Annotated in this window: 105 protein-coding genes, 1 pseudogene and 1 riboswitch (1 of these 107 only partly in view); of the genes and pseudogenes, 57 read left to right on the top strand and 49 right to left on the bottom strand. The window is 45.9% G+C overall.

Annotated features, from left to right (window positions below; genetic code table 11):
• Positions 1-526 precede the first annotated feature (526 nt).
• Positions 527-1,051: a DUF3087 domain-containing protein gene (locus R8O11_RS04190; protein ID WP_033907183.1), complete on the bottom strand. Its 525-nt coding sequence runs from the start codon at positions 1,049-1,051 to the stop codon at positions 527-529.
• Between the two features lie 160 nt (positions 1,052-1,211).
• On the opposite strand from R8O11_RS04190, the gene trmY reads away from it, so the two are divergent.
• Positions 1,212-1,811: a tRNA (pseudouridine(54)-N(1))-methyltransferase TrmY gene (gene trmY, locus R8O11_RS04185; protein WP_017634347.1), complete on the top strand. Its 600-nt coding sequence runs from the start codon at positions 1,212-1,214 to the stop codon at positions 1,809-1,811.
• A 77-nt stretch (positions 1,812-1,888) separates the two neighbouring features.
• On the opposite strand, the gene R8O11_RS04180 is transcribed toward trmY, so the two are convergent.
• Both R8O11_RS04180 and R8O11_RS04175 read right to left on the bottom strand, forming a co-directional pair.
• Positions 1,889-3,232 (bottom strand): TldD/PmbA family protein, encoded by a 1,344-nt coding sequence (locus R8O11_RS04180; protein ID WP_064376367.1) that lies wholly within the window; start codon positions 3,230-3,232, stop codon positions 1,889-1,891.
• Positions 3,232-4,617 carry a TldD/PmbA family protein gene (locus R8O11_RS04175; protein ID WP_017820998.1) on the bottom strand — a complete coding sequence of 462 codons (1,386 nt, stop codon included), beginning with the start codon at positions 4,615-4,617 and terminating at the stop codon, positions 3,232-3,234. The genes R8O11_RS04180 and R8O11_RS04175 overlap by 1 nt, the downstream gene beginning before the upstream one ends.
• Positions 4,618-4,928: 311 nt before the next feature.
• A riboswitch (TPP riboswitch) is annotated at positions 4,929-5,036 on the top strand.
• 97 nt (positions 5,037-5,133) lie between these two features.
• Between R8O11_RS04175 and thiD the strand changes: the two genes are divergently transcribed.
• The 8 genes and pseudogenes from thiD to R8O11_RS04135 all read left to right on the top strand — a co-directional run bounded on the left by thiD (position 5,134) and on the right by R8O11_RS04135 (position 11,668).
• Positions 5,134-5,991 (top strand): bifunctional hydroxymethylpyrimidine kinase/phosphomethylpyrimidine kinase, encoded by an 858-nt coding sequence (thiD, locus tag R8O11_RS04170; protein WP_005383329.1) that lies wholly within the window; start codon positions 5,134-5,136, stop codon positions 5,989-5,991.
• Entirely contained in the window at positions 5,981-6,736 is a 756-nt protein-coding gene (locus R8O11_RS04165) for an ABC transporter ATP-binding protein (protein WP_033907185.1), read from the top strand. The genes thiD and R8O11_RS04165 overlap by 11 nt, the downstream gene beginning before the upstream one ends.
• Positions 6,729-7,529, top strand: a complete 801-nt coding sequence (locus R8O11_RS04160) for an ABC transporter permease (protein WP_009706843.1) — start codon at positions 6,729-6,731, stop codon at positions 7,527-7,529. Before R8O11_RS04165 ends, R8O11_RS04160 begins: the two co-directional genes overlap by 8 nt.
• Before the next feature lie 47 nt (positions 7,530-7,576).
• Positions 7,577-8,527, top strand: a complete 951-nt coding sequence (locus R8O11_RS04155; RefSeq protein ID WP_086027682.1) for an ABC transporter substrate-binding protein — start codon at positions 7,577-7,579, stop codon at positions 8,525-8,527.
• 54 nt (positions 8,528-8,581) lie between these two features.
• Entirely contained in the window at positions 8,582-9,250 is a 669-nt protein-coding gene (gene tenA, locus R8O11_RS04150) for a thiaminase II (RefSeq protein ID WP_033907186.1), read from the top strand.
• A 12-nt stretch (positions 9,251-9,262) separates the two neighbouring features.
• Positions 9,263-10,054: a hydroxyethylthiazole kinase gene (gene thiM / locus R8O11_RS04145; protein WP_033907187.1), complete on the top strand. Its 792-nt coding sequence runs from the start codon at positions 9,263-9,265 to the stop codon at positions 10,052-10,054.
• Between the two features lie 61 nt (positions 10,055-10,115).
• On the top strand, positions 10,116-10,730 hold the full coding sequence (thiE, locus tag R8O11_RS04140) for a thiamine phosphate synthase (protein WP_033907188.1): 615 nt from the start codon (positions 10,116-10,118) through the stop codon (positions 10,728-10,730).
• Between the two features lie 210 nt (positions 10,731-10,940).
• Positions 10,941-11,668, top strand: a pseudogene (locus R8O11_RS04135) (phosphatase PAP2 family protein).
• 69 nt (positions 11,669-11,737) lie between these two features.
• On the opposite strand, the gene R8O11_RS04130 reads toward R8O11_RS04135, so the two are convergent.
• Positions 11,738-14,185 carry a trimethylamine-N-oxide reductase 2 gene (locus tag R8O11_RS04130; RefSeq protein WP_318193940.1) on the bottom strand — a complete coding sequence of 816 codons (2,448 nt, stop codon included), beginning with the start codon at positions 14,183-14,185 and terminating at the stop codon, positions 11,738-11,740.
• Between the two features lie 22 nt (positions 14,186-14,207).
• Positions 14,208-15,302: a NapC/NirT family cytochrome c gene (locus R8O11_RS04125; RefSeq protein WP_005374302.1), complete on the bottom strand. Its 1,095-nt coding sequence runs from the start codon at positions 15,300-15,302 to the stop codon at positions 14,208-14,210.
• 270 nt (positions 15,303-15,572) lie between these two features.
• Here R8O11_RS04125 and R8O11_RS04120 point away from each other — a divergent pair, with 270 nt between their 5' ends.
• The 5 genes from R8O11_RS04120 to R8O11_RS04100 all read left to right on the top strand — a co-directional run bounded on the left by R8O11_RS04120 (position 15,573) and on the right by R8O11_RS04100 (position 18,449).
• Positions 15,573-16,088: a GNAT family N-acetyltransferase gene (locus tag R8O11_RS04120; RefSeq protein ID WP_318193939.1), complete on the top strand. Its 516-nt coding sequence runs from the start codon at positions 15,573-15,575 to the stop codon at positions 16,086-16,088.
• Between the two features lie 9 nt (positions 16,089-16,097).
• The gene (locus tag R8O11_RS04115) at positions 16,098-16,829 is read left to right on the top strand and encodes a glucose 1-dehydrogenase (RefSeq protein ID WP_318193938.1); all 732 of its coding nucleotides are present in this window, start codon (positions 16,098-16,100) and stop codon (positions 16,827-16,829) included.
• Position 16,830: 1 nt separating this feature from the next.
• Positions 16,831-17,301 (top strand): GNAT family N-acetyltransferase, encoded by a 471-nt coding sequence (locus R8O11_RS04110; RefSeq protein ID WP_062730850.1) that lies wholly within the window; start codon positions 16,831-16,833, stop codon positions 17,299-17,301.
• Between the two features lie 119 nt (positions 17,302-17,420).
• A complete protein-coding gene (locus tag R8O11_RS04105; RefSeq protein ID WP_064354463.1) occupies positions 17,421-17,888 on the top strand; it encodes an HAD family hydrolase in 468 nt (155 codons plus the stop codon).
• Between the two features lie 33 nt (positions 17,889-17,921).
• Positions 17,922-18,449, top strand: a complete 528-nt coding sequence (locus R8O11_RS04100; protein ID WP_318193937.1) for a GNAT family N-acetyltransferase — start codon at positions 17,922-17,924, stop codon at positions 18,447-18,449.
• A gap of 37 nt (positions 18,450-18,486) precedes the next feature.
• Here the strand turns inward: R8O11_RS04100 and R8O11_RS04095 are convergent, their stop codons facing one another.
• The 3 genes from R8O11_RS04095 to R8O11_RS04085 all read right to left on the bottom strand — a co-directional run bounded on the left by R8O11_RS04095 (position 18,487) and on the right by R8O11_RS04085 (position 20,484).
• Complete coding sequence (locus tag R8O11_RS04095) at positions 18,487-19,077, bottom strand: type II secretion system protein (protein WP_225455765.1); 591 nt, start codon at positions 19,075-19,077, stop codon at positions 18,487-18,489.
• A 153-nt stretch (positions 19,078-19,230) separates the two neighbouring features.
• Positions 19,231-19,518, bottom strand: coding sequence for a hypothetical protein (locus tag R8O11_RS04090; RefSeq protein ID WP_005374318.1), 288 nt, complete (start codon positions 19,516-19,518; stop codon positions 19,231-19,233).
• Positions 19,519-19,584: 66 nt separating this feature from the next.
• The gene (locus R8O11_RS04085) at positions 19,585-20,484 is read right to left on the bottom strand and encodes a DMT family transporter (protein ID WP_005374320.1); all 900 of its coding nucleotides are present in this window, start codon (positions 20,482-20,484) and stop codon (positions 19,585-19,587) included.
• A 92-nt stretch (positions 20,485-20,576) separates the two neighbouring features.
• Between R8O11_RS04085 and R8O11_RS04080 the strand changes: the two genes are divergently transcribed.
• Complete coding sequence (locus R8O11_RS04080) at positions 20,577-22,013, top strand: PLP-dependent aminotransferase family protein (RefSeq protein ID WP_182038601.1); 1,437 nt, start codon at positions 20,577-20,579, stop codon at positions 22,011-22,013.
• A 95-nt stretch (positions 22,014-22,108) separates the two neighbouring features.
• On the opposite strand, the gene R8O11_RS04075 is transcribed toward R8O11_RS04080, so the two are convergent.
• The 3 genes from R8O11_RS04075 to R8O11_RS04065 form a co-directional block, all read right to left on the bottom strand.
• Positions 22,109-23,245, bottom strand: a complete 1,137-nt coding sequence (locus tag R8O11_RS04075) for a glycerate kinase (RefSeq protein WP_053308051.1) — start codon at positions 23,243-23,245, stop codon at positions 22,109-22,111.
• A 16-nt stretch (positions 23,246-23,261) separates the two neighbouring features.
• The gene (locus R8O11_RS04070) at positions 23,262-24,614 is read right to left on the bottom strand and encodes a GntP family permease (RefSeq protein ID WP_021452774.1); all 1,353 of its coding nucleotides are present in this window, start codon (positions 24,612-24,614) and stop codon (positions 23,262-23,264) included.
• A 158-nt stretch (positions 24,615-24,772) separates the two neighbouring features.
• Positions 24,773-25,915 (bottom strand): sugar diacid recognition domain-containing protein, encoded by a 1,143-nt coding sequence (locus R8O11_RS04065; protein ID WP_182038599.1) that lies wholly within the window; start codon positions 25,913-25,915, stop codon positions 24,773-24,775.
• A gap of 234 nt (positions 25,916-26,149) precedes the next feature.
• On the opposite strand from R8O11_RS04065, the gene R8O11_RS04060 reads away from it, so the two are divergent.
• Positions 26,150-26,323 carry a hypothetical protein gene (locus R8O11_RS04060; protein ID WP_005374332.1) on the top strand — a complete coding sequence of 58 codons (174 nt, stop codon included), beginning with the start codon at positions 26,150-26,152 and terminating at the stop codon, positions 26,321-26,323.
• A 70-nt stretch (positions 26,324-26,393) separates the two neighbouring features.
• Here the strand turns inward: R8O11_RS04060 and R8O11_RS04055 are convergent, their stop codons facing one another.
• The gene (locus R8O11_RS04055; protein WP_025768763.1) at positions 26,394-26,756 is read right to left on the bottom strand and encodes a hypothetical protein; all 363 of its coding nucleotides are present in this window, start codon (positions 26,754-26,756) and stop codon (positions 26,394-26,396) included.
• A gap of 276 nt (positions 26,757-27,032) precedes the next feature.
• Between R8O11_RS04055 and R8O11_RS04050 the strand changes: the two genes are divergently transcribed.
• The 5 genes from R8O11_RS04050 to R8O11_RS04030 all read left to right on the top strand — a co-directional run bounded on the left by R8O11_RS04050 (position 27,033) and on the right by R8O11_RS04030 (position 31,065).
• Positions 27,033-28,880 carry a M3 family metallopeptidase gene (locus R8O11_RS04050; RefSeq protein ID WP_258494031.1) on the top strand — a complete coding sequence of 616 codons (1,848 nt, stop codon included), beginning with the start codon at positions 27,033-27,035 and terminating at the stop codon, positions 28,878-28,880.
• A 69-nt stretch (positions 28,881-28,949) separates the two neighbouring features.
• Positions 28,950-29,486, top strand: a complete 537-nt coding sequence (locus R8O11_RS04045; protein ID WP_064369523.1) for a DUF924 family protein — start codon at positions 28,950-28,952, stop codon at positions 29,484-29,486.
• 24 nt (positions 29,487-29,510) lie between these two features.
• The gene (locus R8O11_RS04040; RefSeq protein ID WP_053350102.1) at positions 29,511-29,840 is read left to right on the top strand and encodes a DUF4144 domain-containing protein; all 330 of its coding nucleotides are present in this window, start codon (positions 29,511-29,513) and stop codon (positions 29,838-29,840) included.
• Positions 29,841-29,979: 139 nt separating this feature from the next.
• Positions 29,980-30,465, top strand: coding sequence for a VOC family protein (locus tag R8O11_RS04035; protein WP_025768760.1), 486 nt, complete (start codon positions 29,980-29,982; stop codon positions 30,463-30,465).
• Positions 30,466-30,639: 174 nt separating this feature from the next.
• Complete coding sequence (locus tag R8O11_RS04030) at positions 30,640-31,065, top strand: VOC family protein (protein WP_017821017.1); 426 nt, start codon at positions 30,640-30,642, stop codon at positions 31,063-31,065.
• A gap of 77 nt (positions 31,066-31,142) precedes the next feature.
• On the opposite strand, the gene R8O11_RS04025 is transcribed toward R8O11_RS04030, so the two are convergent.
• A complete protein-coding gene (locus R8O11_RS04025) occupies positions 31,143-32,288 on the bottom strand; it encodes an MBL fold metallo-hydrolase (protein ID WP_318193943.1) in 1,146 nt (381 codons plus the stop codon).
• A 180-nt stretch (positions 32,289-32,468) separates the two neighbouring features.
• Between R8O11_RS04025 and R8O11_RS04020 the strand changes: the two genes are divergently transcribed.
• Positions 32,469-32,714: a Rho-binding antiterminator gene (locus R8O11_RS04020; protein ID WP_005460845.1), complete on the top strand. Its 246-nt coding sequence runs from the start codon at positions 32,469-32,471 to the stop codon at positions 32,712-32,714.
• Positions 32,715-32,810: 96 nt separating this feature from the next.
• Here the strand turns inward: R8O11_RS04020 and R8O11_RS04015 are convergent, their stop codons facing one another.
• The 3 genes from R8O11_RS04015 to ompW form a co-directional block, all read right to left on the bottom strand.
• Entirely contained in the window at positions 32,811-34,301 is a 1,491-nt protein-coding gene (locus R8O11_RS04015) for an MDR family MFS transporter (RefSeq protein ID WP_005383288.1), read from the bottom strand.
• Positions 34,298-35,323 carry an HlyD family secretion protein gene (locus R8O11_RS04010; RefSeq protein WP_318193936.1) on the bottom strand — a complete coding sequence of 342 codons (1,026 nt, stop codon included), beginning with the start codon at positions 35,321-35,323 and terminating at the stop codon, positions 34,298-34,300. The genes R8O11_RS04015 and R8O11_RS04010 overlap by 4 nt, the downstream gene beginning before the upstream one ends.
• 214 nt (positions 35,324-35,537) lie before the next feature.
• Entirely contained in the window at positions 35,538-36,182 is a 645-nt protein-coding gene (gene ompW / locus R8O11_RS04005) for an outer membrane protein OmpW (RefSeq protein ID WP_158155629.1), read from the bottom strand.
• Positions 36,183-36,677: 495 nt separating this feature from the next.
• Here ompW and R8O11_RS04000 point away from each other — a divergent pair, with 495 nt between their 5' ends.
• Genes R8O11_RS04000 through R8O11_RS03990 form a run of 3 tightly spaced genes read left to right on the top strand, consistent with a single transcriptional unit; the run spans position 36,678 to position 38,307 of the window.
• Entirely contained in the window at positions 36,678-37,328 is a 651-nt protein-coding gene (locus tag R8O11_RS04000) for a Qnr family pentapeptide repeat protein (RefSeq protein WP_005460782.1), read from the top strand.
• A gap of 9 nt (positions 37,329-37,337) precedes the next feature.
• Positions 37,338-37,649 (top strand): cupin domain-containing protein, encoded by a 312-nt coding sequence (locus R8O11_RS03995; protein ID WP_047725283.1) that lies wholly within the window; start codon positions 37,338-37,340, stop codon positions 37,647-37,649.
• 37 nt (positions 37,650-37,686) lie between these two features.
• A complete protein-coding gene (locus R8O11_RS03990) occupies positions 37,687-38,307 on the top strand; it encodes an HAD-IB family hydrolase (RefSeq protein ID WP_213867373.1) in 621 nt (206 codons plus the stop codon).
• A 117-nt stretch (positions 38,308-38,424) separates the two neighbouring features.
• Here R8O11_RS03990 and R8O11_RS03985 read toward each other — a convergent pair whose 3' ends face one another.
• On the bottom strand, positions 38,425-39,603 hold the full coding sequence (locus tag R8O11_RS03985; protein WP_318193935.1) for a lytic polysaccharide monooxygenase: 1,179 nt from the start codon (positions 39,601-39,603) through the stop codon (positions 38,425-38,427).
• A 214-nt stretch (positions 39,604-39,817) separates the two neighbouring features.
• The gene (locus R8O11_RS03980; protein ID WP_031780811.1) at positions 39,818-40,258 is read right to left on the bottom strand and encodes an Lrp/AsnC family transcriptional regulator; all 441 of its coding nucleotides are present in this window, start codon (positions 40,256-40,258) and stop codon (positions 39,818-39,820) included.
• A 114-nt stretch (positions 40,259-40,372) separates the two neighbouring features.
• Here R8O11_RS03980 and R8O11_RS03975 point away from each other — a divergent pair, with 114 nt between their 5' ends.
• Complete coding sequence (locus tag R8O11_RS03975) at positions 40,373-40,957, top strand: LysE family translocator (RefSeq protein ID WP_154204124.1); 585 nt, start codon at positions 40,373-40,375, stop codon at positions 40,955-40,957.
• A 179-nt stretch (positions 40,958-41,136) separates the two neighbouring features.
• Complete coding sequence (locus tag R8O11_RS03970; protein WP_318193934.1) at positions 41,137-41,910, top strand: siderophore-interacting protein; 774 nt, start codon at positions 41,137-41,139, stop codon at positions 41,908-41,910.
• A gap of 99 nt (positions 41,911-42,009) precedes the next feature.
• Here R8O11_RS03970 and R8O11_RS03965 read toward each other — a convergent pair whose 3' ends face one another.
• Positions 42,010-42,882 carry a LysR family transcriptional regulator gene (locus tag R8O11_RS03965; RefSeq protein WP_017633836.1) on the bottom strand — a complete coding sequence of 291 codons (873 nt, stop codon included), beginning with the start codon at positions 42,880-42,882 and terminating at the stop codon, positions 42,010-42,012.
• 80 nt (positions 42,883-42,962) lie between these two features.
• The gene (locus tag R8O11_RS03960) at positions 42,963-43,769 is read right to left on the bottom strand and encodes an arylamine N-acetyltransferase family protein (RefSeq protein WP_054576499.1); all 807 of its coding nucleotides are present in this window, start codon (positions 43,767-43,769) and stop codon (positions 42,963-42,965) included.
• A gap of 293 nt (positions 43,770-44,062) precedes the next feature.
• Between R8O11_RS03960 and R8O11_RS03955 the strand changes: the two genes are divergently transcribed.
• The 5 genes from R8O11_RS03955 (at position 44,063) to R8O11_RS03935 (ending at position 48,530) form a co-directional block, all read left to right on the top strand.
• On the top strand, positions 44,063-45,211 hold the full coding sequence (locus tag R8O11_RS03955; protein WP_017633834.1) for an S-(hydroxymethyl)glutathione dehydrogenase/class III alcohol dehydrogenase: 1,149 nt from the start codon (positions 44,063-44,065) through the stop codon (positions 45,209-45,211).
• 62 nt (positions 45,212-45,273) lie between these two features.
• Positions 45,274-46,113, top strand: a complete 840-nt coding sequence (gene fghA / locus R8O11_RS03950) for an S-formylglutathione hydrolase (protein ID WP_005374382.1) — start codon at positions 45,274-45,276, stop codon at positions 46,111-46,113.
• Between the two features lie 444 nt (positions 46,114-46,557).
• Positions 46,558-47,013, top strand: coding sequence for a hypothetical protein (locus R8O11_RS03945; RefSeq protein ID WP_005374384.1), 456 nt, complete (start codon positions 46,558-46,560; stop codon positions 47,011-47,013).
• Positions 47,014-47,018: 5 nt separating this feature from the next.
• Entirely contained in the window at positions 47,019-48,116 is a 1,098-nt protein-coding gene (locus R8O11_RS03940; RefSeq protein WP_005383270.1) for a GGDEF domain-containing protein, read from the top strand.
• A 24-nt stretch (positions 48,117-48,140) separates the two neighbouring features.
• On the top strand, positions 48,141-48,530 hold the full coding sequence (locus R8O11_RS03935) for a hypothetical protein (protein WP_005464976.1): 390 nt from the start codon (positions 48,141-48,143) through the stop codon (positions 48,528-48,530).
• 107 nt (positions 48,531-48,637) lie between these two features.
• Here the strand turns inward: R8O11_RS03935 and R8O11_RS03930 are convergent, their stop codons facing one another.
• Positions 48,638-49,441, bottom strand: a complete 804-nt coding sequence (locus R8O11_RS03930) for a Cof-type HAD-IIB family hydrolase (RefSeq protein ID WP_025516303.1) — start codon at positions 49,439-49,441, stop codon at positions 48,638-48,640.
• Between the two features lie 94 nt (positions 49,442-49,535).
• A complete protein-coding gene (locus R8O11_RS03925; RefSeq protein WP_020841638.1) occupies positions 49,536-50,423 on the bottom strand; it encodes a LysR family transcriptional regulator in 888 nt (295 codons plus the stop codon).
• A gap of 126 nt (positions 50,424-50,549) precedes the next feature.
• On the opposite strand from R8O11_RS03925, the gene R8O11_RS03920 reads away from it, so the two are divergent.
• The 3 genes from R8O11_RS03920 (at position 50,550) to R8O11_RS03910 (ending at position 53,827) form a co-directional block, all read left to right on the top strand.
• Positions 50,550-51,416 carry an MBL fold metallo-hydrolase gene (locus R8O11_RS03920; protein WP_318193933.1) on the top strand — a complete coding sequence of 289 codons (867 nt, stop codon included), beginning with the start codon at positions 50,550-50,552 and terminating at the stop codon, positions 51,414-51,416.
• Positions 51,410-52,030 (top strand): DsbA family protein, encoded by a 621-nt coding sequence (locus tag R8O11_RS03915; RefSeq protein WP_017633828.1) that lies wholly within the window; start codon positions 51,410-51,412, stop codon positions 52,028-52,030. Before R8O11_RS03920 ends, R8O11_RS03915 begins: the two co-directional genes overlap by 7 nt.
• A gap of 117 nt (positions 52,031-52,147) precedes the next feature.
• A complete protein-coding gene (locus R8O11_RS03910; RefSeq protein ID WP_064376357.1) occupies positions 52,148-53,827 on the top strand; it encodes an RluA family pseudouridine synthase in 1,680 nt (559 codons plus the stop codon).
• A 98-nt stretch (positions 53,828-53,925) separates the two neighbouring features.
• Here R8O11_RS03910 and R8O11_RS03905 read toward each other — a convergent pair whose 3' ends face one another.
• Entirely contained in the window at positions 53,926-55,266 is a 1,341-nt protein-coding gene (locus R8O11_RS03905) for an MATE family efflux transporter (protein ID WP_172563677.1), read from the bottom strand.
• 506 nt (positions 55,267-55,772) lie between these two features.
• On the opposite strand from R8O11_RS03905, the gene R8O11_RS03900 reads away from it, so the two are divergent.
• Positions 55,773-56,921, top strand: coding sequence for a GGDEF domain-containing protein (locus R8O11_RS03900; RefSeq protein ID WP_025768745.1), 1,149 nt, complete (start codon positions 55,773-55,775; stop codon positions 56,919-56,921).
• A gap of 3 nt (positions 56,922-56,924) precedes the next feature.
• Here the strand turns inward: R8O11_RS03900 and R8O11_RS03895 are convergent, their stop codons facing one another.
• Together R8O11_RS03895 and R8O11_RS03890 are read right to left on the bottom strand one after the other, a co-directional pair.
• Entirely contained in the window at positions 56,925-57,206 is a 282-nt protein-coding gene (locus R8O11_RS03895; RefSeq protein WP_005374405.1) for a hypothetical protein, read from the bottom strand.
• 132 nt (positions 57,207-57,338) lie between these two features.
• Complete coding sequence (locus tag R8O11_RS03890) at positions 57,339-57,623, bottom strand: pyrimidine/purine nucleoside phosphorylase (RefSeq protein WP_005383244.1); 285 nt, start codon at positions 57,621-57,623, stop codon at positions 57,339-57,341.
• Between the two features lie 328 nt (positions 57,624-57,951).
• On the opposite strand from R8O11_RS03890, the gene R8O11_RS03885 reads away from it, so the two are divergent.
• Together R8O11_RS03885 and R8O11_RS03880 are read left to right on the top strand one after the other, a co-directional pair.
• Positions 57,952-58,455 (top strand): DUF2850 domain-containing protein, encoded by a 504-nt coding sequence (locus tag R8O11_RS03885; RefSeq protein WP_318193932.1) that lies wholly within the window; start codon positions 57,952-57,954, stop codon positions 58,453-58,455.
• Between the two features lie 369 nt (positions 58,456-58,824).
• On the top strand, positions 58,825-61,371 hold the full coding sequence (locus R8O11_RS03880; RefSeq protein WP_318193931.1) for a glycosyl hydrolase family 18 protein: 2,547 nt from the start codon (positions 58,825-58,827) through the stop codon (positions 61,369-61,371).
• 168 nt (positions 61,372-61,539) lie between these two features.
• Here R8O11_RS03880 and R8O11_RS03875 read toward each other — a convergent pair whose 3' ends face one another.
• Both R8O11_RS03875 and R8O11_RS03870 read right to left on the bottom strand, forming a co-directional pair.
• Positions 61,540-62,397 (bottom strand): alpha/beta hydrolase, encoded by an 858-nt coding sequence (locus R8O11_RS03875; protein ID WP_017633823.1) that lies wholly within the window; start codon positions 62,395-62,397, stop codon positions 61,540-61,542.
• A 128-nt stretch (positions 62,398-62,525) separates the two neighbouring features.
• Positions 62,526-63,116, bottom strand: coding sequence for a TetR/AcrR family transcriptional regulator (locus tag R8O11_RS03870; RefSeq protein WP_005374416.1), 591 nt, complete (start codon positions 63,114-63,116; stop codon positions 62,526-62,528).
• Positions 63,117-63,366: 250 nt separating this feature from the next.
• On the opposite strand from R8O11_RS03870, the gene R8O11_RS03865 reads away from it, so the two are divergent.
• Both R8O11_RS03865 and nhaD read left to right on the top strand, forming a co-directional pair.
• Positions 63,367-64,392 (top strand): acyltransferase, encoded by a 1,026-nt coding sequence (locus tag R8O11_RS03865; protein WP_171344996.1) that lies wholly within the window; start codon positions 63,367-63,369, stop codon positions 64,390-64,392.
• Positions 64,393-64,812: 420 nt separating this feature from the next.
• The gene (nhaD, locus tag R8O11_RS03860; protein ID WP_017633821.1) at positions 64,813-66,243 is read left to right on the top strand and encodes a sodium:proton antiporter NhaD; all 1,431 of its coding nucleotides are present in this window, start codon (positions 64,813-64,815) and stop codon (positions 66,241-66,243) included.
• A gap of 37 nt (positions 66,244-66,280) precedes the next feature.
• On the opposite strand, the gene R8O11_RS03855 is transcribed toward nhaD, so the two are convergent.
• The gene (locus tag R8O11_RS03855; RefSeq protein WP_033907219.1) at positions 66,281-66,676 is read right to left on the bottom strand and encodes a GFA family protein; all 396 of its coding nucleotides are present in this window, start codon (positions 66,674-66,676) and stop codon (positions 66,281-66,283) included.
• A gap of 201 nt (positions 66,677-66,877) precedes the next feature.
• Between R8O11_RS03855 and R8O11_RS03850 the strand changes: the two genes are divergently transcribed.
• Positions 66,878-67,486: a YitT family protein gene (locus R8O11_RS03850; RefSeq protein WP_005374427.1), complete on the top strand. Its 609-nt coding sequence runs from the start codon at positions 66,878-66,880 to the stop codon at positions 67,484-67,486.
• A gap of 72 nt (positions 67,487-67,558) precedes the next feature.
• Here the strand turns inward: R8O11_RS03850 and R8O11_RS03845 are convergent, their stop codons facing one another.
• The 3 genes from R8O11_RS03845 to R8O11_RS03835 all read right to left on the bottom strand — a co-directional run bounded on the left by R8O11_RS03845 (position 67,559) and on the right by R8O11_RS03835 (position 70,267).
• Positions 67,559-68,329, bottom strand: a complete 771-nt coding sequence (locus R8O11_RS03845) for a hypothetical protein (RefSeq protein WP_318193930.1) — start codon at positions 68,327-68,329, stop codon at positions 67,559-67,561.
• A gap of 91 nt (positions 68,330-68,420) precedes the next feature.
• Positions 68,421-68,903 carry a methylated-DNA--[protein]-cysteine S-methyltransferase gene (locus R8O11_RS03840; RefSeq protein ID WP_005374431.1) on the bottom strand — a complete coding sequence of 161 codons (483 nt, stop codon included), beginning with the start codon at positions 68,901-68,903 and terminating at the stop codon, positions 68,421-68,423.
• A complete protein-coding gene (locus R8O11_RS03835) occupies positions 68,900-70,267 on the bottom strand; it encodes an AlkA N-terminal domain-containing protein (RefSeq protein WP_318193929.1) in 1,368 nt (455 codons plus the stop codon). The genes R8O11_RS03840 and R8O11_RS03835 overlap by 4 nt, the downstream gene beginning before the upstream one ends.
• Positions 70,268-70,461: 194 nt before the next feature.
• Between R8O11_RS03835 and R8O11_RS03830 the strand changes: the two genes are divergently transcribed.
• The 3 genes from R8O11_RS03830 (at position 70,462) to R8O11_RS03820 (ending at position 72,139) form a co-directional block, all read left to right on the top strand.
• Positions 70,462-70,665: a hypothetical protein gene (locus R8O11_RS03830; protein WP_017633816.1), complete on the top strand. Its 204-nt coding sequence runs from the start codon at positions 70,462-70,464 to the stop codon at positions 70,663-70,665.
• A gap of 325 nt (positions 70,666-70,990) precedes the next feature.
• Complete coding sequence (locus R8O11_RS03825; RefSeq protein WP_005374434.1) at positions 70,991-71,434, top strand: DoxX family protein; 444 nt, start codon at positions 70,991-70,993, stop codon at positions 71,432-71,434.
• Between the two features lie 9 nt (positions 71,435-71,443).
• Positions 71,444-72,139 carry a pirin family protein gene (locus R8O11_RS03820; RefSeq protein ID WP_238970634.1) on the top strand — a complete coding sequence of 232 codons (696 nt, stop codon included), beginning with the start codon at positions 71,444-71,446 and terminating at the stop codon, positions 72,137-72,139.
• Between the two features lie 81 nt (positions 72,140-72,220).
• On the opposite strand, the gene R8O11_RS03815 is transcribed toward R8O11_RS03820, so the two are convergent.
• Complete coding sequence (locus R8O11_RS03815; protein WP_005374436.1) at positions 72,221-73,114, bottom strand: LysR family transcriptional regulator; 894 nt, start codon at positions 73,112-73,114, stop codon at positions 72,221-72,223.
• A 149-nt stretch (positions 73,115-73,263) separates the two neighbouring features.
• On the opposite strand from R8O11_RS03815, the gene R8O11_RS03810 reads away from it, so the two are divergent.
• Positions 73,264-73,617, top strand: a complete 354-nt coding sequence (locus R8O11_RS03810; RefSeq protein WP_005374439.1) for a DUF413 domain-containing protein — start codon at positions 73,264-73,266, stop codon at positions 73,615-73,617.
• A 147-nt stretch (positions 73,618-73,764) separates the two neighbouring features.
• Here R8O11_RS03810 and R8O11_RS03805 read toward each other — a convergent pair whose 3' ends face one another.
• On the bottom strand, positions 73,765-74,016 hold the full coding sequence (locus R8O11_RS03805; RefSeq protein ID WP_005374440.1) for a DUF3081 domain-containing protein: 252 nt from the start codon (positions 74,014-74,016) through the stop codon (positions 73,765-73,767).
• Positions 74,017-74,390: 374 nt separating this feature from the next.
• On the opposite strand from R8O11_RS03805, the gene nagB reads away from it, so the two are divergent.
• Positions 74,391-75,191: a glucosamine-6-phosphate deaminase gene (nagB, locus tag R8O11_RS03800; protein WP_318193928.1), complete on the top strand. Its 801-nt coding sequence runs from the start codon at positions 74,391-74,393 to the stop codon at positions 75,189-75,191.
• A 90-nt stretch (positions 75,192-75,281) separates the two neighbouring features.
• Here the strand turns inward: nagB and R8O11_RS03795 are convergent, their stop codons facing one another.
• Positions 75,282-76,148, bottom strand: a complete 867-nt coding sequence (locus R8O11_RS03795) for a glycerol kinase (RefSeq protein ID WP_318193927.1) — start codon at positions 76,146-76,148, stop codon at positions 75,282-75,284.
• 154 nt (positions 76,149-76,302) lie between these two features.
• On the bottom strand, positions 76,303-77,529 hold the full coding sequence (gltS, locus tag R8O11_RS03790) for a sodium/glutamate symporter (RefSeq protein ID WP_171344991.1): 1,227 nt from the start codon (positions 77,527-77,529) through the stop codon (positions 76,303-76,305).
• A gap of 413 nt (positions 77,530-77,942) precedes the next feature.
• Here gltS (R8O11_RS03790) and R8O11_RS03785 point away from each other — a divergent pair, with 413 nt between their 5' ends.
• From R8O11_RS03785 to R8O11_RS03775, 3 genes are read left to right on the top strand one after another with little or no spacing between them, the layout of a single operon-like run.
• Positions 77,943-78,314 (top strand): GntR family transcriptional regulator, encoded by a 372-nt coding sequence (locus tag R8O11_RS03785; protein WP_005374444.1) that lies wholly within the window; start codon positions 77,943-77,945, stop codon positions 78,312-78,314.
• On the top strand, positions 78,311-79,168 hold the full coding sequence (locus R8O11_RS03780) for an ABC transporter ATP-binding protein (protein WP_149191669.1): 858 nt from the start codon (positions 78,311-78,313) through the stop codon (positions 79,166-79,168). The genes R8O11_RS03785 and R8O11_RS03780 overlap by 4 nt, the downstream gene beginning before the upstream one ends.
• The gene (locus tag R8O11_RS03775; protein WP_318193926.1) at positions 79,168-79,998 is read left to right on the top strand and encodes a hypothetical protein; all 831 of its coding nucleotides are present in this window, start codon (positions 79,168-79,170) and stop codon (positions 79,996-79,998) included. The genes R8O11_RS03780 and R8O11_RS03775 overlap by 1 nt, the downstream gene beginning before the upstream one ends.
• 100 nt (positions 79,999-80,098) lie before the next feature.
• Here R8O11_RS03775 and gltS (R8O11_RS03770) read toward each other — a convergent pair whose 3' ends face one another.
• Complete coding sequence (gene gltS / locus R8O11_RS03770; RefSeq protein ID WP_318193925.1) at positions 80,099-81,334, bottom strand: sodium/glutamate symporter; 1,236 nt, start codon at positions 81,332-81,334, stop codon at positions 80,099-80,101.
• 862 nt (positions 81,335-82,196) lie between these two features.
• Between gltS (R8O11_RS03770) and R8O11_RS03765 the strand changes: the two genes are divergently transcribed.
• From R8O11_RS03765 to R8O11_RS03750, 4 genes are all read left to right on the top strand, one after another.
• Positions 82,197-82,991: a DUF4344 domain-containing metallopeptidase gene (locus R8O11_RS03765; RefSeq protein WP_005383215.1), complete on the top strand. Its 795-nt coding sequence runs from the start codon at positions 82,197-82,199 to the stop codon at positions 82,989-82,991.
• Positions 82,992-83,015: 24 nt separating this feature from the next.
• Positions 83,016-83,402 carry a thiol-disulfide oxidoreductase DCC family protein gene (locus tag R8O11_RS03760; protein ID WP_104980301.1) on the top strand — a complete coding sequence of 129 codons (387 nt, stop codon included), beginning with the start codon at positions 83,016-83,018 and terminating at the stop codon, positions 83,400-83,402.
• A 175-nt stretch (positions 83,403-83,577) separates the two neighbouring features.
• Positions 83,578-85,239, top strand: a complete 1,662-nt coding sequence (locus tag R8O11_RS03755) for a methyl-accepting chemotaxis protein (RefSeq protein ID WP_025768726.1) — start codon at positions 83,578-83,580, stop codon at positions 85,237-85,239.
• A gap of 122 nt (positions 85,240-85,361) precedes the next feature.
• Complete coding sequence (locus tag R8O11_RS03750; RefSeq protein WP_005448882.1) at positions 85,362-85,856, top strand: peptidylprolyl isomerase; 495 nt, start codon at positions 85,362-85,364, stop codon at positions 85,854-85,856.
• 117 nt (positions 85,857-85,973) lie between these two features.
• Here the strand turns inward: R8O11_RS03750 and R8O11_RS03745 are convergent, their stop codons facing one another.
• The 8 genes from R8O11_RS03745 to R8O11_RS03710 all read right to left on the bottom strand — a co-directional run bounded on the left by R8O11_RS03745 (position 85,974) and on the right by R8O11_RS03710 (position 93,310).
• Complete coding sequence (locus tag R8O11_RS03745; RefSeq protein WP_115386890.1) at positions 85,974-86,609, bottom strand: DUF2268 domain-containing putative Zn-dependent protease; 636 nt, start codon at positions 86,607-86,609, stop codon at positions 85,974-85,976.
• Between the two features lie 68 nt (positions 86,610-86,677).
• The gene (locus R8O11_RS03740) at positions 86,678-87,469 is read right to left on the bottom strand and encodes a LytR/AlgR family response regulator transcription factor (RefSeq protein WP_053303980.1); all 792 of its coding nucleotides are present in this window, start codon (positions 87,467-87,469) and stop codon (positions 86,678-86,680) included.
• 15 nt (positions 87,470-87,484) lie between these two features.
• Positions 87,485-88,507 (bottom strand): sensor histidine kinase, encoded by a 1,023-nt coding sequence (locus R8O11_RS03735; RefSeq protein WP_318193924.1) that lies wholly within the window; start codon positions 88,505-88,507, stop codon positions 87,485-87,487.
• Complete coding sequence (locus R8O11_RS03730) at positions 88,508-89,854, bottom strand: hypothetical protein (RefSeq protein WP_064376347.1); 1,347 nt, start codon at positions 89,852-89,854, stop codon at positions 88,508-88,510.
• Between the two features lie 45 nt (positions 89,855-89,899).
• Positions 89,900-90,685 (bottom strand): outer membrane lipoprotein-sorting protein, encoded by a 786-nt coding sequence (locus R8O11_RS03725; protein WP_318193923.1) that lies wholly within the window; start codon positions 90,683-90,685, stop codon positions 89,900-89,902.
• Positions 90,678-91,946 carry an ABC transporter permease gene (locus R8O11_RS03720; protein ID WP_033907234.1) on the bottom strand — a complete coding sequence of 423 codons (1,269 nt, stop codon included), beginning with the start codon at positions 91,944-91,946 and terminating at the stop codon, positions 90,678-90,680. The genes R8O11_RS03725 and R8O11_RS03720 overlap by 8 nt, the downstream gene beginning before the upstream one ends.
• The gene (locus tag R8O11_RS03715) at positions 91,934-92,632 is read right to left on the bottom strand and encodes an ABC transporter ATP-binding protein (protein WP_318193922.1); all 699 of its coding nucleotides are present in this window, start codon (positions 92,630-92,632) and stop codon (positions 91,934-91,936) included. The genes R8O11_RS03720 and R8O11_RS03715 overlap by 13 nt, the downstream gene beginning before the upstream one ends.
• Positions 92,633-92,641: 9 nt before the next feature.
• Positions 92,642-93,310, bottom strand: coding sequence for a hypothetical protein (locus tag R8O11_RS03710; RefSeq protein ID WP_005383200.1), 669 nt, complete (start codon positions 93,308-93,310; stop codon positions 92,642-92,644).
• 392 nt (positions 93,311-93,702) lie between these two features.
• Here R8O11_RS03710 and rodA point away from each other — a divergent pair, with 392 nt between their 5' ends.
• Entirely contained in the window at positions 93,703-94,785 is a 1,083-nt protein-coding gene (gene rodA / locus R8O11_RS03705; protein WP_054576515.1) for a rod shape-determining protein RodA, read from the top strand.
• Between the two features lie 73 nt (positions 94,786-94,858).
• On the opposite strand, the gene R8O11_RS03700 is transcribed toward rodA, so the two are convergent.
• The 3 genes from R8O11_RS03700 to R8O11_RS03690 all read right to left on the bottom strand — a co-directional run bounded on the left by R8O11_RS03700 (position 94,859) and on the right by R8O11_RS03690 (position 97,919).
• Positions 94,859-95,575: a YebC/PmpR family DNA-binding transcriptional regulator gene (locus R8O11_RS03700; protein WP_005374482.1), complete on the bottom strand. Its 717-nt coding sequence runs from the start codon at positions 95,573-95,575 to the stop codon at positions 94,859-94,861.
• 135 nt (positions 95,576-95,710) lie between these two features.
• Positions 95,711-95,920: a DUF3283 family protein gene (locus R8O11_RS03695; RefSeq protein WP_005374484.1), complete on the bottom strand. Its 210-nt coding sequence runs from the start codon at positions 95,918-95,920 to the stop codon at positions 95,711-95,713.
• Positions 95,921-96,020: 100 nt separating this feature from the next.
• Complete coding sequence (locus tag R8O11_RS03690) at positions 96,021-97,919, bottom strand: ATP-binding protein (RefSeq protein WP_054575279.1); 1,899 nt, start codon at positions 97,917-97,919, stop codon at positions 96,021-96,023.
• Positions 97,920-97,987: 68 nt separating this feature from the next.
• Between R8O11_RS03690 and R8O11_RS03685 the strand changes: the two genes are divergently transcribed.
• On the top strand, positions 97,988-98,743 hold the full coding sequence (locus tag R8O11_RS03685; RefSeq protein WP_005383196.1) for a substrate-binding periplasmic protein: 756 nt from the start codon (positions 97,988-97,990) through the stop codon (positions 98,741-98,743).
• A 68-nt stretch (positions 98,744-98,811) separates the two neighbouring features.
• Here the strand turns inward: R8O11_RS03685 and ribA are convergent, their stop codons facing one another.
• Both ribA and R8O11_RS03675 read right to left on the bottom strand, forming a co-directional pair.
• The gene (gene ribA / locus R8O11_RS03680; protein WP_017635221.1) at positions 98,812-99,873 is read right to left on the bottom strand and encodes a GTP cyclohydrolase II; all 1,062 of its coding nucleotides are present in this window, start codon (positions 99,871-99,873) and stop codon (positions 98,812-98,814) included.
• A 238-nt stretch (positions 99,874-100,111) separates the two neighbouring features.
• Positions 100,112-100,309 (bottom strand): PA3496 family putative envelope integrity protein, encoded by a 198-nt coding sequence (locus R8O11_RS03675; protein WP_005374493.1) that lies wholly within the window; start codon positions 100,307-100,309, stop codon positions 100,112-100,114.
• Between the two features lie 361 nt (positions 100,310-100,670).
• Here R8O11_RS03675 and R8O11_RS03670 point away from each other — a divergent pair, with 361 nt between their 5' ends.
• A complete protein-coding gene (locus R8O11_RS03670; RefSeq protein ID WP_005374497.1) occupies positions 100,671-101,519 on the top strand; it encodes an ABC transporter ATP-binding protein in 849 nt (282 codons plus the stop codon).
• A 2-nt stretch (positions 101,520-101,521) separates the two neighbouring features.
• Positions 101,522-101,772 carry the beginning of an ATP-binding cassette domain-containing protein gene (locus R8O11_RS03665; protein WP_017821873.1) on the top strand. The gene runs 682 nt beyond the window's last position, so the window shows 251 of its 933 coding nt (coding positions 1-251); the start codon lies at positions 101,522-101,524; its stop codon lies off the right edge, out of view.

Genomic DNA, 101,772 nt, shown 5'->3' with positions numbered 1-101,772 from the left:
GCCGCCAGCGTTCAATCTGAGCCATGATCAAACTCTTCAATTTAAGATTTTGTTCGGCTCAATGAATACTGAACATTACATAAGTAATGTTTGAATTGACTGTGCTGAATCTTTCGATTCAATGGTCACTTCGTTTCATTGAAACCTAATTTGATACCGCTTTCCGTTAAGAAAGAAATATCTAATTGGATTATCATCAACGAGTGCCCACACAGATTGATAGGTCTATATTGTTAAAGAGCTTGCTTCGTAAGCTTTGCTATCGAAGCGGAGGCGTATTCTAAGGAATTAATTTTCAGTGTCAAACACTTTTTTAAATTAATTTTTAGAAGTTTTCTTTCGCCTTCTTGCCAACCGCTTTTGCGTTTCCGCTTTGCCCTGACAACGGAGGCGCATTATAGGGAGATGATTTTTCTTGGCAACCCCTTTTCAGAAAAAAAATCAAAAAAAAGCGTCGAATGATTAAATCTCACTCAAACGCTTATTTTTAGCACTCAGTTGTTAACTTCAAGTAGCAAATAGGCAATCAATATGTGTCTAGCCAAGACTCTTCAAAGCCTGTGATATCGAGACTCATTGATTGCGCCGCTTCGATTTGCTCGATAGCCTCCAATTCTTTATTTACACTGCTCATCGTCAGTGTGTTGTTGTCTAGCTCAAACACCTGACTTTGAGTCGTATAGTAGAACTTAAGGATCGTCAGCGCTTTTACATCGCCATTGTTCGCGGCTGCTTTAATGCTTTTTAGTTTACGAAAGATCTTGTTGTGCAGCTGCTTGAGTTTCCAAACGTACAGCACTTCTTCCATGTATGGTCGAGTTTTAATTTGATTCAATAAAGAGAGGGAAGTTGCAACTGCGAGAACGACACCAATCAAATTCCAATGGAAATTGCCCGTTGATTGTTCTGGTACGACTTCAGTGTTGCCAAACAAAACAATCAACAAGGTACTAAAGGCAAGAGAGGAGATGGCGAGCAACGCAACAAAACCGCCAATCACAAGGTTTACTTTCTTTTTATAAATGTCTTTATTTATCTGTTTGATTTCCATATACCACTCCTAACAGGGTTGCCTCCTATTCTAGCCAGCACACCCAGCTCCACAATCGAAGCTTTGTAAGTAAGTTCACATTTGCTATTAAACTCGCATCCCTTCCCTGCTTGGGGATATACTTCCGCGCATTCACTCTTCCTATATAGAGGCTAAATTCATGCGCTCTTTTGTTTTACGAGCTCGCGCGGCGCCAACCACCAGCAAAGCACTGTTAGAAGGTGTTGGTAATGAAGCGCATACAGAGATTCTTGCTCATACCATGATGAACACGATGTTCGTTGCTCAATCACACCGTGAAGATGTGGTTGTTCACTTGGTTTTAGAAAGCACAAAAGATTTCTCACGCACCATTACTATTCGCTCCAACGACATCACCAACATTGGCGGCTTCCATGAGTCAACCTTGATTGCAGCAGTGGCTCGCGCTTTGGATGCTTCGGTTGGTATGGGTAAAGAGCAACTTCGTGAAGTCGAACCTGGTATTACCGTTCGTACAGTGAGCTTTGAACGCCTAGTACAAGAACTGGCAGAAGATCACCAACTATATATGCTGGATAAGAAAGGCGAATTTGTTCGTGATGCAGAAATTGGTGAAAATCCATGTTTCTTGCTAACTGACCATATACCGATGCCGAAAAAGTCTTTTAACAGCTTAAAGCGCCTTGGCACAGAGAAGATCAGCTTAGGTCCTAAGATGCTTTTCGCTTCTCAGTGTGTAGTATTGATCCACAATGAGTTGGACATACGCGAATTCTAGTTATTCGCGCACACGTTGCTAGATAATGAAAGAGGACTCTATTGAGTCCTCTTTTTGTTTCTATAGTAATGCTAAGTTTACTTACCACCAATGCTCAAACGAGCAAAACGAACGTCTGGCGAGAAGAAAGTTCGGCTATCGTTAATTAGCTGAGTATCACCTACTGCCTCAACTTCTTGCAGCATATTGTAGAAGTTACCCGCTACCGTGATCCCACGAACTGGTTGAATGCGCTTACCATCACGGCACAAGAAACCACTCGCGCCAAATGAGAAATCACCACTCACTGCATCCGCACCAGAATGGACACCTTGAAGTTCGACTAACTCTAGGTACTCACCCGCTTTTACTTCTGACGCACTGCTGTTACCCGTCGCAATCACTTTGTGATTCGCTGATACGTCTAGGCTCGATTTTGCACCGCGAGCGGCACTTGCTGTCGAGACTGCGCCCAAGTAACTTGCGGTCTGGCTGTTGTGTAGCAAGGTTTTCAACTCACCATTAGCAATCATGACATTATCTTGAGTAGCGAAGCCTTCACTATCAAAACTCGCGATTGCCATACCATTTGGCATGTAAGCCGTATCAGTAAAGGTAATTAAATCACTCGCAACACGTTGACCAAGCTTGTCACCCAGTGGCGTAATGCCTTTCATCGCGCTTACGCCAGAGAAAGCACTGCCGAAAGCACCGAATAAACTTGCTAGCGCATTGATGTGGAAAATAGCAGGGTAGTTACCTGTCGCAACCGGAGCGCCTTCCAGAAGATCACGAGCAAGGTTGTAGCCACCTTCTATACAGTAAGCTGGATTCAACTCATCAAAACGGCGACCAAGTGACATTCTACCCGCCATTGACTGTTTGCCGTCTTTTTCAAACAAGGTATACGCGTAACAAGTGAACGAGCGCTCGAAGTGTTGACACAATGTGCCTTGAGTATTGGCAATGATCAGTTGTGTTTCGCCATCGCTATAACCATTGTAAGGTGCGCTAGAAGCGTGAGGCAGAGCCACTACGCCTTGCTCAAGTGCGAGAGACAGTTCAATTTTTTCATCAACCGAAGTTGTGTCTTCTTGAGCAATCTCAGCCACGTCAGTCGTGATTTGGCTGTTCACACAACTAATGGTCTGATGTTCATCTTGCTTGGAAAAACGAGCGCTTTGCAGTGCATTAGTTAGCATTAAATCCAAGCTTGGTTGCTCTAGTGATTCAGAATAGCTTGTCGCGACACGAGCATCTTTAATAAGTCGAACACCCAGCACTTGACTTGAGCTTACTTTGTACTCATCCAGCTTTCCTTGGTTCGCTTTCAGAGAAAAGCTGCTGTTGCGGTTTACAATGACGTCCGCTTCTGCACCTTGGCGTTTTGCTTCTGATAGGACGTAATCAACCGCATTGAGAAGTTGTTGTTCTTGGCTCATTAGTTACCGCCTCCTACCAGAATGTTATCGACTTTCAGCGTTGGCTGACCGACTGTTGTTGGCACTGAACCACTTACGGAACCACACATGCCCGGCGCAAGCGCCATGTCTTTGCCGACCATGCTGATTTCTTTTAACACTTTTGGACCCGTGCTGATCAGCGTTGCTGTTTTCAGAGGCTTGGTGATTTTGCCATTTTCAATGAGATAAGCTTCACGAACAGCAAAGTTAAACTCACCCGTACCCGGTTGAACCGAGCCGCCGCCCATCTTCTTCGCATAGATACCACGTTCAATGCCTGCAAGCATGTCATTAAGTGAATGCTCGCCCTCTTCGATAAAGGTGTTACGCATGCGCGAGGTTGGTGCGAACTTGTAGTTTTGACGACGACCAGAACCCGTAGGCTCATAACCTGTCTTCATGCCACCCATTTTATCGACCATGAAGCTGGTTAGCTTACCGTCTTTGATCAGTTGAGTGCGCTGAGTCTTCATACCTTCATCATCAATGTGAATCGAGCCCCATTCGTTGGTCATGGTGCCATCATCGACTGCATTCACTGCGGTGTGAGCAACCATTTCGCCCATCTTGTCGTGGAAGACTGATGCTTTCTTCGCAACTGAAGTGGTTTCTAGCAAGTGACCACATGCTTCATGGAAGATAACGCCGCCAAAGCCGTTACCAATCACCACCGGCATTTCACCCGATGGACAAGCATCCGCGCCAAGTTTTACTAACGCTTGCTGCGCGATAGTTTGACCTAGCTCTTTGGCATCAAGCTGTTCACTGAATTCCCAACCAGCAAGAGCGCCAGGACCTTCCATACCAGAAGACTGCTCATTACCTTTTTGCGCGACAGTGTTACCAGCAACACGAATGTAGTGGCGAGTATCGTCAACGTGTAGACCTTCTGAGTTGAAGATAGACACTTGTTGCTCGCGCTGAAGAACGCTGCCAATAAACTGGCTGATATGTTCACTCTCAGCACGTGCGGCTTGGTCAACTTTCAATAGAAACGCGATTTTTGAATCTAGGTTAGCATCCTTACCTAGCGGCATGCGGCAACCATGTTGGATTGGGTAGCGGTTCAAATTCAAAGAACCCGCTGACGCGATTTGCTCACGCTTGTCTTTTGCAGCAAGCAGCGAGGTTACGCGCTTTAGTTCGGCTTCATCTGTGCTGTTGGTGTAACCGTAAAGCACCTTATGACCGAAAAAAAGACGAATACCGATACCAAAATCGATACCCGAGTTAACCTTATCCACTTCACCAGATGCGATCTGGACAGTGTTGGTTTGGTGATGTTCAACGAATAGTTCAGCGAAATCAGCCCCCAAAAAGAGCGCATGATCGATCACTGACTTCGCTGTTACAGAATTAAGCATGAAGTCTCCTTGCTCGATGATCGTCTTAGCCTTCCTAATTAACTGTGAAAAAGTTCAACAAAGTTAAATTGGCAACACGTTAAATTTTAACAGTTTTTTAACCTTGTTTTGTGCTAATCCTTGCTTAACGAGACCACGATTATTTATTAAATATTCCAGGTTCTGCTCATTCACCAGAGCGTTGCACTAGTAAATTCCACCCAGCAAACCATTTAGGTGCTTACTTTATCACTCACCTCGCATAATTGAATACTCATTATAATTACGCTCAAAAAACGTATCCCTTCCGCAATGGTCCTGCTATCATCCGAACGAAATAGTCGGGGGGCCACACGACAAGTGTTGGCTGAGATCGAAATTCGAGACCCGTTGAACCTGATTCAGTTAGCACTGACGTAGGGAACTATGCACACTTTGCCTTTCGTCGCCCCTCTTAGGTAAGCGATAGCGATCGAAAAATCGATCTATCTGCAACGGTCAAAGTCAGTTCCTATACGTCTTGTAGTAGGAGCGACCATGACGCAGCAATCACAACCTCATTCACATCACACGCCAGCCTTGCCTACCCCTATCGTATTGACCATCGCGGGCTCAGACAGTGGTGGCGGTGCAGGTATTCAAGCCGACATCAAAGCGATGTCCGCAACCGGCAGTTTTGCTTGCTCGGTAATCACGGCGATTACTTCGCAAAATACCCAAGGCGTTTCTGCGATTTTCCCCATTCCTCTCGACCATGTAGAGAGCCAACTTGATGCAGTATTTACCGACCTCAACATCGTTGCAGTCAAAGTGGGCATGCTGGCAGATTCCAACATCATCAAAGTCGTTGCAGACAAAATTAAACAATACCAGCCAAAACACCTCGTGATTGACCCTGTGATGGTGGCCACCAGCGGCGATCTATTACTGGAACAGTCGGCAATCAGCACTTTAAAAGAAGAATTGATTCCGCTCGCAGACATCATTACCCCTAACCTACCCGAAGGCGCAGCATTGACGGGTAAGCCAATGCCTCAATCAGAATCTGAAATGAACGATATGATTACCGACCTTCGTGCGCTTGGCGCCAAAGCTATTCTGCTCAAAGGCGGTCACCTTGAAGAAAATGAAAACAGCAACGATCTACTTATCATGCAAGACAGTGCCGAGTTAATTAGCGCCAAGCGATTTCCAACCAAAAACACTCATGGCACAGGCTGTACACTTTCTTCCGCCATTGCGTCTTATCTTGGCCAAGGCAACAACCTACACAAAGCGGTGCACCTGGGTAAGCAGTACATCAGCCAAGCTATCGCACACGCTGATGAATTGGATGTAGGTAAAGGCCATGGCCCTGTGAACCACTTTTTTGCGGGTCATACTTATGTTCGCTAACGCGATTGGCATTCAGCTTTCCGATGCTAGTCTGCGATACAAAGACAGCCAAACACCAACGCTAGCAGGGTTGAGTATGACTATTCCTGCTAATCAATGGACAGTGTTACTTGGTCGCAGTGGCTGCGGGAAAACCACAATATTGCGTTACTTAGCTGGCCTACTGGATGACCAAGTTGACTGGCATGGCGAACTCATCACAACGGATGGCGCTGCACTGCATGACCGTATCGCTTACATGGCTCAGCAGGATTTATTGCTACCGTGGTTGAATGTGTTAGACAACGTCTGCCTCAGTTCTCGATTTTCTCAAGTGCAAGCACCAGAGCAAAATAGACAACGTGCACTGACTTTACTAAGCCAAGTGGGACTCGCCGATTACGCGGATGCTAAGCCAGCTCAGCTCTCTGGCGGCATGAGACAACGTGTTGCCCTTGCTCGCACTCTGATGCAAGACAAGCCTCTAGTTCTGATGGATGAGCCTTTCTCTGCACTGGACGCGGTTACTCGTCATAAGTTGCAAACCTTGTCTGCCGAATTGCTGAAAGATAAGACGGTTGTTCTGATTACCCACGACCCACAAGAAGCGGTGCGATTAGCTCACCAACTCTATGTGTTGCAAGGCACACCTGCGCAAGCTCAGCACTTGGTCGTTCCAGACTCCAAGCCGCCCCGAGTTCTCGATGGAGAGTGCGCGGCGTTACAACAAGCGATTTTGGATCAACTGGAGAAAGACTATGAGTGATATGACTCAGTACAACTCCGTTTCGGCACGCATTAGTAAAAAAGAACGCGTGACCCATCCGGCTCTGCGCTTGGTCATTAGCACAGCGGTGATCTTGGGATTGTGGCAGTTGGTTGTTGTGGTATTCGACATGCCAAGCTTCATCTTACCTTCACCAATTGAAGTGCTGGATAGATTGGTCACTCGTTACGATGTCTTGCTCAAACATACTTGGGTTACCGCGCAAGAGATTTTACTTGGTTTGGCGCTTGGATTATCAATGGGTTTGCTGTTCGCATTGCAAATGCTGATGTTCGAACCGCTGAAGCGTTGGTTACTGCCCATTCTGATTGCTAGCCAAGCGATCCCTGTGTTCGCCATCGCGCCAGTACTCATGCTTTGGCTGGGTTACGGCATTGCATCGAAAGTCGTCATGGCGGCGATCATCATCTTTTTCCCCGTCACCACATGTTGCTACGACGGCTTACGTAATACACCAACAGGTTACCTCGACCTTGCCAAGACCATGGGCGCGTCTAAATGGCAGTTACTTCGTCATATTCAATTGCCAGCCGCCCTACCAACTTTAGCCTCAGGCATTCGTGTTGCCGTCGTTATTGCGCCGATTGGAGCAGTGGTCGGTGAGTGGGTAGGTTCAAGTGAAGGCTTGGGTTATCTGATGCTCCAAGCTAATGCTCGCATGATCATTGATGAGATGTTTGCGGCGCTGTTTATCCTAGCCGTGCTGTCTATCTCACTCTACTTCATCACCGATAAATTATTGAAAAAAGCCATCCCTTGGGAAAGCAAATAATTACAGAAAATAACCAAAGAAAATTGGGAAAGAAAAGGAAGAACCCCGTGAATAAAAACAAACTTATGAGCGCTGCTGCTCTACTCGCTTCAGTGGTATCAACCAATGTGCTTGCAGCAGAAAAAGAGATGACACTGATGTTGGATTGGTTCGTCAACCCAAATCATGGTCCTATCGTGATTGCCAAAGAGCGTGGTTACTTCAAAGAACAAGGTTTGAAGGTCAACATTCAAGAGCCGGCAGATCCAAGCACGCCACCTAAGTTGGTCGCGGCGGGTAAAGTCGACATGGCGATTTCTTACCAACCAAGCCTAACTATCGATGTCGCGGCGGGTTTGCCACTAATCCGCTCTGCGACTTTGATTGCTACGCCACTCAACACGTTGATGGTGCTGGATAACGGTAAGAATGAAAACCTTGGCGACTTGAAAGGCAAGAAGATCGGTATTGCGATCGCAGGCAACGAAGAAGCGACAATCGGCACCATGCTAGCGCAAGAAAACGTGAAGTTTTCTGACGTACAAATCATCAACGTAGGTTGGGCGCTGTCTTCGTCTCTTGCGTCTGGCAAGGTGGATGCGATTTGGGGCGGTCTACGTAACTTCGAAACCAACCAACTGGCACTAGAAGGTTATAAAGCTAAGGCCTTCTTCCCTGAAGAACACGGCGTGCCAGCGTATGACGAGTTAGTCTTCGTAGCCAATGCAAAAACCTACGACAAAGAAGCCATCAAGGCATTCAACAAAGCGCTAGAGCAAGCAACCACTTACATCGTTAACCATCCAAAAGAATCTTGGAAAGAGTTTGTTGCTTATTCACCAGACACGCTCAACAACGAGCTTAACCAACGCGCTTGGAACGACACGCTAACTCGTTTTGCTCTTCGTCCATCCGCAGTAGATCTGAAACGCTACGATGATTATGCGCAATTCATGTATTCACAAAAAATCATCGAAACACTGCCAAAAGCGAAAGATTACGTACCGAACTTTGACTAATTCTACTGACTTTGGGCTCTAAGCCTAGGGTCTTTTGATAACGAGATACCCATAATGAAATACCAAGATTTGATCGACGCTTGCCGCCAAGATTGGCAAGAATACACTGAGCATGCTTTCGTGCAGCAATTGGCGCAAGGCACTCTGGCTCAGCCTTGTTTTCTGCATTACCTAAAGCAGGATTTTCTTTTCCTAAAACAGTACGCACGAGCCTACGCATTAGCGATCTACAAAGCACGTACTTTGGATGACATGCGCCGTGCCTTACCAAGCGTACATGCATTGCTCGATTCTGAAATTGCCCACCACGTGACTTACTGTGAGCAATGGGGACTGACAGAATCCGACTTGGAAAACGAGCCAGAGGATTTCGGGACAGTAGCTTATACCCGCTACGTATTGGATGCTGGCATGACGGGCGACCTTGTTGATCTATACGCGGCACTAGCACCATGCTCTATCGGTTATGCCGTAATCGGTAAGATGCTGATTGAAGATGAGAACACGGTAATCGAAGGTAACCCATACGCAAGTTGGATCAACCTCTACGGTGGTGAGGAATTCCAATCTGGTGTCGCAAAAGGTGCAGAACACTTTAATCAGTTATTGGCGGAAATCGATATCAATAGTCAGCGTGGTCAAAACCTGATTCAGGTATTCAAAACTGCAACGCGTATGGAAGTGGCATTCTGGCAACAAGGTCTAAACGCTCAGCAAGATTAATCGGAGAGTCTCATGTTAATTGAACAAATCACCCAAGCATTAACCGCAGTACGCCAGCAAAAGCCATTAGTCGTCAACATCACTAACTACGTGGTGATGAATAACACAGCAAACGCACTATTGGCCATCGGCGCTTCTCCAATCATGGCGCACTCCAAGCAGGAAATGGCAGAGATGATGTCGTTCGCTGGCGCATTGGTTATCAACATCGGTACCCTAGACAGCGTTTGGACACCGCGTATGAGCTATGCCGTAGAGCAAGCCAATACCAATGGCAAAATCGTTGTACTCGACCCCGTCGGTTGTGGAGCAAGCTCACTGCGTACCGAGACATCACGTGAGATCGCACGCCTTGCAGACAAGTTGATCATTCGTGGTAACGCCTCAGAAATCATCGCTCTCGCTGGCGAGCAAGCACAAAGCAAAGGCGTCGATGCACTAGACAGCAGCGACGCAGCACTTGGCGCAGCAAACTTCTTAGTCTCAGAGTACGGCGCGAGCGTAGTGATTTCTGGTGAGACTGATTACATCGTCATGAAAGAGCAAACTGTGCAGCTAAACAATGGTCACGAGATGATGCCATACGTAACCGGAATGGGCTGTACACTCACGGCACTAACAGGCGCTTTCGCTGCTGTTGGTGATAACTCCGGACTTGCTGCTGCGGCGATACTGGGCGTTGTTGGAGAGATAGCAGCGGAACAAGCTCGCGGCCCAGGTAGCCTGCAAATGCATCTTTTGGATGAGCTTTACCAACTGGATGAAGAAACACTGGCAAAACGCCTAAAACTCCAAGTGAGTTAAGCTTTCTCTAACAAATACCGGCCTCTCACTCCCTGTAGATGAGAGGCCCAAAGGAAACAAAATGAACGCCTATCGTTTATATTTGGTCACCGATGACCAACAAGATTTAGCCACACTAAAGCGTGTTGTGAGAAAAGCCGTGGAAGGTGGCGTGACCATGGTACAAGTCCGCGAAAAACACGGCGATGTGCGTGCGTTTATCGAACGTGCTCAAGCCGTGAAAGACATCCTTAAAGATACCAATGTGCCTTTGATCATCAATGACCGCGTTGATGTTGCCCTGGCAGTTGATGCCGATGGGGTTCACCTCGGGCAATCAGACATGCCCGCAACTATCGCTCGTGAGTTGATTGGACCAAACAAAATCCTCGGCTTATCCATCGAAAATGAAGAGCAGCTTGCAGAAGCGGACTCTCTTCCGATTGATTACATCGGCTTGAGCGCAATCTTCGCGACGCCGACCAAAACCAACACCAAGAAGTTCTGGGCTATTGATGGCTTGAAGATGGCGTTAGAGACGACTTCACTGCCGATTGTTGCCATTGGCGGCATTAACGAAAGTAACATTCCGCAACTCAGCGCCACTGGTGTTCATGGCTTAGCTTTGGTTTCAGCGATTTGCCACGCAGAAGATCCAAAAGCCGCATCGGAATATTTATTAGGGTTGATGAGCTAACCTTGCTCACGCCTGAACAAAGCGCTTATGGATGAGCGCGTTTGCCTTTCAGTACTTTCAACAACCTCTCCTTTCACAACGAAGAGCTGCAATGTCACTTTCACGCTCGAATTGACAGAGCGTTGATAAGTTTTTCACGCCAGATAACGTAAGATAAGCCCCTTATTTTCACGTGGTTGAATAACCCTCAATAAAAACAAAACGCTCTCAATGAAAACCAAAAAATATGGATTGATGATGCTCGCCTTGTTTGTTCTTGGCATCATCCCAATGTCGCTGTTTGGCTCTTATCACAATCTCACTTCACAGGTGCCGGAAAGTCTGGGTATTACTTTTACTTTGCTCACAGATTCTGCTGGTAGCAAAGGCTTTTTAATTACGTTAACACTGCTACTGCTTTCTTTATTTCGCTTTAAACCAAGTCGCATTGAGTGGATGCAAAAACTCTCAATGTTAGGGTTGTTACTGGTGATTGGTTTTGCCAGCAAAACGGGTCTAAAACTGATGACAGAAAGCCCGCGTCCCTACGCCGAACTGCTTGCTGCAGAGCAATTGATTGAGCACCCAGACGCGTTTTATCAGTTGGATACAAAGCAGCAAGCCAACGTAATTAACCAGATTTCTGAACACGTCAGTGATAGGCGAACGCGCCATTGGCAAGGCGAGAAAGACTATTCTTTCCCATCCGGCCATACGATTTTCGTTTCGATTTGTTTGGCTTTCTTTGGTGGTTTGTTCTTACAGAACAAGTGCTATATCTCTGCACTGTCATTGTGGATGTGGGGAATGAGCGTCGCATATAGCCGCTTATGGCTGGGCATGCATCGCCCTGAAGATTTAATAGGCTCAGTCTTGTTTGTCGCGATTGTATTTACTTTACTCCCGACATTTTTCAGATTAAGAAACAGATGCCGTTTGTTTCTCTTGCTTCGCGCTAATGTGAACGATGACTAGATAAAAAGAAGCCAGCGATTCGCTGGCTTCTTGCTTTCAATCGCTACTTTTTTCTAGCCATTTCTTGGTGGTTCAAACGCTGTTAGTTCTAATTCTGGGCCAGTGTATTTTTCAATACGAACCAGTGCCGAGTTCGCCGCACAGCCGTTTGCAAGTCGAGAGGTCGGAATATCCAACGTTAACACGTTACAACCGCCGTTCTTACAAATGCCGGTTTTAGGATCCAAATCCGGCCAACCGCCTTCATGAATACACACTGAACCTTGCTTGATTCGGTCAGTCACTTCTGCACCAACCAATACTTGGCCACGGTTGTTAAACGCACGAACTAGATCGCCCGTTTTAATACCACGCGCTTTCGCATCTTCAGGGTGAATCCAAATAGGTTCACGGTTTGCAATTGCGTACTCTTCGCGAATCTTCGCGTAGTTGAATTGGCTGTGTAGACGATGCGCTGCGTGAGCGGTCATTAGCTGCAACTCGCCATCTTTCGCAGTACCCGTGTACTCGGTTGGTGCCATCCACGTTGGATGTGGAGGACAGTCTTCCAACTGATAACCTTCAATGGTTTTCGAGAAGATTTCGATCTTACCACTTGGTGTACCGAGTGGATTCATGATCGGGTCTTCACGGAAATCTGCGTAACGAACAAACTGTGCGTTCTTCTCGTTCCACTTCATCTCGATCAGTTGGTTATCTTCCCAGAACTTGCTGAAGTTCGGCATTGCTACGCGAGAGCCACGGCCACCTTGTTGCGCCGCCTTGTAGAAGCCGTACAGCCATTCCATTTCGGTTTTGCCTTCGGTGTATACGTCACGGCCACCCGGAGCTAGCATCTCTGCCATGTCCGCGAATACATCGAAGTCATTACGCGCTTCACCTTGCGGCTCAACCACTTGCTTCATTGGCACCAAGTGTTGGTTACTGTAGTCACCCGTCATCGTTAAGTCGTTACGCTCGAACGATGTGGTGATTGGCAGAACGATGTCCGCGTGCTTCGCAGCCGCCGTCCAGTAAGGCTCTGAAATTACGATCAGCTCAGGCTTTTGCCACGCTTTAATCAAACGGTTGGTGTCTTGGTGGTGAGTAAAGTTCGCACCACCTGCCCACCAAATCATCTTGATATCCGGAAACGTCAGTTCATGACCGTTATGATGGTAGGATTGACCTGGGTTTTCCAACGCCTCGACAATACGCGCTACAGGGAAGCTTTGCACCGCGCCAGACACCGCCCAGTCGTTCCCCGCAGAAGAGCCGCCACCCAGCGATGCCGAAATCGCAGGAAGTACGCCAGCATCACGAGCAGGGTTACCACCGTTTGAGTAGTGGTAAGAGAAACCAAAACCACCGCCCGGTAAACCGATTTGACCCAACATCGTTGCCAGTGTAACCAGCATCCAGTGACGCTGCTCACCGTATTGTTGGCGCTGCATGCCCCAACCCGCCATCAGCATGGTGCGGTTTTTACTGAAGATGTCAGCCAGTAGCTCAAGTTGCTTCGCAGGTACGCCACAGATTTGTGATGCCCATTCTGCTGATTTTTCTACGCCGTCTTCTTCGCCCATCAGGTACGCTTCAAACTTGTCGTAACCTGCGGTGTATTTATCGAGGAAGGCTTTATCGTGCTTACCTTGTTTCACTAAGGTGTGTGCGATGCCCATCATCATTGCCACGTCGGTCATTGGGTGAGGAGCAATCCACTCCGCATTCTCACCAAAGAACTCGATGGTTTCAGAACGAATAGGGTCAATCGCAATGACCGTCTTGCCTGATTTTTTCAATTGATGGAAGAACTCAAGACCAGCACAGTCTGTTGAGCTCCACGCGATTTTTAGAGTGTTGATCGGGTTTAAGCCCCAAAGCACAACCACATCGCTGTGCTCTAATACCACTGGGTACGTAGTTTGTTGCTCGTACACTTCGATAGAGCCCACAACGTGCGGCATGATGACCTGCGCAGCCCCCGTTGAGTAGTCACCCAAGTGGCCTGAATAGCCGCCCGCCATGCTCATGTAACGTTGCAGCAAGGTTTGTGCTTTGTGCAGCACGCCACTTGAACGCCAGCCGTAAGAGCCTGCAAACACAGAAGCCGGGCCGTATTCTTTGCGAATTCGCATGTGCTGTTCGTGGATCAGCTTGTAAGCCTCATCCCAAGACACACGCACAAACTCATCACTACCGCGCACACCTTCTGGCGACGATGGGTTTGCCAAGTAGCCTTTACGTACCATTGGGTACTTCACACGCGCCTTGGTATGCACTTGGTCAGGCCCAGTAGTTTGTAGACTATTTGGTACAGTTTGTGGAAGAGTATTAGTAGTCGAAACCAACTTACCATCTTTCACTTCACATAACATTGGGCCCATGCGGCCCGCTGTCAAAATGCCCTTGCCACGCTGGTTTGAAGACGCAACAGACATAGGTGCAAATGAAGTGAATGCCATTGCACCAGCCGCCATACCAGTGCCTTTTAGAAATCCGCGACGGGTCATATTAGTCATAATCTTATCCTTCTATTTATCGTTAGTGACCAACCACATCTTTCGCGTGGTGCTGGAAGAACTTGGTTAGAATTTCTAGGTTCTCGGCTGAAATATCAGTTCGATCACCCATACTTTTCGCTACCGGTCCCCATGCATTCACTGTGAAGTGATTTGAAGGAATTTTCGCGTGACAAGTTGCACAGTAAACGTTGTCCAACTCTTCTGCGTATGACCATACGGGTTCAAGCGTGTCTACAACTGGAGAATCAATAGCACCTGTTAGAGAAACCGCGCGCCATTCGTTGCCGTAAACATCTGCCTCAAATTCACCAGTTTCAAGCGCTTGTTGGCCTTGCTCTGTTAGCGTTGCTACGATGGCACGTTGACCTTCTCCCATGTAAAGCACTTGCTCTGCGCCTTTCATTTGGAATGCGTTCAACTTAACAGTGCGGTTGTCGCCTTCAGAGCTGATTACTTCCAACTTCGTCGTTGGGTTAATTTTACCCATCTCACCCATTGCGATTTCAGTCACAGGGTAAACAACCTTGGCATTAGGTGATGTTTTTGTGGTGAAGCTCATCAACGTTTCAAATGCCTTGCTGTCTAGCTCTGCTTCTGGTGCAAAGTGCGCCACACCTTTATGACAATCGATACACGTTTGATCGTTTGCTTTCGCGTAAGCGTGCATCTTCGCCGCATCACGTGATTGCTCAAACTCTTCCATTGCATCGAAATCATGACACGAACGACACGTCGCTGAATCATTTTCACGGAACTGAGCCCATACCGTTTCAGCCATATCTTTACGATGTGCTTCATATTTCTCTGGCGTATCGATCTTACCTGTCACAAATTCATGGTAGATGTCTTTCGACGCGCGAATTTTGGTGATCAGGTAATCCATTGGTTCTTGAGGAATATGACAGTCAGAACATTCCGCGCGAATGCCTTTCGCATTACTGAAGTGCACTGAGCCTTGGTACTCTTTGTAAGGGGTTTCCATAGAGTGGCACGAGAGACAAAATTCAGTATCTGAGGTGTAATGCATTACTGCCGCACTCCCCCCCAAAGTTAACCAGCCCACACCAATGCCGGCAGCAACCAGCAGTGCAACATATCGTTTTTTTATTGACATAATTAGCAACACTTCCAAATAAAATGTAATTATAGGTCGCAAATTACTACTTTATGGGTAGTCCTCTCTTGATCCACATCATTTCCGTGTTGCTCTGTATGCCTCAAGTATGAAATTTTGTTATTTGCATCTCAAAGATGAATATATGGCAACAATCCATTACCCAGCCAACTATTCACCACATAAATCACTTTTATGAATGCAACTATTTGATTAAACAGATAAGAGGATGAGAGACTGAATCTCCACATTGATGCAGTAAGGACACGCATGTCAGTTTACATCGAGACGCACAGAAGCCAATTAAGACCCATCAAAGCCAGTGACTGGGAACTCTTTCAACGATTACTCACCGAACAAGAGGTTATTGTGCTCTGTTTCGATCGTCCCAGCGAAACAGAAATAAGAGAAAAATTTGCTTCGCGATTATTACCATGGACCCCAAATTGCCAGCATTGGCTTTGCCTTGTAATACTCGATAAGCAATCTGAACAACCCATCGGCATCACTGGCTTTGCTATTGAAAACGGTAAGGCAGAGGTAGGTTACTTACTTTTGCCGGAATTTCATGGCCAACAGTTTGGAACAGAAACTCTTCAAGCGCTTCTATACTGGGCAACCTCGACACATAACATCAACCACTTTTCCGCGACGGTCACTGAAGGCAATATTGCATCAGAGCGTGTCCTGATAAAATGTGGTTTCGAACTCATTGAGGTCATTCCAGACGCATACCAAATTGGTGGCAAACCCTACGCCGATAAAATCTACTCACTACATAAATAAGGACGTATTTTGAATAAAGTAGTCATCATTACCGGCGCAAGCCGAGGTATTGGAGCCGCAGCGGCGAAAAAGCTGGCCGAGCAAGGCTATCGAGTTTGCGTTAATTACCGCACTCAGCAAGAGGCCGCCGACCAAGTTGTGGCAGAAATACAAGCAAACGGTGGCAAAGCGATTGCCATAGCCGCAGACGTAGCCGATGAGAAGCAAGTGCTCTCCTTGTTTGATGAAACAGAACGTGAATTTGGTGCAGTGACGCACTTGGTCAACAACGTTGGCATCCTATTTACTCAATCGCCTTTGTTAGAAATCAGCTTGGAACGCTTTCAGAAAGTAATGAACACCAATGTGAATAGCTGTTTTCTCTGCTGTCGAGAAGCGGCGAGGCGATTCAGTGCAGGCGGTGCAATTGTGAATGTCTCCTCTGGAGCGTCGCGCTCAGGAGCGCCATTTGAGTATGTCGATTACGCCACATCAAAAGGCGCGATGGATACTTTAACGAAAGGGCTCTCGCTAGAGTTGGCAGAGCGCAATATTCGCGTCAATGGCGTTCGACCTGGTTTCATTTACACTGATATGCATGCCGACGGCGGAGAACCAAACCGAGTAGATAGACTCAGCCCTCAAATTCCTCTTAAACGCGGTGGCACGGTAGAAGAAGTAGCAAATGCGATCGCTTGGCTATTAAGTGACGAAGCCTCTTATGTCACGGGATCATTTATCGATATTGCAGGGGGCAGATAGAATGCAAGTCCATATCCGACAAGCAACTCCCGATGATTTAGACGAAATTTTTCAGCTTAATTTTCAAATTAATTCACTGCATTTTGCGAATGCGCCAGAAGCCTTTGTTGCGCCTTCAGAAGCTGACCGTAAATTTCTTGCACAAGCACTAGAGAACAAAGAGCGACTCTTTTTGATTGCCGAACGCGAACAGCAAATTCTCGGCTTCTTAACCGCGATGATCACCCAAAACGACACCGTCAGTTTTCTGATCAAAGACCCAATTTGTCGCGTGGGAACAATTGTTGTCGATGAAGCGCAAAAGCAGCAAGGAATCGGCCGCCAACTGCTCCAAACCTGTGAGCAATGGGCGCGCGATGCCAATGCCACACAAGTTCGATTGGAAGTGATGGAATTCAATCAGCCAGCACAGCGCTTTTACGATAATCAAGGTTTTAAAACTAACTCACGCATTATGCTGAAACATTTGTAACGATAACGACAATTAAGCGCTTTTCACGACTAAACCCACCTAAATCGCATTTATCGATGCAATTTCCCCCCCTGATTTTAGAAAAAGACGATATGATGTGCGGATAAGGAGATTCGAACATGATTTATCTTTTCGATTGGGGGAACACCTTGATGGTAGATTTCCCTCACGCACAAGGAAAAATGTGCGATTGGGAACACGTAGAAGCAGTTCCTCAAGCCAGAGAAACACTGGCAATACTTTCCCAAAATCATCCCATCTACATTGCGACCAGTGCATCTGATTCCAACATGGAAGAGGTTCAGCGTGCATTTGTTCGCGTCGACTTAGACCAATACTTAAATGGCTATTTTTGTTTTGCCAACCTCGGTATCGCTAAACACCAACCTGAGTTTTATCTCGCCATCGCAAAACAGTTAGGGGTTAACGTGAGTGGAATAACCATGGTTGGCGATTTACCTCACAAAGATATTTACCCTGCGATGAAAGCGGGCGTAAACACAATTTGGTTTAACCCAACGGGCGCTGATGCACCAGCCGAAGCCATTCCTAACCAAATTCGTTGTTTATCTGAGCTTATCCCCTAACCGTTACTAACCTGCACTAATCAAGGAAGATGAATGCAAATCAGATCCATCAAGGTGAGCGATATCGCGCGCTTCACCGCGCTGTGGAATCGAGTGTACTCCGAAGGGGAATTTTTGATTTCTCCTGCACCCGATAACGCAACGCTTCGCAGAATCCTGCAACGTGTGGAAAACGAGTCCATCCCTCAGTTTGTCACGTTTGACCGCCAAAAACTTATCGGTAGTGTTGAAATCTACCCAGCTGAGATGTGCGGTTACGAAAGAGGGCAACGCCTTCGCGTCGGTATTCTTGGTATTCACATCGACAAAAACTACCGAGGCAAAGGATTGGGGCGGAAACTATTGGCAGTCGCGATCGCACGTGGTTGGGAATTTGGTTACGACCAAATCGCACTCTACGTATACACAACCAACACACCAGCGATTGCTTTGTATGAACGGTTTGGATTTGAACATCAGGGAGAACTTGGGGAAGTGACCTTGCCAAATGGTAAAGTCTTGATGAGTCAAAAAATGATATTGTATAAAGCGCAAAGCCGTTCGAAAAGCCCAGATTTGTAGAGTCACGATAACCGTTGTTCGCAACACTTATTCGGGGTTAACACCCTTGCGTCACATGCCCTCGAACAATTGAATCGTTAGAGGCTTGATTCACGTAGTAGAAATAGCATGCTTCTTCTGCCAGTGTGTAACCTTGCGGCCAAATGTACACCACGCGATCAACACCCGATTTATCTAAGAACTGATAATCAGGAATAGCGACAAAATGAGCACTGTTTGGGTGCTGCTGACCGATGATGCAAAAATCACTGCCTTTGCACGGCACGTCAATTTTCGAATAACCTCTGGCTGGTAGATCGATTTCTAACAAAGCTCGAATACTATCGGCACTCGCTTCTGGCATGCCTTTGCGTGTTTTGACATGTCGGTCAATGTAGTGAACGTGCTCTTGGCCGTAAGCGTTATCAATCACTGATTGAGCATGAAAGAATTTGAGAGCCGTACCCAAAGAAGACTGAGAACTGTGCAGCATCGCAGCGTATGCTTGGCGATGAATATCGAGTAGTACTGGTAAAGCAGCTAATGCGATGAAAGCCAAAGTGGTAAGCACTATGGTGATTTCCATCAGCGTAAATCCCTTTGATTTCACGTTTCTTATCTCAACTAGCCCAAGACAATAGCCCCACATCCATGTGAGACCGAGCCAATATATCGCCAATTTCTTACGATTAAAGGCTTAAGGGGTAAGAAGAGACAAACACCACGCAAACTTGAGAACAGCAGCCAAAGAGCAGTGTAACAAAACGACGCTATGTGTCAGATATTAGACGGTTTTTACTCTCTAGTTACTGAGTAAAGGCACATTATTTCGCACCAGACCACGACGAACATTCGTGCACATTTTGCCAAAACGACGAATCTCATCGAACTGCGGAACAATGCCGCGCTCCATGGCTGACTCCCAATAAGTGACTTCTGAATCGACCATTTCCAACAATTTCTTCGGACAGCCAATGCACTGCCCTTCTGGTCCACATACAAACGTTTCTGGTTCATAAATTGGTAGTTCCGCTTTTACTTGCTCGATGATGCTACGCATGGCGGTCATTCGATCTGGCTTTACCTTCATCATTCTGCTCCACGGATTAAGATGAAGCAGATTGTACCCACTGATACGCAAATGTCCCTACCCAATTTAGGTATATTCTGTTTGAATCGATTTCTTTATCGTCAGATCCGGCTTTTTAACCACCAAATACACCGCCGTAGCTGCCAGTACGAAACCAGAAATCCCCATCCAATCAAATGACTCTCCAAACGCGAGCCAAGCCTGAATCGCCGTCGTTGGCGGCACCAGGTAGAATACAGAAGCTACGCTCGATGCAGCACCGTTCTTAACCATGTACAGCAGCAGTAGAATAGCTACACAAGAGAGCACGACGACCAACCACAACACAGTCAAAATAAACTCCAGTTCCCACTGCACTTGCATGGTTTCAAACTGCATCGCAACGGGCAGAAACATGACGAGCGCGGCCAAATATTGCACCGTCGCACCACCCACCATATCCACTTGTTGGCAATGTTTTTTCTGATAAAGCGTCCCTAGCGTGATACCAACCAAAGCCAACAAACACAAACCAATGGCCAACACTTTATGCTGCTCGGATTGCCACTCCATTTTGCCCATCAACACCATAGCGATACCGACAAAACCAAGAGCCAAACCCAACCATTGCGAGGGTTTAAATTCCTCACGAACAAACACCACCAGCAAAGCCGCGGTTAAAATCGGTTGAATACCCACCAGCAACGAACTCAACCCCGCAGGCATACCTAAGGCGATAGCGAAATAAGTACCGCCCAGATAGAAACCGTGGATCAATGCACCAACCACACAGCTGTGCCATAAATCTTTTCCTGTCGGCAACCTTCTACGCAATACCGCCACAAGAACCAAAAACAATAAGACATTGAATGCCATACGGATAGAAAGTAGTGTCGCTGGCTCGGCATATTGCAAACCAAAACGCGCACCAACGAATCCAGAAGCCCAAAGGATGACAAATACAAAAGGGATGGCTCGGATTAACATGATCGCCTCACTCACGCTTGTTTTATGTTTTGAGATACTGCTAATGTAATTAGGTACAGTGTTTTCAAAAAGTGACAGATGGAAGTGTTTTTATGGGTACAGATTTATTGGGAAGCGGTGAAGGGAATAAGTACCTCGTGGTGGAAAAACACCTCAAACAAGCCATCAATGGTGGCGTTTATCAGGCGGATGATCGACTGCCCTCCATTCGCTCGTTGAGCCAAGAATTAAACGTCAGTAAAAATACAGTGATTCGTGCGTATCAAGAGCTGGAAGCACAAAACTTGGTTTACTCGGTACCCAAATCGGGTTATCGAGTTAAAGTCGCCTTGCCGACCTCTCGCTCAATTCCGGATCCGACTCGCGTGGATTTGCTCTCGATCTGCAAAGAAATCCTTACTTATCCTGAATACCAAGAGCGTTTGCCTACCGGTTCTGCCCACCCAAACATTGACTCCCCCGCGATCAAAAGCTTGTACGCCGAGATCGGCCGCCACAGCCGCCAGCAAACGCATGTACCGAGCCATTACCAATTACCCCCCGGTGATCACCTCTTAATCAAACAACTGGCGAAAATCACACAAGATTTGGGCACGCCAGCCAAGTTGGATGAGATCATGGTGACGCACGGCGCGCAACAAGCCATTAGCCTAGCGCTGCGCGCAACGACACAAAAAGGCGATATCGTCGCGGTGGAGTCCCCTTGCTATTTTGGCAACTTATTGATGCTCGAATCACTCGGCCTCAAAGCGGTGGAAATTCCGAGTTGCCCGCGCGACGGCATGTACCCCGAAGCCTTAGCAAAAGCAATGGCGACATGGGACATAAAAGCGATCATCGTAACGCCAAACTTCACCAATCCAACTGGTGCCATGATGCCGCTAGAAAAGCGCCAGCGATTGCTCTTGGCATCTGGCAATATTCCTATTATCGAAGACGATGTGTTTGGCGGGTTAAGCTATGACAAGCCGTTACCAAGCTTGAGATTGCTCGATGACAAGCAACGCGTAATTTACGTGAATTCGTTATCCAAAACGCTCGATTCGCGTTTGAGAATTGGTTGGATGTTGGCGGGGCGATATCGAGATCAAATTGAGCAATATCTACTGTGTGAGAACATGGGCAGTTTGAACCTGATGCAATCCGCCGTGGCAACGTTTCTAACGTCAGGCAAGTATCGAACGCATACTGCGCGAATGGGTCGGGTTTATCAAAACAACATGCGCCGATTTATCCAGATGCTTCATCAATACTTGGATGAATACGAACCTCTAAAAAATCGATACCAGATCAACGCCGTGCAAGGTTCGTTCTTGCTTTGGTTGCGACTGCCCGAAGACACGGACAGCTATGCGTTGTATCAAGCATGCAATAAGCACAGAATCAGCCTACTTCCCGGCACCGTATTTGGCACTCAAGGGCAATATCGGCATTGCGTACGCCTCAGCGTGGCAAACTTTGGTCATGAAACCGATTGGAGTCACGCGATGCAAACACTGGCAAAATTGATAGCAAAGCATGCCTGTTAACTCGCTCTTACTAAATGAACTTATGCCGACACACGCAAACAGGTAACAACAAAAAACTCCACGCAAAGGTGGAGTTTTTCATATCGTCATCGCCTTCAGTGCGACTTAATTTGCCACATTCTCGCGACGTTTTCGGCTAAATTAGCAACGTTGACGTCGGCCTCTTTCATGGCCTCAGGTAAGCTCATCGCCCTTGGTACACAAGCAAACACCGCATCAATGCCGCACTCATAAACCGCCTGATAGTTGTCGCCCACACAGCCTGCTAATGCAATGACTGGTAAATTACACTGCTTAGCCACCTGAGCAACGCCCATCGGCGTTTTGCCATGTGCGGTTTGATGATCGATTCGACCCTCGCCTGTAAATACGATATCCGCATCCTCAACATGCTGAGCAAGTTTGACCGTTTCAAGCACAATCTCAATTCCTGGTTGCAAACGTGCTGGCGTGTACCCGAGCAAGGCCGCGCCCATACCACCAGCAGCACCCGCCCCTTCACGAGTCAGTACATGCTTACCCGTAGCTTGTTCCGTCAACTCGCCAAACTTGCGCAATGCGCTATCGAGCAGAGTGACGTCTGATACGGTCGCTCCCTTTTGAGGGCCAAAGATAGCCGACGCGCCTTTGTCACCACAGAGTGGGTTATCAACATCGCACGCTACCAACACTTCGCAAGTTGCTAAGCGAGGGTCAAGACCAGAAATATCGATGGACGCAAGCGCCGCTAACCCGCCTCCATTTGGGGTAATTGCATGACCAGATTCATCAAGAAACGCCACCCCCAACGCGGTCAACATGCCCACGCCACCATCATTGGTAGCGCTGCCGCCCAAACCAATGATTAAGCGTTGAATACCTCTATCTAGCGCGTGTTTGATCAGCTGTCCAGTACCAATGCTACTGGTCAGTTTTGGGTCGCGAGCATCACTCGGCACAAGGTGCAGACCACTGGCCTCCGCCATTTCAATAACCGCGGTTTCGCCGTCGCCGAGGATGCCATAAAACGCTTCAACATCATTCCCTAATGGCGCGGTCACCGTTGTGAAGACTTGTTCGCCTTGAGTTGCATCTATCAAAGATTGAACCGTGCCTTCGCCACCGTCTGCGACCGGAACCGTAACAAACTCGGCATCATGCCATACGCGAGCAAGACCCGTTTTGATCGCCTCGCTCACTTCTTTGGCGGTTAAGCTTTCTTTAAATGAATCAGGTGCAATTACCACTTTCATACGTATTTCCAGAGACTTATAAGAGAACGAGGCTCAAAATGTACACTAATGCCATTGCCGTGACACCTTGAACGAGCGTAGCCATGGTTTGCGCGCGGTACGCTAGGCCCACCGACATGCGACTAAACTGCGAAACTACCCAGAAGAAACTGTCGTTTGCATGAGAAACCGTCATCGCACCTGCACCGATCGCCATCACCGTTAATACGCGGCCCATTTCTGAATCGAGCCCCAATTGCGTGAGCATAGGCGCAACCAAAGCCGATGTGGTCACCAATGCAACCGTTGATGAACCTTGCGCCGACTTTAGCGCAGCCGCAACGATAAATGGCATGAAAATACCCACGCCCAGCGCCGATAGCGTCGTACCTAAGTATTCACCTAGCGGCGTTGCTTTTAATACCGCGCCAAATGCACCACCCGCACCGGTAATCAAAAGAATAGGCGCAGCAGCCGTAATACCTTGGCTGATTCGCTCGCCAAATTCTTCAATCTTGTTGTCTGACTTGAGTAGGCGAACAGAAAGGAACAGGCCAATCACCAATGCCGTTAGTGGCTGTCCTAAGAAAGTCAGAACATCAAACACAAAACCTTCGCCCAGCGGTAGGCTTGGGAATTTCGCGATAGAGCCAAAACAGATCAATAAGATTGGAACAAAAATAGGAGCGAATGCTTGGCTCGCCGTTGGCAATTTGCCGTAAGACGCTTTGAGTGCTTGCCAATCATGCTGAATTTCCTCTGCGGCTTCAATGCCATCTGGTTCAACATGTTGGAATCGGTTCGCCCACAACATACCCGCTAGCGCCGCAACCGCTGCAACAAACACACCCACACCAATCACTAAACCAAGGTTAGATTCCAGGCCTAAGTTACCCGCAGCGGCAATCGGGCCAGGAGTTGGCGGCACAAACGTGTGCGTTGCGTATAGGCCAGTTGCCAACGCCACACTCATCGCAACGCTTGAGGTTTTTAAACGCTTAGCGAGTGATTCTTTGAGCGAGTTCAGAATGACAAAGCCTGAATCACAAAACACTGGAACAGAAACGATGTAACCGATGATGCTCATGGTCAATGTTGGGAAACGCTCACCCAACACTTTGATGACCGTATCGGCCATGGTGATCGCCGCACCACTTTTTTCCAAAATAACACCAATGATGGTACCTAAAACGATAACCAAACCAATGTAACCAAGGATGCCGCCAAAGCCAGAAGCAATGGTTTTGGCAATGCTATCTGCCGGTAAGCCGTAAGCAAATGCCGCAAGGAACGCCGCGATGATCAGCGCTAAAAAGGGATGTAATTTGAATTTGGTGGTCGTGAGCACAATAAATGCGATCACCCCGAGCAGGATTAATATAAGGTTCATGATAACTCCATTTATTCTTATTTTGCTGAGCGAGTCCGTGTTGGCTCACTCAACATGTAGGGACGCATGAATTATTAATCGTTTGCTTTAGAATTCCTTTAGGCGGAGTGACAAATGATGTGGTCAAAAAATGACGCGTATTGTGCAGATGCACAATATCACGACATTTTTGAGAGCCGAGTCGCAATATAAAGCTCCGCTAACCCCACAAAATTGGTAGTTGGTAGCCCTGTTATCTCGGTGATTTTCTCTAACCGATAGCGCAGAGTGTTCCGGTGAATAAACAGCATTTTAGAGCATTCTGTTACATTGCCATTGCATTCAAACAGTGCATCTAGGGTTTTCAATAATTGCCCAGATTTGTCTTTCTCTTTCAACCGTTTCACACCATCAATAATTTGTTCACCTTGCCAAATATCCGCCAACGGCGCTAACAAAACAGGCAAACGAAGTTCATCGAACAGGTACTTACGTTTCTCTGGGTAGAACTGCTTGCCAATAGCTAATACCTGCTTCGCACTTTGGTATGACAACGCGACATCTTTAGGCTCATTAAACAGCTGCCCTAGCGCAATGTGAAACGTATGCGAATCGTGATCGCTTAAACGCGACATCAACTTATCAATGCGCTCACTTTCAACTTGGCTATCCCACTGCTTGGCGGAATGACACGGTTTCAACACCACAATTTCATTCACTGAGACAATCGCAACTAGGTTGTTACGCTCTGGGTATTCAAGCAGATCAACAATATTGCGCACACTCTTCATGCTTTTCGAGGCGGACGGCGTCGAGACTTCAATCACCGTTGCCACCCGTGGTTGAGTAACATCGATAGAAAGACGCATCGCCCAATCTTTCAGCTCTTCATCGGTCAATTTCCCATTGATCCAAGCCAGAATAAACTCTTCGCGATGACGTCTGTCCCACTGAAATTTTTCCACCAGCGCGGCTTGCTCGATTGTCAGTTCAGCGGTCATTTTAACCAGTTTTGCAAAATCTCGGATTTTCTCCGGCTCGCCTGTGACGCCAACAATACCGACCACGTCGCCATGTAATTTCAACAACATATTGATACCGGGTTTGACACCCTGCAACGTCAAACATTGCTGCTCATTAAGCTCTAGCGAATCGCCATGATTCAGCGCCAGTACCGCGCCATCATGCACTTGCCCAACACGTTTAGGGTCGCCACTGCCAATGATGATGCCTGCCGAGTTCATCACATTCACATTGTGACCAATGATGGACATGGTTCGATCAACAATTTGTTGTGCTAAAGCGTGGTCGAGAATCACCATTTCGAGTTTCCAAATTGACCGTTTAATCACTCAATAAATCACAAATGGCAAACTATCGCGATGCTGCGGTTCTAAATAACGGAAGCAGCTCAAAGCATTATCCAATTAACCACACTTAAAAAGAGTATTAAACCTTCATTTTTAGCAGAGGGTTATATACTTAGAACAAAGGTTACCAATGCATTCTTCACTGTGCATTGATGCCACTCGTCTACCTACAGAGGAGAGATCAACATGGAGTTACGGAATAAATCGGGGGAAGTTGCAAATATTGCTGATAACCTCACTTTGAAGGAAATCACAGAAATGGGCTACACCGTAGATTTATGCGATGAAGCATTTGCTCCTGGAGAGCATTGGAAAGCGGAAGGTAAAACGCAAGGTATGGGCGAGTATCCAGAGGAGTAAACGTCCTGACGAGCCAGCGCACAAAAGCGTTCCACAAACAGAAAAACCGAGCGACTTAACGCTCGGTTTTTTACTTTTGAACTTCTTGAATAAACAAGCTCATCTCTTCAAGATAATTGCCGTTTGAGCATCCCCAGTCGGTGACCTCAATCAACTCAGTAACTAACTGTCCAGACTCATCATCTTGCACTCTCTGCACAAACGCTTCAAAACGTTCCAGTTGTGTCTGACTCTTAACGCCATGCACGGCATATTCTACAAGCAAGCCGTTGTACGTCTGCCAGCGCTGGTCGCCAGCAACATCATTGCTTAAAATCACAGAACACTTTTGTTGAATGCTTTCAACCGCATCATTTCTTGGTGGCGCGACTGTGGAACATCCAACTAAAATCGTACCTACCGCCAATAACGTAACTTTTGTCTTATTTATCATATCGTTTCCAACTGTATCGCCACGATATGGAAATCTTATTACACCTGATAAGGATCATCGATAGCGCACCGCAGATTAATTACTTAATAAACTGTAAACTCCATACCAGTCTTAACACTGCAAGCTCATAACTCCTATTAACTCACCCAAATGTAAACAAATAGTAAAATCACCTTTACGCGATGCAAAATCGACAAATGAGATTAGCGTTCCTTTCTCGCGACCAAGCGTGCAATAATCAACTGTCTACATAACGAAACCATTTGAAGGATCAAAATGACCGCAACGGATTACCTCAACGACCTCAATCAACGTTACCTTGCGATTCACCGCACCAAAGAAGATTTCTTTTGGGAAACTTACATGGGGATCAGCGATGACCATGATGGCTCGACGCAAGCACAAACGGCATGGACAAGCTTTTTAAGCAACGCCGAGCAAATTACTGCCATCAAACAACAGCTTGAAGCCGCGGACTCAATTACCGACCCACAAGAGAAACAACAAACCATTACGGGTCTATCTGGTTGGCTGGCGATGTTTGAATCTCACGCTATCGAGGGCGAAAAAGCACAAGCGTTGAAAAATCAGCTCATTGCCTTTGAAGCTGAGCTCTTCGAGAAAAAACAGAACCACGTACAAACATTTACCGATGAGAACGGCGAGCAAGTAGAAGGTTCACTTCCAGTATTAAGCTCAACCATTCGCACCAGCAATCATGAAGAAGTTCGCCAATCGGCTCATCAAGCGTTGCTGAACCTTGAACAATGGCTACTGCAAAACGGCTTTATTGAACTGATCAAACTGCGCAACCAGTTCGCTCGCTCACTGGGTTATGCGACTTTCTTTGATTACTCCGTGCAAAAAACGGAAAAGATGAGCACTGAGCAGCTATTCGAAATTTTGGAAGATTTCGAACAACGCACGCGAGATGCGCATCTAAACAGCTTAGAAAACTTGGCGAAAGAGAAAGGCGCAAGCGCACTAGCAGGCTACAACTTTGTTTACTCATTCGCGGGTAACGTTATGCGTGACCTTGACCCATACGTGCCGTTCTCAAAATCTCTGAGACGCTGGGTAGAATCATTTGGTCGCCTAAATATTGATTACTCTGGCGCGACGCTAACGCTGGATTTACTAGATCGCAAAGGTAAGTACCCGAATGGGTTCTGCCACGGCCCTATCCCTTCTTTCTATAATCAAGGCGAATGGGTCGCAGCGCAGGTGAACTTCACCAGTAATGCCAAACCAGACCAAGTGGGCAGCGGCTACGATGGCATTAACACGCTGTTCCACGAAGGTGGCCACGCAGCACACTTTGCGAACGTAAAAATGAACGCACCTTGTTTCTCGCAGGAGTTTGCGCCGACGTCAATGGCTTATGCAGAAACTCAGTCGATGTTCTGTGACAGCCTGTTAACCGATGCCGATTGGCTAAAACAATACGCACTGGATGATGAAGGGAATCCGGTTCCTGATGAGATCATTCAAGCGATGATCAACAGTCGTCAGCCATTCAAAGCTTATGAAGAACGTAGCATCTTGGTTGTGCCGTACTTTGAACGCGCGTTATATCAACTGAGCGATGACGAGTTAACGCCAGAACGCATCACTAAGCTGGCTCGCGATTGTGAAAAACAGATCCTTGGTTTGGAATGCAGCCCTCGCCCACTGATGGCGATTCCACATTTGCTATCCGACGAAGCGGCGTGTGCGTATCAAGGTTACCTACTCGCGCACATGGCGGTGTACCAGACCCGTGCATACTTCCTTGAGAAGTTTGGTTACCTAACGGATAACCCAGAAATTGGCCCACTGCTGGCAAAACACTACTGGCACGCAGGCAATCACTTGTCGCACAACGAAACCATTGTCAGCCTGACTGGCGAAGGCTTCAATGCCAAATACCTTGCAGACGTGTGTAACCTGTCGCCAGAACAGGCATGGGAAGTGCAGCAGAAGAAAATCGACTCACTTGCGACGCGAGAGCGAGCATCAGTCGCTTCACTGAACGCCGCGATTAAAGTCGTCGACGGCAGTAAAGAGCTGGCAAGCAACACCATCTCTGACGAACAAATGTGTGACGATTTTGAACGTTACATCGTAGAGACTTACGGTCGATAACACGCAGAAAGCCAGGAGCTTGCCTTCTGGCTTTTTATTCTTTAGCTAATGCAATAGGAAGGAAGATCCATGTACCAAGAAGTCATCAAATTTTGGTTCGAGGAGCTATCGCCCCAAAATTGGTTTGAAAACAACCCAGAACTGGACAAGCGTATTGCATCGCGATTTGCCTCGGTATTAGAACAAGCCGCTCGTTGTGAACTGTTTAATTGGCGTGACAGCGCACAAGGACGATTGGCCGAAATCATCGTCCTCGACCAGTTTTCACGTAATGTGTATCGCAACACCCCAAAAGCGTTTGCACAAGACCCACTCGCATTAGCATTGGCTCAAGAGGCTATTCGGTTAGGTCACGACAAAGAATTAGCGCCCGAGCAGCTAAGCTTTTTGTACATGCCGTTTATGCACAGCGAATCTCGCCTCATTCATGTCCAAGCTGAAAAATTGTTTCGCGCATCAGGGCTTGAAAATAACTACGATTTTGAGCTAAAACACAAAGCCATCATCGACCAGTTTGGGCGCTATCCTCATCGCAATGCGATACTGGGAAGAAAGAGCACTCCCGAAGAGTTAGCGTTTTTGCAACAACCTGGGTCAAGTTTCTAAATAACAATGAATAATGAGTTAACCATGAGAGACCACGCAGTATGTTGGCCATGCTTGCTAAAACTAGACGGCGACGATGAGCTGATCTACACGCATTCCCAGTCCGACTTAGACTCTGAATGCGAAGCCCTCATTTTTGGGCAAGATGATTACGTTATCGACTCAAATGGAAACACATTCGAATTGGAAAATAATGGTTCGAACGCCACTCTTTTACATCCAAAAGAACGAACGCTGTCCGTAGAAGAGGTTACGTCATTAATCCAATCGCATGAATTCAGCCTCGCGCAACGGTGCATTATCAAGATTCATTTCACCTCGGTGAGGCAAGCTGTTGAGGCCTTAGCTCACTAAATCAATCCCAACATGCACACCATTAAATAAAATTATCATTTTTATAATTTATGATAATTTCATGTAATCAACATCACACCATATACTCTCCCACATCGAAACAAGACAACGTTCAAACACACATGTTGGGAGCAAACAAATGAAAATGAATCATGTCGGTATTATGGTCGGAGATATGGACAAAGCGGTTGAGTTTTACACGCAAGCGCTAGGTTTAAAAGTCGTTATGGGCAACACGAAAGTGATTGAAGAACGCGAAACGGCAATTGGCAGAATGTGTATTGCGGTCTTTGGGGAAGGCTTTAAAGGCTTCAACATTGCGCACCTTGTGACAAGTGATGGCATCGGCCTTGAATTATTCGAAATGAAAGAGCGTCAAGAGCGCCATGAAGTGGATTTTTCTCGCATCGGTATCTTCCATTTCTGTTTGCAGACAGACGATTTTGAAGGTGCTATCAAACGCACCGAAGCACTAGGTGGCAAAGTGCGCATGGACATCATGCGTTACCACCCAGAAGACGATAATAAGCCTGCGAAAATGGTTTACCTAGAAGACCCATTCGGCAACCTATTCGAGCTTTACTCACACTCATACGAAGAAACTTACGCTTCTGATTACGAGTAATAGCCCCATCCATATTCCAAAAGGCTAGCAATACGCTAGCCTTTTTTGTTTGCTTTGAGTTGCAGTGTTTCTGCACTCGCTCTAGCAAAAAAACATCTGGAATTTGATCATTTATCTCACCACTTTTAAGGTCACTTTATACTTACCTCAACACAATGCAAAAAGGAGTGAAGCATGCCCACCAAAAATCCAATCGCCATCAAAGCGCTTGATCATGTTGTATTAAGGACCTGTAACCTCGATGCTATGTTGCATTTCTATCGAGACATTTTGGGCTGCCCTGTCGAACGCGAAGTAACGGAACTTGGTTTAACTCAACTTAGGGCAGGTAACGCATTGATTGATGTAGTGACGGTAGACAGCGAATTGGGCCAACTCGGCGGTAAGCCACCAGTTCAAAATGGTCGTAATATTGACCATTTTTGCCTGCAATTGGCGCCTTTTTCCGAGGATGAATTACTGGAATATCTGCGTTCGAACGGCATTGAAACCGAAGAGTTTGCGAAACGCTACGGCGCACAAGGATTCGGTCGCTCACTCTATATTCATGATCCGGAAGGAAATGTAGTCGAGTTAAAGCCTCAAGTGATTGATGAGTAAGCGAGTAAAAAACCTTGTTATATTCTGAAAATAACAAGGTTAATTTCTAAAATAATTATTGAAGTAAGATCATATTATTAAGTCAAAATTCTAGCTGGTTCACCTATTTCTTTTTCTCGCCACCATTGTTTATTTATATGTTCTTGATGAACGTAAAAACTCTCCCCCGGCATTGGCGTCAGCAGCGTTATATGTTCTTTTTGACAATGGGTAAGCAAATCTAAAATCGGTTCGTCCCAACGGTGAGTAAATAGCTCGTATGTAGCCCAATGCACGGGCAACAGTTTTTTCGCATTTAAATCGTGAAACGCTTGCACGGTATGGTGAGCCTGCATGTGCCCCCAGTTTTCGACCGGATAACCTTGGCCTTTCACATCGGCAGCCACTTCCAAACAAGCAATGTCGATTGGCCCACATCGCTTTGCGATCTCGGAAAAGTGCGAATCGTAAGCTGAATCGCCACTAAAATAGAGCGTCTCTTCTTTACCTTTGATGACCCAAGAAGCCCACAAGGTCGAGTTTTTATCGAAATAAGTACGACCAGAATTATGATTAGCGGGCGTACAAATCAGTTCGATTCCGGCATAGTGCACGCTATCCCACCAATCGAATTCCACGATGTTGTCTGCGCAAACGCCCCACTTTATCAGATGCTTGCCAACCCCTAAGGGCACATAAAACGTCACGGATTTATCAGCGTAGAAACGTATGGTCGATGCTTCTAAATGGTCGTAATGATCGTGCGAAATCACGATAATTTCAGGAATCGGCAAACAATCTCTGGCATGGGTATTGGGAACATTGCGTTCAAACCACGCTTTTGCGATGAACGGAGAAGCGTAATCAAATACCGGATCGGTCAGAATTCGAATGCCATCGACCTCCACCAGCATGGTGGAATGGCCCAGCCAAGTAACGCGCATCGATTCACTTCGCTGCGCAAACTGCGTAGGTTGAATTGGGAAATGTGGCAGATGTTCGTTAGGACTCAATGGCGTTCTACCACCAAGATAGCTCCAACACACCTGCCAGAATGATTGCGGGCTAGGGACATTTGGCATCTCGTTTTTAACGCGGCCGTTTTCAAATTGAGGCGAGTGGTGAACACGGTGCGCCAACTGCGCATGGTAGGTTTGAGGGGAAATCAGTGAACTTGGCTTTTGTGGCTTTTGTGTCTTTTGTTCACTCGTTAGGTATGTGCGCTTAAGTATCGTCTCAGACATATCGTAGTTTTGTCTCGCTTGTGAACGCTCAACAGTAAGTTTATTAAAACGTGCGTGTATGTCTATTTCGTGACCAAAATGAGGTGTAAGATGAAGATTCAGTTTCAATCAAACGTCTTCTATTTAAGGATACGGTTCTCAAACCTTCTGAATACTGCGTCGGTTTGAAAGGAGAAAACTATGGTGACTTGCAGCCAATACGATTTTATTGAAATCGCCTGTATGTTTAAGCTCCCTATCGAGATCACACTAAAAAATGGTGAAACTCATCAGGGCAACGCGTTCGACACAGGCTACGACATGCAGCGACAAGAGTGTTTGTTTTTAGATATGGATGGAGAGCACACCGCCTTCCCGACTGAACAATTAGTCGCAATGCGCGCGCTCAAAGCCAATCCGCATTTTGACGAAGTGACGTTTGAGTAAACGTCCTTCTTTCACTGACACCGTCCAATAAAAAACGCCTCTCAAGCTGACACAACTTGAGAGGCGTTCTCTTACACTATTCACCGGAACTTCATGTTATTCACGCGACCGAATGAAAACCAGCATCGGCATCATGATCACGAACATCACTCCCACAAGCTGGAAGGTGTGCACAAAGGCGACCATTTGCGATTGCTGCTGCAACATCTGTTGGTATTGGTCTAACGCAACCGGGTCGGTAATAGAAAGCCCCTGATTGGCCGCCCAGTCATGCAAGTTAGGATTATAAGGATTAATACCCTCTCCCAGCGCATGCCATTGCTGCTGACTATCACGATATTGGAACGTGGTTGCGATAGAGATACCAAACGAACTACCAATGGTACGGAACAGATTGTAAATACTCGCCGCCGCAACAGATTGCTCTTTCGGAATCGTTAAATACGCCAAGGTGGATAGCGTCGAGAAGGTTAAACCAAGCCCCATCCCCTGAATCATACTCGGCATCACAATCCAAAATGTATCGATCTGCAGTGAGTACTGCGTCATCAAATAGCTACCAATCCCGATGCAGCTCAAGCCAAAGACTATTTTGATTCTGGGATCGAATTGCGGATTGAGCTTAATCACCAAAATCAACATCGCCGCTGACGCCAACCCACGCGGTGCCATTAATAAACCAGTGGTTGAGACCGGATAATCCAGCAAGCTTTCCAACAGCATTGGTTGTTGAGTCGTCAGACCAAACATCGCCATCGACACCACGGCAATCATCAATGACGAGACCATAAGGTTTCGGTCTTTCAGTAGCCACAATGGCGCTATTGGACTTTTGGTTTTCCAACTGCGATATATCCACATCACCAATCCCATGACTGCGAGCAATATCGCCGTCTGAATCATACGTGAGTCGAGCCAGTCGTCTTCATTCCCTTTATCCAACACAAACTGCAACGCGCCCACACCTAACGCCATGTAACCGATGATCCACCAGTCAAAGTTAGGTTTGGATTTGTTGTCGATATGGATATAGCGATAAATCAAAGAGGTACAGATCAAACCGAATGGCAAGTTGATGTAAAAAATCCAGCGCCAGTTAATGTTGTCGGTGATCACACCACCCACAACTGGGCCCAAAATAGGACCAAGCAAAATGCCGATGGAGAAAATCGCCATCGCTTTGCCTTTTTGCTCATACGGATAAATCTGCACTAACGTCGACTGCGCCAATGGAATCACCGACGCGCCGAAAGCGCCTTGGATAATGCGAAATAGCACCATCTCTTCAAGAGACTGTGCTTGCCCACAAAGCGCACTGGCAATCACAAAACCGATCACAGCAACCAACATGACTTTGCGTTCACCAAAACGCGACACCCAGAAACTGGTCATCGGAATGAAGATCGCTTCCGCCATGCTGTAACCCGTCAACACCCACGTAATTTGGTCTGCCGTTGCGCCCAACGCGCCCATCATGTGCGATAGCGACACGTTCGCAACGGTCATATCGATTAACACCATGATGGCAGAAAGCATCACGGCGACGGTGGCAATCCCCCGTTTGTCTGCCGTAATTTGATGGCTCATTGCACGCTACTTTGCAAATCAATGGTGACTTCTGAGCTCGCACCCACGCGAAGTTGCGGCGCATCGGCCGGTACTTCTAATGCCAAACGTACAGGGAAACGCTGTTTGATTTTAACCCAGTTACCCGTTGCGTTTTCTGGTGGCATCAAGGAGAACGATGTACCACTCGCAGGCGACAGCTGCTCTACCGTTGCTTTCCACACCACGTCTGGGTACATATCAATCACCACATCCGCATGCATACCAGGTTTGATGTGAGTAAGATCGGTTTCTTTAAAGTTCGCGCGTACCCAATAGCTGTCTTTTAAAATCACAGGGAACAGCGTTTGACCCACGCTAACAACCGAGCCTACGTGCGTATTGATCTCACCGGCAATGCCATCCACTGGTGACGTAATGTCGGTGTAGCTCAAGTTCAGCTCTGCTTGCGCTAACTGTGCTGCCGCTTGTTGAACAACCGCAGCCTCTGCGCCTTCTTCACCACGGTTCGCAATGGCTTTTTCTACCGTCGCGCGCGCTTGCTCCAGGCTCGCTTGGGCATTGGCTAGTTTGTTTTTTGCCGTATCTAAATCTTGGTCCGACACCAGTTTGCGTTTCACTAGGGAATCCGTACGTTTGTACTCCACTTGCGCTTCTGTCAGGTTAGAGCGCGCCGCATCTAAGCCCGCAACAGCTTCAGTTACCTGCTTATCGGCAACGTCATGTTGCTGGACCGCCAATTGGTATGCCGCTTTTGCTTGCTTCACTGCCAACAAATATGGGCGTGAATCTATCTTCAGCAGTAGGTCACCTTTGTTAACAGATTGGAAATCTTTAACATTCACAGAAACCACTTGGCCTTTTACCTGAGGCGCTACCGACAAAATTTTTGCCCTAACGTAGGCATCTTCCGTGCTTGGGTGACTGTCTGAATACTGCCAAGACCAATACATCGCACCAAATGCGATAACACAGAGAGTAAAGAAAAGAGTTTTTACCAGCTTAGATCTGGAGGAGGAATGCTTTGCGATGTCGTCGCTCATTTATATTGTCCACTTGTTCAATTATGTGATCAGTGTAGGACTTTTCGATCTTCCGACAATAAAATGATCTGCAAGGTAAAGATCCAATTTTGCATGTTGCTAAGTGGAGTAAATGATGTGCAATCAAAACGAGGATAAAAAAGAGGGGCAGTCCCCGTAACCGCCCCCAAAGTCATGCCAATAATAGTAATGTGCGTGTAACTACTGGTTTTTCTTAGAACTTGTAACCGCCGCTGATCATAAATACCCAAGGGTTAATTTTGACGTCGGTTTTTTGCTTCACTCCACCTGCTTTGTAAGTTGCTTCTGTTTCAATGTTTGCGTACCACGCAGCAGCGTTGAAGAACCATTGATCGTTGATCATGTAGTCCACACCAATATTCGCTGCTAGACCGAATGAGTCATCCAACTTAAGATCTGAAAGACCAGCGCCTTTACCCGTACTATTGAAGCCCTCATCAAAGAACATGGTGTAGTTGAGACCTGCACCCACGTATGGACGGAACTTACTTTGTGGCTCGCCAAAGTAGTACTGCACCATAAGCGTTGGTGGAAGGTGTTTGGTGTCCGCGATATCACCAAGACCTAACAAGTCTGTTGAAATATCGTGGCTGAATGGTGTTGCTGCTAGAAGCTCTAAACTGATGTTGTCTGTAAACATGTAGCCAAACGTCAAACCAAGCTGCGTATTTGAATCCACTTTCAATTCTTCTTGAGAACCAAGAATCTTATCGCTGCTGTCGTTTGGAACGACAGACGCCGCACCAACACGAAGAACGAAGTCACCTTGTTTATGAGCGAAAACACTTGGTGACACGAGTGCAGCAACCACTGCTAGACTGCAGATTGTTTTTTTCATTTTTATTTCCTTTCGTAGGGCTTCGTTATGTCGTACCCAAAGGGGTGCCTACTAACTGATCTGAGATTTCAAGTAAACTCAGCGCCTTGAAGCACACGGGTATCTATATCTTTTTGAGCTGTGCGCAATCTAGCACATAGAAACCCTACTATTTTGATGGAAATCAATTTGTGAAAAATATAGGTTTTTTGTATGGAGAAACGCCATATTGATCAACAAATTATGCAAATAGGATACAATTCTGTAATGCAAACTGTGCGTGTGAGTTGCCATGCATACCCATAAATGCGAATCCTCTCGTTAAGGCTCGTAGCCAGCAAAAACTTTTTTCGTCCTCTACGTCTTCTATTTTCAAAAAACAACCCACTTAAAACGCTCGTTTGCCCCCTTAAAATCGCGATTTGAGGGGTTTGTAAAGCACTGAAATACAAGAAGTTATTTTTATGGAAAATCAGTCACTTGGAGTGCTAGTCTGCTCGCAGCTAAGGAGAAGACATGTTAAAAACCGATCTCATTTTTGAACGAGAAAACTTTTCTCATCACGATTTTCAGAATGCCACCTTTAAAAACTGCCACTTTTATATGTGCAGTTTCGACCATGCCGATCTGCGCGATGCTAAGTTCATCGACTGTCGCTTTATCGAATCCAAAGCGCTAGAAGGGTGTAGTTTTCGTTTCGCGAACTTAAAAGATGCCAGCTTCACGAACTGTATGTTGGCGATGAGCCTGTTTAACGGCGCAAATTGTATGGGCTTGGAGCTGCGTAAGTGCGATCTCAAAGGGGCAAACTTCCAAGGTGCGAACTTTGCTAATCGCGTCAGTAACACCATGTTTTTCTGTTCTGCTTTTATTACTGGCTGCAACCTCACCTACTGTAACTTCGAACGAGTGTTACTAGAAAAATGTGACCTCTTTGAAAACCGTTGGAACGGTGCGAACCTCGCAGGGGCAACTCTCAAAGGCTCGGATTTATCTCGCTGCGAATTCTCGCCAGAACAATGGGGAACCTTTAACGTTGAGCAATGTGATCTGACTCATGTCGAACTAGACGGGCTGGATGTGCGCCGCGTTTCTCTGTTTGGTGTTAAGATTTGTGATTGGCAACAAGAGCAATTACTTGCGCCTTTTGGACTGATCATTCTCTAAGGAAAGGCCATGAATCTTTTTAAAGACTTACCGAATAACCTCGACGAGGAAGTGTTCGAAGACCTGCTGACCCACAAAAACCTGCGTATAGAACGCATTGTCTCTACGGGGCAAACCTCGCCCGAAAGTGGCTGGTACGATCAAGAAGAACATGAATGGGTCTTGGTTCTTAAAGGAGCTGGAGAGCTGACTTTTGAATCAGATGTAGTGCAACGACTTGAGGCAGGCGATCACGTTACGATTCCAGCTCATACCAAACACAAAGTGAGCTGGACTGACCCAACGCAAGAAACCATCTGGTTGGCGGTGTTTTATCAATAAACACAAAACGATCTTAAACCAAAAAATAGGCGCGAGTTTGCTCGATACTACTAAGCCGTCACTGGCACTGTTTGATTTTGATGGCACCATCACCCGAGAGGATATGTTTAGCCTTTTCCTCCACTATTCTGCTTATGGCCTGCGCAAACGAGTAGGAAAGGTCGCTATCATGCCATTTTATGCGCTGTACAAACTCGGAGTGTTACCCGCTCGTGTTATGCGTCCTCTCAGCAGTTTTATTGCATTTTCAGGGAAAGAAACGCAGAAAATTGAAGCGATTGGCACTCAGTTTGCCCATGAAGTGATCCCGCTGTACTTACGGCCAGAAGCGATGGAAAGGCTGGCTTGGCATCAACACAGAGGCGATACCATTGTGGTGGTGTCGGCATCACTCAATGCGTATCTCAAGCCTTGGTGTGAGGCGAACGGTTACCACTTGCTGTGCAGTGAACTGATCTCAGAACAGCCAAAACTGAGTGGCTTTTACCAGCAAGGTGATTGTAGTTTAGAAAAAAAAGTCTCGCGCGTTAGGGCCACGTTTTCGCTCGACGAATTTGCGTCTGTTTATGCCTACGGTGATACGCACGAAGACATTCCGATGCTCAAACTGGCAGACTACGCGATGCTCAACTGGAGCGAGTGGAGAGCAAGCGAATAACGATATGTGCTCTGATTTTCAAGACAGCCACTCAACCAAAGTGGTCGTTTTAGACTGAAAAAAACAAACCCTTCTCATGTGAGAAGGGTTTTATTGTTCAGGGCCCGAATAAATGGCTTAACGCCATACACCCCACTGACCCGTTGTGCCTGGTTCCTCACCAGACGTCCACCATTGGGCAGTCCATTCTTTACCATTGTGTGTCACCACATCACCTTGGTTGTAAACGGCTGTCTTGTCCCACAAGTTGGTTGGTTCAACTGGTCGCGTGACATCCGCTTTGATCAGTGACAACGCGTAACTGAAGTCTGCGCTTGGCGCTAATACTTGGTTTGCATTCACGTTGTTACTATCGAACATGTAGTGGTTCATCTCTTGATGCCAAATGCCCACGTACCAATCACCCGTTTGCTGCGCATTAAATTGATCCGCAATTTCTGCCGCCCAAGTCGCCGTATTGTTTGCACTGATTGGTAGTGAAATATCGACAATTTCATTCCCCGTCGCATTAAACGTACGGAAACGAATGGTGTCACCCGCTTCTACTGGCCCAAAACCTTGCTGAACAAAGTAGCCTAGAGATGTCAGATTGTTGCCCGGTTCGGTTGGATCAACAGGGTCAGTCGGTGGCGTCGTGCTCGTTCCGTTTAACGTAATGTCACTACAGTTGTAGAAACCTTCCCCAGCGACATCAATGCGCTGCCAACGAGTATAGAGCACCGCATCGCCGGAACGATCAGCAGGGAAAGTCACCTGAATACGGTAGCGTTTTTCCGCATCAACATACACATCACCTGCGGTGTCGATCAGCTCTAAATCACTCCAAGTAAGAGGCTTTGAATCATCATAAGTTGGCTTGGTGAGATAGAATTCCCAGTACGATGGGTTGTGCGGCGCTTTGCCGTAAAACACCAATTCAATCTGGTTGTTTGCATCTGGCGTAACATTGGTGCGCTGCCAGTTTGGAGAAGGAATGTTCAAGCCTTTCTTAGCTGTATCGCCAGCAGAACATAGTTCACCGTCGCGAACCACGGCTTTCACATGCTCCATATCTCGGTAATTTGGTACGTTCGCCGCGATTTCGCTGCGTTGCACAAACGGATACGCGCCAGATTCTTCAAAAGCCGCTTTACACGCTTGGTTAGGGATCTCGTTGGTCCAAAAACCACCGTCTAAATAACACGTATTCTGACGAGCGCTTGGAAATTCTACCCAGCCGTGGGCGTTGACGTTAAATGAGCTCAATGCGGCAACAGCGCTTAAGCTCAAAAGAGGAAGTGTTACATGTGATTTCATCGTTCATCCTTAATTTTGCTGACTCGCCGCTCTGAAACACAAGCGGTTTAAGCAAAACTAGCAGGATGGGATTATTTAGAAGGTGAGAATAAATATGGAAATTGTAAGAGTGCCATCTGCTTTCCAGCATTTGTTGTGAACCATTCTCATACTCGACTGACTCTTTCGAGTCACTTCAAATTCATGTGCCACAAAAACTGTCACTCTCGTTTGGCTATCGCTCGTCTTTTGGTGTGTCCATCACCACCATGGTTGTGATCGACTTGACGTGTTCGCACTCACCCAACACATCAGCATGGAACGCTTTATAAGCGGCGAGATTTTGCGTCTCTACGCGTATGAGATATTCGTTAGATCCCGTAATGTTGTGACATTCCACCACCTCGTTTACAAAACGCACATGCTCTTCGAAACCCAGCTGTGCCTGCTTAGAGTGCGAGGCCAAACCAATCGACACATAAGCGACAAAACCCACGCCAAGTTGCTGATTATCCAGTACTGCTCGGTAGCCTTTGATAACGCCTTTACGCTCTAAATCTTGCACTCGGCGTAAGGTTGCAGACGGAGATAAACCAACGCGTTCCGACAGCTCCACATTGGAGATTCTTCCGTCTCGTTTGAGCACTTGCAATATTCTTTCGTCAAATCTATCCATCATGATGTTTCATTGCTTATTTAGTTTCTAATCATCAAATAAAAGCACAATATTGACCTCAGTTCTACTTATAGTTGCTCTCAACTTATCGAGAACTGATTCAAGGAACAATCTATGGAATATCATCAACTGGGCGCTTTGGCGTTGTTCGCTTTTGTCTCCACTTTTACGCCGGGTCCCAATAACATTATGTTGATGACCTCAGGGGCAAATGTCGGCTTTAAACGCACTATCCCACACATGTTAGGCATTACCTTCGGCTTTGGTGCCATGCTAATTTTGGTGGGTATTGGCTTGATGGGCCTGTTCCACGCTTACCCGCTCACCCACTCGATTTTAAAAGTATTGAGCTTGAGTTATTTGCTGTACTTGACGTACAAAATCGCCACCAGCGACAAAACCGAAGCAAAACATGATTTTCGCCCGATGTCTTTTTTAGGGGCTGTCACATTCCAATGGGTGAACCCAAAAGGTTGGTCGATGGCGTTGACGGCCATTACGGTATACAGCAGTGGCGGTGCATGGCTCGAACTGACTTTTATCGCCGGTATCTTCTGTTTAGCCAACTTGCCATCGGTAACATTTTGGACGGCGGCAGGCATGCAATTGCAGCGTTGGTTGACCACCGATAAACGCGTTAAGGGGTTCAACTACAGCATGGCCGCTCTGTTGCTTTTGTCTACGATTCCAATGATATAAGTCCATTTATGGTTAAAAAACGACTCACTTTACGTGGTTAGAGGAAGGATAGAGGTAATATTTTTCTTGAGGCTTTGGCGTTAATTCACAGTGTAAATTTGTTTAAAGACGCTACCCTCTTGTTAGGGAACTTGATAATCTTTAAATGAGAAAGAGAATAATTATCGAGTAAAGTAACAATGAAAAAGAAGCCTCAACCTAAAACGCTTGTTGTCACAGACACAGAAACCATCACTCCAAACATGCAGCGCATTACCTTGCAAGGTGAGGCGCTGAGCCATTTTCCTCGTGACTGCGAAGGCAGTTACATCAAATTACTGTTTAATGATATGGGCGGCGCGGATCTGAGCATCCTGTCAGAAGACGACCGACCAATCATGCGCACCTACACAATTCGACGCTTTCATCCAGAAACCAGCTCAATCGAAGTGGATTTCGTCCGACACGTAACGCAAGATCTGCAATGCGGATTTGCAGCACGTTGGGCAATGGCCGCGCAAAAAGGCGACACGATCAGCATCGTGGGGCCGGGTAGCATCTCCAACTTAAATACTGAGGCGGAATGGTTCTTCATGGCTGCCGATATGACAGCACTTCCAGCACTTTCTGCGAAAATTCGTACGCTGCCAGAAGAGGCCAAAGGCTACGCTGTGATCAGCGTGATGTCTCCAGCCGACATTCAACCCCTAAACACGCCAGCCGATATGGAGTTGATTTGGCTAACCGAACAGCAAACCTTGGCTGATAGCGTTCGCGAACTCGAGTGGTTAGATGGTAACGCTTCGGTATGGTGTGCGTGTGAGTTCGATTCAATGCGTGCGCTGCGCCAATATTTCCGCAACGAAAAAGAAGTCGATCGCGAGAATATCTACATCAGCAGCTATTGGAAGCAAGGCGTGTCTGAAGATGGGCACAAAGTGATTAAACGTGAAGACGCGGAATCCAACCAATAGTGATTCATGTCTTTTCGATTCCAGCTCTCATCCTAATAAAAACGCCCGGCATCACCGGGCGTTTTAGCAACTTCAGTTGTATTAAAGTTCATGAAAACTCTAATCCGCTAGTTCCTGCGCTAAAAAGTCGATCAACAACCTCACTTTGGGCGATAAATTTCGGCTTTGTGGATACAGTGCCCAAATGCCTTCACGGTCGTCTCGGTAATCGGTCAGCACCTCGACTAGCTCACCGTTATCTAGAGCTTCTTGAACGTAATAGTCCGGCAACTGCACTAAACCCAAACCACGTTTGGCGGCGCCCATTAGCGCAAAACCACTATTGCATTTAATTCTCCCCGATACGCGCAAAGACTTATCGCGTTTATTTTCCTTAAAATGCCAATAATCGACCGAACCAACTAGGCACTGATGTCGAGCCAGTTCGGATAATGTGTGAGGCTCGCCAAATCGCTCCAAATACATAGGGCTAGCACACACGTAATTTTGACGCGACGAAAGACGCTTTGCGATCATGCTGGAATCTTGCAGGCGGCCAAGACGAATCGCCACGTCTACCCCTTGCTCTATCAAATCCAGTTTTTGATTGGTCAGAACTAAATCGAGATCCACACGCGGGTACTTCTCCAAAAACTGATGCAAGAGCGGTGCGAGGTTCATTTCCCCATAGGTCACAGGCGCTGTCACACGCAGCAAACCTCGCGGTTCGGTTTGCATTTGCGTTACAGCAAGCTCAGCTAGTTCTAGCCCTTCGACCAAGTGTTTGCACTGCTGATAATAAAGCTGTCCAGCTTCAGACAGAGAAACTTTTCGCGTCGTGCGATGCAGTAACTTAACCGCAAGACGCTCTTCAAGTGCCGATACGCGGCGACTGATTTGTGCCACTGACGTTTTCAGTTTAGCCGCGGCAGCTGTAAAGCTGTTAGTTTCCGCTACGGCAACAAACTCGCTGACTCCTTCCCAATTCGCCATGCTGTATTCCTGTCGACCTCTTCTAGACAAATAGTGATTACATTGTTCTCGTCGCGCTACGCTTTGAAAACTGGAAAACTTTACGCGTCAGGTAACGGACGAAGATCGTCGTATTGCGCATCAAGCTCAATGCCAAAATATTCTTTCAACGCATCCAGGTAGGTTTGACCTGGCTCTAGCTCTATTTCTGTTAGCGCTTCATGATTGGTGCATCTGAGTGTGTAGTTAAGCAGCGTCACCAACCCACTTTCTGTCGCTCTAGCAGCGACTCTTGCGCTAGTAAAACGTGAATTAGGCGAAGTCGAGGTAAAGAAGTTGCTACATGCAATGTCACCAGCAAACACAAACTCTAGGTCAAAGCTGTATAGATTGTTCCACGTGTCCGTTCCATCGGTTGAAAGCACTTGGAGGAAATAACCAAACTGAGCATCTTTGACAAAACGGAAGGTTTGTAAATCCGTCTGAATCACTTGGTCAAGGATAAATGGCAATGGCGCTCGAGGGGTATTGGAGCCAAAACCCACATCGACAATCCATGTTTGTTCCTCTAACGTCACTAACGTGATTTGATGACTACGACCTGTTGGTGTACCAGACACATGTACACGCCCTAGCAAACTTCGCGCTTCAAACCCAAGAGTGTTGAGCACATCAAGCATTAAACCATTTAATTCAAAGCAGTAACCACCGCGAGAGTGGTACACGGTTTTTTGAATAATATCTTCAATCTCAACAGAGACGCCTCGCTGCAATGCGATGTCAAAATTCTCAAACGGCAGGCAACGATGCTGCGCCACGTGAATTCTGTGCAATGACTCCAAATCGGCGGGCAATTCACTAGGCAAGCCTAGCTTGGTTAAATAGGCACTCAGATCCGTCTTATTCATAATCACTCTTACTTAGCTGATGGTTTGACAGTTTTCTACTTTAGCCCCTCTATCTAACTTCAGGTCAATCACCTTTTCCATTTCCCTTCCGCTTTAAGGAGGCATCGCACTCTTTTTACACGCTCACCTTATCATTATTACGCATATGTAAAAATCATTTTCAAAATGGACGGATTATCATTTTTACTGAAACACCTAAAATGAGCACCAACAAAACGACGAAGCGCGGTAAGCAAACCTTAACTACGCTTATTACGTCACTCCATATACTGAAAATATAAAGGAAACATCCAATGTCGCTTGAAATCAAACCTGGTCAAACTCACATAAAATCAAAAGCAATGGTCGCTTGGGCTGCAGGTGAGCCGCTTAAAATGGAAGAAGTTGATGTACAACTTCCAAAAGCCGGCGAAGTGCTAGTACGCATCGTAGCAACTGGTGTTTGTCACACTGACGCATTCACACTATCAGGTGACGATCCAGAAGGTATCTTCCCTTCAATCCTTGGTCACGAAGGTGGCGGTATCGTTGAAATGGTTGGCGAAGGCGTAACAAGCGTTGAAGTTGGCGACCACGTTATCCCACTTTACACTGCTGAATGTGGTGAGTGTAAGTTCTGTAAATCTGGCAAAACGAACCTATGTCAGGCCGTTCGTGAAACGCAAGGTAAAGGCCTAATGCCAGATGGCACAAGCCGATTCTCTATCAACGGCGAAACTATCTTCCACTACATGGGTTGTTCTACTTTCTCTGAGTACACGGTTCTTCCAGAAATCTCACTAGCGAAAGTAAACAAAGAAGCACCACTTGAAGAAGTTTGTCTTCTAGGTTGTGGCGTAACCACTGGTATGGGTGCGGTATTAAACACAGCTAAAGTTGAAAAAGGCGACACAGTGGCAATCTTTGGTCTCGGCGGTATCGGTCTTTCTGCAATCATCGGTGCTCGCATGGCTGGTGCCAGCCGCATCATCGGTGTAGACATCAACGAAAGCAAATTCGACCTAGCGAAACAACTTGGTGCAACTGACGTAATCAACCCACAAAAATTCGACAAGCCAATTCAAGAAGTGATTGTTGAAATGACAGACGGTGGTGTTGACTACTCATTCGAATGTATCGGTAACGTAAACGTGATGCGCCAAGCACTTGAGTGCTGTCACAAAGGTTGGGGTGAGTCAGTCATCATTGGTGTTGCTGGTGCAGGTCAAGAGATCTCAACTCGTCCATTCCAACTGGTAACTGGTCGTGTATGGCGTGGCAGCGCTTTCGGTGGCGTTAAAGGTCGCTCTGAGCTTCCAGAAATCGTAAACCGTTACATGGCTGGTGAATTCGGCTTACAGGAGTTCATTACCCACACAATGGGATTAGCAGACGTCAACAAAGCGTTTGATCTGATGCATGAAGGTAAGAGCATCCGAACAGTTATCCATATGGATCAATAATGCTGCCTCAGGCTCTCCTTTTGGGGAGCCTGAATTCCTTCTGCTAATTAGAGAGTTTATTCATGACCATTGAAAATGTAAGCCAAGCCAAAGTGTTTGGCGGTTGGCACAAGCAATATACACACGAATCCAATGCCCTAAACTGCACCATGCGCTTCGCGATATTCTTGCCACCTAACGCAACGAAATCAAATCCCGTACCCGCGCTATACTGGCTCTCTGGTTTAACGTGTACCGATGAGAACTTTATGCAGAAAGCGGGCGCATTTCGTATGGCGGCCGAGCTTGGCATTGCGATCATTGCACCAGACACAAGTCCGAGAGGCGAAGGTATCGCTGACGACGAAAGCTATGACCTAGGAAAAGGAGCTGGCTTTTACCTTAATGCGACGCAAGCACCTTGGTCACTGCATTACTGTATGTACGACTATGTGACTGAGGAGTTGCCTGCGATCATCGAAAGTAACTTCCCAGTCTCTGACGTGAAGTCAATTTCCGGTCACAGTATGGGCGGCCACGGAGCGCTCACCATTGGTCTGAAAAATTCAGAACAGTACCGTTCTATTTCAGCGTTCAGTCCAATCAGTAACCCAATGCAATGCCCTTGGGGACAAAAAGCCTTTACTGCTTACTTAGGCAAGGAGCTTGAAAGCTGGAAGCAATACGATGCAAGTGAACTTCTAAAACAACAACAATCACCATTACCAATTTTGGTTGATCAAGGTGATGCTGATGGCTTCTTAAATGAGCAGCTTAGACCGGAAGCGCTGATTGCTGCGGCAAAAATACACGATTCAAACCTAACCTTGAGAATGCAACCAGGCTATGACCATAGCTATTACTTCATCTCAAGCTTTATTGAAGAGCACCTCAACTTCCATGCAAAATATTTGTTTGCATAGTTAATTTAAGTAAGCTCATGAAATAAAAAATAAAGTCACCAAAACTAGGTGACTTTATTTTCTTTACGTACTAACAAATACATATCTGAATATCGATGATTTAAATATGTAAAATAATGTAACTTAAGAACAAATTCGACGTCCATTTCTCGCCTTATTAAATTCTCATTTCCGACACAGTATCTTTATTAAAAATGAAACAAAGTTGCACTAAAAACCAATTAAATACCGCGAAATCATTACGAAACTCTACCATCATCCCAATACTCTGAGCTTTTAATTAAGAAGCAACTTAATAACCTTGACGTGACGTAAACCGACAGTTATTTTTGAAACATAACGTATTATAAAATCTCATCCGGTTGGCTCTATAATTATAAATAAATTACCGCTAGCACCTTTGTCCTAGCTAAGAAAAAAGAATAAAACTCAAAAGGGCATATGATGAAAAAGATAGTCGCGCTAGGTCTGTTTTTTGTTGCGCCATTCTTGTCTGCAAATACGATCGTATTTAGTAGTAGCCAGCAGCCTAGTGTCATACTGGAACTGGAAGAGATCCAAGCTTTACCTACCACTAGCTACACGATGACATTGCCTTGGCTTCCTGCTTCGTCAGAGTTTTTAGGCGTTAAACTCAGCACGCTTCTTACACACGTCTACGGAAAGGTACCAGAGCAGGTTGATATCAGCAGCTTAAACGACTATCACTCGACATTGTCCCGACAAGATATTCTTCGATATCAACCAATACTGGCTTATCAACAAGATCAGAATTACATAAAAGTCAGGAATAAAGGCCCTTTCTGGGTGATATATCCACTCAATCTCTATCCAGAGCTAAACTACAATAAATATCATGCGCAAATGGTATGGCAAGTAAATGAAATAAAAGAAAAATAATAAGAATGAAGTTATCAGAACCCTATTCTAAGAAACAAAGAATATTGCAATATTCTACCACCAGCAAAATGCTGCTGGTGGTGTTTGCCGTTTCTTTGCTTCTCGCGAATGTCGTGCTTTTACAGCAAACACGTTCACTCTCACAAAATTTTAATAACGAACAAAAACAAGCGACTTGGTTTTTATTCCAACTCTCCAAAGAACTATCAGAACTTGTCGGCGAGGCCAGACGGTTAGATGAAAACGTATTGAATATTGATGGTGCAGAGCTTCAATACGAGTTAGCGTGGAGCCGCTTTGACTTATTGACCAGTAGCACGAAAGCCAATAAGTTCTTTTCTCGGAACAACATGCACCTTTACTTCATTAATCTTTTTGAAGAGTTCAAAGAGCTAGAAAAACAACTAGTAGAAGCTAGAACAGGTGACAGCCAAGCTGCTGCTGCATTTTATCGTTCAACTCAAACACTATATTTAGGCTTAATAGACTTCGTTAATCAAAACTTCCGCCTAAGCAGTAAAGCTTATGAAGCACAAAAAGGTCAAACCCAGCGCTTAATGCAAGCACAATATATGTTGTTTGCGACGTTCGTTTTGTCGATTATCTCTCTAACTTATTTCTTTTATCGTGAATCCCATTTTCATAGAAAATTGGCGCTCAGCGACCCTTTAACGAACCTAGGGAACCGCAATGCACTATTCATTACCCTAAACAAATTTACTCAAGAAAAAAGGCCCTTTTCTCTCTGGATTCTAGATTTAAATGGTTTTAAAGAAGTCAACGACACACACGGACACCAAGTTGGCGACACTGTACTGCGGGAAATCGCTAGGCGGCTTAATTCTATGGCACTCAATGATTTTACTGTTTATCGCATGGGAGGAGATGAGTTCGCGGTTATCCTTGAAGGTGAACATCTCAATGAAGAGAACGTACGTGAGCAGATAAATACCGTCTTTGATGCACAAATATTAAACTCCGATAAAGTCTCAACACTTTCAACAAGCATGGGCTTAGCGCAATACCCTAAAGACAGTGACAATGTTGACTTTCTTATCAGCATAGCGGATAAGCGCATGTACAAAATGAAATTTCAACGTTAAACGGTATATATGATGAGAAAGTTCATGCAAGTACTGCTTCTACTGGCAGTCATTGCGGCAGGTGTGTTGGCTTGGGTATTTATTCCATCGCACGAAACCATCGGGCAAAAAACGCTTGAGCAGGCACTCAACGACGACTACAGCCTCGTTGGCCATCGAATCTACTCAACCGATCCGGATGCTGGTAACCGATTCGGTTACTTCGTATTGGCAACGGGTCAGAGCATTGAAGAACAAGAGCCGTTTTTGGTCACTTCGGATCAGTTTATTCGCATGGAACAAACGGGTGATAACACCTTGTCTGTGACCGTCAATGGCCGTATCTACCAATACCACAACGACTTGTGGGTACCAAAATCGGATGGAAAGTTGCAGCACTTTTTAGTCAGCGCAACTGCCAACTACGTGCGCTAAAAAACGGGAACATTACTCCCCCCTCCCATCACACACAAAAAAACAAAGCCCCGCATGTACTGCGGGGCTTTTTACGTTAACAAGAAAGTAACATCGAAAGGAGGGCGTTACTTCGCTAACACTTTCTCTTTAATCACTTTGAGTACCCCAGCCTCTTGGTTGCTTGGCGCAGAATAACGAGCGATTTTCTTAATCTCTTCATGCGCATTGGCAACCGCGTACGAATGCTCACTGACTTGCAGCATTTCGAGGTCGTTGAGGTAATCACCAAACGTCATGGTTTCGGCCGGAGTAAAATTCATTGTATCTTGAAGATGCTTAATGGCCGCTCCTTTAGATGCCTCGGCATTCATCACATCCAGCCAAATTTTTGCGCTCACTACAACTTTATGCGTTGCACCAAACTTCGCGTTCATGGTCGGGAACAGGAGCTCTTCCGAACCGTCAAAGTGACAAATCGCTACCTTGATGAACTCGTCTTCGACCTCAAGCAAATCCGTCACCGTTTCACAGCGATGGTAGTACTTTTGAAACTCTTCCAGTGATTGCTGATCATGCGTTTCGATGTACGCCGAGCGCTTGCCACACAATACGATGTTCGCTCCATCAATTTCACGAGCCGCTTTCACAATCTCCGCCACTTCCGCTTTAGGAATGGCGCAACTGTAGAGCTCTTTGTCTTGGTACATCACCAAGGTGCCATTTTCGGCCACATACAACACTCTATCTTTGATTGGCGCGAACGTGTCTCGCAGGCTGTAATACTGACGACCAGACGCAGCGGAGAACAAAATACCTTGCTCTTCCAGTTGCAAAAACAGGTCGAAAAACTCTGGATCCAAACGACCGTATTGGTCAAGCAAAGTGCCATCCATATCGGAAGCAATAAATTTGATGCGAACTTGTGACATTAACTAAAACTCTAAATGACGTTGCGAAAAATATATCCATGTAAGGTACAGGATCTTGTATGAATCTCAAGTCGGGACAACGACGCCTTCGCGATTACCAAGGGTGCAGTTTAAAGTAATCTTCACTGTGATCGATGAAGGCTCTCACCGCAGGAGACAAGTGTTTACGTGATGAATACAGCGCGTAAATGTTGAGATCATTTGGCTTCCAATTCGGCAACACCGACTCAAGCTGACCCGATTGCAGATAGATATTGCTCAAATAGGTTGGCAGCATCGAAATACCCATGCCTTGTAACGCGCCATGCAATAACGCCGTGGCCTCATTGCTGGTTAGGCGACACTCAATTCCCACCGATTCGAACTGGTCGCCCTGAGACAAATGCCACACGTGACGCTCAAAGTTTTTGTAACCCAAACAGTCGTGTGAAGATAAATCTCGCGGATGCGCGATCGCGTGGTGAGTTTGCAAGTATTGTGGCGATGCCACCAACACCGATTCACACACCGCAATCGGCTTACCAATCAAAGAAGGATCGGGATCTGACGCAATTCGGATTGCCAGATCGATGCGTTGCTCGGTTAGATCACTCACTGAGTCTTGCAGATCTATGTCGATATGCACTTTGGGGTGCTTTTGCATAAAACTGTTTACTGCTGGGATCAACTGTGAGAATCCAAATGAAGTGCTAGACGCGAGACGGATTTTTCCGGACAGCTCACCATCAACGGCAATGTTCGACGTCAACGTATCGGCCTGTTTTAACCAGCGCTCAATCTGAGGCAAGCTGCGCTCCCCTGCGGTGGTGAGCGACACCTTGCGCGTGGTGCGGTGCAACAAACGAGTTTGCAGCCAGTTCTCCATCGCCTCTACATAACGAGTCACCATAGGCCGAGACATGTCTAACCGCTCTGCGGTCGCGGTAAAACTGCCAGAATAGACCACATCCACAAATACTTTTGCTGCCGTTACTCTGTCCATACATTTGCTCGAAATAAGAAATAGTGATGCACATTATTGTGTATTTTTCCGAGCGTATCAATTTCCTAATATAGCTCCCGTTCCCAAGCCATCGTCGCTTGGCCCCAAATTCTTTAGGAGCTTATTATGAAAAAATTCACTTTGATTGCTGCATCCGTTTTAATGGCAAGCCCTGTCCTAGCGGCAAACCACTCTCCCCTTACTCTTGAGGTTTACAACGCCGACGGTAACAGCTTCCACGTTAACTCAACCTTGGTATACGGTGAGACTGACGCCATGGTCATCGACACTGGCTTCACCAAAGCTGACGCGATGCGCATTGCCGCTAAAGTGTTGGACTCAGGCAAAACGCTTAAAACCATTTTTATCAGCCAAGCGGACCCAGACTACTACTTTGGCGCAGAGGCCCTACACCAACTGTTCCCTGATGCGCAGATCATCGCAACGCCTGCGGTTCAAAAAATTATTCAAGAGAAATTGGCTGGAAAGCTGGCGTACTGGGGACCAAAGCTGGGCGCAAACGCACCGGTAAAACCAGTGATCCCTGTCGCGTACGATAAAGCATCATTAGAGCTAGAAGGTCATAAGATTGAAATTCGTGGTAACCATGGCACATCAGCACACCGCCCTTACCTATGGATTCCAGATAACAAAGCGATTCTAGGTAACGTAGCCGTGTACTCAAACGTACATTTGTGGATGGCAGATGCCGCTGACCAGACCGCCATCAATGCTTGGGAGCAGCAACTTAGCGAGATGCTTGCGCTTAAACCTCAAGTGGTCATTCCTGGTCACATGAAAGCAGGCACAAAGCTGAACGCAGACACCATTCGCTACTCGCAACAATACTTGCAGGATTTTCAGCAAGCGAAAAAACACAGCAATAACAGCGTTCAACTCATTGACACCATGTCTGCGAAATACCCAGAAGTTCAATTGCCAATCGCGCTAGAAATCGGTGCGAAAGTGCATACTGGTGAAATGTCATGGTAACCGTGCATTACTTCTTCGATCCCATGTGTGGTTGGTGCTACGGGGCATCACCACTCATCGAAGCCTTGATGGACACCTCTCAATTTAAGGTAGAGCTTCATCCCGGCGGTATGATTGAGAAACGCGCGATTGAACCTGAATTTCGTCAGCACATCATCAACAGTGACGCTCGTATTGCAACCGAAACCGGAGCGACGTTTGGTGAAGCATATCTGCAACGCGTGAAAAGCGAAGATGCGTTTGTTCTTGATTCTTATCTACCAACACAAGCGATCTTGAGTGCGGAAAAAATGGGGCTGAATCCATGGCACATGCTAAAGGCCATCCAATCTGCGCATTATCAGCTCGGGTTAAAAGTGAATGAAGCATCGACGCTCAAAGCCATTGCAGAATCGCTAGGTTTAGCAAGTGATGCGTGGGAGCAAAACATGGCGTTAAGCGAAGCCGAACTAGATGAGAGAATTCGCTCTAGCCGACAATTGATGCGACAGTTACACGTTGGTGGTTATCCAACCCTGATTGCAGAAGTAAATGGCGAGTACTTGACCTTGCCGCACTCGGCCTACTACGACAAACCGGCACAGTGGAAGCTTGCATTACAAAAACTGCGATAAGCTCTTCCCCACTCGCTCTTGTTCTTAATCCAAGAGCGAGTGCCAACACCGACATGGCAATCCTGACTCAAACAGGTACAATCCTCGCTCGATTTTTTACTCTCGCGGATACCCACCATGCACTCGCCTGAACATTGTTTTACTCGTTTTACTGCTGATATTTCTGGCTATGAATTGCCAACGCAGTTTACGTTTCCGTTCTACTACACGCCGCATCCTCTTTGCGTTATGGCCGCAAAGCAATTGCAACAGCACTTATTAGCGCAAACCGACTTCGAACACGATTTTGGTTTGGTTAATGAAGAAACGGGGCGAGGCAAAATGTTTGGCGTATTGCTGGTAGAAAACCCTCAAGGCGATCTCGGCTTTTTAAGTGCGTTTTCTGGCAAAATTGCTGACCAAAACTTGATTCCAGGATTTGTCCCTCCTGTGTACGACATGCTGACCGATGAAGGCTTCTTCCGCGCAGAAACGGATGCCATCAACGCCGCCAATGCGGAGTACAAAACCTGTGCCGCGAATCCGGAATTAGCGGATCTTAAAGCGCAAATCCAAGCCGACCGAGCCGCTTATCAGCAAGAGGAGCAAACACAGCGCCAAGTGATGATTGATGGCCGAGCAGCACGCAAGCGACAGCGCCAACAGGGCGAGCAAACGCTCAATGCCGATGACCTCAAAATCTTGTTGGATGAGTTGGGTAAACAAAGTGTCGCCGAGAAAAACGTTCTCAAATACTTAAAGCAAGCGTGGGATGAAAAGCTTGCAATCAAAGAAGCGCGATTGGCCGAGTTAGAGCAGCAACTTGCTCATCTGAAAGAGCAGCGCAAGACACTCTCCAACGCTTTGCAGCACAAACTGCATAAACAATACCGCTTTCTAAACAACCATGGCGAAGCACGCGACTTGGTGGACATTTTTGCGGACACCACAAACCCAGTCCCACCAGCAGGTGCGGGGGAATGTGCTGCGCCAAAACTGCTTCAATACGCGTTTAAACACGAATTCAAACCGCTGGCGCTGGCAGAATTTTGGTGGGGTGTGTCGCCAAAGTCTGAAGTTCGCCAACACAAAAAGTTCTACCCATCGTGTAATAGCAAATGTCAGCCGATTTTGGGCCATATGATGCAAGGACTGGATGTCGAACCTAACCCATTGGCGGAGAATTGGGCAGAAGACAAAGAGCTAGAGATAATCTACCAAGACGACGCTATGGTCGTCGTCAACAAGCCCTCGGGCTTACTTTCAGTGCCAGGTAAAACTATCAAGGACTCTGCTTATACACGCCTACAAGCGATGTTCCCTGATGTGGAAGGGCCGTTTGTGATTCATCGCCTCGACATGGCGACCTCTGGCATTTTGGTGTTTGCCTTAACTAAACGCGCGAACAAAAGCCTGCAAAAACAGTTTATGGCTCGCGGCGTACAAAAACGTTATATGGCACTGCTCGAAGGCGTATTAAACGAGCCTGAAGGGGAAATTTCACTGCCAATGCGTGGTGACCCAGACGACCGCCCACGTCAACTGGTGTGTTTTGAACACGGGAAACATGCAGAAACCTACTGGCAACTGATTGAAGTCAAAGATGGACGCAGCAAGGTATACATGTATCCGAAAACCGGGCGAACTCACCAACTACGTGTACACAGTGCTCATCACATGGGGTTAAACATGCCGATGGTTGGTGATGGTTTATACGGCGAAAAATCGAATCGCTTACACCTGCATGCTGAGATGCTAGAGCTGGATCATCCATACAGCAAAGAGCGTATGGTGTTCCAAGCTGAGTGCGAATTCTAACGTCTTCCCGATTTTAAATAACAAAAAGGCACTGACTATCAGTGCCTTTTTTTGTTTTCTAACAACAGAATAAGCGTGATGCGCGATACCGAAAACCGTTAGCTCACCTTAAACTTGGTCCACACCTGAGAGCGCCAACGTCTTGCCATGATGATACCACGTACCCATTCATCGAGAGCGATTGCCATCCAAGCCCCTAAAACGCCATAACCCAAGTGGATGCCAAAGATGTAAGAGAAAAGCACGCCTAGTCCCCACATACTCAAAATCCCCATTTGCACTGGGAACTTGATGTCACCCGCGCCTTTGAGCCCCGCGATAAAAATCAGGTTAAACACACGTCCGGCCTCGAGCAGAATTGAGCCCATGACTAACGAACCTGCCAATGCGAGTATCTCTGGTTGATCGGTAAATACGCGCAGAATCTCTTCTCTAAACAGGTAAATCAGTGTGGTTGCCGCCGTTGATGCCACAAATCCTAGTAAGAAGTAGATTTGTACGCGTTTTAAAATGCTGCTCACCCAACCTTTACCGATGTAGTAACCAGTCTGAATTTGCGCTGCCTGACCAATTGCCAGCGCGAAAGCAAACGAGAAACGGGCAATGTTTTGCGCATAAGTGAAAGCCGCTAACGATGCCGTCCCCATTTGCACCACAAAATACACAATGCAGATTTGCGCCACATTGTAAGACAGCACTTCACCCGCGTTCATACCGCCGATTTTTAAGATTTTTTTGTAAATCTCTGCCGGTACTTGTTTCATAGTCGACATTGGTAGTTCAATGCTACTGCGAGCGAGAATAAACCATAACATTAACGTACCGATGACTTGGCTGACGACGGTTGCTATTGCTACACCTTGCACACCATACACAGGTAAACCGAATGGCTGGTAAAGCGCAATATAGTTACCAATGATGTTGAACACACCCGAGATCAAGTTCACCACCATTGGAGAGCGCGAATAGCCATGGCTACGCAGAATGGTCGTAAAGACTATGCCTATGGTGACGTTGAACGTCATCGCTCCGCTGATCAGCAAATATTCACGTGCGTATTGCTCGACTTGCGCCTCCAAACCGTAATACGGGAGCAGGAATATCGCACCAAGCACGGCAATCACACTCAATAGCACACCGACGAGCACAGACAACGCAATACTCGCAACACCAACGCTCACTGACTCTTGCTCGCGTCCAGCGCCATTGTATTGGGCAATCAAAATCCCCGTACCGCTACTGACAAACGTCGAAACGATGATTAAAAAGAAGGTAATCTGCGTGATCACACCAACAGCGGATACGGCTTTGTCTGAGTAGCCACTCAGCATGAACACGTCACTGGTTCCTAAAGCCGTCCGTAGCAAAATTTCGACAAGAATTGGCCAAGCTAATGCCACGATGGACATTCGTTGGTTGATGTTTTGGCTTTTAGGCATGCTTGTAACCTTTCCTACAACTAAAAACTGCCTCACAATTTTGTGAAGCAGTTTAAAAATAGTGACTCGAACGAAGCTCGATATGAGGTTGTGATTTAGCGCGGATTCTAGTCGCATATTGGTCATAACGACAACAATATTTCGCCCTGTTTCGGAAAAATATTTCTAATGCATTTTCGAAACGACATATGCCTTGACGATACGTAGAGCAGAGATTGGTGAACAATACTCTCAATCAACGAGCACCGAACAGAATCAGGATAATCAATAGAAATGTGTCTAACTAGATACATTACTTTGAATTATCAGTCGAACCATATAGAGCCATGAAGAACCGTCATGAAAACCTGCATGCGCCACCATTCCTCTTTGAACACTCGCACCAAATCACACTGATGGCTTTGCACTAAAAATGACTGATATCACATTTGGAAACTTTGTTGTTCTATTTATCGCGAAAATACCGCCTAGAATAAGCGTACACGTTAATTAAGCAAGGATACGTAATGTCGACATTGGCTGGGGCGCGCTTAGAAGAAATGGCGGACATCCGCTCAACAAGAAAAAAGAAAATTGTCTTTTTATGCTCCAGTATCGCCGCTGCCTGTTTAACTTATGGTTCCATTGCTCAATCACTTGAGAATAACTGGGGTTTAAGCTTTTTCCATGCTTTATGTGCCCTGGCATGCTTAGCAATCAGTTATGTAATAAAAGTCCAGCGGCACCATCAATACGCCGACTTATGGCTAAGTGCTGTCTTAATGTTCGAAGGGTTATTGTTACTTCTGTATAACGACGCTCCGTCAGGCAAAATGTTATGGCTATATCCTATTGTCGCCACTCTGGTATTAATTAATGAGTTTAAGGTCGGTCTGCTGTTCAGTGGCACCTACATTTTACTGATCTTTTTTGGGGTCGCTTTTTTAGATCGACTGCCAACAGCCACAGAAATCATAGAGCGGAGATTGATGCTGACCCTGATAGCGACCGCGTTTGTGTGTCACACGTTCTCGTATTACTACACGAAAGTCCTCAATTACATTCAAACACTGTATCGTGAGGGGATTGAGGAGTTAGCATATTTTGACCAGCTCACTGGGCTTGCCAATCGCTGGAGCTTTGAAACTTGGGCGCGCGCAAAGCTCGATGAAATCAAGCACTCATCTGATGACAGCATCACCGCATTGGTTTTTCTCGATATCGATAACTTCAAGCACATCAACGACACCTACGGGCACGATATTGGTGACCAAGTACTTCAAGCCTTCGCCACTCGATTAAAAAATAACATTCGCAACAAAGACAGAAAAACAGATAAACACGACTACTCCATCGCTCGATTTGCGGGTGACGAGTTTGTAATCATGCTTTACGATGTAAAAAGTAAAGATGACCTCGACAGCATCCTAAAACGGATCGTGAATCTGTTTCCGACAGGTTACCGAAGCTACGATATGATTAACGAGTTAACAATGAGTGTAGGTGCTGCTATCTATAAGCAAGATGCAAAGGATTTGTCTGAATTGACTCGATGTGCAGATAAAGCAATGTACGCAGCTAAACATACTGGTAAAAACCAGTACGCCTTTTATGAGCACTGCAATACGGAAGAACAGTCAACATCTGATGCACCAGCTGTACCAGAAGCTTGCTAATGACTAAGCGAACACATGCATCACCCAAAGCCCCACAACGAGGAATACGATTAACCACACTACTTGCAACGTTCTGTTCGGCTTGTCTTGCTGACGAGTGGGGTGATCTTTAAACGCACGGCCCTTCATTTTGCCCATTAAGCTCTTTCCTAGAGCACGTCGATAAAATTCACGTCTCTTGTGAGCGGCATTGGCAACTTCGGTAAAGCGCTGTCTTTGCTCATTGGTGAGATCTTTGTCCTCGTAACGAGGAGGGAGATCAGAATGCTTGCGTTGTACTGCCATCACTTCCTCCCTGGTCGATGGGTACATTTTTATTAAGTATATACCCAAATAACCAAAAAGATGCGTTATAAGTGAAGCACATAGACGAAAAAACCACCCGAAGGTGGTTTTATGACGAGCAACAAATGAACGCTAGAAGTACTCACATAAATACGCAGTCGCTTCTTTCACTTGAAGCTCAAATGAAGAATTACCTTCCACTTCAAAAAACTCACCACTTTGATAAGTCGTCCAATCGCTCTCGCCAACACGCTTGACCACAAGCGCACCTTTTACAACCGTCATACGCTCTGGTGCTTGAGTACCAAACGTGTACTCACCAGGAAGCATCACACCAACGCTAACATCCTGATCTTTCTGGTTAAAGCCTAGTGATTTTACACTACCAGCAAAATAGCTATTTTCCTTAATATTCATTATTGGTTTCCTTATCAAAAGTCCGCTCTTTTTTACCTTGTTTCTTTCCGTTACTCAAGCTTTGAAAGCCATTAAACTCAACGTAATAACGCACATCCTTTGCTACTGAGCGAGAACCTTTTTTCGCGAGGATTAATCAGGCGACCTAAACCGAGCAAGAAAACCTGCGAAGTAATGAATGTGAGCAAACAACAAAACCATCAATAAGATGTGTATCTGAATGTAAAAGTGGACATTAGATCATAGTTTCGTCGTCTCAATGGCGGGATTGTTTGTTTTTAAAAAGGAAGGTTTCCACCATGTTAAAAAAGTGGAGAAAATTAGATCTATGACGGACTCGACTCGCCGAAGGCGAAAAGCACGACAAGAACCAAAACTTTCATTTTTGGCTCGCCACCAATCCAAAATCCTCAAGAGTACATTTGTCTGCTTCGGGATGGGTCTGTTGACGTTTTTTGGCTATCAAATCCACCTCTCCTATCAAGACCACATTGATCCGGAAAAGGTGTACGGCGAATGGATTGAGATTGGCGCGCCACCCTACCAAACAGAACATCTCGTTTTCACTGAAGATGGGGTATACCGAAATCATCGACTTATTACGACGGAATTTGAATTCGATGGCAAGGTCATCACGTTGAATACCGGATTAGGAAAGACCGCGTATCAGATCTCAGGCTCTCATCTTTCACCTCAAATACGCCGTATTGAGCCTCTTATTCCAGATCAGCGATTCATTCGTAAAGGATTTGAGCATACCGTTCAGGGCTCAGAAACCGGCGCAGCCTCTAAACGTCGTGCCGCGTTGAGTGAACACTTCAGCCGTGACTAGTACGTCTTCACGGCTATTTTTCCTTTCAATTCTCTTTCTATATCAATGAAACAAAACCTTAATAAACAACAGAATAAGGCCTTCATCGCATTTAACTAACTCGTTACTGAGTAAACAATAATTTTAGTTTCTGCTGAGATTTTATAAATTATTGACTCAGTCTGACACTTTCTGTGTAACAGAGTGCGAGCTTTAGTTAAGTTCTCTCAAGTGCCTCGAAAACCGTCTTAATTTTTTTTGACGAAAAAAAACTCTCTGAAATGCTGAGTGTGATGCTTTTGCACGTGGAGTAAATCCAATCATCTTATCTGGTGCAAGAGCAGCCTATGTTCTAGGTAGAACATGAATCCAAGGATTGAGAGAGAAGTTATGATTCGATTTAACCTATGTGCAGCTGGAGTTGCTTTAGCGCTATCAGGCGCTGCAGTTGCGGCTCCAACCGCACCAAGTATCGATATGTACGGTTCCAACAACCTTCAGTTTTCTAAAATTGAACTCGCGATGGAAACCACGTCAGGCTACTACGACATGGTGAAATACCATGAGCAAGCGAAGATCACTGTTAAATTTAACCAGTGGAGTGGCACACCTGGTGACACTTACAACGTCTATTTTGATGGTGTAAAAGTAGCAAGCGGCCCTATCACTGGTAGCCAAACGACAGCTTCGTTTGAATACGGCCAAGGTGGCTTATACCAAATGGAAATCGAAGCATGTGATGCGACAGGTTGTGCGAAAAGCGCACCAGCTGAAATCACAATTGCAGATACCGATGGTTCTCACCTGAAGCCACTAACGATGAATGTTGATCCAAACAACAAAACCTACAATACCGATCCAAGCGTCGTGATGGGTACGTATTTTGTTGAATGGGGCATCTATGGCCGTGACTACACCGTCGATAATATGCCGGTCGACAACTTGACTCACATCCTTTACGGTTTTATCCCAATTTGTGGCCCAAATGAGTCTGTGAAGTCTGTTGGCGGCAACAGTTTCAACGCGCTACAAACTGCTTGTACAGGTGTGCCTGATTATGAAGTCGTTATCCATGACCCTTGGGCTGCTTATCAGAAGAGCTTCCCACAAGCTGGTCATGAATACAGCACGCCTATCAAGGGTAACTACGCAATGCTAATGGCATTGAAACAACGTAACCCTGATCTAAAAATCATCCCATCGATCGGTGGTTGGACACTGTCTGACCCATTCTTCGATTTCGTGGACAAGAAAAACCGTGACACATTCGTCGCATCAGTTAAGAAGTTCCTGAAAACTTGGAAATTCTACGACGGTGTTGATATCGACTGGGAATTCCCTGGCGGCGGCGGTGCAGCAGCCGATAAGGGCGACCCTGTAAACGATGGCCCAGCATACATCGCACTGATGCGTGAACTGCGCGTAATGCTTGATGAATTAGAAGCTGAGACAGACCGTACTTACGAGCTAACGTCCGCTATCGGTGTCGGTTACGACAAGATTGAAGACGTAGACTACGCAGATGCAGTTCAGTACATGGATTACATCTTCGCAATGACTTACGACTTCTACGGCGGTTGGAATAACGTTCCTGGTCACCAGACTGCGCTTTACTGTGGTTCATTCATGCGTCCTGGTCAGTGTGACGGTAGTGGCGTTGATGAGAACGGCGAACCGTACAAAGGTCCTGCTTACACAGCAGATAACGGCATCCAACTTCTTCTTGCTCAAGGCGTTCCTGCGAACAAGCTAGTACTTGGTACAGCAATGTACGGTCGTGGCTGGGAAGGCGTAACTCCAGATACGCTAACCGATCCAAACGACCCAATGACAGGTACTGCTACAGGTAAACTGAAGGGCAGCACAGCACAAGGTGTTTGGGAAGATGGCGTAATTGACTACAAAGGCATTAAGTCATTCATGTTAGGTGCAAACAACACTGGCATTAACGGCTTCGAGTACGGCTACGATGCACAAGCAGAAGCACCATGGGTATGGAACCGTACTACGGGCGAGTTGATCACATTTGATGACCACCGTTCAGTGCTAGCAAAAGGTAGCTACGCGAAGTCTCTTGGTCTTGCTGGTCTATTCTCTTGGGAAATTGACGCGGATAACGGCGACATTTTAAACGCGATGCACGAAGGTATGGCTGGTGGTGTAGTACCTCAACCAAACCGTAAACCAACCGCAGCCGCTGGCGCAGATCAATCGGTAACAGGTCCTGCAAATGTGGTTCTAGATGGCAGCCTGTCAAAAGACTCTGACGGCACCATCGCAAGCTACGCTTGGGAACAAGTATCTGGCACAGCAGTGGTACTAACAGGTGCAAACACAGCGAAAGCAAGCTTTGATGCAGCAGAAGTTATTGTTGAAGAGCAATTAACTTTCAAGCTGACGGTGTCTGATAACGAAGGTGCAACGGCATCTGACCTCGTTGTAGTAACAGTGAAACCAGCAGGTGTTGTTGACCCAGTGAACAGCGCACCAATAGCGCAAGTTGTTGCTCCAGCAACAGCAAACGCTGGTGACGTTGTGGTTGTAGATGCATCTGCGTCTAGCGATGCAGACAACGATACCCTGACATTCAACTGGACTCTACCTCAAGGTCTGAATGCAACGGTTGAAGGCTCCAAAGTCACGTTCACTGCTGCGGAATACCCGCAAGACACAAGCTTAAGCTTCACTGTAAGTGTGAGCGACGGTAAAGCGTCTTCATCGGCAAGCGCGACAGTGGTTGTTGCAGAGCACACAACCGATCCGAACCCTGGTACTTGTGACAACGCATGGGATGCGAGCGCAGTGTACACAGGTGGTAACCAAGTGACTCACGCAGGTAAAACGTGGGAAGCGAAATGGTGGACTCAGGGTGACGATCCTAGCCAATCTGGCGAATGGGGCGTTTGGAAAGAAGTTGGCGTAGCTAACTGTAACTAATTTCAGCCTTGCAGACGTTCTGCTAAATAAACAAAGGACAGCTTCGGCTGTCCTTTTTGGATTTAACCTCTTAACGAGGAGAGCAACACCAGAGACGAAAAAATCTGAGGTGTTACTTTCAAACCGAATTAGCGCAAAACGGAGCGAATCAATCAGTAAAAGTAAGGGTTACCAAGCACTATCGAGCAAACGGTCAAAACTACTGAAGACTTGCTCACACTTCATCACTCGACCATGCCCCTGACCTTGTGTTGTCACTAACTCAACGTTTTTAATCTCTTCAGCCGCTTTTGCCGAGACACTGTATTTGGTGAACTTGTCTTGCTCATCATGAATAATAATGGTGTGAGACGGACGCTCAGACAAACGCTTCATCGGATCAATGGACTGTAACGGATAACCAAATTGGTCTTCAACTTCTGAAACCACAGCATTAAAAAGCTTCATCGAGTAACCGGAACGTGCAATGCTACCGAATAAGTTCTCTACGTAATTTAATACCGGAGCAATAAGCAGCAAAGGCTTGTTTTCTAACTTACTGTGCCTACACTCAAGAGCAGAAGCGGTGCCCATGCTGTGCCCAACTAGGCCAACAATATCCTCGACCGTATCCAACACATCTTCTAATCCTCTGACAAACCCCGGAATGTGCCCATACTGCCCCTCACTCTCACCATGTGCCGGATGATCGTACGCCAAAGCAGTAAACCCTTTCGACGCAATATGTTCCATCAGTGGATAAAACTGACTTGCCGTTCCAGACCAACCATGAGTTAGCACCCAAATAGGTCCAGATCCCAAAGTATAGGTTTTGATGATGCCTGCATGCCCTTTAATTTCACCTTTGATAAGCCCTTGAGGTTCAATATTTTTAGGTTGCGTACGAGCAGGTGTCAGAAGAAGCTTGCGCGCGGTCTTCTTTGCATGTGACGGGGCCAGTGTATGGTGTAACCGAGTACTAATGTTCACCAAACTGCGCTTAATACTGAAACGTTGCGATGTATTAAAGTAAATTTTTTCACTCATAATCATGTCCTTAACTATCAGCTTTGCACAAAATAGAACGGTCGTGCTTTTTACGCTGATAAGAAAGAGCGAACTCAGCCGCTCTTTGTGATTTTATGTCTACGAATCTGGGAAGCGAATAACCGATATTAGCCTTTCCAGCGAGAAAATAAGTTGTCGATCCCTTGCCAAAACAGACGCAAGCTTTCTTGCTCACCTTTAATTGAGTAAAAAACATGCGCACTCAAATAGAGACCGTACAAATCAAACGTTGCTTGGCGTGTATCTAAGTCTGCTGCAAATTCTTGCTTCTCTTTGCCTTTCGCTATTTGGATCTCCAAATAACTCAGCCAAGTGTCTATGGATTTACGCAGTCCGGCCTGAAGCGGGCAATCTTTATCTGCCGTATCATTCCAAGCGTCAAGAAACATACAACTTCCTTGGAATGCGTGATTCCAAGTCATCCAAGAGTCGAGCAACCCTCGAATTTTACGCTCGATATTGCCATCCCCGAGTTCTCGAGCAGGCTCAATAACCCGATCAGCGAACACTTTATTGGCGTGATCAAGCACCGATAGCTGTAAATTCAACTTCGAATTAAAGTGGGCAAACAGACCACTTTTCGACATACCGCATTGCTTGGCTAACTCTCCAATCGTAAGACTTTCTAATCCGTCTTCGCTGGCGATCTCAAAAGCCCGCTGCAGAATAAACTCTTTTGTCACTTTTCCTTTTTGCATAATCTTATTTTTAGCACGATCGTTCTTTTTTGCAATCTCGAGTTAACTGGTCTAACCATTATTCAGTGCTATTTTCGACTCACGAATCAGGTATTGATTGCGTTAATAGGTTAATAATTAAGAAGTTTGAAGTAAGTCTTAATTTTCGAAACAGCTTCAATGTAAGCGCAAGTCTGTTGACTTTTTCACGTATTACTTCAGTAACAACCTGCTATTTTCACCTAAGTTTTTTATTTAGGTAAACAATGTAATGGCAAAGAAACAAAAAATAGCCAGCTTAGAGTTTGCACGTATCATTGCGATGCTTGCGATTGTGGGTTTGCATTGCCAGATGGCACTGACGTACTGGCAGTGGAATGGGATACCATGGGTTGGCTATATGCTCAACCAACTGGCTCGTTTTGCTGTTCCGCTGTTCTTTCTCATCTCGGGTTATCTAATCCAGCCGAAGTTGAGTCACTCACCTATCGATACTCTTAAGAACTACGCCAAACCGTTAATGAAGGTTTGGCTCATTTGGAGCATGATCAGTTTACTGATGCCATTCCAATGGCAGACGGTCGCTGAGGCAGGGTATCTCGCCGAAAGGCAAGGTTATTGGGGGTACTTAATGTCAACCCCGATCAATTCACTCATCGAAGGCGGACTCGTTCATCTGTGGTTTATTCCGGCTCTGGTCATTGCCGTAGCGTTAATTGCCTTTCTCGTGCATATCAATATGGTGCAACTGATACTGCCAACCGCAGTATTGCTATACATATACGGGGTCTTTGCTGGCAGTTACGCGACCATTACCGACCTGCCAGCGCCTTTCTTTACTCGTAACGGGCCTTTTTTCAGCACGTTGCTAGTTGCTCTAGGTTATTCCGCACGAGAAGCGCAGTGGCGGTGGTCGCGAAACAATACGGTTCGATGCATTATTCTTGGCATGGCACTGCATTTTGGTGAAGCTTACTGGCTGATGCAACATGACATCGCTTTCAACTCGCACGACTTCCTATTCGGTACCGTTATCTGGGCTGTAGGTGTCTTTATGTGGCTTTTGGCTCACCCTCATTTTGGCGACATGCCCTGGGTCTTCAAACTATCTCCTAGCGTGTTAGGGATATATGTTAGCCATCTGCTTATCATAATTGTCATGATGAATGTCGCTGGATTTATCGGGCTGCAACACCTCGCGAAAGATGTGTTTATTTATCCTGCAACGATTGTTGCAACCATACTGCTTGTGAAAGCAATTGACACTTCACCGTTGAAAAAATGGCTCCTACGCTAAATGCATTCAGCTCTAGATATAGCTAGCTTTAACTCAAAAGGGTTAGAGCTAGCCAGTTAAAAATGAGATTTCTCTCTCACTGACCAATTTTTGACTTTCTAATCCTTCAGAATTTGCTTTCACTCACAAAAAACATTGTTCATTTCCTTTAAATTGGCTCGACTATTACAACATTGCTCATTAAACGGAGGCTGTATGTGGGCAGGTCAAGGACTCGTTCCTTTTTTAGAGATTAGTCACTGGTTAACTTACGGTTTATATGCCGCTGCGGTTTTATTCGGCGCAGCAAGCATTGCGTCACTCAGAAAATAGTGGCGCACACTATCATTTCCTAACTCCTACTGTTAATTCGAGCTCTCTCACAACTAACTCATTCATTTGTGGCTAATATTTCTCCAACCAGACAAAGGAGAAATGTCTATGCCAATCTATCCAATTGTGGCTTTCTGCTGTTTGTTGTTCTCTAGCGCCACCTTTGCTGCATCAACCAATGAACTGAATCTTGTTAATTCTGGTGTCGGTTACGCGGCTCTGATTATCTTTTCGATCGCTTACATACTGGTTATGTTGGAAGAGTATCTGAAAATGAGAAAATCCAAGCCAGTGCTGCTCGCTGCAGGATTAATTTGGATTCTGATTGGCTACACCTTTGCTCAACACAACCAGCCTGAAATCGCCAAATCCGCACTAGAACACAACTTGTTGGAATATGCCGAGTTGCTGCTGTTTTTGCTCGTGGCGATGACTTACATCAACGCAATGGAAGAACGCAAACTCTTCGATGCCTTACAGGCGTGGATGGTTGGTAAAGGTTTTGGATTCAAAAAGTTGTTCTGGCTGACGGGGTTTCTCGCTTTTGTCATTTCACCGATTGCCGATAACTTAACTACGGCCCTTTTGATGTGCGCTGTAGTGATGAAAGTCTCTGGTGATAATCCTAAGTTCGTCAATCTTGCTTGTATCAACATTGTTATCGCAGCCAACGCTGGCGGTGCATTCAGCCCATTTGGTGATATTACAACCCTGATGGTGTGGCAGGCCGGTCATGTCAGCTTTGCTGAGTTCATTCCGTTGTTTGTACCGTCATTGGTGAACTACTTGGTTCCCGCATTTTTGATGTCACTTTTTGTTCCAAACACAAAACCGAATACGATTCACCAACACGTTGAGCTAAAACGCGGGGCAAGGCGTATTGTCGCGTTGTTCATTCTGACGATTGCCACCGCAGTCTCTTTCCACGCCTTGCTGCACTTCCCACCCGTTATGGGCATGATGATGGGCTTGGCCTACTTACAGTTTTTCGGATATTTTTTGCGTCAAACTCTTAAACACTCACTCGCAAAAAAAGCAGCTATGGCAATTGCCAATGGCGATGATCAGGCATTGAAGCGCTTAGGCTCAGTGGTTCCGTTTGATGTGTTTCATCGTGTGTCTCGAGCCGAATGGGACACCTTGTTGTTCTTCTACGGTGTTGTGATGTGTGTTGGCGGTTTAAGTTTACTTGGCTACCTCGAACTGGTTTCAAACGTCATGTACACGCAATGGAACCCAGTCTGGGCAAACGTAATGGTTGGTGTCCTATCTGCAATTGTCGATAACATTCCGGTTATGTTTGCTGTACTGACCATGGAACCAAGCATGTCGATGGGCAACTGGCTACTCGTCACATTAACCGCAGGTGTCGGGGGCAGTTTGCTTTCCATTGGCTCCGCGGCCGGCGTCGCTTTAATGGGAGCCGCGCGTGGACAATACACCTTCTTTGGCCACCTAAAGTGGGCTCCCGTCATCGCCTTGGGTTATGCCGCCAGTATTGCGGTACACTTGTGGATGAATAGCGGTTTATTTACTTAAAAACACCTAGAATTAGTCACTTAACTTGCAATGTAACCTAACGGTCGGATGGATGGTTAACGCCATCCATCACTTCAATCGCTCCCAACTCATATGGGTTGACGCCCTCTAAGCAGCCGACATTATAGCCATACTCACTCGGGTCAGAACGACGCTGATGGTGCGTATAAATACCGCACTCGCCACAGAAAAAGTGCTTCGCAGTGTGTGTATTAAATTGATACTGCTTCAAGACTTCTTCGCCTTGCACAATACGAATACCGTTCAAAGGTACAGACGCGACAATCGCGCCACGACGTCGACACATAGAACAGTCACACCGTCTCGGCTTCTCAATACCATTGGGTAACGCCAGTTCCAGCTCAACTTTTCCACAGTGACAACTCAGTCGATGTAATGTGCTGATTTGGGTGTTGCCAACTTTCTTAATCATAACTTTTCCTTGTTGTTTTTCTATCTGTGTACATTATGTTAAACAGGTTAATATCATCATAATCTCGTCCAAAAACTCGACATCCATCACTTTTCGCGACATTTTATTGGCCGATTTGTTAGTTGCTATTTTGGCGATTGTCTATCGCGTCCGTGAGACGTGTTATCTCCGGCGCGGTTTTTAAACCAAGGAAATTAATTTATGGACAAAGATCATAGCCTAAGAGAGAACCTCTTGGCTCTGACGCTCGGCAGTGCGTTGGTGTCACTTGGGGTGATATTTTTTAGCAAAGTAGGATTGCTCACTGGCGGTACGGCTGGTTTGGCGATCTTCCTAACCAAAGTGAGTGACTTCAGTTTTGGTCAGATATTTTTCGCTCTTAACCTCCCTTTTTATATTTTATCTGTGATGCGCATGGGTTGGCGCTTCACTATCAATACCTTTATTGCGGTTTCGATTGTCTCTTTTGCGGTCGATCATCTGCATCATGTGATTGAGATTTCACGAATCGAACCTTTCTATGCGGCACTTTTGGGTGGTGGGCTGATTGGAATCGGTATGTTGGTAATTTTCCGTCACAAAATGAGTTTGGGTGGCTTTAACATTCTAGCGTTGTACCTTCAGGAACGTTTTGGAGTTCGAGCGGGTAAAGTTCAAATGGCGTTAGATTGTGCCATCGTGGTGATGTCACTGTTCATTGTAGATGTGCACCTTATCGCTCTATCTGTTCTAGGTGCCATCGCAACAAACTTGATTTTGGCGATGAACCATAAACCAGGACGATACCAAGCAAAAGCGCAAGCAGCATAATCATCGCTGCATAGTCAACAACCCTAAAGCCCCCAGCCAGTCGCTCGGGGCTTTTTTCATTCAACGCTAAGATCACGTCAACGAGCTCGTTTTGCAGTGCAGCTGCATCTCTTCATCCAATTTAGCTTTATATTTCTGGCTAAGATGGAAGTGTACTTGCATCAATAAGTCATGTGCGTGGAACAGCTCAAACGCGTCGCTACCATTTTGCTGACAAATAGCCTCACAGCGCTCAGCATGCACTTTGGCTTCTTGCGGTTTATCTGCTTTAAGCAAGCTCATCGCTAAGCGATACTCTGCGCGCTCTTCTTGCATCCAACCCCCTGCCACTTTCCAATAGTCTAGCGCGAGTGTCGCTGCTTCTAACATCTTCGATTTTTCCATGCACGTGCGCTCAGCCAGCGCTAATGGCCCTTCTGCATCGTTCGGCGTCATTCCTAACGCTGCCTTCACCAACCATTGACTCGCCAGTTCAAGCTGAACAAGTGCAGAAAGTTCATTCGAAATCAAAGCGTAAACTCGGCGTTGTTCTTGCTCTTCCAATAATTCCATATTGTCAGTGCCATCTACGAAATAGCGCGCAACGGCAATACTGCGTTGAAATGCCAAACTCTCGGCAACCTTGCGTTCATTAAAGTGATCTAAACAAGTAAGAAACTGTTCTGGGCACTGGAGATGCCCAATAGCGGTATGCAGCATCAATGCGAATATTCGCTCGATTTGGGTAACGTCTTCCACCTCGCTCAGAGCCGTTTCTAGCTGAGCATAAATTTGTTCGGGATTGTCCTCGTGATGCTGCCAACACTCACTCATGAAGGCATCAAAATCCGTTTTGAAAGGCATGTCCTTTTTCTATTCGTATAACGAATATGAAACTCTACACTATCGTTACCCCTGTGTAGCACGCTTAATCCCAATATGAGAATCGCCTCACTTAAAGCGGTGTACCTTGCTCCAGCGCGAGCAAACGTTGTTTGCGCTCCACTCCACCTGCATACCCAGTCAGTTTTCCGCTTTTGCCAATAACACGATGACAAGGTACCACGATAGAAATCGGATTCTTCCCGTTTGCTAACCCAACAGCACGCACGGCTTTAGGGTTACCTATCGCATTCGCGAGATCTTGATAGCTCCACGTTTCCCCATATGGAATGGTCGTTAGTGCCTGCCAAACTTGATTTTGAAAATCAGTGCCTGTCGCTGCAAGGGGCAAGTCGAATTCGTTGCGCAGACCAGCAAAGTATTCATCTAGCTGCGTTACAGCTTGGCGCAAGACCGGATGCTGCTCGTCTCGCACCCCCAGCTCACTCGGCTTAGTGGTGCATGTTTCAAACCAAATGCCAAGTAAGCCCTCAGCGTTCGATTGGATAGTCACCGTTCCTAGTGGACTCGGCATTTCGGTATAAAATGTTTTCATGATTGATTCCATAAGTGAAACGTCGCGTAGCTTCCCCAAGGGGCCGCAGTGTGCGTATTCAGTGATGGGTAACGCTGCATCGCCTTTTTCACCACTAAGTCTTTATCTAGAAAGCAATCGGGTTGAGATTGCCCTCGCAGTTGAGCATAACTGACGGTCCAAGGTCCAATGCCTTTCAAAGCTAGCCAGTGCTGGGGGTCAGCTTCTGAGTTGTCCTGCATAAACTGGGCGAAGCGCACTAGCGTCTCTTTACGGCTTTGCGGCATGCGCAAAAAGCTCACGTCGGCGTTCGCAATATCACTGGGAGTCGGGAAAAAACGTTTTTCTGACTCTCCACTAAGTGTGGTCACCAATAAGTTAAGTTGACCAATCGCAGCTTTAACCGACACTTGCTGGCCTAAAATCGCTCTAACCCCTGCTTCCCATGCATTCCATACACCAGGAATACGAATACCTTTACTCGACACGAGCCCAGGCGCGACATACTCCAAATGCTGCTCAACAGTACAAATATCAGCGTCAAGATCGAACATACGACGAATGTCAGACACCAAGTTTTGCAGCTTCGTTACGTCTTCAATTTCAAACGCCAGTTCTAAGTATCCTTCACCTTTTGTCGCTTTAAACCAGGCTTTGCTGTTATCCAAAAAAACGTTGCGCTGATAACTCTCATCACTCACTAGCTCAACCCCCTCAACCGCTCGCAAACGATAGAAGTCCAACATGTGCGACCAATTCAACTCACCTCGATAAGGTAAGGCAATTCGATTGCAACCCGCACCATCAAACTCTTTACGGCGTACTTGAGAAGGCGTTAGTTTGAGAAACTTTTGAAAAGCATCGTTAAAGCGGCGCGTACTGTTAAAACCTGACGCAAACCCCACGTCGGTGACCGACATAGAGCTGGAGTGAAGCAACTGTTTGGCGAACATTAGTTGCTGATATTGCGCATACTGCTTGGGTGACATACCTAGATACTGCTCAAACAACATACGTAAGTAACGGTCAGAAATCCCAACACGCTCAGCCAACTCTAACACCGAATGGTGATGCAACTCCCCTCTATCAATTAACGAAATCGCTCGTTGAAAGGTCGTCTCGACACCTTTCCATGCCCAAGATCCAGGCGCGCTGTCTGGTCGACAGCGTAAACACGGACGGTACCCTGCTTGAAGGGCTTGCGTCTTATCAGCGAAATACTCAACATTTTCTTCTTTAGGCAAATTTGCCGGGCAAATCGGACGACAAAAGATTCCCGTTGTTTTTACCGCCACATAAAATCGCCCATCAAAACGACTGTCTCGCGCGACTCGCGCCTTGTGACACTGCTCGAAGGTCAGTGAGGTATGGGGGTGAATAAACATAGTGCTTTCCTTGCTCATGCCTTTTGTCATTTATTGTTCATAGGCATCGTTCAATATAGTGTTATTGTAGCTTGCTTAAGCGCCCACAATTAGCCATTTTCGGAACTCAATATTGAGATTTATTGGCACTAGCGCTTTTGTACACTAAAGTTAGATCCAGAACATCACAACAACGTCGGCTAAAGGGAATTGGCATGGACTTACATACTTGCGTAATTGTATTAAGAAACCAAAAGGTTATTACCAGTAAATCCGTAGATCATTCTATTGGAATTATCGAACGAGACTCAGATAACGAGATCTCAGAAATTCAGATTAATGCGACGGATGGACGTAATATTCGAACTTATCACTACAACAATGTAGAGGAGTCATTAGAGAGCTTAATGAACCTCTGACGGTTTTCTTTAACACACCTTTCTCCCTTGTTAAAAGCGAAAGCAATAGAGCACAGTACATGTGCTCTTTTTTTGTTTAACAGCAAAAATGTTTATCGAAAATAATGACAGACCTTGATTTAAAACAGACAATAATCGGCAAATAAACACCCGAATATAAAAATCAAGACATTGATTTAAATAAATAAAAACCAATCATTCAATTTTTTAGAACGAGTTTATCAAAATCCTCCCGTTATTTTTATGTTCGCCTCTACCTAAACTGTTCTCAACAGCACGGGAGCACACGCTTCCCACTCATTGAAAAGAGTCAGAGGACAGAATCATGAAAGCACTATTACAGAAAATTACCACGTCAAACGCAGGTTACAGCGCACTATCACTTCGCGTTCCAATCGGCATTATCTTTATGGCGCACGGCGCACAAAAACTGTTTGGCTGGTTTGGTGGCTACGGCCTAGAAGGCACAGGTCAGTGGATGGCATCTATCGGTTTAGGTCCTGGCGTACTCATGGCGTTACTTGCGGGCAGCGCAGAGTTCTTTGGCGGCTTGTTCATTTTACTTGGTCTGCTAACTCGACCAGCAGCCGTTGCTTTGGCGTTCACGATGGTGGTAGCGATATTCTCTGTCCACTTTGAGAATGGCCTGTTCATGGCAAACAACGGTTACGAGTTTGGCTTGGCATTACTGGCAGCGAGCGTTTCTCTGGCGTTCTCTGGCGCAGGTAAAGCAGCGTTAGATAACTTTTTAAACAAAAAGCTCTCTTAAGGAGGCCTTATGGTTACGGTAAGACATGCAGCAGACCGAGGTCGAGCAAACTTTGGCTGGCTTGATAGCAAACATACGTTTTCTTTTGGTAGCTACTACGATCCTCAACATATGGGCTTTTCTGAGCTGAGAGTCATTAATGACGATGTAGTCAAGCCTGGCGCGGGTTTTGATACACATGGCCACCGTGATATGGAGATCATCAGCTATGTGTTGGAAGGTGTTATCGCACACAAAGACAGTGAAGGTAACGTCAAAACACTACCTGCAGGTGAATTCCAACTCATGTCGGCAGGGAAAGGGATTTACCACAGTGAGTACAATGCGTCGAACCAAGATACGCTGCGGTTTCTACAGATTTGGATTCAACCAAACACATTTGGAACCAAACCAGGTTATCAGCAAAAAGATTTTGGTCGCAATCCTGGGTTAACGACTATCGCAACTCCAACTGGAGAAAACGGCACGCTACTTATTAAGCAAGATGCGACTTTGCATCAGTTAATTCTTGAGCCAAGTAGCGAACTAAACTTTGAGATTGAGTCGGGCCGAAATCTATTCATCCATCAAGTAACAGGCAGCCTTAGTGTCGACAATACCACTTTGACAGCTGGCGACGGCGCGAAGATTGAACACCAGAGTAAGGTTGTTTTGCGCAATACATCAAACGAAAGCACAACAGCCCTGTTGTTTGACTTACCATAACTATCGATTCATCGAGATAAAAACAAAGCCGCCTTGATTTCTCAAGGCGGCTTTTTCGTTTTTCTGACTTTTCATTCAACGCTATTCGTCGGAAGTGCCAGAACCAATTTGCTGAAAACTGTAAGCGGTCAGTGGATCGATCTCTTTGACAATTTCTTCCACTTGCTTAATTGCGTCTACAGACGAGCTAGCTTTACGATAGCTCAAATAGATAGGGCGACACCAATCTTCTACTCCAGACACCTTGTGAAGCTGCCCATTAGCGATAAATGGCTCCACGAGAGAGATTGGTAAGTACGCGGCTCCACCCTTCTCTAAAATAAAGTCCAATGCGATACGCGCTGTTGAAGTGCGTAAATATGGAGCCGGAATCTTAGGGTGACGTTCAGAATGCTCCGAGGAGAAACGCGTCCCCCAGTCAACGTACACATATTTGTTTTCGAAAACGGTGTCTAAAGAATCTTTCTCAGTTGATACCAGAACGAGAACAACATCTGCCACTTTTTTACAGTTAAGCTCATCAGCTTTGATCTGATCGAACGCAAATGCCATATCTAACGTGCGCTCTAGCAAGCTACGACTGAGCATCTCACGTCCCATCACTTCTGCCATGAAGCCATAACCACCAAACGAATCTGTGACGACACTTAAACAATTCTGTAAATAAGCGTCCCAAATGTTTGGCGTGCCACCTAACGTTAGTTGCAGCGCTTTGCCATCTTCAAGCGATAATTCTAGCTTCGCTTGTTGCAATGTAGTGACCATTACCTCGGCATAGCTGATTAAGCGCTCACCTGCAGAGGTCAACTTTATGTTATTTCGATCACGAATAAACAATTGCGTATCGAAGTAACTTTCCAATTGTTTGATACGTGCGCTCACAGCGGCTTGGGTAATATAAAGGTTCTCAGCAGCACGTCCGAAGTGACGAACTCTTGCCAGCTCTAAAAATGTTCGAAAGACTTTTACATCCATAAACCATCTCCTGGTTAATATAAAACCAGATTAACAACTAATTAAAATCATGACGACAAAAAAGTTTTGTTTTTCTTTTGTTAGATTTAAGCCTAATTTTCGCCGTAAGTTCACTACATTCATCAATAACGGTTACAGAGGCTGTTGACATGTCTGACACTGAATTCCGTCATGGCAAAAAACGTTTTTACGATAACGTAAAATTCCCACGCGGCTTTGCAAAGTCTGGCGATTTTACTCTTTCAGAAGAGGAAATCCTAACAATTTATGGGGATACAATGCTTGGCTTAGAGTCAGGCGAATTAACACCTGAAAACAGCGAAGAGAAACACTTCATCAAGGTGTTAGAAAACCCGGGCAAAGCAAAAACAAAACTTGAGCGTACGTGGCTAAAGTACACCCAACTTGCTCGTGGTCGCAAGCGCTTCCATACGCTAAATGGTCGTAACAAGCCTGACGCCACAGAAGAATACATTGAAGAGAGTTTGGTTGAAGACGATTAATAACCAATAACCTAGTTCTCGCCTTTTTCTAGCAGTAGGCGAAAGCTCGTTTGACTTTACTGAGCGAGCAAGACAAGCTCATTTCTTCTCCTAAAGCCCAAGGGGGCATTCTCCCAAGGGCTTTTTTAATATTTGGGTGATGACCGTTTACTTGGCGAGCGTCGCAATCTTTTTCAGAAAGCTCTCTTTCAAATGCTCTTGGTCATATTCCAAGTGATAGGTGTTGTGGAAGCCAATTTTTAGCTCAACACCATTCCCTCTCAAGAAAACGTTGTACCCATCGTAGTCAGAAAACGCTTCTACACCTTCATACATTTTACCAAATTCGGTTGGCGTACCGTTGTTCATCACACATTCGTAAGCCTGTAGTACTTTGCTCGGATCTAACTCATTTTTCATACCGAATTCCTCACTGGTTTACACATTTCAATTATGGTTAAAGAATGAGCGCCATGCCATATCTAACCCATAATATTTGAAGTTCTTGTGCGATTTCGCACTCTGTAGGTTGTTAAAAAACAAGGTTAAGTGCGAAGGCAGAACTTAATTTAGATCATAAATTTTATCTATTGATTCGTCAGTTTCATAATGCAATTTCTTTGTGAAAAATCGTCTTATAAAAGCATTTAGATATAAAAATCGTCGACAAAACCAACATTGGTTAAAAAAAAAGCAAAATTTTGACCTAAAACAATAGCAGTTCGCCATTACTTATTTTATAATGCGAATTAATGTTTCAGTACATCGTCAATTCCAATAACTAGGGGCACAAAATGAGACTTATCCCGTTAACTCGAGCAGCACAAGTAGGTAAGTGGGCAGCTGCGCATATCGCTAAGCGTATCAACGACTTTAAACCTACTGCTGAGCGTCCATTCGTTCTGGGTCTACCAACTGGTGGCACTCCTCTAGCAACCTACAAAGCCCTAATCGAGCTTTACCAAGCCGGCGAAGTCAGCTTCAAAAACGTCGTGACTTTTAACATGGATGAGTACATTGGCATCCCTGCGGATCACCCAGAATCTTACCGCTCGTTCATGTACAACAACTTCTTTAATCACATTGATATTCAAGAAGAAAACATCAACCTACTGAACGGTAACACAGACGATCACGACGCAGAATGTAAGCGTTACGAAGACAAAATTAAGTCTTACGGCAAGATCAACCTGTTCATGGGCGGCGTGGGTAACGACGGTCACATGGCGTTCAACGAGCCAGCGTCATCTCTTTCTTCTCGTACTCGCATCAAGACCCTCACTGAAGACACTCGCATTGCGAACTCTCGCTTCTTTGACGGCGATATCAACCAAGTGCCTAAATACGCGCTGACTATCGGTGTTGGTACGCTTCTAGACTCAGAAGAAGTGATGATCTTGGTCACTGGCCATAACAAAGCTCAGGCACTTGAAGCAGCCGTGGAAGGTTGTGTAAACCACCTATGGACAGTTTCTGCTCTTCAACTTCACCCTAAAGCGGTGATCGTATGCGACGAACCAGCTCAACAAGAACTGAAAGTGAAGACAGTGAAGTACTTCTCTGAGCTAGAAGCAGAAAACATCAAAGGCTTTTAACCCATAGGATGGCAGCCTAGAAACACACTAAAAATACAAAACCCGTGTTGAACACGGGTTTTTTCTTATCTGAACAGCGGGCTTAAGTCGTCAATAAGCTTTAATACCAAACTGACGAAGACGCTTAGGAAGCACTTCATCCAACTTGTCTAGTTCACTCGGTTCGACTTCGATAAGATTGAAATGATGCTGCTCATAAACAGTACGAATGGTCTCACGGTCGGCCTGAGCCATCTCCCCATCGTCACTTCCCCAAAATTGCAAATAGACTTTGCCACCTGGCAAGTAAAAATCGCTAGTGACATCTTGGTCAATCGGCAACTGACGCTCATAAGCGTGCACAACACCAGCCAAGTACAGCCAGTTGTCGATGAGCAACTCCCCCTTAGAGCGCACGTAATGCCCATCTAATGTTCGGTGCTTGGCTTCAAATTTTTGGCGAAAGCTTGAGTACGATTTATCCGTAGAATGTGACTCCGCGTCTTGCCCTAAAAACTCAATGACAGACTGCTTAAGACGCTTGTTACGCAGCACCACATCGTGCCATACGACAAAGGTATTTTGTGTTTCTGTATCGGTTCTTTGCTGCCCACCAGCGCGCACACCAGCTTCTGTGACACTCCATCCCTCTTCGGATTTGGTCAACCAACCCAGTTCACTCAAAAGCTGGTTCATGCGCTTCGCATTCAATTTCAGCTTTTCACCCAGTTGTGTCGCGCTCAATGTTTTCCCTGAGCTGGGAGTCAGCTCAATATGTAAGTTGGTCGGCCAGACGATGAACTGGCCAAATTTAGGGTGATCCACATACTCACCGCCAAACTTTGCCCCTTCTTTGGTCAAAATCCACTTTTCATCTTGGCGAACGATGTAGCCTGCACGTTTGAGATCGGCAAACAGCAGCTTAGCTTCTACCTTGCGCATTTTCGCTAATGCCGACGTCGATATTTTTTCAGACATGTGGGTACCTCATGCTGCTGCAAAATTGAACACTATGTCGTCATAGTAACGCATTGATTTCACGGCTTGAAGTCAGGCAAACAAGATTTCGTGTTACAAATAGCAAAGCCAGCGTATAGGTGCTGGCTTTGTTATTTCGGTAAAAAAGCGAATGTTATCGAATAAAAGCGATGCATCCTTGCAAAATCACTAAATTCACAATGTCGATGAAGAATGCACCGACAATTGGAACCACCATAAATGCTTGTGGTGATGGACCATATCGACTCACGATGGAGCCCATATTCATGACCGCAGTCGGTGTAGCACCTAACCCAAAACCGCAGTGTCCGCTAGCGATCACCGCCGCATCGTAGTTGCCTCCCATCATGCGGAATGTTACGTAGTAAGTGAACATCGCCAACACTGCCGACTGAATAGCAAGAATAATAAGGAATGGGATCGCAAGATCGAAAATATTCCACAATTTCAAACTCATCAAGGCCATGGCAAGAAATAGAGATAGTGCAACCGTGCCAAGAATATCAACGGTTTCTAAATCAACCTTGCGCGCCTTCGTCACTTCCATGATGTTAGTGATAACAACACCAATAAACAGCGCATACACAAAATCGGGAATCATTAACCACTTGATGTCAAAACTGCTTACCCAACTCTCCAGATACTTCGCGCCTGTCACGCAAAGTAGAATGATGGACAAGCTTTCAACGACTCTTTTCGCTGTGACGCGATCTTCCTCATGTTCGTTGTACGTCACCAGTTCAGGGAAACTCTGATGACTTTGATTGGTGCGTCCGTATTCCGATTCCAAGTTGTGTTTGTTTAGTAGCTTTTGTGCAACAGGGCTGCCAATAATCCCGCCCATCACCAAGCCAAATGTAGCAGAAGCCATTGCCACCTCTAGAACATTATGCAAACCATACATTTCTTGAAAAGTTTGGGACCACGCAGCTCCAGTTCCATGTCCGCCAGAAAGCGTAATGGATCCGGCGATCAACCCCATGAGTGGATCTAACCCCAACGCTGTTGCTAAGGACACACCGACCGCATTTTGGATAAGAATGTAGACCGATGCCACAACTAGGAAGATGAAAACCTTCGCACCGCCTTTAATCAGTTGGGTGTAATTTGCCGCTAAGCCAACGGTTGCAAAAAACATCAGCATAAAAACGTTTTGCAGTGGTAAATCAAAGGATACATCCACACCGTTTAAGTGCATCATCGTGATTACGCAAGCGACCACTAGACCACCAACAATTGGCTCTGGAATATTAAATTTTTTTAAGGTTGGTAACTTGGTATTGATGAACTGCCCTAAAAACAACACGCAAATTGCGACAAGGAACGACTCCTGTGGGCCGATAGATATTACCTGATTCATGAGACCTCTTTACTCTACTCTTTCTCATTCATTGAGCACGCGCTCAACGTGAGATAGGTGCCTAAGCCAGTCAGATTGCCTCTCGAAACTTTTGTTTTCTAGGCCTCTTTGACCATTGATTCTCATCAAGTAAGAAATAGGCAGAGCTAAAATTATGCTAATTATCATTCAGTGAGAATATTCATTTAGAACAGGCGATAAGTGTATTAATGGGAAGAGAAAAACAACACTTCTCAACTTATGAGAAGCAATTAATTTCCATATAAAACAAAACCTCAAAACAACGACCACATAGGTGGATATTTAGAGCGAATGAGACAGGCGGATACACTAGGTTTTAAATTATTACTTTCTCTCTAATGCACTAGGTGTTATACATATATATAACACCATCTCAACCAAGAGATTCACTCATGACTAATTGGCATGATCGCCAACCGATATTTCGACAGTTGGCAGACCAGATCACGCAGCAAATACTGCAAGGTGTCTGGCAAGAAGGCGATGCTCTGCCCTCCGTCCGTAGCATCTCTGCAGATATGAAAATTAACCACCTCACCGTTATGAAAGGCTATCAATTGCTTGTTGATGACGGGCTAGTGGAGAAAAAACGCGGTCAAGGTATGTTTGTCGCTTCAGGAGCAAAGCTCAAATTACTCGCAGACGAGAAGGCACGTTTTCTTCAGCAACAAATTCCGCAGATAGCCGACACAATACAGCGTCTGGATATGTCACTCGACGAATTCATTCAACAACTAAAACCACACTTGAAAGGTGACCAATGAGCGCATTAGTCAGTGTAAACAACGTCTCCAAGCAATATCAGCAACAAGGAGAAGCACTGCATGAAGTGAGTTTCGACCTACATGCAGGACAAGTACTTGGCTTACTCGGCCATAATGGCGCAGGTAAATCAACGCTTATTAATGCCCTACTCGGTGCACATGAATATCAGGGCACTATTCGTATCAACGGATTTGAACCCATTATGCAACGCGACAAGATAATGCAGAGCTTATCCTACATCTCGGATGTCAACGTTCTGCCAGATTGGATGACCGTTGCTCAACTGCTTAACTATACCGAGGGCGTGCACCCAGGGTTCAATCGCGCCCAAGCAGATACGCTACTTCGTCAAACGGACATCAAACCTCGTGCGCGTATCAAATCTTTATCCAAAGGGATGAAGGTGCAATTACACCTCGCGATTGTGATCGCGACCAACACCCAAATCCTCATATTGGATGAACCGACACTCGGGTTAGATCTCGTGTATCGCGAGACGTTTTATCGTCACTTATTGGAATGGTTTCACGACGGCGAGCGCGTGTTGATCATCGCCAGTCATGAAGTATCAGAGATTGAGCACTTGCTGACAGATGTTCTGATTCTTAAGCATGGTCGCCCCGTTCTGCAAACCTCGATGGACAGTATCAGTGAAGACTATTTCATTCTTGAAGCCAACGACGAGCACCGCACACAAATTGAAGCGATGAACCCACTCTCGTCACAAAAAGGCCTCGGTTCAACGAAATGGTTACTCAAAGCCCAGTATGCCCAACAAGCAGAAACAATGGGTTCCATCCATGGGGTGAAGTTAGCGGATCTATTTTTAGCATTGCAGAAGGAGGCAGAGTAATGCGTTCAGTTGTCGCGATGTTGCAAAAAGAGTGGTTAGAAAACCCTCTTGTTTTACGTATTCCACTGTTTGTGTTGGCGTGTGGAGTTATTCTCTTTGTGAGTTTGATGAGTAACGACACTCTACAACACAATATGTTTTTCCAAATGAGCTTTGGTGGCGATGTCAGTGACATTCACAAAGAGCTTGGTGATGATGTCAATATGTTGATTACCGGAGGAGCAGGGCTGCTGTCTATCTTGTTAGCCGTTCAGTACTTCCCAAGAACGCTACGCAAAGAACGGGCGGAAGGCAGCATTATGTTTTGGCGCAGTATGCCTGTCAGTGACATAAAAACCCATTTAGTGAAGCTAGGATTTGGCTTATTGGTGATTCAGCTCGTCTGCTCGGTGCTCGTACTCGCTGCAAATTTAATGTTGTGGTTGCTGAACATCTCTACTGATCACCAATTGGCTTTATTGTACCGCCAAGCCTCGTTAGGTTACGTGCTGCTGCATTGGGGAGAGTTTTTAATCAGAATGTTGTTCGCCGGTATTCTGCTGTTACCGCTGGCATTAACTGCGATGGCTATTTCACAAAAAGTGAACTCACCACTGGTCATTTTGTTTATCGCCATTTATGCGCTGCGTTGGATGCCTATCGCACTTTTTGGTTTCTACGGACTAGATCAGTTTTTCTCCGAAGTGCTTTACCTTCCGCTGCACGCCATTATTACTCCAAACCCATTCAATGCCATTCCTCAAGCGGGTTGGTTAAACGTCGGCATTTACGCCTTCATTGGTATTCTTGGTTGGACAGCTAGCCTCAAGTTCAGCCGAACTATCCAATAATTTTTCGTTCAATAAACGACCAAACCAAGTCATAAAAAAACGGTCACAACCAGTGTTGTGACCGTTTTTATTTCGCCTCTAGGAGCTCATCCACTTAACTTTAACCAAGGAATGAAATGTAGCCTTGCAAGATAATTAAGTTGACGATGTCGATAAAGAAAGCCCCCACAATTGGCACCACCATAAATGCCTGCGGCGACGGGCCAAATCGGTTAACGATAGAGCCCATGTTCATCACGGCTGTTGGGGTTGCCCCCAAGCCAAAACCACAGTGACCACCCGCAATAACCGCAGCGTCATAGTTGCTTCCCATCACTTTGAACGTAACGTAGTAAGTGAAGATAGCTAAGACCACAGACTGCACAGCTAAAATGACCAAGAATGGAATCGCTAAGTCAAAGATATTCCATAACTTCAAGCTCATTAATGCCATCGCCAAGAACAATGACAAAGAAACGGTACCGAGCATATCGACGGTTTCTGCATCTAACTTACGAAGCTTGGTCACCTCCAAGAAGTTCGTGATGATCACACCAATGAACAGCGCATATACAAAGTCTGGAATCATCAACCATGAGATTTCATACGTGCTAACCCATTGCTCAACATACTTCGCCCCAGTAACACAGAACAGTAGGAAGAAGAGTTTCTCAACCACTTTTTTCGCCGTTACTTTATCTTCTTCATATTCGTTGTAGGTCACCAACTCAGGGAATTTTTCGTGAGTTTTGGCATCTCGACCACCACGACCATACTCCGATTCAATGCTGTTTTTTTCTACGAGGCGCTGCGCTACAGGGCTACCAATGATACCGCCGATGATCAAACCAAAAGTCGCTGATGCCATTGCAATTTCTAAGACGTTATCCAATCCATACACGTCTTGAAAGGTTTGTGACCACGCAGCACCTGTACCATGACCACCTGACAGAGTAATCGAGCCAGCAATTAACCCCATCAAAGGATCTAAACCGAGCGCCGCCGCGAGTGAAACGCCAACGCCGTTTTGTATGATGATGTAAAACGATGCGACAGCTAAGAAGATAAAAACCTTCGCACCTCCTTTCATCAACTGAGTGTAATTTGCGGCCAAACCAACCGTCGCAAAAAACATTAACATAAACGTATTTTGTAATGGCAAGTCGAACTCTAAGTCGATGCCGTTGAAATGAAGAGCAGTAATCATGCAGGCCACAATAAGACCACCTACAATCGGCTCAGGTATGTTGAATTTCTTTAAAATCGGTAGCTTAGCATTAATAAAATGCCCCAGGAAAAGCACACTGATTGCGACCAAGAAGGACTCCAGTGCACCTACAGATATTAAATGATTCATATCGCCTCTTATTATTGTTCTCTTCATTCTCCGTAATGAATGAGTGTTAGTTTAACCTTCGTTCAATAGCAAATTTTCTCGCTTTATTGTTTCGAAAATACTCAAAAAGTTGGTGTAGATGCGCCTTAGGCTAGTTTAAGGGGCGCTCCTTAAGCGATGTGTCAGTTTTTACGCTGTTAGCAAGCCCTTAAATGTGAAAGGAGCTGATACAGCTCCTTCAAATGGCCCCTCGCAATACCTGTGCGTTATCGCTTGGGGTGTCGTGTTGTGAGTAAATTCTGGGTGACACTTTCTGAACCACTTCGGGCTCCCTTACTTAAACAGAATGTGTCAATTACTATCAAACAAAGTTCCTTCCCGTTGTAACCGCTAAACGCCGAGAGCGCGTTCAAAACAATTGGGTTTGCCTGTTCCTGTCGTAGCTTTTCAACTCTGGCTCATGGTGTATAAACGAGCCGAATCCAAGGAAACTCTCAGGCTGCAACAAACGTTTTCGTTACAACGGAGCAGGATTATAACATATCGCTGATAATTTTCTTCAATTCAGTGACATTCACCAACCCCATGGTTAAACCTTGCAATGATTAACTGCCTATTATCATTTTTACAGATAAAGATCGAAGCACAGTTACTCAGTAAGCTTCTTAGAATACGATGCATAGCTAATAACTTCACCGCCGTTCTTATCCAAGAGGTCTTGATAAACGCCCTAGACAACCAAGCAGCCGAAATATGCGATGTTATCATGATTGCTTTTCGAGACCGACGTCCCGACTTTGGCTAATGAGTACAACCCCAACTATGCATCAGGCAAAAACATGTATAATTTTTTATACAAGTTATTCAATAACAAGAGTCCCACATGAACATTCATTCGCTTTGCGCTGCGCTATTACTCAGCGTCGTCTCATCAGCTACAGCAGCTGAAAACATTCGTATTCAATATTCTCCCGTAGAGACAACTCATGAAAAAATCGCCCAACAATCGATTCAAAGCAGCGATGTAAATACCATCTTTGCTGAGCTATCTCAGGCCTACTTTCCATTTGATAAAGCTCTCACGCTGGTTTACGGCGGAGAAGATGGTCCAATGTATGACCCTGATACACACACAATATACGTTCCTTACACTTTTTATTTGGAGTCGCTCAATTACTTCTCCAATAATCAGTATGAAGAACGCTTCGGAAAATCCCCAAAAACAGGGGCGCTAGATACGTTATTGCACACTTTACTTCATGAAGCTGGACATGCTTACATCGAAGATCAAAGCATCCCTGTTCTCGGAAAAGAAGAAGATGCGGTCGATAATTTTGCCACTATTTTAATGATTGACTTCCTAGAAGATGGCGCAGATATGGCCATTAGCGCCGCCGACATGTTCGCATTCGAATCCGACGACAGACCGGACTACTACGATTTTGGCGAGTACATTGACGAACACAGCTTTGATTTGCAGCGTTACTTTTCAACGTTATGTCTGGTGTACGGTAGTGATCCTGAGCAATACAAAGCCTTACTCGATGAAGTAGAAAAAGACTACCTGCGTGATCGCAAAGAGTTCTGCCAATTCAATTACGGCAACATTCGCGACAATTGGCTGCATTATTTGCAAAACAATGAACCAAAAGAAAATTCGCCACGTAAAAGCGATTAGAAAATCTCAAACAAGAAAACCGCAATGACAAAACTCACCATATTTTATGACGGAACCTGCCCGCTTTGTGCCAAAGAGATGAAGGCGCTAAAACAACGCGATGCCAAGCAGCAAATCAAAACCGTCGATATCTATAGTGATGCATTCGCAGATTATCCTCAGATCGATCCTGAACAAGCCGACACCATTTTGCACGCCCTCAACGAAAAGGGGGAGCTTCTGCTTGGGTTGGACGTGACTCATCGTGCGTGGCAATTAGTTGGTCGCGGTTGGCTCTACGCTCCACTGCGTTGGCGCCTCGTTAAACCTGTTGCTGACTGGCTTTACCTGAAATTCGCAAAGAATAGGTATCGCGTCTCATATTGGTTAACGGGGACTTCTCGTTGCAATAGTGGGTCGTGTTCACGTTAATTGTGATCCCGCTTAAAAATGCTACGACCTTCGTCTAGATTTACAAATTTCCAGTACTTCTGATTGAGTAACTCGGTTAATCTCTAAGCATTACAACAATAAGTATTAACACTTTTATCAGGCAAGCTTATTCAGCTTGTCACTTGTAACGCTGCGCCGAGAGAAGGACGTCTCTATGAATCTGACGATCAGAAAACGACTATATATCCTTTCAATAATTCCAATTCTAACTATGGCAATAGGCATGATGTGGTTCACCTACGTACAAACCACGGCCTACAACGAGCACGAGATTGAGCAAACTCGAAGTCGAATGATGGAGATGAAAAAAGCCGAACTCAAAAGTTACGTACAAATGGCGCGTTCCGCTGTCGAGCCGCTACTCGCACAAAATGCCCCACTGGAAGAGGCTCTGCCTATCTTGAAACAACTAGAGTTTGGTCAATCCGGCTACATCTTTGGTTATGATTCAAAAGGCGTTCGCGTCGTGGTGGGTAAAAACACCAAAGGCATCGGGGAAAACTTCTATAACTTGCAGGACAAGAAAGGCAATTACCTGATTCAGGATTTGCTAAAAAATGCCAAAACTGGTGAGTTCACGACTTATTACTTCCCGAAACTCGGTCAGAGTGAAGCACTACCGAAACTGAGCTACTCAGTCTTTATTCCTGAATGGGACTTGATGTTGGGAACGGGTTTCTACACGGACGATATCGACGCCATTGTGGCAGACATGGAAAAAGCCGCACACGAAGATCTCAACACCACACTAACTGCGATAGCCCTGTTTTGTGCCTCGATTACAGCGATAGTTGCAGTCTTTGCCGTGTTTGTTAACCGCAGCATCATGAAGCCTATTGAGCAGTTTGATGCTTCAATTCACTCTTTCGCGCAAGGCGATGCAGATTTAACCGCGCGCATGGAAGAATCGAGCGTGCCGGAGTTCACCCAACTTAGCCGTAACTTCAATATCTTCGTTGAAAGCCTGCAAGGCATCATTAAGAGCGTTAGCCACGTAGGACAAGAAGTGGTTTCAGAGACCAACGAGATGTCACAGCGTGCATCGCAAGTGGATGAATTAGCTTCTGGTCAACGTGAAGAGACCGAACAAGTCGCTGCGGCAATGACCGAGATGACAGCAACGGCGCACGAGATTTCAAACAACGCTAACCAAGCAGCGCAATCAGCCAGAGACGCCGATGAAAACTCACAACAAGCAAAACACATTGTTGATTCAGCAGCGAACTCTGTCGAAGCACTCGCGCTAGAGGTGTCGGAAGCCAGCACGGTGATTTCTCGTTTAGAGAGCGACGTAAAAAACATTTCTTCTTCTCTGGAAGTGATTCAGGATATAGCCGAGCAAACTAACCTATTGGCACTGAACGCAGCCATTGAAGCAGCCCGTGCAGGCGAACAAGGTCGCGGCTTCGCAGTCGTTGCCGATGAGGTTCGTAAACTGGCGAGTCGCACTCAAGACAGCACAGGCGAAATTCACCAAATGATTGAGCAATTGAAGTCTGGCTCGGATGCGGCAGTGAAAGCCATGGGCTCAAGCCAAGCGCGTGGTGAAGCAACGGTTGAGGAAGCACGAGCAGCCTCTGCCGCACTGCAAGAAATCCAAGCCGCAATTGCTAACATCATGGACATGAACACGCTTATCGCAACGGCAACTGAAGAGCAAAGCCAAGTTGGGCAAGAGATTTCACAACGTATTGAAGTGATCTCTCAACAAAGCAGCCAATCGGCGCACCTTGCGAATCAAAACCGCGCAGGTAGTGGCAACCTAAACCACAAAGCTAACGAGCTGTACGACTTGGTCGGTCGCTTTACGGTTTAACGCTTTCCTCACCCACTCACCATTCAAACAGCGACGCCAAAACGTCGCTGTTTTTATTTCTGCTATCCTCATACGACTTAGCTATAATGCCGCAAACTAAGCACCCACAAGGGCAAAACCAGATGATTATTATGACCACCAATTTCGGTGACATCGAGATTGAACTGAACCTAGAACGAGCACCAGTTAGCTCAAAGAACTTCAAAAAATACTGTGAAGATGGCTTCTACAACGGCACCATTTTCCACCGCGTTATCGACGGCTTTATGATCCAAGGTGGCGGTCACACCGAAGACATGGCAGAAAAGCCAACACGCGCCCCTATCGCGAACGAAGCAAACCGTGGTCTAAAGAACCTTGTTGGCACTATCGCAATGGCGCGTACCGATGCACCGCACTCTGCAACGGCACAGTTCTTCATTAACTTGGAAGACAATGATTTCCTAGACCACACCGCTACTACCAACCTAGGCTGGGGCTACGCCGTGTTTGGTAAAGTGACCGCGGGTATGGATGTCGTAAACCGCATCGCGAAAGTGAAAACGACCTCTAAACTTGGTCACGATGATGTGCCATGCGATCCAATCATTATTGAGAAAGTGACAGTCAGCGAATAAGCCCATTCGCCTCTTCGGAGAAACCGTCGCTATAAAACGAAGAAAGCGCCTAACGTCTGATGACTTAGGCGCTTTTTGTTTTTATGACTCAGCCGATTAGTTTGGCTTGTGCCAGAGTTATTGATAGAAAAGCTCGGCTTTTGCTCCGACTAAATCAAGCTCGGAGCCTTGAAAATCAGCCAGATATTCAACAACAAGGTTGTACCCAACCCAATACCCCATGTATTTCGGCCAGCGGCTTTCATCGCTGCCAAGAAAGTAAGCATCGAAGTTGTAATCTAGGCTGGTCAGCTTGTCTTTCATCTCAGCGTAGAAAGGGCGCCAATCTTGATCTTTGATTTGCTCAAACAAACTCGGAGTGACGCCGCCATTCACCTTACGTTCGAAGTGACAAGCTAACCCTTCCATAATTAGTACATCACCAAGTGCAACGCCACTTTCTCCCGCTCGCATACGGAACAGGTGATGCAACTCATGCGCTAACACCGCAGCTAGTTCTTTCTCAATAACGTTTTTAATATCAGTACGTTGAGTATCAAGCAGAATCTCTACACGATAGGCACTTAAGCAATAGCCACCAATCCCCGTCTGCGGTACGTCATTGCGATCAAACGGGCTAATGGTGAGGTCAATGTTACTCAAATCAAAGTAACTAGAAAGTTGTGAGCTCAGATCATCAAGTTTCTGATGCAAATACTCAGAGATTGGAGACAGTTCTCCCGTCGCATTTAACAGCGTTACGCGATAACTCATTTATCTTCCTTGATAATGTGGGTTAAGAGCAGCGAGTTTACAGTGTAAAGAGTGAGCAGTTCTAGCGATTACATCCCTTTGAACAAACTTTGAGATGCACGACTCACCGGAAGCTTAGTTTCTCCAACGTGAACAAACATTCTTCCAGCAAAGTCTTTGTTTACTTTGCTAATTTTGCACACTTGCACAACGCTTGAACGGTGTACTTGCCAGAACTGTTCTGGGTTAAGCTGCCCTATCAACTCTTTCAACGATGTGCGAATCAAATACTCCTGCACTTTGCCTTGTCCTTGTTGGGCATACACAGAAACGTATTTTTCTTCCGCTTTGAAATACAACACATCAGACGTGGCGATCAGATGAATGTCTTCCCCTTGCGTCGCTTTGATCCACTGAAGATATTGCGGCGTTTGTGGCGCGGATAATTGCTGCAACTGTTCTAACAGACTGCTCATCTGCACATTACTGCTTTCTTGTTCTCGCTTAGCAAGGCGTGCTTTCACTCTTTCACACGTTGTCAGGAGGCGCTCATCCGAGATAGGCTTGAGCAAATAATCAGCGGCATTTTGTTCAAAGGCTTTGATGGCGTAATCATCGTACGCGGTGACAAACACAATCAAAGGTGGGTTGGCGAGTTGATTGAGTTTTTGCGCTAATGTCATGCCATCCAACACTGGCATACGAATATCAAGAAACGCAATGTCAGGTTGGCTTTGCTCAATGGCTTGCAACGCTTGTTCACCATCGGCGACTTTGGCTATTACCTCTAGCTCTGGCCACACTTCAGCTAGGCTTTTATCAAGATGACGCCTCAATAACGGTTCATCATCAGCAATAATGGCAGTAAACCCTGTATTCATTCCTTTCTTCCTTGATTACGATCCCATTGGCCAGCTCAGGCGAACACAAACGCCACCCTGAGCAGACTCACTGATAGAAACCTCTCCTTGCCCTGCGAACAAAGCTTCAACTCGCTGCTTGAGATTACTTAGACCCACGCCAGAGCCCATGTGACCACTAACGTGATTCAAGCCAACACCAGTGTCTCTGACTTCAATCCTCAAGTTCTGCTGTTCGCGTTTGATGAGCAAACTGACTTCGCCACCTTCTCGCTTCGGTTCAATACCATGGATGATGGCGTTTTCGATTAAGGGTTGAAGCATCATCGGCGGTAACTCGGTTCTGCCTAGCCCCTCTTCCACCTCAATCTTGTAACTGAGTCGATCACCCAAACGGGTTTGCTGGATGCCTAAGTAAGCCTCAATTAACGCCGTTTCATTGTCTATGGTAGTGTGCTCTTCACGTGAGCTTTTGAGCGTTGCACGCAGCAGCGCGGTTAACTGTTCTAGCATCAGCTTAGCTTTATCAACATCTTGCGACATGAGCGCGCTGATATTCGCCAAGGTATTGAATAGAAAATGCGGTTCAATCTGGGTTTGCATCTGCTTAAGCTGACTCAGCAACAGCGCACGATCTTGCTCTGCTTTCTCGCGTTTGATGGCTTCCAACTCTCGCTGAGCGATCGCATGTTGCTCGCGTGAATAGAAATAGAAAAAGCACATGGCACTGAATAACAATCCCATTAGACCAACCGACAGCATACTTGAGATACCGAAGTATTCCCCAAGCCAAAGCTGGGCGTTCACCACACCAAACAGTAGGCATGCCGTCAGCGAGATAGCCACTTCCGCCAAACGAGGAATGGTAGGAAACAGGCGGTCGACAAGCCATGAGAAGAAGATAGCCGAATAGCCAAATCCAAAGCTAACCGCCACATGAATGTAGAATGGACCGCCCCAAACCGAGAGCGTCATTGCTGCGATAAAGAGACAAAATGCCGTGGTCACTAATAAGCTACGCGGCCATCCACTTTTCACCACTGATTTTGCTGAACCCATTTAGAACTTCCCTTTGATGTTAAATACAATCATATGCTTATCATTGATTTGTGCGTAAGCAGATTGGTCGTCTCCGGTTAAAAAGCGTGCGGCAACTTCCACTTCTACACTTTGATCGCCGGTATCAATCCATTGGTAGTTAAGCCACTGCGTGACAATCACACCACCATCTTGTGGCGACAGCATCACATCCAACGTAGGGGTTACATCACTTAGCCAGCCCATATCCGCTTCGCCGTTCCATGCAGCCCATGCTTCTACATCCCAACTCCAGTGCAGCATTACGTTATGCTGAACGATATTGGCATGCTGAAACCCTTGGGCGTAGCTTGTCGCAAGTAGAGCGCTGCTAGCCAACAGAGAGTTGTTAGGTTCAGGGATCTGAGAGAGAAACTCTCCACGCTCTATTGCTTGTTGCCATTCGTTTTTCGACCATGCTCGGCTGTCGTACCAATATTCAGCAATCACGTTGTGTCCGGCTTGGTTTGCCCAGTTCAATCCAACTAAGGCTTGGAATGCGCTGCCCTGCTCCTCAACTGAAACGGGTTGGTAAAGGTCATCTTGCTGAAACTGATAGCCGACACTTTGCTTTTGCCACAGCATGGAACCGTGCATGGCGATGGATTCATCCCACACGGCAATGGCACTGGCTCCGAGTAAACCTCGGCGCACATCATCGTAATAACCAATAAGTTGATACTCGGTGTCACCCACCAGCGCATAACGACGAATACCAACACCTTGTTGCTCTGCGTCTTGATCAAGTGCACTTTGGTCTTGTTGCCCCCAGCTTGAATCCGTTGCAATCACCGTCCACTCGCCTGCCATATCGTAGTGTGAAAGTGAAAACACACCCGCACCTTCTTCTGCTACTAAGCCAACAGGATTTTGTCGATAAGGCTTAAACAGATCCAAAGGTCGGTAGCCATAACCCACGCCCCAATCAATGCGCAACTTACCTAAGCTCACATCAAGTGTGGTGTCACCGACTTGCCACTCCCCTAGCCAAGCAAGTTCTCGAATCAGTAGTTGGTTATCAGCTTCACTCCACCAGTCACTCTCTCCTTGTTGGTTGAGGTACAAACCTTGGCTGTACAGAGCGAACAAGCCACTGAAGTTTTGATAGTTCACTTGCACATCCAACAGTGCATTAAGTGAATCACGAGAACTGCCCTGCGCCTGCATAAATGCGCTATCACGCTGCTTGGCAGTTTCGTAACTGACAGCCCAATCCCACTCAAAACTCAGCTCATCATTGGCAAAAACTGGGGCTGCTGCGCCCACACACAACGACGCAGCAATCAACAAACTGGTGCTTTTGTTAAGGTTAGGCTGGTGCGATTTCATGTGACTTCCTTGCTCGTTTTCATGGTTCTATTTAAGGAGTTCAGGCTAAAGCTGAGTCGTATTGGCTTTCGGCAAATAGCTTGGGTTGTAGAACTTGTTGTCCAGCTGCCAAGGCACGATCTCTTGATACTCGATAACGGTCTTTTTGCTCGGCTGAATGCTATCAAGCAAGGTCATCTCACTGACGTAGTCTTCACCTTTGTCAGTTGCACGCCCATATTGCGCTTGCTTGGCGAGTTTGCCAGAGCGCAAGTAAAGATCAGCTTTGATTGGAAACGCATCTTGCTCAGACAACCACAAGTCGATCTTCTGATAGCTCGCCCCTTTGGTTTTCGCGGTTAACGCAAGGTGATAAGCCGCGACACTTTCCCCGTTTACCGAGACAGTTTCTGTCGCTTTCCATTCACCTTGATAATCTTGGCTCCACGTCAAAGTTGAGATGTCGCCGATAGACGCTTCACCAAGCAGCTTCTGCATTGGCGTAATGCGAATCGGACGGCGGCTCTTTGGCATTTGTAGCCAATAGTTGTCGCCCATCATCAACATCTTTTGCCCGGCTTCGACTGCCGATTTGAACACCACCAGCGATTCATGATTTGGGCGCGTGTACACGTGGTAAAGGCGGGTTTTATCTAGTTCTTGGTCTTGATATAAGCGCACCAATGACACCACTTTGGAGGAATCATCTTGCAAGCGGTAGCTGTCGGCTTTTTCAATCAATTGCGCGACTTGCTGTGCATCTAACGCTGTTTCATTCGCACTGGTATTGATGCTTGCAACGCCAGTTACCATCAGCAATGCAATTGGTAATAGTGATTTGAAATTAAACATAAATCAGTGCCTCCGTAATTGGCTTGTTCACCCCTTTGCGTGCCGAGAAAAACGCCGCAACCAAACAAATCATCAATACTGCAAATCCTGCTATAGCTACCAGCTCCCAAGAGAAGTAAATCGTTAATGGGTAACCTTCTGTGCGTCCTGGCGGTGGCGGCATTTGCACATCCACGACCATCAGTAAGACGGTGACTAGCGCCGTAAACAAAGCGCCGATTAAGCTACCAATCACCGCAAGTAACCCTGCTTCGCGCAAGAACCCAGCAATAATTTCGCGAGGGTAGCTACCAAGAGCCGATAAGGTGCCGATTTCACGGGTGCGCTCAGTCACCGACATAGTCATGGTGTTGAACAGCGCAACAAAGACCACCAGCGCCATTACTGCACCCATGATGCCGAAGATACGATCGTACAAATCTTTCACTTTGAGATAGAAGAACGCGCGCTCTTGCCAAGGCGTAATCTCAATATCTTGATCACCAAAGTTCTGTTTTTGCTTACTCAGAACCGAAGCCACTTGTTGCTCGACTTGGTTAGTTAAACTGGTGTCGAACAGGAAGACAGATAACGCACTGACTTTGTCTGAACCGAGCAGCGATTGCGCGCTGTTGATATGCACGTACAGTTGGCGTTTATCAAGCTCAGGCACGCCAGTTGAATAGATACCACGAACTTTGAAGTCATACGCGTTCAATGCGCCGTCGGTAGTGGTCGCCAGCAAGGTAATCCAATCGCCAACGTGCACACTTAGGTTGTTCGCCAAATCAACGCCAAGCATCACTTCTGGCTCTGTAGGGTCATAACGCGATGCATGAATGTCGGACAGCGTTTGCCCTTCGCGCACATCCAAAAACGGTCCTTTCATATCGAATTCACGTTCGTTCACGCCAATGCCGATAAAGATCGATGATTTGTTACCGTTGGAAATCAAACCACTGAACTCAACTCGTGGTTGCACACCTCGCACTTCATTCAACCCAATCAATTGCTTGGTAATGTCGTCTGCATGAGTTAAACCGTTACTCAGTGGCATCTCTTCTTCTTTGGCGAAGTAACCCGGTGTGGTTAACGTCAGATGCCCCGTGTCACGCGCTGTCGATTCTTTCAAACTGTCGTAGGTGTATAGACCAAAACCGCCCGCACTGGTTAAGGCAAACACGGCAATGGCAATGATCAACATCGACAATAAACTGCGACGGCGATTGCGTTGCAGGTTCAACCAAGCAAGGCGAACTGAAACTGGAATTAGCTTGCCCATGAAACCTCCTCCACACTTGCGTGCGTTTGGGTAATTTTGCCGTCCACCAATTCAATGGTGCGATCGCAGCGGGATGCCATACGAGGGTCGTGTGTAGCGACGACAAAAGTGGTGCCTAGCTCGTGTCCGAGCCCTTTCATAATGTCGATGACCTTGTTGGCAGTTTGGCTATCAAGACTTGCGGTTGGCTCATCAGCAATCACCAACGCTGGTTTGTGCACTAACGCACGAGCAATTGCCACACGCTGCTGCTGACCGCCCGACAAGTTATCGGGCATGTGATGAATAAACTCACCCAAGCCAACGTGTTCTAGCATTTGTGTGGCGAGCTCGGTTTGTTCCGCTTTTGAAAAACCGTTGAGATGCAGCGGATACGCCACGTTCTCTAACGCCGTCATCACAGGGACAAGATTGAATTTTTGGAACACAAAACCAAGCTTTTCACGGCGCATTTTCGCAGCCTGCATTTGTCCGGTTGGGTATGGGCTGCCTGCAAATGTCACCTGACCTTGGTATTGAGTATCCAGCATGCCAAGCACGTTAAGTAAGGTGCTTTTGCCTGAGCCAGACGGCCCGCACAATGCCACCATTTCGCCGGAAAACACTTCACCAGACACGTCTCGCAATGCACGTACCGTTTGGCTGCCAAGGGCGTAATCGCGACTAAGTTGATTAAAATCGATCATGACGCCTCCCTAATATTTCGCTAGCAACGCTTTCGCGGTTTGCGTTTCTAGATTGCTGTCGCCCAATTGCTCCATTTGCGCTAACCATATTTTGGCTTGTTGAACATCTTCAGCGCGCAGTGCCGCTTCAATGGCGTAGCGATAAATCCACGAAGTAGCCGCGAAAGGTTGTTGGCTAAAACTCGGTTCATCGAGCAGAGAAAGGTACAGCTCGTAGCCACGCTCAAAGTGATTGAACATATCTGGCAGAGAAGTAAAGGTAGTGGCTGCCATGGCGGTGGCTAATTGATATTCCGGCAAGCCTTGTAAGCGCTGTTGTTCTTGCAGTGGTACTGGCTGATTCGCCATTAGATCCAAACCTTTTTGGATAGTAGCAAGACCGCGCTCGGTGAACTTCATCTTGTTCCAAGGCATAAACGCCTCACGACCTTGCAACGTCTCCGCACTACCTAAGTAAACCAAGGTCACCGGCGTTGCGCCTTGCTCTTCGAGTTGTTTAGATAATTCGCCGTAAACGGTATCAACTAAGCCAGAGTCACCCTGCGCTGCTTGGTTGAATTGACTGAGTGTGCGCTCGCTTGGATTAGCCAGAGCCAGATTGCTGCTAAGTGCAAATGCGGCGATAAAGGTACTTGCCAGTTTAAGAGCTTTGATTGAGCGAGATTGAGAAACCATCATGTACTGTCCTTAGTTGAACGTGATTTGATGGTTTCAGATTAAGGGAGAAGATCGCACGCTGCTTTTGCATGCGACCAATGGCAGTTATGCAGAGTGAATGGTATTGAGAGAGGATGAATGACATTCACTTAAACAGAAAATACAATTCCGTTCATTCGTAACGCTACATTTTTACGGCAGTCACAATAAAAACACTGGCTTAAAATCTGAGGCTAGTGTATTTATCCATCCCACAACTACCCATAACAGACAGTGCGCACTCTCCTTTCTTACACACCTTTGCATGGTGTCTGTTGTTTCCAAATCGAGATTCTTAGCATCGGAATAGTTTGAACTCTTCGAGTTTTAGTTGTTTTCGCACTCAAAATAGGTGCGTTATTAGGTCGTTGAAAATGAATAAGCGTTATTTCCCAAGAGTTGATTTGCCACTGCTCATGGCGATCATTCCGATCATGCTGTTAAGTTCGCTCACTCTCTGGAGTGCCAGTAGCTTTAATGAGGCGATGCTCTTCAAACATTTGGCGCGCTGCGGACTGACATTAGTTTGTATCTTGGTCATGTCCTCGATTCCAGCGTCCAGCTATCAGCGCTCAGCTCCATATCTCTACATTATTGCGGTTGCTCTGCTACTTGCTGTCGCTTTATTTGGTGATAGCACCAATGGCTCTCAACGTTGGCTCGATATCGGCTTCTTCCGCTTTCAACCGTCTGAGCTAATCAAACTTTCCATTCCAATCATGATCGCCTGGATGCTGCATATTGAAGGAGGTCGACCAGACAGTCGGAAAATTGCGTTTTGCTTACTTATTGCAATGATTCCTGCCGGGTTAATCGCGCTACAACCGGATTTAGACGGTGCAGTTTTTACCATCATTTATGCATTGTTCGTTTTGTTTTTGGCTGGCATGAGCTGGAAAATAATCTGCGGGTTTATTGCGAGCATTTTAACGTTAGCACCTATTTTATGGTTCTTCGTTATGGAAACCTATCAAAAGATCCGTGTAACACAGTTCTTGCACCCTGAGTCCGATCCACTGGGTTCGGGCTACCAAATCATCCAATCTTTGATTGCGATTGGCTCAGGCGGTATGAAAGGCAAAGGTTGGATGAATGCTACGCAAGGAACACTTGGCTTTATTCCAGAAAGTCATACGGACTTTATTTTTTCGACCTATGCGGAAGAATGGGGCTTTGTTGGCAGTTTAGTCTTACTCGCATTGTACTTGTTTATTACTGCACGCGTTATGTTGCTTGCATGTCAGTCTGACCACTTTTTTAGTCGGCTGGTAAGTGGCGCATTAGCGATGAGCTTTTTTCTGTATGCTTTTATCAATACGGGCATGGTGAGTGGCTTGTTGCCAGTAATGGGTAGCCCACTTCCCTTCTTTAGCTATGGCGGCACGGCGATGCTAACTCAAGGTATCTGTTTTGGTGTAATCATGTCGCTGTGTTATTCCAAATATCGTAACGCATAGCTCTGCTTGAGAAAAAGCGATCAAAAAAAGGCTTCCCTGAGGAAGCCTTTTTACAACGATATGAGCGAATTAATTACAGCTCTGCGTTGTGGTAAACCTGCTGAACATCATCACAGTCATCTAGAAGATCTAGGAATTTCTGGAACTTCTCAGCATCTTCACCCGATACAGGCGTATGAGTTTGCGGAACGAATGTGATTTCTTCAACATCGATCGTTAGATCTGGGAATGCACCGTTAAGCGCAGTTTTTGTTTTGAAGAATTCTGTGTGAGGTGCGAATACAGTGATAACACCGTCTTCTAGCTCAACGTCAGTAACGTCTACGTCTTCCATCATTAGCGTTTCTAGAATAATTTCATCATCGTCGCCTTTGAACTGGAATACCGCTTGGTGATCGAACATGTGAGAAACCGAGCCCTCAACACCAATTTTCGCACCGACTTTCACAAAGCATTGGCGTACATCTTGGAAAGTACGGTTGCCGTTGTCTGTTAGACAGTCAACGATAACGCTAGTACCGCCAGGGCCGAAGCCTTCGTAACGTGCTGGAGTGTAGTCTTCACCACCGCCACCGTTCGCTTTGTCGATCGCTTTATCGATAACGTGCGCAGGAACTTGGTCTTTTTTCGCTTTTGCGATCAGGTGTTTCAAAGACAAGTTCATGTCTGGATCACCACCACCGTTTTTCGCGCACATGTAAATTTCTTTACCGTATTTGGAATAAACTTTAATTTTCGCGCCTGCAGTTTTCGCCATAGAGGCTTTGCGCACTTCAAAACTTCTTCCCATCGGGATGTCTCTCTAAATTCAAATTTAATGCGAAGGATTTTAGCAAAAAGCGAAACCTTTTCAATTTCGCTTAGCAAAGGAATAGGGAGGTTACCTCATTCGTCGCATTGGATTGAACCATTGCCACGGTTCGCGTTAAGCGACACCCATTACTCGTTTGTACTTTTCGACCGATTGCTGGAAAAACGCCTTTTCATCAGCATCGTTAATCTTGGACAACTGTTCTTCTATTGCTTCAGGACCAGATTTGGCCTCTCTGAGCTTCCAAACCAAAAACGACGCCTGCTTATCCAGTTCGATTTTGTTTTTTTCGTCAGGCGGCAATAGGGATAGATTAAACGACATTCACAGCCTCAAGGTACTTTAAATACTAGCCGGGCACTATATCACACAGAGTTACAATTACAGAATAGAAACGCACTTAACTTGATCGATTTCAAGTTAACTATTTAGGCACAGCGCTGATTTTCAGTGCTTTTGGTAAATGCTGTTCGAATATTTGTTGTAATCGAGTCTTGGTAACGGGTTTAGCCACGAACTCGTTCATCCCAACATCGAAGCAATGTTGCTGATCCTCTTTAATGACATTGGCACTTAGCGCAATAATTGGAACGTGTTTCCCCCACTCTCCCATTTTTCGAATTCGCTCCGTAGCAATAAACCCATCCATCACAGGCATTTGGCAGTCCATAAAAATCAAATCGAAAGGCTGCTGATCACACAGCTGCAATGCTTCTTCGCCATGGTTGGCGACACTCACTCGCACACCCAGTTTTTCTAACATGATGCGAACTACCTTCTGATTGACGATGGTATCTTCAACAACCAATACCCAAGGTTTATCGTTATCTTGAGGGCTGATTTCGTTGTCTTCCGCTTTCGGGAAATCTAATACATTAAGTTGGTCGGTATAGGTCGATTGCGCATTTATTACAGCAACAGGAATCGAAAATTCAAAACAGCTTCCCAGCCTAAGCTCACTTGTTAGTTGTATTTCCCCTCCCATCAAGTTAACCAACTGTGCAGCTATCGCCAAACCAAGCCCTGTCCCACCATACTTTCTGGTGGTACTACCATCAGCTTGTTGGAAGCGTTCGAAGATTGCTTGTTGGTGCTCTTTCGCAATACCAATACCAGAATCCACAACTCGAAACCGGATATGAGCGGTCTCTCCATCAAGTCGAGATAACGCTACAAGAAGCTTCACATGGCCGCGCTCGGTAAATTTAATCGCGTTGCTCAACAAATTGTTCAGAACTTGTTTCAATCGTGTGGCATCACCTTGCACTTCCATTGGCAAGTGAGGATCAATATCGCTGAGCAGCTGTAAGTTTTTCTGCTTGGCTTTGACACTATGTAAACTGATGACATCGTCAAGTAGCTCGCGAAGATCATAGCTCGTGTATTCCAGCTCTACTTTGCCAGCTTCAACTTTAGAGAAGTCCAAAATGTCGTCGATGATCGTCATTAGTGAGTGAGAAGAACTGTCAATGATCTCTACAAACTCTTTTTGCTGGGGATCGAGGTCGGTGTCATTGAGCAACGACGACACACCAATAATGCCATTCATCGGTGTGCGGATCTCATGACTCATAGTGGCAAGAAACTCACTTTTCTTACGATTAGCGACTTCTGCCCTATCGCGTTCAGCCTCTAACTCAGTCTGGTGCTCTTTCACTTTCTCAACACTTCGGTTGTATTTCTCTGCCAAAACACTCACTTCATCAAAGCACCATCGTTTAGGGAGAGTCACTTTACTCGGCACTGTACCGCCACGAAAATCGCTCACCGCACCAGACAGCAATTGTAACGGATTGACCAACAAGCGAAACGCCACCCAAAGAACACCAATGATGAGGACAAGAATTTTGATCGCTTCTGTCGTAAGTAGAAAAAAGAACTGCTGCCAAAGATCTTCATATATCGCGCTAAGATCCGATTGAACCGTTAATATCGCGAGATCATACGTTTTATCGCCGACCCGATACTGCATCGGCCAGCTTCTCTCGACAACATCCTCAGAAAGCGCCGAACCTAATTCAATGATAACTTCGTCTTCACTAGCAATACGTAAGTAGTCCACCGAGGGCATACGCATTGCACCTTGAGCTTGTGTCAGCAACAGCTCCCTATCCTCTACCCACAAACTCGCAGAAAAACTCGATAAATAGCTAGACTCAACCTGCTTTAATTCAACATCTAAATGGGCTAAATCTTCGTGAAAAACTCGATATAAGCTCACTGTAGAAATGATGACCGTAAAGATTAAACTCAACGTTAATACCGCCAACATAAGTTGGTTGCCGATACTAAAACGACGTTGAGATCGCTCTTTTTCATCCATATGAAACCGCTCCGATAAACTTGCGCTACTCTAAATATAGCTACGCACAAATAATAATCGAGGATACGATGAAAAGACTTCTACTTAGATTGGCTTTTAGCTTAATTGTTGTAAGTTCTCATGTGACCGCAAATCAAGTGAACTATTACGTCATTGCTGAACAAGCTCGACCATTTCAAATTGAACAACAGGGACAAATGCACTCCGGAATTGTGACCGATATCGTCAGCGCTATCTTCGCGGAGTCGGATTACCAAGTGAATTATCATACTTATCCATTTAAACGTATGATTTCCATATTGGAAGAAGGCGCTGAGCCAAACTGGTTAACTTATGGCAGCCCGAACTGGGGCAAGGTGCAATCGGAAAATTTATCTGAGGAGCCCATTTACACTGTAAAACATGTACTGGTGTCGAGTAGCGAGAAGCCTTTAGAATTCAAAAATATGGATACGATGCATGGTCGTTCTATTGTATTACTGCTGGGGTTTGATTATCCAAATTTAACACCGTTCTTTGAAAATGGCAGTGTCAATGAAATGCGTGTGAAAGACTACAACGCCGCATACCGAGTGATAAGCCGAACCCCTGGAGATACAGCTTTTGTCGAGATGGAATCCCGAGTCCTTTACAACTTAAAGCGACTCAATTTGCCGTTAGAGAATTTTCAGATACAGCCTTTCAGCTCGGTTATTCCTGACTACTCAATCTACCTAGCTTTTTCACCTCAAATGCAACCAGAAACTCAAAATTACATCAATACACGACTCGTTGAATTAAAAACCTCAGGGGAAATTGATGAAATCATTCAAAAGTATCAATGAATCAACTCATTAACAAAAACGCCAACGATGATACGTTGGCGTTTTTGTTTCTGAGAAATCTGTAGAACTTACTTAGTGTGGTTAACAAACTTAGGATCAAACATATGCCCCAATTTACTCGCCTTGGTTTGCAGGTAATGTTGATTACTTGGGTTATTCCCTTCTTGTAATGGCACTCGTTCAATGACGTTAATATCAACCGCTTTTAAGGCGGCGAGCTTGCGTGGGTTATTCGTCATTAGACGCACAGCGTCAATCCCCAAATGCTCTAGCATTCCTTTACAGAACGCGTAATCACGCATATCAGCGGCAAAACCTAAACGTTCATTTGCTTCCACGGTATCTGCGCCATCATCTTGTAAGTGATAGGCACGAATTTTATTAATCAAGCCGATTCCACGCCCTTCTTGACGTAAATAAAGCAGCACGCCACATCCCTCTTTGACGATGTTTTGTAGCGCTCTATTAAGCTGAAAACCACAGTCACAACGCGTGCTAAATAGAGCATCTCCGGTAAGACACTCCGAATGCAACCGAATAAGTGGAGCTGCACTTTTTGTTGGCTCGCCATAGACCAGAGCAAGATGCTCTTTATTTGTCGCGGCTTCAATAAAGCCGTACATCATAAATGTGCCCCACTGGGTGGGCAATTTGGCTTTATCGATAAACTTCACGAGATTGTAAGGCTCAACATGTCTCAGCTCTGCCCGCACATTCATCAGAATCTCTCCTAGATGATTTTCTCCTTTACCATCTCCCCCGTCTCCCCAAAAGGCATCTTTATGAGAATGCTCTGTTAGGCAAGCGTTACCCGTTCTCATTAATTGCTGCGCTAATGGTGGATTTTGTAGAAACTTTTCCCTAACGATGAAAGCCATAACAGCCAACTTTATATCGTCCCAATCGCTTCTGACAAAGTGTTCGTATTTGCGGCTTAAAGCAAACGCTTCGTCAGGGGTGCTTGCGTGCTGAATTTTACTTTGCAACTGAGCATCGAGAAACTTTTGGGCTTGGTAATAATGTTCGCTGGTGGGCCAAGTTTGGGAGGAGATATTGACTGGGGCATGGCAAAAATTTGAGAGAAAACCGTGGGGCTCATCGGGCTCATAAAAAAGGATTTGATCAACCATACTTGCGCTCCTTGCTTTGTGGTTGCGATAATCAACAAAAAGCATATCGCTACTGATATATCTAGTAACACAAGGTCAGATTGTCAAACTTCTTCGGGACGGGACGTGAGTGTGAAACTCGTGCTTTTGAGGCGCAAGACAGATAAATGGAGAGTTTGAATAAGAGAGTAATAGAGTGAAAAAATAAAAAGGGCAGTCCGTCGACTACCCTATGGGTTGCTAAACCAACCTGAGGCGATCAGTGTATCAAGCCAAGCTCCCTTGCTTCTTCAATGGTCAACCCACTTTCACGGATCTCACGTAACGCTTCAATGCGTCTTCTGGCTTCTGCTGATTTCACTGTTTTCTCTGGCTTCACAACGGTTTCCTCATCAGGTAATTCCCATTTGTGAGCGATGTTGGTCATCTCGTCATGGTCGATAGAATTAATGGACATATTTCCTCCGAACACACCATGTTTTCGATGCGTAATCTATAGCAAAACCGGAACAAGGTGGTAAGAAAAACTGTAGGGAAATGTGACCCCTCCCGCCCTTTCGTTAACTCCTTAATAGATTAATCATTTAAGTTTTGCCAAGGGACAAATTTACGATTAAATTTGAGTAATTCCCCCTACGAAAAGTGTGCTGATCTAGCTCTCAATTCTGCTCTTCTTTAGTTTTATCAACGACGCATTACACCACTTCCTGTTTCACCTAACTTTCGAGTCACTTCACTGATTCATGGTTTGATACTTTCTAAAAACCGTCACACCTGATAATGATAATAATTATCTTTTAGATTGGTTAGGTGTTTATATGGATGGTATTAACTTAAGTCATGCATACCACAATGACCCGGTCATCCAGATCCGAGATTTGTGCGTCGATTACATCACTGATAATGGTGATTTTAATGCGGTAAAGTCCGTCAGCTTTGATATCGGCAAAGGCGAAGTATTTGGTCTCGCCGGTGAATCTGGATGTGGTAAAAGCACAATCGCATTCTCAATAAATCGTCTTCATAAGCCGCCAGCGTTCATTTCTGGCGGTAAAATATGGTTTGATGGCAAAGATATCCTTAGTATCTCAGACTCTGAACTGACCGCTCTAAGGTGGAGTGAAATCGCCATGGTGTTCCAGAGCGCGATGAACTCACTCAACCCTGTCTTAACGATACAAGAGCAATTTGCAGATGTGTTACGACACCATCAAGGCCTCACTAACGCTCAAGCAAAAGATAGAGCAGAAAAGTTGTTGGACTTGGTCAATATTCCTCGAGAACGCTTAGCAGAATATCCTCATCAATTTTCAGGAGGAATGCGTCAGCGGTTGGTGATAGCCATTGCTTTGTCTCTAAATCCAAAACTGATCATTATGGATGAACCCACAACAGCATTAGATGTAGTGGTACAGAGAGAAATTTTACAGCAAATTTATCAGCTTAGAGATGAGTTCGGTTTTTCAGTCCTCTTTATCACTCATGACCTGGCACTCATGAGCCAACTATGTGATCGAATTGCAATCATGCGTCACGGAGAAATCGTCGAAGTCAATCGAGCATACGATATACGCAATCATCCTCAACACCCCTACACGCAAAAGCTATGGGCTTCTTTCCCAAACATCCATGACGTCCACAAACAACCAGAGTTACAAGGAGCGTAACCATGAGCCAGCCTATCATCCAAATGAAAAATGTGATTAAAGAATTCAAAGTGGGCGGTGGTTTAGCGAAAGAGGAAACCTTTCGTGCGCTTCAAGGAGTGACTTTTGATCTGTACGCAGGAAAAACCTTGGCTTTGGTTGGAGAGTCAGGCTGCGGTAAGAGTACTTGCGCTCGCTTAATAACCAAAGTCTATCCTGCAACGGAAGGCGAGATCCTTTTCAATGGCACTGACATAAATGAGATCACGTCACG

This window comes from Vibrio sp. 1288 (assembly GCF_033344475.1).
This window is presented reverse-complemented; position numbering and strand designations above follow the sequence as displayed.

Coding starts and splice junctions, on each gene's coding strand:
- R8O11_RS04190 (WP_033907183.1), bottom strand. CDS start 1,051: ATGGAAATCAAACAGATAAATAAAGACATTTATAAAAAGAAAGTAAAC.
- trmY (WP_017634347.1), top strand. CDS start 1,212: ATGCGCTCTTTTGTTTTACGAGCTCGCGCGGCGCCAACCACCAGCAAA.
- R8O11_RS04180 (WP_064376367.1), bottom strand. CDS start 3,232: ATGAGCCAAGAACAACAACTTCTCAATGCGGTTGATTACGTCCTATCA.
- R8O11_RS04175 (WP_017820998.1), bottom strand. CDS start 4,617: ATGCTTAATTCTGTAACAGCGAAGTCAGTGATCGATCATGCGCTCTTT.
- thiD (WP_005383329.1), top strand. CDS start 5,134: ATGACGCAGCAATCACAACCTCATTCACATCACACGCCAGCCTTGCCT.
- R8O11_RS04165 (WP_033907185.1), top strand. CDS start 5,981: ATGTTCGCTAACGCGATTGGCATTCAGCTTTCCGATGCTAGTCTGCGA.
- R8O11_RS04160 (WP_009706843.1), top strand. CDS start 6,729: ATGAGTGATATGACTCAGTACAACTCCGTTTCGGCACGCATTAGTAAA.
- tenA (WP_033907186.1), top strand. CDS start 8,582: ATGAAATACCAAGATTTGATCGACGCTTGCCGCCAAGATTGGCAAGAA.
- thiM (WP_033907187.1), top strand. CDS start 9,263: ATGTTAATTGAACAAATCACCCAAGCATTAACCGCAGTACGCCAGCAA.
- thiE (WP_033907188.1), top strand. CDS start 10,116: ATGAACGCCTATCGTTTATATTTGGTCACCGATGACCAACAAGATTTA.
- R8O11_RS04130 (WP_318193940.1), bottom strand. CDS start 14,185: ATGACTAATATGACCCGTCGCGGATTTCTAAAAGGCACTGGTATGGCG.
- R8O11_RS04125 (WP_005374302.1), bottom strand. CDS start 15,302: ATGTCAATAAAAAAACGATATGTTGCACTGCTGGTTGCTGCCGGCATT.
- R8O11_RS04120 (WP_318193939.1), top strand. CDS start 15,573: ATGTCAGTTTACATCGAGACGCACAGAAGCCAATTAAGACCCATCAAA.
- R8O11_RS04110 (WP_062730850.1), top strand. CDS start 16,831: ATGCAAGTCCATATCCGACAAGCAACTCCCGATGATTTAGACGAAATT.
- R8O11_RS04105 (WP_064354463.1), top strand. CDS start 17,421: ATGATTTATCTTTTCGATTGGGGGAACACCTTGATGGTAGATTTCCCT.
- R8O11_RS04100 (WP_318193937.1), top strand. CDS start 17,922: ATGCAAATCAGATCCATCAAGGTGAGCGATATCGCGCGCTTCACCGCG.
- R8O11_RS04095 (WP_225455765.1), bottom strand. CDS start 19,077: ATGTGGGGCTATTGTCTTGGGCTAGTTGAGATAAGAAACGTGAAATCA.
- R8O11_RS04090 (WP_005374318.1), bottom strand. CDS start 19,518: ATGAAGGTAAAGCCAGATCGAATGACCGCCATGCGTAGCATCATCGAG.
- R8O11_RS04085 (WP_005374320.1), bottom strand. CDS start 20,484: ATGTTAATCCGAGCCATCCCTTTTGTATTTGTCATCCTTTGGGCTTCT.
- R8O11_RS04080 (WP_182038601.1), top strand. CDS start 20,577: ATGGGTACAGATTTATTGGGAAGCGGTGAAGGGAATAAGTACCTCGTG.
- R8O11_RS04075 (WP_053308051.1), bottom strand. CDS start 23,245: ATGAAAGTGGTAATTGCACCTGATTCATTTAAAGAAAGCTTAACCGCC.
- R8O11_RS04070 (WP_021452774.1), bottom strand. CDS start 24,614: ATGAACCTTATATTAATCCTGCTCGGGGTGATCGCATTTATTGTGCTC.
- R8O11_RS04065 (WP_182038599.1), bottom strand. CDS start 25,915: ATGGTGATTCTCGACCACGCTTTAGCACAACAAATTGTTGATCGAACC.
- R8O11_RS04060 (WP_005374332.1), top strand. CDS start 26,150: ATGGAGTTACGGAATAAATCGGGGGAAGTTGCAAATATTGCTGATAAC.
- R8O11_RS04055 (WP_025768763.1), bottom strand. CDS start 26,756: ATGATAAATAAGACAAAAGTTACGTTATTGGCGGTAGGTACGATTTTA.
- R8O11_RS04050 (WP_258494031.1), top strand. CDS start 27,033: ATGACCGCAACGGATTACCTCAACGACCTCAATCAACGTTACCTTGCG.
- R8O11_RS04045 (WP_064369523.1), top strand. CDS start 28,950: ATGTACCAAGAAGTCATCAAATTTTGGTTCGAGGAGCTATCGCCCCAA.
- R8O11_RS04040 (WP_053350102.1), top strand. CDS start 29,511: ATGAGAGACCACGCAGTATGTTGGCCATGCTTGCTAAAACTAGACGGC.
- R8O11_RS04035 (WP_025768760.1), top strand. CDS start 29,980: ATGAAAATGAATCATGTCGGTATTATGGTCGGAGATATGGACAAAGCG.
- R8O11_RS04030 (WP_017821017.1), top strand. CDS start 30,640: ATGCCCACCAAAAATCCAATCGCCATCAAAGCGCTTGATCATGTTGTA.
- R8O11_RS04025 (WP_318193943.1), bottom strand. CDS start 32,288: ATGTCTGAGACGATACTTAAGCGCACATACCTAACGAGTGAACAAAAG.
- R8O11_RS04020 (WP_005460845.1), top strand. CDS start 32,469: ATGGTGACTTGCAGCCAATACGATTTTATTGAAATCGCCTGTATGTTT.
- R8O11_RS04015 (WP_005383288.1), bottom strand. CDS start 34,301: ATGAGCCATCAAATTACGGCAGACAAACGGGGGATTGCCACCGTCGCC.
- R8O11_RS04010 (WP_318193936.1), bottom strand. CDS start 35,323: ATGAGCGACGACATCGCAAAGCATTCCTCCTCCAGATCTAAGCTGGTA.
- ompW (WP_158155629.1), bottom strand. CDS start 36,182: ATGAAAAAAACAATCTGCAGTCTAGCAGTGGTTGCTGCACTCGTGTCA.
- R8O11_RS04000 (WP_005460782.1), top strand. CDS start 36,678: ATGTTAAAAACCGATCTCATTTTTGAACGAGAAAACTTTTCTCATCAC.
- R8O11_RS03995 (WP_047725283.1), top strand. CDS start 37,338: ATGAATCTTTTTAAAGACTTACCGAATAACCTCGACGAGGAAGTGTTC.
- R8O11_RS03985 (WP_318193935.1), bottom strand. CDS start 39,603: ATGAAATCACATGTAACACTTCCTCTTTTGAGCTTAAGCGCTGTTGCC.
- R8O11_RS03980 (WP_031780811.1), bottom strand. CDS start 40,258: ATGGATAGATTTGACGAAAGAATATTGCAAGTGCTCAAACGAGACGGA.
- R8O11_RS03975 (WP_154204124.1), top strand. CDS start 40,373: ATGGAATATCATCAACTGGGCGCTTTGGCGTTGTTCGCTTTTGTCTCC.
- R8O11_RS03970 (WP_318193934.1), top strand. CDS start 41,137: ATGAAAAAGAAGCCTCAACCTAAAACGCTTGTTGTCACAGACACAGAA.
- R8O11_RS03965 (WP_017633836.1), bottom strand. CDS start 42,882: ATGGCGAATTGGGAAGGAGTCAGCGAGTTTGTTGCCGTAGCGGAAACT.
- R8O11_RS03960 (WP_054576499.1), bottom strand. CDS start 43,769: ATGAATAAGACGGATCTGAGTGCCTATTTAACCAAGCTAGGCTTGCCT.
- R8O11_RS03955 (WP_017633834.1), top strand. CDS start 44,063: ATGTCGCTTGAAATCAAACCTGGTCAAACTCACATAAAATCAAAAGCA.
- fghA (WP_005374382.1), top strand. CDS start 45,274: ATGACCATTGAAAATGTAAGCCAAGCCAAAGTGTTTGGCGGTTGGCAC.
- R8O11_RS03945 (WP_005374384.1), top strand. CDS start 46,558: ATGAAAAAGATAGTCGCGCTAGGTCTGTTTTTTGTTGCGCCATTCTTG.
- R8O11_RS03940 (WP_005383270.1), top strand. CDS start 47,019: ATGAAGTTATCAGAACCCTATTCTAAGAAACAAAGAATATTGCAATAT.
- R8O11_RS03935 (WP_005464976.1), top strand. CDS start 48,141: ATGCAAGTACTGCTTCTACTGGCAGTCATTGCGGCAGGTGTGTTGGCT.
- R8O11_RS03930 (WP_025516303.1), bottom strand. CDS start 49,441: ATGTCACAAGTTCGCATCAAATTTATTGCTTCCGATATGGATGGCACT.
- R8O11_RS03925 (WP_020841638.1), bottom strand. CDS start 50,423: ATGGACAGAGTAACGGCAGCAAAAGTATTTGTGGATGTGGTCTATTCT.
- R8O11_RS03920 (WP_318193933.1), top strand. CDS start 50,550: ATGAAAAAATTCACTTTGATTGCTGCATCCGTTTTAATGGCAAGCCCT.
- R8O11_RS03915 (WP_017633828.1), top strand. CDS start 51,410: ATGGTAACCGTGCATTACTTCTTCGATCCCATGTGTGGTTGGTGCTAC.
- R8O11_RS03910 (WP_064376357.1), top strand. CDS start 52,148: ATGCACTCGCCTGAACATTGTTTTACTCGTTTTACTGCTGATATTTCT.
- R8O11_RS03905 (WP_172563677.1), bottom strand. CDS start 55,266: ATGCCTAAAAGCCAAAACATCAACCAACGAATGTCCATCGTGGCATTA.
- R8O11_RS03900 (WP_025768745.1), top strand. CDS start 55,773: ATGTCGACATTGGCTGGGGCGCGCTTAGAAGAAATGGCGGACATCCGC.
- R8O11_RS03895 (WP_005374405.1), bottom strand. CDS start 57,206: ATGGCAGTACAACGCAAGCATTCTGATCTCCCTCCTCGTTACGAGGAC.
- R8O11_RS03890 (WP_005383244.1), bottom strand. CDS start 57,623: ATGAATATTAAGGAAAATAGCTATTTTGCTGGTAGTGTAAAATCACTA.
- R8O11_RS03885 (WP_318193932.1), top strand. CDS start 57,952: ATGACGGACTCGACTCGCCGAAGGCGAAAAGCACGACAAGAACCAAAA.
- R8O11_RS03880 (WP_318193931.1), top strand. CDS start 58,825: ATGATTCGATTTAACCTATGTGCAGCTGGAGTTGCTTTAGCGCTATCA.
- R8O11_RS03875 (WP_017633823.1), bottom strand. CDS start 62,397: ATGAGTGAAAAAATTTACTTTAATACATCGCAACGTTTCAGTATTAAG.
- R8O11_RS03870 (WP_005374416.1), bottom strand. CDS start 63,116: ATGCAAAAAGGAAAAGTGACAAAAGAGTTTATTCTGCAGCGGGCTTTT.
- R8O11_RS03865 (WP_171344996.1), top strand. CDS start 63,367: ATGGCAAAGAAACAAAAAATAGCCAGCTTAGAGTTTGCACGTATCATT.
- nhaD (WP_017633821.1), top strand. CDS start 64,813: ATGCCAATCTATCCAATTGTGGCTTTCTGCTGTTTGTTGTTCTCTAGC.
- R8O11_RS03855 (WP_033907219.1), bottom strand. CDS start 66,676: ATGATTAAGAAAGTTGGCAACACCCAAATCAGCACATTACATCGACTG.
- R8O11_RS03850 (WP_005374427.1), top strand. CDS start 66,878: ATGGACAAAGATCATAGCCTAAGAGAGAACCTCTTGGCTCTGACGCTC.
- R8O11_RS03845 (WP_318193930.1), bottom strand. CDS start 68,329: ATGCCTTTCAAAACGGATTTTGATGCCTTCATGAGTGAGTGTTGGCAG.
- R8O11_RS03840 (WP_005374431.1), bottom strand. CDS start 68,903: ATGAAAACATTTTATACCGAAATGCCGAGTCCACTAGGAACGGTGACT.
- R8O11_RS03835 (WP_318193929.1), bottom strand. CDS start 70,267: ATGTTTATTCACCCCCATACCTCACTGACCTTCGAGCAGTGTCACAAG.
- R8O11_RS03830 (WP_017633816.1), top strand. CDS start 70,462: ATGGACTTACATACTTGCGTAATTGTATTAAGAAACCAAAAGGTTATT.
- R8O11_RS03825 (WP_005374434.1), top strand. CDS start 70,991: ATGAAAGCACTATTACAGAAAATTACCACGTCAAACGCAGGTTACAGC.
- R8O11_RS03820 (WP_238970634.1), top strand. CDS start 71,444: ATGGTTACGGTAAGACATGCAGCAGACCGAGGTCGAGCAAACTTTGGC.
- R8O11_RS03815 (WP_005374436.1), bottom strand. CDS start 73,114: ATGGATGTAAAAGTCTTTCGAACATTTTTAGAGCTGGCAAGAGTTCGT.
- R8O11_RS03810 (WP_005374439.1), top strand. CDS start 73,264: ATGTCTGACACTGAATTCCGTCATGGCAAAAAACGTTTTTACGATAAC.
- R8O11_RS03805 (WP_005374440.1), bottom strand. CDS start 74,016: ATGAAAAATGAGTTAGATCCGAGCAAAGTACTACAGGCTTACGAATGT.
- nagB (WP_318193928.1), top strand. CDS start 74,391: ATGAGACTTATCCCGTTAACTCGAGCAGCACAAGTAGGTAAGTGGGCA.
- R8O11_RS03795 (WP_318193927.1), bottom strand. CDS start 76,148: ATGTCTGAAAAAATATCGACGTCGGCATTAGCGAAAATGCGCAAGGTA.
- gltS (WP_171344991.1), bottom strand. CDS start 77,529: ATGAATCAGGTAATATCTATCGGCCCACAGGAGTCGTTCCTTGTCGCA.
- R8O11_RS03785 (WP_005374444.1), top strand. CDS start 77,943: ATGACTAATTGGCATGATCGCCAACCGATATTTCGACAGTTGGCAGAC.
- R8O11_RS03780 (WP_149191669.1), top strand. CDS start 78,311: ATGAGCGCATTAGTCAGTGTAAACAACGTCTCCAAGCAATATCAGCAA.
- R8O11_RS03775 (WP_318193926.1), top strand. CDS start 79,168: ATGCGTTCAGTTGTCGCGATGTTGCAAAAAGAGTGGTTAGAAAACCCT.
- gltS (WP_318193925.1), bottom strand. CDS start 81,334: ATGAATCATTTAATATCTGTAGGTGCACTGGAGTCCTTCTTGGTCGCA.
- R8O11_RS03765 (WP_005383215.1), top strand. CDS start 82,197: ATGAACATTCATTCGCTTTGCGCTGCGCTATTACTCAGCGTCGTCTCA.
- R8O11_RS03760 (WP_104980301.1), top strand. CDS start 83,016: ATGACAAAACTCACCATATTTTATGACGGAACCTGCCCGCTTTGTGCC.
- R8O11_RS03755 (WP_025768726.1), top strand. CDS start 83,578: ATGAATCTGACGATCAGAAAACGACTATATATCCTTTCAATAATTCCA.
- R8O11_RS03750 (WP_005448882.1), top strand. CDS start 85,362: ATGATTATTATGACCACCAATTTCGGTGACATCGAGATTGAACTGAAC.
- R8O11_RS03745 (WP_115386890.1), bottom strand. CDS start 86,609: ATGAGTTATCGCGTAACGCTGTTAAATGCGACGGGAGAACTGTCTCCA.
- R8O11_RS03740 (WP_053303980.1), bottom strand. CDS start 87,469: ATGAATACAGGGTTTACTGCCATTATTGCTGATGATGAACCGTTATTG.
- R8O11_RS03735 (WP_318193924.1), bottom strand. CDS start 88,507: ATGGGTTCAGCAAAATCAGTGGTGAAAAGTGGATGGCCGCGTAGCTTA.
- R8O11_RS03730 (WP_064376347.1), bottom strand. CDS start 89,854: ATGAAATCGCACCAGCCTAACCTTAACAAAAGCACCAGTTTGTTGATT.
- R8O11_RS03725 (WP_318193923.1), bottom strand. CDS start 90,685: ATGTTTAATTTCAAATCACTATTACCAATTGCATTGCTGATGGTAACT.
- R8O11_RS03720 (WP_033907234.1), bottom strand. CDS start 91,946: ATGGGCAAGCTAATTCCAGTTTCAGTTCGCCTTGCTTGGTTGAACCTG.
- R8O11_RS03715 (WP_318193922.1), bottom strand. CDS start 92,632: ATGATCGATTTTAATCAACTTAGTCGCGATTACGCCCTTGGCAGCCAA.
- R8O11_RS03710 (WP_005383200.1), bottom strand. CDS start 93,310: ATGATGGTTTCTCAATCTCGCTCAATCAAAGCTCTTAAACTGGCAAGT.
- rodA (WP_054576515.1), top strand. CDS start 93,703: ATGAATAAGCGTTATTTCCCAAGAGTTGATTTGCCACTGCTCATGGCG.
- R8O11_RS03700 (WP_005374482.1), bottom strand. CDS start 95,575: ATGGGAAGAAGTTTTGAAGTGCGCAAAGCCTCTATGGCGAAAACTGCA.
- R8O11_RS03695 (WP_005374484.1), bottom strand. CDS start 95,920: ATGTCGTTTAATCTATCCCTATTGCCGCCTGACGAAAAAAACAAAATC.
- R8O11_RS03690 (WP_054575279.1), bottom strand. CDS start 97,919: ATGGATGAAAAAGAGCGATCTCAACGTCGTTTTAGTATCGGCAACCAA.
- R8O11_RS03685 (WP_005383196.1), top strand. CDS start 97,988: ATGAAAAGACTTCTACTTAGATTGGCTTTTAGCTTAATTGTTGTAAGT.
- ribA (WP_017635221.1), bottom strand. CDS start 99,873: ATGGTTGATCAAATCCTTTTTTATGAGCCCGATGAGCCCCACGGTTTT.
- R8O11_RS03675 (WP_005374493.1), bottom strand. CDS start 100,309: ATGTCCATTAATTCTATCGACCATGACGAGATGACCAACATCGCTCAC.
- R8O11_RS03670 (WP_005374497.1), top strand. CDS start 100,671: ATGGATGGTATTAACTTAAGTCATGCATACCACAATGACCCGGTCATC.